This window comes from Microbacterium sp. PAMC22086 (assembly GCF_019443525.1).
Lineage (GTDB): Bacteria > Actinomycetota > Actinomycetes > Actinomycetales > Microbacteriaceae > Microbacterium > Microbacterium maritypicum.
Map to the genome: position 1 here is coordinate 115343 of NZ_CP080380.1, position 111654 is coordinate 226996.

The following is a 111654-nucleotide window of genomic DNA, read 5'->3' on the forward strand; positions in this document are numbered from 1 at the left end:
GCCACGACAGACGCGGGAGGCGTCGGGATCTCGTGCGTGCCGGTGTTGTCCTCGATCGTGACGGATGCTGCCGCGGGTTCGGTCTTCTCCGGTTCCGCCGAGCCGCCGGAAGCGCACCCGGCGAGGGCGAGGAGGCCGACGAGAGCGACGCTCGTGGCGGTGAGGGTTCTGGGCACGGACATGGAGAGACTCCTGTTCTGCGGGATCGGTGCGCACACGATGGGCGCCGGGGTGACGAGCAGGGATCACCGTCGCCCGTCACTTTAGGTTAGCCTTACTTTATGAGCGATACGAAATCCGGTTTCTCGATCGAGCGTCGCGGCCTGGAGCTGCGCTTCCGCAACGTCACGCTGAGTGCCCGCGAATGGCTGGCACCGGACTTCGTGCGCGTGCGGCTGACCGGTTCAGACCTCGCGGGCTTCGACTCCCCCGGCTCCGACGACCACATGCGCCTGTTCTTCCCCGCAGGCCCGACCGGGTCCGTCGAAGAGCTGCGAGCATCCCCGAGCCGCGAGTACACCCCGCTCGCGTGGGGCGAAGACTGGCTCGACGTCGAGTTCGCCGTGCACGGCGACCAGGGCGTCGCGGCCCCCTGGGCTGCGACGGCACCGATCGGATCCACGATCGGCGTCGGCGGTCCGCGCGGATCGGCCGTCCTGGCCGGCGACCCCGGCTCCTGGCTGCTGGTCGGCGACGAGACCGCCATCCCCGCCATCCGCCGCTTCGCCGCGCTCATTCCGTCAGGCACCCCGGCACGCATCGTGGTGGAGACCGTGAACCAGGGGCGCGAGATCGACATCGAGGCACCGGTCGACGTCGAGTGGCTGCACCGCGGGGAAGCTCCCTCCGGTTCCGCACTCATCGCCCTCATCGAGACGCTGACCGCCGAAGACGTGGTCGGACCCGACCCCTTCGTCTTCATCGCCGCCGAGCAGTCGATCGTCAAACCCGGCAGGGCGCTCCTCGAGCGCTGGGGTGTCGACACCGCGAACGCCGTCGTGAAGGGCTACTGGAAGCGCGACGAAGCCGAGTACCACGCGCCGCACTAGTGCGACGTCGGCGGCACCTGGAAGACTCGGCGCATGGCTCTTCTGGATCACCTGGGCATCACCGTCGGCGACCTCGAGCGTGGCCGGGCGCAGTTCCACCCCGTCCTCGCCGCTCTCGGATATCAGAGCGGGGGTGCGGACGACCACTCCATCTCGTGGCACAACGGCGACGAGACCGAGATCATCCTCTACACCTGGGATGACGACTCCACCCCGCACCGTCATGGTCGTATCGGCTGGCAGCACATCGCCTTCGCGGTGCCGACGCGCGAGCAGGTCGAGCACCTTCATGCCGTCGCGCTCGAGGCCGGGTGGACAGCGATCCGCGAGCCCAAGGAGTACCCGCGCTATTCGGAGCGCTACTACGCCTCGTTCGTCGAGGACGCCGACGGCATCCGGGTCGAGTTCATGTACAACCCTCCTCGCGAGAAGGCTTGACGCCGGGGCGACCTATCCTCCACAAGCGCGCAGAGAAGCACGCTGTGCGCGTCTTTCGGGAGACCTATATCTTCGCCTCCCGCGCTCTGGCAGGCTTGCCGGATCGATGCGACGATGAGGGAGTGGGATTCATGAATGACGCGCAGATCTGGACCATGATCGGGTCGTTCACCGTGCTGATGTTCAGCACGCTCACCGTGGTGTCGACCTTGTTCGTCCGGATCCTCCGCAGCGAGATCGGCGGCCTGCGCACCGAGATGAACGGCCAGATCGACGGGCTGCGCACCGAGATGAACGCCCGCTTCGATTCCGTGAACACCCGCTTCGATTCCGTGAACACCCGCATCGACGGTCTCGACCGCGACGTGCAGGCCATCGTGAAGCGCACCCTCGGCCTCGACCGCGAGTGATGACGACGCCTCGCCGTCACGCCTCGGTACCGCATGCCGACCGGCACGATGCCTTTCCGGAAGTTCCCTGCGGCACAGCCGTGCTGCTCCTCGCCGGGTCCAGCGGTCGGGTCGAGTCCCAGCGGGCCGACCTGCTCGCACGGCACGGTGCACGGGTGCGCGCCATCCGCTGGTTCGGCGGCATGGGCCAGCGCCCCGCACCGCACGAGGTGCCGATCGAGCTGTTCATCGATCAGCTCGATCTCCTGCGCCGCGACGCCGATCGCGTCGCGATCTTCGGTACGTCGTTCGGAGCGGAGGCGGCCCTGGTGACCGCCTCCCTTCACCCGGTCGACGCGACGGTGGCCGTCGCTCCGTCATCCGTCGTCTGGGCCGGGCTCACCGATGGAGACTGGTCGTCGCACTGGACCAGCCGGGGCACGCCGCTGCCCGCCGTGTCGTTCGATCCGTCCTGGGTGTCGTCGACCGTGCCGCCCGAGTACCGATCCCTGTACGAGGCGAGCATCGATCGCGCTCCTGACGCGGCCGCGGCCGCAGCGATCCGCACGGAGTACATCACCGGTGTCGTCGTGCTGATCGCGGGAGGGGACGACCGCGTCTGGCCGAGTGGCCGATTCGCCGCCGAGATCTCCGCGCGCCGGAGTGCGCACGGACGGGAGACGACGGTGGTCACTCACCCTGCTGCGGGGCACAGGATGGTCTTACCCGGTGAGACGGTCGCGGCCGGCGGAGTGACGATGGCGCGCGGCGGGTCTCCTTCCGCTGACGCGGAACTCGGCGCGCTCGCGTGGCCACAGATCGTGCACGCCCTCGACCTGCGGGTCTGAGGATCAGAGCGCCGGAGCGACCTCTGCCTCCGCCGTCCGATCGGTGAACGCGGTCTTCGGGACGAAGACGAGGATCACGGCGGCGACGAGCGCAGTCACTCCGCAGACGATCCACACCGTGAAGTAGCCGGCCAGAGAACCGGCGGTCCCCTCGGTCGCCCCCGCGGTGCTCGCGACTCCGTGCAACAGCGCGATGCCGAACACACACGAAGCGATCGCACCACCCACGGTCTTGACCGAGTTGGTCAGCCCCGTCGCCACCCCCGTCTGCGTGGCCGGAGCCGCGGATGCCGCAGCGGCAGGGAGCGCCGCGACCAGCGCGCCGGAGCCCAGTCCCACGACGACCATGTTCGTGATCACCTGTGCGTAGGTGTCGTGGAACGGCAGGAACAACAGGAACCCGATGCCCACCAGCACCGAGGCCCCCATCAGGGTCAGACGAGGCGTCGCCCACCGCGCGACCGTCGAGAACAGGAGAGCACCCGTGATCATGGCGATCAGGTAGACGCCGATGATCAGCGAGGTCGCGAACCCGCTCGTACCCAGACCGTATCCGTAGACCGTCGGATCGGTGCGGGCGAACGTCGACAGCGGAGCCTGCGCGCCCAGCACGCTGACCCCGAAGAGGCCTGCTGTGAGGAAGACCGGGCCGAGCGCGGGCGAGCGGAACATGCGCACGTCGATGAGCGGGTCGGCGCAGCGCAGCTCCCACAGCACAAATGGGATCACGAGCAGGACACCGAGGATCACGACTGCCCAGGACCAGGGATTGGTCAGGCCACCCTCGAGGCGGAGCAGGCTGAGACCGCCGGTGAAGCACAGGAGGGCGAGCGAGATGAGCACGAGACCGATCGTGTCGAAGATGCCGCCCGTGGGATCGGGAGACTCCTTGGCCCCGAACAGGATCACGAAGAAGCACACCACGATCAGCACGGCCGGGATCAACAGCACGATGGTGAGGGGCAGCACGTCGATGAGCGCGCCACCGACGAGCGCACCGATGATCGCACCGCCTTCGAGCGCGGCGACGAGAAGGCCCGCCGCCTTGGCAGTGATCGAGGAGCGCCCCTCCATCCGGCGCGACCTCGACCAGATCAGGGCGATCTCGAGAGGGAGCCAGACGACGTAGAAGCCCATCAACGCCCACGCCGCGAGGAAGACCGGGAACGAATCGGTGAAGGGCAGGACCAGGGCCGCCGCCGCGGTGACCGCGGTCGAGATCAGCAGCATCCGTTTGTGCCCGACCATGTCGCCGAGCTTCGCGAAAGCCGGCACGACGAGCGCCGACAGCATGAGCTGCGCACCCTCGAGCCAGTTCGTCCCGAGGAGGCACGAACCCGTCGGCGAGCAGATTCTCGACCGCCTCGAGCACCACGATCAGCGGGCCCTTGTCGTCGAGGGCACCTCGTCCGTAGACCGAGCCGTCGGCGATCACCCCCGCGAAGGGCGGGTGCGTCCACGCGTCGCTCTCATCCACCGGGACGACGTCGTAGTGCGCCATCAGCACGACCGGTCGATCCGGGGCCGCACCGGCCCCCTGCCAGTGGAACAGCAGCCCGAAGTCGGTGTGCCGTTCGAGCGCCAGCTTCTCGTGCGTCAGCGGGTAGAGCTCCGCGATGAGCGCGACGAACTCCTCGAACGGAGCCGAGCCGCGCTCGTCGAGCTCGGCCGAGACCGTCGGGATCCGGATCATCTGCGAAAGCCGCTCGGCGATGCCCGGGCGCACGGTCGGTGTGGTCACACCCGCCATCGTACTCAGCGGTTCTCAGGACCACTGCGTGAGCTTGTCGGGGTTGCGCACGGCGAGCACCTCGGTGATCCGCTCGCCCTCGACGACGAAGGAGAACACCGCATCGGGGCAGCCGTCGAGCGTGGCAAGCGCGGTCAGCCCGTCCGCGGTGGGGACGAGGACGACCTCCGCGCCGGGGTGGAGCCGAGCGATGCCCTGCAGGAAACGTGCCACTCGATCGGCCCCGACGACCGGTCGCAGCGCCGCCGACTTCCTCCCGCCCGCGTCGGAGATGAGCACGACGTCGGGATCGAGCACAGTGATGAGGCGATCGAGCCGTCCGGTCGCTGTGGCTTCGAGGAATGCGCGTGCGACGGCATCGTGCTGCTCCCGTGTCGCCAGGCGCGCACGCCGCTCTCGCACCCGTCGACGTCCCTGCGACGCGAGCTGTCTCACGGCGTCCGTGCTCCTTCCGACTGTCTCGGCGATCTCCGCGAACGGGACGCCGAACACGTCGTGCAGCACGAAGGCCACACGCTCGGGGGGAGTGAGCGATTCCAGGAGCACGAGCAGCGCCATCCCGACCGACTCGTCGAGGGACACTCTGTCGAGCGGGTCCGGAGATGGGGTGACGAACAGCGAGTCCTGCGGCACGGGCTCCGGAAGCCACTGACCGACATAGCTCTCCCTCCGCGCTCGCGCCGAGCCAAGGGCATCCAGGCAGATGCGTCCGGCGACGCGCGTCAGCCACGCACCCGGATTGACGATCCCTGCGCGCTCCGCGTCGGTCAGCCGCACCCAGCGCACGTAGGTCTCCTGCACCGCGTCCTCGGCATCCGCGACCGTGCCGAGCAGACGATACGCGAGAGCGAGCAGGGTACGGCGTTCGGCTTCGACCACAACGAGATCATCCATCGCCTCCATCTTGGTCCGTGTCGGCCTCCTGCCGACGCCATGTCGATGCCGCTCTCGACAGGCGCCTCACGTTTCGTTCGCCTGCGTCGTCGAACAAGGAGAAGGATGTACCGAGACGAAGGAGAACACATATGAGGATCGTCGTCGCAGGAGGAACCGGAACCGTCGGGCGGCACACCGTCGAGGCGGTGCGGGCCGCGGGGCACGACACCGTCGTCCTGAGCCGGTCACGCGGAGTCGACCTGGTGACCGGAGACGGCCTGGGCCACGCCCTGGCCGGCGCGGACGCGGTGATCGACGTCACGAGCATCGAGACGCGAAATGCCAGCGAAGCGATCGAGTTCTTCACCGCGGCGACAGGGAACCTGGCCGCGGCGGCCGCCGACGCGGGGGCCGGGCACCTCGTCCTGCTGTCGATCGTGGGGATCGACCGCATCCCCTACGACTACTACGCCGGCAAGATCGCTCAGGAGAAGGTCGTCGAGGCGTCGCGCGTTCCGTGGACGATCCTGCGAGCGACGCAGTTCCACGAGTTCGCGGCGCAGATGTTCACGCGGGCGAAGATGGGCCCGCTCCACCTCGCCCCGAGAGCGAGGACGCAGCCCGTGGCCGCCCGCGAAGTGGGTGCACGCCTCGCGGCCCTCGCTGCAGCGCAACCGCAGGGCCGTGTGCGGGACCTCGCCGGACCTCGCGAGGAGGAGCTGGCGGACATGGTCCGCGCGTACGCCCGGCGCGAGGGATACCGTGGCTGGGTGCCGACGCTGAACGTGCCGGGGCCGCAGATGGCCGGCATGAGGGCAGGGCTCGGTCTCCCCGGCCCCGACGCCGAGCTCGGAAGTCAGAGCTTCGCGGAGTGGCTCGCTGCAGACTAGCGATCCCCGCTCGGCTCTGTCCCTGGGGAACAGGGCGAGCAGGATGATGGTTGCATCTCTGCGTGGTGCGAGCCGCGTCCGAGGAGGTGTGCATGGAACTGACCCTGGTGTCGTCGTCGTTCTGCGGCGCCTGCGCACGCACGCGGACCGTGCTCGCCGAGGCCGCGCGGTTCCTCCCCGAAGCGACCGTCATCGAGATCGACGTGGCACAGAGCCCGGATGCGGCAGAGGAGCTCGACATCGCGTTCACGCCCACCGTGATCATCCGCGATGATGCCGGTGCGGAGGTGTTCCGCGCCACCGGTGTGCCGACGGTCCCGCAGGTGCTCACCGCCGCAGTGAAGGCCCTCCCGGCCTGACGTCCCGCCACCTCGAGCGAGGTCCGCCCGGCTCAGCGAGGCTGCACCGCGCGACACGCAAGATGCAAGGCGAGGCGCGCCTCCGGATCGGTCATGTCGATCCCGAGAAGCTCCTGAACGCGCCGGATCCGCACCATCACGGTGTTGCGGTGCAGGCCCAACGCGGTCGCGGTCGCGGCGATGCCCGACTCATGGTCGAGATACGCGGAGAGCGTGGTGAGCAGCTCGCCCCCTCCTTCCCGCAGCGGCGCGAGCAAGGACTCCGCAGCGGGGACGAACGTGTCGTTCCCCGTCCACGCAAGCAGGAGCTGTTCCAGCCCGAGGCTGTCGACGCGCACGAACCATCCTGTCGCGGAGCGTGAGGCTGCGATGCGCGCGGCATCCCCCGCTTCGTCCAAGGTCGTGGCGAGGCCTTCCGATCCGCCGTGGAGGGAACCGACGCCGGTCGCGACCGCGAAGTCGCGCAGCGCCCCCAGGTGGAGTTCGCGCAGAGCAGCGACAGCCCTCTCCACACGGTCCGGGTCCGGTGACTCGGGAAAGGTCAGCCACCCGCTCAGTCCTCGACCGGCCGTCGTCGCGTGCGCCTCACCGTCGATGGCGCTGAGTCCCGCGCTGACCGTGCGCAGCAGCGAGAAGGAATCGAGCCGTCCCCTCGCGACCATCCGGAAGCCGAGGTGATGACCCGCGGTGCGCCAGCCGCGCTCGATCATGCGCCGTTCGACATCGGCGTCGGCCGTGCCATGCAGATCGACGAAGTCGCGCAGGAGTCCGGAAGACACCGCGACGTCGTTCACCGCCGCCACCTCGTCGATCAGGATGCGCGCCGCGACTGCAGGCATCGCGACTTCGGCGGCGACCGAGAGCGACTGCACCTGCGCCTCGCTGAGGCCCCGGCCGAAGAGCACGAGCCGCAGACCGCTGCGACCCGGGCTGTCCACACGCACCGATGCGGCCGCGGCGTTGCCGATGCTCGTCCGGTCGAGCCACGAGTCGAACCCGATCGCGGCATGAAGCCGTTCATCGAGAGGGGCGCCCGCTTCCTGCAGCACCCCCGACGAGTCGATCAGTGCGGCGCCGACGCCGAGGTTCGCCGCGATGTGGCCGAGCAGGTCGGCCAGGTCATCGGCGGCGTACTCGAACGACTGAGCGACCTTGCGTACCTGGCTCAGCGTGAGCGCGTCACGAGCCTCGATCAGCATCCAGCAGGCCTTCGCGAGTTGAATCGGCCGCTCGACGTCGAGCAGGCAGAGGCCGATCCGGTCCGCCAGGCGGAACGCCCCCGCATCGAAGGAGCCGGCACCGGCGAGGGCCAGTCCGGTGTATCCACGGTCACGCAACCGGCGCAGCAACGCGTCCTGCTGCCAGGTCGAGGTCGGACGCCCCGCCGTGAGGATCGCGAGCCGGTCGGCGCCGCTCTCGGTGAGCTCGGCCTCACCCGATCCCACCGCCACCGCTTCCCACGCCGCATCCGCCGGCCCGGCCACCCGTCGAAGCCCGCCGTTCTCGGCGTGGGCGAGCAGCGCCCCCAGCTGCAGCCACTCGTTCACGCGGCGTCCAGATCGTCGAGCCCGTAGGCGGACGGCAGGACTTTCGCACGCCGCTCAGGCTGGTCGTTCCACCATTGCGGCGCGGGGACGGCGAGGACCGCGACGTTACGAGCGAGGCGGAGTTCGGTGACCTCGAGGATCTCCCGTGAGACCGCATCGATGACGACGATGATCGTCGGGGCGGACGCCACCAGCTGCCCGTCGGTGAGCACGGCGAGCGTCTCCGAGCGTGTCACGATCCGGTGCACGGCACCCGCGAGCCCGCTGATCTCGACCGCGTTCACATGCGGGTCCTGCGTCGACGACGAGATCGAGACGATGCGCCCCTCGGCGAGCAGCTGCGCCCCCAGCGCATCGGCGAGCAGGGGAAGCGGGGCGATCATGGCGCCGAGATACGCCCTGCCGAGCTCGAGGGCATGGGCGAGATGGCCGCCGATCGCGTGCTCCCTCAGATCGCCGACCGTGAACCCGCCGAGCACGGCGCAGCCGACCCCACCTGCCTGGATGATCGCCGAGCGCACGACGCGCTCGGCGTCGATGGCACGATGCGCCTCGACGAGCGCGACACCATCGGCACCCGTGTCGCACGCGAACACGAGCCCGGGCACCCGGTCGACGAAGAGCGACATCTGGTCGAGTCCAGGCACCGCTCGTCCGGTGCAGTCCGCGTCGACGACCACGTGCGATCCAGCCAGGGTCAGCGGTGCGAGGCCGTTCATCCCTCCGCCCTCGAGCGAGCACACGGCGGAGACCGGATGTCCGATCCATCGTTGCACCGCGCTGAGGAGCCTGGCGAAGGGGTCCACCCCCGGAAGCCGCTCGCCCAGCAGCATCGTGGAACCGACGAACGCGACACCGAGACAGGGTGTGGCCGGATCCAGGGCCGAGATCGGCGAGACCTCGATCGGCCATTCCCCGTCCCCGGCGAGCATCAGCTCGAGCATGGTGGTCGAGCCGCCGCCACCGGACCCGAGCAGCGCGTAGCCGCGGGCGAGCGCGGTGAGGTCGTCGCGCTGCAGCTTCATGCGTCCAGCCTAGGGAGATTCGTCCTCGCCCACGGTCAGCGTCTCGATCGGGACGAACTCCGCCGCGAGACCGAAGGCAGAGGGGCCGAACGCGGCGAGCGCGGCCGGCGTGCGCATCATCTCGGGGGTGGAGATGCCGAGCACCCGCACGCGCTGTCCGTAGCGGAGCCCCTCTGTCGTGATCGGCTCGGCCGTCTCGTGGTCGACGACGCAGATCAGGTCCGGAACGATCGCCACGAGGGTGTCTCCCCGGCGAGCAGTGAGGTTCTCGTTCTGGAAGGAGATCTCGAACGTATCTCCGTCGTCGGCCCCGAGCGGCGCGATCACAGCGCGCCCCTTCGCGAACCCCTCGGTCGTACGCCGCTCGACATCGATGACCTTGCCGACGCAGAGCTCGCGCAGGTGCGGGTAGAGGGTGATGGACAGCGTCGAGGCGATCGCCTCGAACGGTGAGCGGTGCTCCTCGCGGGCGACACGGATGGCGCGGCCGAGCGCGAGTGCCATCGAGATCGTGCGGGGCACGGCCGTGCGCCGCACGTCTGCTCCGGTCATCGCGTACTCGGCGATGTGTCCGACGCCGCCGAGGCGGATGGTGACAGCCCGGGCGAGCCACTCCATCTGGCGGTCGTCGTCGCCGGTGTCGATGACGACCTTCTCGCCCCGTTCTCCGGCGAGCGCGAGAGGCGAGCCATGCACGCCGTAGACGGCGAAGGTCTCCATCGACAGTTCGGGGAAGGCGCGCCCCATGCCGTCGGCATCCACCACCGGCAGCCCGGTCTCGGCCGCGACGATGAGCGGGATCATCGAGTTGATCCCGCCGCACTCGATCGGCATCGTCGCATCCGCCGTCCGCCCGAGGTGCTCCTCGAGTGTGCGCAGAGCCAGGGTGGGCTCCGTGCCGGCGGGGATCTTCTCGACCATCACGGTGGGGGCGCCCATCTGAGCCGTCGGGATCACGAACAGGTCGTCGGGGAGCTCGTCCGGGTCGAGGATCGTGATGCTCCCCTCCCCCAGCACACGCTCGACCAGCATCTTGCCGATATAGGGATCGCCTCCGCCGCCCGTGCCGAGCAGCGTCGCACCGCGAGCGAGGTCGGGGAGGTCAGCGGCCGTGAGCTGCCAGCTCATACCGCGACTCCCGTCCGGACGGTCCCCGCGGAGACGCTGCCGTCGAAGCGATGCGCCGCCATGTCGTATCCGAAGTAGCCGGGGCCGACCATCGCCAGCGCCGCGTCCGAGTGCCAGCGCTCGTCGGCGGGGGCTGCGATCACCCGCACCCGCTGCCCGTAGCGCAGGGCCTCGGTCGTGATCGGCTCGCCGGATTCGCCGTCGAGCACCATGATCAGGTCGGGAGTGGTCGCGAGGACCTCCCCGTCGGCTTCCGCCACCAGATGCTCGTTTTGGAACTGCAGAGTCAGCCTCGCACCGTCGTCGCCGTCGATACGCGCACGTCCGCGAGCGAAGCCGGTCGTGGTGGCACGGTGCACGTCGACGACCTTTCCGTCGAACAGCTCGCGCCCGCCGAGGAGGTCGACCACCCCCGCGACCGGGTCCGTCTTCGCATCCCGGGCCGCAGCGATGCGCTGACCGATCTCGATACAGCGCGAGAGCGACCCCGAGACCATCGACTCGCGCGCCGCGGCGCCCGACATCGAGAATCCGGAGATCATGACCGAACAGCCCATCTCGACGCAGGCGACACGGGCGATGCGCTCGGTCCATGAGTTGTCGACCGTCTGTAGCACTCCGGTGTTCCCCTTCTCGTCGCTGAACGCGAGTGGCGATGCGGTCACGCCGTACAGGGTCGGGAGCACCATCTGCAGCTCGGGGAACGCGCGCCCCATGCCGTCGGCATCGATCAGGGGCAGCCCCAGCGCTGCGGCGGCGGCGATCGGTATGGTCGAATTCACACCGCCCACCTCTGCGCACGCGATGTGGGTGACGGGGCGCCCGAGGTGGATGCCGAGGGCCTTGACCGGTTCGACCACCTCCGCGAGGCTCGGCAGCTTCTCGACCATGACGGTCGGTGCGCCCATCATCGCGACGAACAGCACGAGTGCGTCATCGGGCACCTCATCGAGGCCGACGACCGTGACGTCGCCGGAGACGAGTGCCTGACGGGCCAGGAGCGCACCGATGTACGGGTCTCCTCCCCCACCGGTGCCGAGGACGGCCGCGCCGCGCGCGAGCCCGTCGATGTGGGCGGGAGTGATGGTCCAGCTCATGTCACGCTCCCATGTCGAGGTCGCCGACGGCCTTCACGCGGATGCGCGTCGCGTTGCCGGGAAGGTAGGGGATCGGCACCTCGTCGAAGTCGATGATCGACACGGTCGAGGGCTCGGCGCCGGCCGCGATCGCCTTGTCGACGGCTTCTGCCCGCACCTCGGCGATCGTCTCCTCGCGACGGCCGGGTTCGATCGCGTAGACCTTGTCGATCTCTCCGCCGACCTGCGCGATCGATGCGCCGATGGCATTCGCGACCGCATAGTTCTCAGGGCGGTGTACGGTCCCGAACAACGGCAGCTCATCCGGGAGCAGGATGGAGCCGCCGCCGACCGCGACCACCGCGATGGGCTCGGGCGAGGTCCGCATGCGGTCGACGGCTTCGGACACGCGCTCAGCGATGCGGGCGAGCACGCGCTCGACGAACACCGGGTCGAGGTGTGCGACCCTGCTCGCATCTCCCACCTGTGCGCGTCCGGCCGCGACCGCGATGTCGGTGGCGGTCAGGGTCGATCCGCCGAAGACCAGAGCCTCCGTGTTCAGCTTGTAGCCGACGGATGCCGGCCCGACCTCGGCCGTCTCCTCATCGACGATGCTGCCGCCGCCGATGCCGAGCGAGAGCACATCAGGCATCCGGAAGTTCGTGCGGATGCCCGCGACCTTCACCTCGTTCGCCGTCTCACGCGGGAAGCCGTTGATCAGCAGGCCGATGTCGGCCGTGGTGCCACCCACGTCGATCACGGCGCAATCGTCGAGGCCGCTCGTGGCGGCGGCACCGCGCATCGAGTTCGTCGGCCCCGAGGCGAAGGTCGCAACCGGGTAACGGCGTACGTACTCCTCGTCCATGAGCGTGCCGTCGTTCTGGCTGAGGAAGATCGGCGCCTCGATGCCCTGGGCGCGCACGGCCGAGGTGAGCCCGTCGACGATCTCGGACGCGAGTTCACGCAGCGCGGCGTTGATGATCGTCGCGTTCTCGCGCTCGAGGAGCCCGATGCGTCCGATCTCGTGGGACAGCGAGATGGCGGCATCCGCCCCCAGCACCTCGGCGACGATCTCCGCCGCCCGCACCTCGAGGTCGTGGTTGACCGGGCTGAAGACCGAGGAGATGGCGACCGAGCGGATGCCATGCACCTTCATGTCCTCGGCGTGCGCCCGGATCTCCTCGGGGTCGAGGGGCGAGATCGGCCGGCCGTCGAACTCATAGCCGCCGTGCGCGAGGTAGCTGCGAGCCTGTGTGGCCTCGACGAGCACCTCGGGCCAGTCGATCAGAGGAGGCAGAGCCCGCGTTGCGGGCAAGCCGAGCCGCAGAGCGGCGACGGGTGCGAGCCGGCGCGCCTGCACGAGCGCGTTGATGAAGTGCGTCGTGCCGATCATGACGGCATCGATGTCTGCGCCCTCGAAGGAGTGTCCGGTGCGCAGATCCTCGATCGCCTGGATGATGCCGCTGGTGACGTCGGGGGTGGTCGAGTGCTTCACCCCCGCCAGAGTGCGGGTGCCGTCCATGAGGACTGCGTCGGTGTTGGTGCCGCCGACGTCGATACCGATGTGCATGATTCTCGCTTTCCTGGGAGGGATGTCTGTCTCGGGCGGCTCAGGCCGTCGCTGCTTGTTCGACCGGGGTCGCCTGCCGCGTCGTCGCCACTCCGACGCCGCGGACCCAGCCGAGCTTTCCTGCCACGATGTACAGCACCATCGACAGGAAGAGGCTGAGCAGCGATGGGATGCCCCAGGTGACGAAGTAGCCGACCAGCGCGGAGACCAGCCAGACGACGATCGTCGCGGGGACGATGCGCGGCGCGGTCGCCGGGAGAGTGCCGGCCTCGCGGGTGGCGTCCAGATCAGGACGCCAGCGGCGTACCACGTAGTACTCGGCGACCATGATGCCGGCGATCGGCGGGAACGCGACACTCAGCACGATCAGGAACTCGGTGAACTGTCCGAGGATGCCGACCGCGGCGAGGATGGATCCGACGACGCCCAGCACGATCGTCGTGGTGACGCGGTGCAGGTTCTTGCCGAATGCGGTGGAGATGAAGTTCACCAGGCCCAAGGTCGAGGAGTACAGGTTCCAGTCGTTGATCTTCAGCGTGCCGGTGAGCACGATGAACAAGCCGATGAAGCCGACCGACGACGTGACGATCGCGACGATGTCTCCGGTGGCGGCAGCGTGGGCCAACAGTACGCCGGCGAGTCCGATCACGAATTCGCCGAGCGAGACACCGAGCACGGTCTGCTTGACGACGTCGGCGCGTGAGCGGTTGAAGCGGGTCATGTCACCCGTGATGATCGCACCGACGATGAGGCCGCCGGCGACGATGCCGGTTCCAGCCCACACGCTCATGGTCGGACCGGGCGCGGGCCCCGTGAGCAGCTCACCGATGTCGTGCCGGCTCAGCTCGGTGATGACCGACCAACCGACCAGGATCAGGAACAGCGGCACGGTGATGTTCGCGAGCCACTGCATCCCGACGAATCCGAAGGCCACGATCGCGGTGACCGCGAGGCCGAAGATGAGGCTCCAGGCCCACACGGGCAGCGCACCGGGCATGAGGGCGTCCAGCGACTGCGCGGAGATCGCCGACTGGATTCCGAACCAGCCGATCAGGCTGATGCCGATCGCGAGCCCGACCAGCGAGGCTCCGATCTCACCGAAGCCGGTCCAGCGCGCCAAGAGCGCGGTGTTGAGCCCCTCCCGCTGCCCGATGAACCCGACCACGCACATGATCACCTCGAGGATGAGCGAACCGAAGAGGAAGGCGAGGACGGCCTCGCCGAAAGTCATGCTGTAGCCGAGGGTCGCGCCGAGGAGGAACTGCGAGAGGGCCGAGACCTGTCCGAATCGCTGCACGGCGATTCCGAACCAGGGCTTTCGGGCCTCGGGAGTCACTCGGGAGAGCGCGAAGTCGTCTGCGTGCGCCGTGCGTGCCATGAGGATCCTTCGGGAGGAGGGAACGGGTTGTGCGCCACAGTAGCGACGCTTCCCACACAGCCGACATGTGCATATCGCACGAGGATCGCCATCGGATGTGCTGATCGCACATCCGCACCGCTTCCGCGACCGGGCGAGACCTCGCGTCAACGACGAGACCCACTCCCGCCGACGCCGGCGGGAGTGGGTCTCGATTCGAAGCGTGGGTCTGGCGACCGCGGAATCAGTGCAGCGCGTTCGCCTGGATGAAGGCGCGGAGCGCGTGCTCGTCGTCGGCCATCTCGGTCATATGCTGCGGGGCATCGAGCATCTCCTGCAGCTCCGGCGCATAGCCGAGCTCGACGCCGATGGCCTCGTGGATGGTCTCGGCGAACTTCTCCGGCTTGGCGGTCTCGAGCACCAGCATCGGCACGCCGGGCTCGACATACTCGCGCGCGACCTTGACGCCGTCGGCCGTGTGCGGGTCGATGACCTCACCGGTCGTCTCGTACACCGAGCGGATGGTCGCCAGTCGGTCCTCGTGGGTCGACGTGCCGCTGACGATGCCGAACTCCTCGAGGAAGCGCTCCTGCTCGGAGGAGAAGTCGAAGTGGCCCTGTGCCTCGAGGTCGTCCCAGGCGCCGACGACGCGGGCAGGATCACGGTCGACCAACTCGAAGATGAAGCGCTCGAGGTTCGATGCCTTGGAGATGTCCATCGAGGGGCTGGAGGTCGCGAGCGTCTGGGCGGCGCTGCGCGGGCGGTAGACGCCGGTGCGGAAGAACTCGTCCAGCACGTTGTTCTCGTTCGCGGCGAGCACGAGGCGACGGATCGGCAGCCCCATCTGCTTGGCGAAGAACCCGGAGAGGATGTTGCCGAAGTTCCCGGAGGGCACGGTGAACGACAGTTCGGTCCAGCCGCCGGCATCTGTGGCGCGCAGCCAGGCCCAGAAGTAGTAGACGGTCTGCGCCGTGATGCGCGCCAGGTTGATCGAGTTCACCGCGCCGAGGTGCTGCGCACGCTTGAAGTCGAGGTCTCCCGCGAGCTTCTTGACCAGGTTCTGGCAGTCATCGAAGACCCCCTCGACCGCGATGTTGTGCACGTTCGCGTCATCGAGCGAGAACATCTGCGCCCGCTGGAATGCGCTCATGCGCCCCTGCGGCGACAGCATGAACACGGCGACCCGCTCCTTGCCGCGCAGGGCGTGCTCGGCCGCCGAGCCGGTGTCTCCCGAGGTGGCACCGAGGATGTTGAGCACGGAGTCGTTGCGCTCCAGCGTGTATTCGAGCACCTGGCCGAGGAACTGCATGGCCACGTCCTTGAACGCCAGGGTGGGGCCTTCGGAGAGCCCGACCAGAGTCAGATCATCATCGATCGCCCGCAGCGGCACCACACCGTCGGGGAAATCGGCGTAGGCCGCATCCGTCATCCGCGCCAGGTCCGCGCGCGGGATGTCGGTCGCGAACAGGCCGAGCACCTCGGTCGCGAGCTGCGGGTAGGTCAGCGCACGCCAGCGCTCGAGCGTCTCGCCGTCGACGGTCGGCATGACCTCGGGCACAGCCAGGCCGCCGTCGGGCGCGAGGCCCTCCAGCAGCGTCTCGCTGAACGACTGCGGCTGCATGCCGCCGCGGGTGGAGATGAACTGCACGTTGGCTCCTCGGCTCGGGACTCGGCCCGTCCATTCTCGCAGGGTGTTCGCACCAGAAATGACGCGATGACGGAAGCCCGGCGTCGGCTCAGAACAGAGACGCCGGCAGAGCCCCCTCATGCTCGAGCAGCCAGCGCTTGGTCTCGAGTCCACGCCCCTCGTCACCGCCGGAGTATCCGCCGAGCCCGTCGCCCGCGACGACCCGATGGCAGGGGACGATCAGCGGAACGGGATTAGCGCCCATGATCGATCCGATGCCCCTGGCCGGCACCTCCGTGCCGCTGCGCGCCGCGAGCCCGCCGTAGGTGATCGTCTCCCCCTGCCCGACCGTCTCGTGGAGGGCCGTGAGCACCGCCCTCGTCGCCGCGGTCTGCTCGCCGAGATCGATGGGAACGTCGAAGCGACGTAGTGTGCCGTCGAAGTAGGCGGTGAGCTGCCCCAGCGCTTCGGCGAGCAGGGGATCGACGGCGGGGTCCTGCGGGACGACTACGCCCTCGGGCGGAGTCGACCGCCACATGACGCGGGTGATCGCCGCACCGTCGCTGACCACGCCGATGACACCGACGGGAGTCGAGAGCGTTCCGAAGGCCGACATGCGTCGAGGCTACCTCCGACTCCCGACCCCCGACAGCTGTGTCACCCTCGAGCGACCTGATGCCAGAGCGCTGCCCAGTCCTGCGGACGGAGATCGCGCGGAAGGCGACGCTCCCCCGCGCCGGAGTCCGCCACCGCACGTCGCGCCCGCGGCATCGGGAGGCGAGCGGCTGTCGCCACGATCGCGGGGAGACCGCCTCCGCGCCCCGTGAACATGGCCCGGACGAACGCGTCGTACGCCCGTCGGTCGGCGTCCGGCACGAGGGGTGAACCACGACGGGTGATCGCGAGCAGACCGCCGTCCACGCTCGGCTGCGGCGAGAACCCCCACGCCGGCACCCGGCCCTCGAGGGAGAACTCGAACCACGGCGCCGACTGCGCCGTCATCATCGTGCCGCCGCCGACGCCTGCCCGCTTGCGCGCCACCTCCCACTGCGTCAGGAGTACCGCGTCATTCCAATACCCGCTCGACAGCAGCCGCCGCAGGATCGGCGTCGTCAGATGGAAGGGGATGTTGCCGACGACGACCTCGGCATCGAACGGGTGCCGCGTGGCATCGGCGACCTCGACGCGCACTCCGGGCAGCGCCCTGCGCAGTCGGTGCACGCGGTGCTCGTCGACGTCGATCGCGGTGAGCGGCCTGCCCAGTTGCGCGAGTGCGCGGGTCAGCGCGCCGTCACCGCAGCCCAGTTCCAGGATCGAGCCGGAGGTGCAACCGACGAGGGTGGAGAGGCGGGCGAGGGTCGGACGGTGGGTGAGGAAGTTCTGGCCGAGTTCGTGACGGCCGCCATGGATTGAACGAGGCATGAGTGCGCTCCAGAAGAAGAATAGGAGCACCCCGAAGGAGGGAGGACGCGGAGAGCGTCAGTGAGGACTGCCCGTCCCGAGGTGCGATGACATCTCGGTGGACGGCGCGCAGATGCGTGCGAAGAGCGAGCGCGCCGTCAGGCGCGGCGGTCGCGTACGACGAAGGTGCGCCCCATCATGGGCGCAGCGCATATTGTTCCCATGTCCGTCAGCCTATCGGCCGTCAGATCCAGCCGCGTTCCTCGGCGATGAGCACGGCCTGCTGACGCGTGCCGACCGAGAGCTTCCCGAGGATGACGGAGATGTGGTTGCGGACGGTCCCGGGAGCGAGCGAGAGTGCCCGCGCGATCTGCCCGGTCGTCTCTCCGCGACGGCCCGCCCGCAGCACGTCGAGCTCGCGATCCGTCAAAGGCGAGCGCTCATCGCTCAGAGCGTCCGCAGCGATCTCCGGATCGACGTAGCGGGCTCCTGCCGCGACGCGGCGGATGACCGCTGCGACCTCGTCCGCTCCGCGAGACTTCGGCAGGAAGCCTGCCACCCCGGAGGCCAAGGCACGGCGCAGCACCCCCGGACGCGCATGGCGGGTGACGACCACGCAACGCGTCGCGATCGCCCTGTTCACCTTCTCGGCCACCTGCACGCCGTCGAGGGCCGGCATCTCCAGGTCGAGCAGACACACGTCGGGCTGCAGCCGGAGCGCCTCGGCGACCGCCTGCTCACCGTCGGCGCACTCTGCGACGACGTCGATGTCGGGCTCCAGCCGCAGCAGGGCCGCGAGGGCCGAGCGGATCATCCCTTCGTCATCGGCGAGTAGCACCCGGATCATCGCGCCTCCTCCGAGGTCGAGGGCACGGTCACTGCCACGACGAACTCATCGGCATCGCGCCGCACGTCGAGGGAGCCGTGCGCCTCCTCGATCCGCCGCCGCACGCCCTCGAGACCCGAGCCGTCATGTTCGATCTCGGCGCCGACCGCCACGTCGTTCGCGATCTCGTAGCGCCACGCATCGGCCGTCCGGGTCAGCACGAGGCGCGCATGCACCCCGCCGCCGTGCCGCAGGACGTTCGTGGTCGTCTCCCGGATGACGGGTCCGAGAGCGGACGCCGGCGCCGCATCGGCATCCGCATCGATCGCGGCATCCACCTGCAGTCCGGCCGCGGTCAGCAGATCACGGGCGTTAGCCAGCTCGTCTCCGAGCGGGACAGAGCGGAACCGCATCGCGAGGTCTCTGGTGCCCTGGCGTGCCTCGTCGACGCTGATCCGCGCCGCGTGAAGCTGCTGCATCCCCGCCTCCGGGTCGTCCGGCAGCAGACGCTCGGCGAGTTCCAGCTGCAACGCGACGACCTGGAGATGGTGCCCTTGCAGGTCGTGCACATCGGTCGCCACGCGCAGGCGCTCCTGGGTCGCGGCGAGCCGGGCCTCGGACGCCCTTGCGCGGTCGAGGGTCACCAGCACATCCCACCACCACAGCGAGCTCACGCTCATTCCGGGCAGCATCGCCCCGTAGATGACCGGCATCCACCAGGGAAGCCCGATGCCCACCCCGCTCGTCGCCGAATCGACCAGGGCGAGCGCGATCAGGAGGAAGGTCGCCGCGGCGACGACCCGCACCCGCACGCCGCGAGGCCAGCTCAGCAGGACGAAGAACTGCACCACCGGCATGGCGGCGAGTTGCCAGCTGCCGACGAGGAGACCAGCCGTCACTCCGTAGCCCAACGCGACGACGAACGGCACAGCCAGCCGACCCCAGGCGACCCCGGGTTCCGCATCGAGGCGGTGGCGATAGTCCAGGAGCAGCATCAGCGTCGACGCGCACCAGAGCAGACCACCGAGACCGATGAACAGCAGGATGCCTCCGCTCAGATCGACCGCGGCGGCGATGCCCGTCCACGCTCCGACGAGCATCAGCTCGATGAACAGCACGGCCGACACCGTGTACCACCAGGTCGCGGTGATGCCACGCGCGAGCTGACGGGAGCCTGGCGCGGGTGCGGCGGCGAGGGTAGAGGGAACGCGGGTCACGCTCCCACGATAGAGCCGTGACAGTTGTCACGGTCTCGTCGTGCGATCCGCCCGGGAAGCGGTGACGGGCCGACACTGCCGCGGAAGGGCGTGCTCGGCTGGACTGGAGTCATCGCGGCGGAGACTCCGTTCGCACCGACAACCGGGAGCATCCCATGAACCTCATCGAGAACTTCCAGAACCTGGTGGCTCAGGTCCCCGAGCTCGTGCAGCCGCTCATCGTCGCCCTCGCCGGCGCGGTCCCCTTCATCGAGGGCGAGGGCGCGGTGAGCATCGGCATTCTCGGCGGCATCTCCCCGGTGATCGCCGCGATCGCCGCGATCGTGGGCAACTTCCTCTGCGTCCTGGTGGTGGTGCTGGTGAGCTCGGGAGCGCGCCAGGCCGTCGTGAACCGTTCGCGCGCCAAGACCGCAGCGCTCGCCGGTGCCGGCGGGGGCACGGTCGAGGAGCCGGTCGCGGAGGTCTCGGACACGGGCCGTGGAAGCGCCCGACGCGAGAAGTTCCAGCGGGCTTTCGAACGCTACGGCGTGCCGGGGGTCAGCCTGCTCGGACCGCTCCTGCTGCCGACGCAGTTCACCGCGACGATGCTCGCCGCGTCCGGCATCGGCAGGGCGCGCATCCTGTTCTGGCAGGCGGTGGCGATCATCGGATGGACCACCGTCGTCGCCGTCATCGTCGGAAGCGCGGTGTACGCCATCCGCTGATCTGTCACGGAAGAGCTGAATTCAAGGCTTCTTGAATTCAGCTCTTTCTGTACAGTGGGGTGCGTGACCACCGCTCTCGCCTCGCTCACCCACACGGCCGCCGTCGCCCGACTCGGGCACGCGCTCTCGGATCCCACCCGCGCCGGAGTTCTGCTCGCACTGCGCGAAGCGCCCCGCTATCCCGCCGACCTCGCCGACGCCCTCGGCGTCTCACGCCAGGCGATGTCGAACCACCTCGCGTGCCTGCGCGGATGCGGACTCGTCGAGAGCGTCCCCGACGGCCGACGCAGCAGCTATCGGCTCGCGGACCGCCACCTCGCGCCGGCCCTCGACATGCTCATACGCGTCATGCTCATCGTCGAGCCGGACTGCTGCGCGGGCGACGGCTGCACCTGCTGATGACCACGTCCACCGCATCGCGACGCGACATCCTGCACCGCCGCATCCGTCTGATCGTCGGCGTCACCATCGGCTACAACCTGATCGAGGCGGTCATCGCGATCGGTGCGGGATCCGTCGCGTCGTCGGCAGCGCTCATCGGTTTCGGCCTCGACTCGACGATCGAGGTCCTCTCCGCGGCCGCCGTCGCCTGGCAGTTCACCCGCCGCGATCCCGCGCGCTGGGAGAAGCCGACGCTGCGCGTGATCGCCGTGGCATTCTTCGCCCTCGCGATCTACGTGACGACGACGTCCGTGACGGCTCTCGTCACCGCAGAACGCCCGGAGCACAGCACGATCGGCATCCTCCTGACCGCCGCGAGCGTCGTCGTCATGCCCTTCCTGTCGTTCGCCGAGCGCCGCGCGGGTCGCGAGCTCGGCTCGGCCACGGCGGTCGCCGACTCGAAGCAGACGCTCCTCTGCGCGTATCTCTCCGCCGCGGTGCTGGTCGGCCTGGTCGCCAACTCCCTGCTCGGATGGTGGTGGGCCGATGCGGTCGCCGGGCTCGTGATCGCCGCGTTCGCGGTACGCGAGGGCATCGAGGCGTGGAAGGGCGACGCCTGCGCGACCTCGGTCGGCATGCTCCTCGAAGACGACGACCAGCACGAGAGCGACCGCTGAGGCGAGCAGCGCGACCTGCACCTAGGTTGGGGAGATGGATGCCGCTCCCCCACCACCCGGAGACCTGCTCGGACGCACGGTGCTGGTCACCGGCGCGAACGCGGGCATCGGCTACTGGTGCGCGGAGCAGCTCTCCACCCGAGGGGCGCGCGTGCTGCTGGGGTGCCGCTCCCCCGAGCGCGCCAGGACCGCGGTCACCGCGATCCGGAGCCAGGTGCCCGGCGCCGACCTGCGCGTGCTGACGCTCGACCTCGGCTCCCTCGACAGCGTGGCCAGGGCGGCCGCAGAGGTGGACGAGAAGCTCGACGCGGTCATCGGCAACGCCGGGGTCAAGGCTGCCGATCGGTCGGCGCGCACGAGCGACGGATTCGACCTCATGGTGGGCACCAACTTCCTCGGCCACTTCGCCCTCGTCGCACAGCTCGAGCCGCTCCTCTCACCGGATGCGCGTGTGGTCGCCGTCGGCTCGATCGCCCATCGCTTCGCGCACCTCGATCCCGACACCCTCGACGACCCGTGGAGCGGCCCCTCACTCCGCCAGTACGGACGATCGAAGGCGTCCTTGATGGCCTTCGCGTTCGAGCTGGCGCGACGCTGGTCCGGTTCCTCGCGCTCTGCGGTGTGCGCGCACCCCGGCTACGCGGTCGATCCGCTCACCCCGCCGCGTGCGGGTCTCACCCCGGTGTCCGGCGTCATCCGCGCCCTGGCCGCACCGACGCGCGTGCTCGTGCACAGGGCAAGGACGGCGGCGCGCTGCCGATCGTGCACGCGGCCACGTCGGCCGATGTGGCCGGCGGGGACTACTGGGGTCCTGGCGGACTGCTCGAGTTCCGCGGGGCGCCGGCACGGGTGACAGCCTCCGACGAGGTGCGCTCCGCGGACATCGGGTCGGCTCTGTGGTCGGCGGCGGAGAGCATCACCGGGGTGCGCTTCCCGACCTGATCCCGGTCGGGACCGAGAGCGTCGCCGCCGCCGACTTTCGAGCTCAGGCCTCCGGTTCGGCGACCTGTTCGGTCACGACTCGCACCCGGGCGATGCGTCGTCGATCGAGCTCCGCGACCTGGATCGTGGCGCCTGGCACCTCCACGACGTCGCCGACGACGGCGAGACGCCCCAGCTGCTCCGTCACGAATCCGGCGATCGTGTCGGACGAACCGCGCGGCATCGACAATCCGGTGAGCTCCTCGAAGTCCTGCAGGTTGAGTCGTCCGTCGATGCCGTCGTCAGCCGAGATGAACACCTCGGCGTCGTACTCGTCGAAGATCTCGCCGACGACCTCCTCCACGAGGTCTTCCAGAGTGACCAGGCCGTCGGTCCCGCCGTACTCGTCGACGACCACCGCGATGTGGTGCCCCTCTGCGCGCATGCGGGTCAGAGTCGGCAGCACACGTGCGGTCGAGGGGATATAGGGGATGTCGCGCATGAGCGCGCTCAGTGGACGCGTCGGATCGTCGGATGCGGCCTCGAAGAGATCGCGCACGTGCACGAACCCGGTGATGTCGTCGATCGAGGTCTCCGAGACGGGGTAGCGCGAGAACGGAAGGTCGCGCACCTGCGCCATCACCTCGCCGACGCTCGCGGCCTCGTCGAGGGCGACGACCTCGGGCCGCGGTCGCATGACCTCGCTGACCTGGCGACCGCGGAGGGACAGCACGTCGTCGAGGATGCGCCGTTCGTCATCGGGCAGCCCCTGATGGCTGGCCACGATGTCGCGCACCTCCTCATCCGTCATCTCGTCGCTGGTCTTGTGCGGATCGCCGCCGAGCAGCCGGACGAGGGCGTTCGTGGACACCGACAGCAACCAGATCACCGGGCGCATGACCGTCGCGAACCCGTTGAGTGCGGGAGCGACCGCGTAGGCGAACTGCGCATTGCGCTGGATCGCGAGGCGCTTCGGCACGAGCTCGCCGAGCACCAGCGACAGATAGGCGATCACGAGGGTGAGCACGAGCGTGGCGACCGTGAGCGCGAGAGCAGGGGCGAGGCCCCACGACTCCAGCACCGGTGCCAGCGACGGCGCGATCGATGTCGCACCGTACGCCGCCGAGGCGAACCCGGCGACGGTCACACCGATCTGCACCGCCGACAAGAAGGTGTTGGGATTGCGGGCGAGGGCGGCGACCTTCGCCCCGCGGCGCCCGCGCTGACCGATGGCGTTGATCTGACTCTCGCGCAGCGTGACCAGCGCCATCTCCGTCGCAGCGAAGACACCGCCGATCAGCACGAACGCGAAGACGAGGGCGATGTTCCAGAGCAGGTCGCCCATCAGAGGGCCGCCTCGTCTGTGGTGGGGTGAGCGCCCGGGATGAACCGGGCGCTCGTACTGTCAGAGTCCGAAGAATCAGAACAGCGCTGCGCGCTCAAGAGTGCTCCTTGTCGTTGCGGGTGGTGGTGTCGGCGCCGGCCGGAACGGAATCCGGTGCCCGACGCGTCTTGAGAAGGCTGGCCACGGTCGCGATCGTGATGGTGGCGGCAATGAACAGCAGCGAGAACCAGATCGGGATCTCGGGAGCCCACAGCATCGGCTCGCCGCCGTTGATGAACGGAAGCTCGTTGACGTGCATCGCGTGCAGCACGAGCTTGACGCCGATGAAGGCGAGGATGACCGCGAGCCCCTGAGCCAGGTAGACGAGGCGCTCGAGCAGTCCGCCGATGAGGAAGTACAGCTGGCGCAGACCCATCAGCGCGAAGGCGTTCGCCGTGAAGACGATGTAGGCCTGGTCGGTGAGACCGTAGATCGCAGGGATCGAGTCGACGGCGAACACCAGGTCGATGAACCCGATCGCGATGATCGTGAGGAGCATCGGCGTGACGAAGCGCTTGCCGTTCTTCACCACGGTGAGGCGGTCGCCGTTGTACTCGTCGCTGACGGGGAGGTGACGGCGCACGAACGTCATGAAACGTCCGTTGGCCGGGTTGCTCTCGTGGTTGCTGAATGCCTGACGGTAGGCGAGCACGAGCAGCAGTGCACCGAACAGGTAGAAGATCCACGAGAAGTTCTCGATGAGCGTCGCGCCGACGGCGATGAAGATTCCGCGGAGGATCAGCGCGATGACGATGCCGATCATCAGCACCTTTTGCTGGTACTTCTTCGGCACGGCGAAGCCGGTCATGACGATGAGGAACACGAAGAGGTTGTCGATCGACAGCGCCTTCTCGGTCAGATACCCGGCGAAGTACTCCCCACCGAACGTCCATCCGGAGAAGACGCCGATGCCGACGCCGAACAACAGCGCGAGGCTGATGTAGAAGATCGACCAGCGCGCCGACTCCGCGATCGTCGGCTCGTGCGGGGTGCGCACGTGGGCGAAGAACTCGTAGACGAAGAAGGCGATCGTGATCGCGATCGTGATGACCCAGATCAGCGGCGTGATATCCAAATGAGGGCTCCAGACTCGAGGTACGACAGTACCGCCAAAGTCTTCTCCATTCCATGAGACATGGAACCGGTGGCCCGGGATGCGACATGCATCCGTAATGACGACCCCACCGTGTCGGAGTACTCCCCTTGGGATTTCCCAGATTAGAAGAAGACCCTCTGCGATTCCTGTGGATCTGCCGAAAGTGACATGCAGGCGGTCCGCTACTCCGGGGCGTCGGAGGGGGTGAGGTCCTGCTCCTCGGCGCGATCGATGATGGCGGGGAGCGCGTCGTCGAAGAAGGCGACCAGGACGGCGCGGGTCTTGCTCGCATCGCGCTAGAGGATCGCCTCTCGGAGGGAAACGACGAAGGCGCCGACGACATCCCAGTCGAACGCGTCCTTCGCATGCTGACTGAACCGACGGATCTGCGGCCCGAGGCGGTCGATGACGACGGCGCGCGAGGCGTTGCCCTCGATGCGCGCGAAACTCGTCGCGGTCGCACGAAGTGCGATCCCGAAGCCGACGACGTCGCGGTCCTTCACCGCTGTCGACATCTCCCCGGCGAGCTCGGCGAGGTACGCGGTGTCGTCGTCCTGGATCCGAGGCATCACATGACGCACCGCGCCGATCCAGATGTCGCCGAAGAGGTCGACGGCATTGCGGACCTGATCCAGATCGATCGGCGCGACCCGGGTGTAGCGGTTGCGCTGCATCTCGACGAGGCCGTGGTCGGCCAGGCGGTCGCGTCGCCAAAGGCTGAAGCATCGGCAGGCAGGGCACTTACGCTCTGTAGGCCGGGATGTGATCCGGGAAGTCCGTCTCTCCGATGCCGCCGGGTCCGTAGAACGCGGCGACGAACTGGCTCGCCTGTGCGACAAGTTCCGTCGCTGCGATCTGACCAGACGACGGAGCCAAGGTGAACCCGTAGGTGCCGCCCGCCGGGCCGTTGAGCCACGCAAAGTCGTAACTCATACCGCCGTCTGGTTGGGTTCGCTCGCTGACCCGAAACAGCTCGCCCTGGACAACAGGGTCTGATGCAGGAACAGGTGACATCTAGCGTGGCTAGCCGAGATGGCTGGCCTGGAAGGATGTCATCATGCCCAAGCCGTTTCCCAAGGAGTTCCGCGACGATGTGATCCGCGTTGCGGAGAGTCGTGATCCGGAGGTCACTCTCGCGCAGATCGCGAAGGACTTCGGTGTCCATGTGGGCACTCTCGACAAGTGGATGCGTCAGGCGCGGATCGAGGCCGGCGAGCAGCCTGGCCAGACGTCGTCGGAATCCGCCGAGGTGCGTGAACTCCGCAAACGCAACCGCCTCCTCGAGCAGGAGGTCGAGGTCCTGCGCCGCGCGACCGCGTATCTGTCTCAGGCTCATCTGCCGGGAAAAGGCTCTACCCGCTCGTAAGCGAGCTCGCCGCGGACGGGATTCCCGTCGTGGTGTCGTGCCGGGTTCTGAAGCTTGCTCGCCAGCCGTATTACCGCTGGCGGCGTCACCCCGTGAGTCAGCGGAACCTGGATGAGGCGTATCGGGCGAACGCCCTGTTCGACGCCCACCGCGACGACCCGGAGTTCGGGTATCGGCTCCTTGCCGACGAAGCCCGCGACGAGGGCCAGGCGATGTCGGACCGGACAGCATGGCGGATCACGTCTGCGAACGGCTGGTGGTCCGTGTTCGGGAAGAAGCGCGGCAAGAATGGAAAGAAGCCCGGCCCCGCCGTTCACGACGACCTCTGCGTCATCATCGACGAGCACGGCCGCGAACGACACCAGTTCACAGCTTCCGGACCGAACCAGCTCTGGCTGACCGATATCACCGAGCACAAGACTGCTTGGATTCCAGCAGTCGTCGCAACGGTGTGAACTATCCCGGGCTCAGTAAAGCATTCATCCGCTCCGTCGGAGTGTCCCAGCCCAGCGCCTTGCGCGGTCGGTCGTTCAGTTCGTCGGCGATGGCGGCCAGGGCCCCGGCATCGTGGGCGCGGAGGTTTGTGCCTTTGGGGAGATACTGCCGGAGCAGCCCGTTGGTGTTCTCGTTCGTGCCGCGCTGCCAGGGTGATGCCCGCTCGCAGAAGTAGACCGCCATGTCCGTGGCGAGGGAGAAGGCCCGGTGCTCGCTCATCTCCGCGCCCTGATCCCAGGTGAGGGTCTTCTTCAGAGCGGCCGGCATCCCCTGCAGCGCGGTAACGAGGCTGTCGCGAACAGCATCGGCAGTGCGCTCAATCGGAAGATGGCCGAGGACCACGTAGCGTGTGGTCCTTTCAACGAGTGTCGCGACGGCTGAACCGCTGCCGGCGCCGACGATCAGGTCGCCTTCCCAGTGCCCTGGGATCGTGCGGCCTTCGACGTCGGCGGGGCGCTTTGAGATCGGTGTCATCTCGTCGATGAACCTGCTCGTGCGCGTCTGCGGGTCACGGTGCGGTTTGCGGCGCGAACGACCGCGACGCAGCGAGCCTGCCAACTCGCGTCTCAGCTCTCCATGCGCGTGGACGTAGATCGCCTGGTAGATCGTCTCGCAGCTCACGCGCATCCCCGGGTCATGGGGAAAGTCTCGCTGAAGGCGATGACGGATCTGCTCCGGCGACCATCGTTTCTTGAGCTTGGTGGCGACATAGTCCCGCAGAGGGCCGTCGAGCGCGAGCTTCGCTGCCCGCGGGCGCTCACGCCGCTTCACGGAGACGCGGTGCGCCGTGTGAGGCAGATAGCCGCTCCTGCTGACGGTGTTGCGTCTGACTTCGCGGCTGATCGTCGAAGGCGCCCGGCCCATCATCGCTGCGATCTTCCGGATCGACAGACCCGTCATCATCAGGTCCTTCAGCCGTTCTCGCTCGAGGAGGCTGAGGTAGCGAGCATCGATGATCTGCTCGACACGGGCGAGGGGGACGCGTTCGCCTTGCACCCATGCGGTTCTCGGGTTCTTCACGTTCGCCAGGACCTCCTCAGGCCGGTAGAGCACCACTCTGCCGTCGGGGTAGATCCGGCCCTTCGAGAACACGCGGATGCCCTTGTCCCAGTCCAGTGCCTGGTGAGATTCGACGCCCAACCGTTGGGCGGCCTCACGGCGCGAAACGCCCTCACGTCGAAGCTTGAGGAACTCCTGCCGCTTCGCGTCCGCATAAGCGCCCGTGAAGATCCCCGCCTTATGCGCCCAGGCGTAGCAGGTGACCCGGTTGAAGCCGAGTTCGCGTGCGACCGCCGAGACGTTGCCGCTCACAGCGAGCCGTCTGAAGAACTCCGCCTTGTCCTCCGGGGTGTGCTTGCGCTGCGTGCTCCGCGGCGTCGACAACCCTGCCTGCTTCATCCACCGGTAGCCGCGATCCGGACTCACGCCGACGGCCAGCGCAGCTGCCCGCACCGATCCGCCCCGATCGATCAACGCCAGAAACGCCAACCTCTGCTGCTCGGTGTACTTCCTCGCCGGCATCTCCGCTCCTCGCCGCTGGTGTTGCGACGACTGCTGGAATCCAAGCCGCCGAGGGCAAGCTCTACCTCTGCGCTGTCAAAGACGCGTTCAGCGGCCGGATCGTGGGCTACTCGATCGACTCGAGGATGAAAGCGTCTCTCGCGGTCCGCGCTGTCCGCAACGCCGCCCGGATGCGCGGAAACGTGAACGGCTGCATCGTCCATTCGGACAGAGGATCGCAATTTCGGAGCAGGAAGCTGCGTCGAGAACTCACCGCGCATAACCTCGTCGGATCGATGGGCAGGGTAGCTTCTTGCGGCGACAACGCGGCAATGGAATCGTTCTTCAGCCTGCTGCAGAAGAACGTCCTGAACCGGCGCTCCTGGGCCACTCGCGAGGAACTACGCATCGCGATCGTGACTTGGATTGAGCGGACCTACCACCGGCGACGTCGACAGGTCCGCCTGGGTCGATTGACGCCGGTCGAGTTCGAGACCATCATGAACGAAGAACTGGCCCTCGCGGCCTGACCAGAACAGTCACCTGTTCCTGCATCAGACCCAATCGACGCCACCCAAGCTGACACATTGCAGGGTGGTGGGGGCCGGGGGCTCCAACCCGCAGGTGAGGAGCACGCTGCTGGGGGTACCCCATGCTGCGGTGGCCTGAGCGTCCGTCCAGACGCGAGCCTGGTCGCCAATTGAGTCCGGTAGTCGTACGGTGACCTCTGCGCACAGCGGGTCGTTCGCGTTTGCTGCGGGCTCGAGGTGGATGGTGGGTGCGCAGCTGGTGAGCACAAGCAGTGCGCACAGCGCCGCGACAGAGGTCAGAATCTTGAGCTTCACAACGTCATCCATCCGTCTTCCTGGGAGTCAGCACGAGTCCGTCGCGGTCGGATCGACATGACGAGCAGCGCTAGTACCGTTCCGATACTGAGCATCCAGTCGAGCCACGGCATCAGCACGACAGCGAGAGTCGTGCCGGTGCGGAGGGGGACCTCGGTGATCTTCGCCGCGGTCGTGTCCACCGCAACCTGCGCCAGCACCTTTCCATCGCGGCCGATGACTTGACTGGTCCCGGTGGTGGAGACGTTCACCGCAGTTCTCCCTGTTTCGAGCGCGCGCATGCGGGCGATGGCCAGCTGTTGGAGGTTCTCGTCGGTGCCTCTGAAGTCCGCGTTGTTGGTTTGAAACACGAACATTTGCGCGCCAGAGGCAGCGCTTTGGTGGATGACGTCGTCGTAGATGACGTCGAAACAGATCGCCAGACCGATGGGCACATCGTCAACGTTCATGAGGGGTGTGTTGGAGCCGGGCGTGTACTCGCGTTGTATCAATCCGATGAGGTCGGGGGCGATGGCTTCGTAGAACCAACGGTCCGGGACGTATTCGCCGAAAGGGACGGGGTTGACCTTGTCGTGGAGCTGCTGCGGCCCGGCGCTGGTCCACAGCATGGAGGTGTTGAACGTGTCGGCTCCGCGGGTGGTTGCCGCATTCACCAGTGCCGGAGTGCCGGCACTCTGCACGAGTCGATCAAGGCGGTCTGCGACGGCGGCATCGCGCAGGGGATCGGCGTCGACGGCCCCTTCTGGCCAGACGAGAAGGTCCATTTCACGCCCCAGGAGAGGAGATGTCGCTTCTTCCTGTGCGCGCAGGATGTCGCCTGGTGTCCTGGTGTCGAAGTAGCCGCTGGGTCCGTTGCCCTGTACCCATCCGACGCGCATCATTCCCGCTTGCTCGGTGGGGAACAGAGGGATGGCTATCGCGGCAACGACGATGACCACGGCCGTTGCTGCTGGCTCCCATCGGCGGAGGATGAGGGCTTCCACGACGCTCGCGCAGACGAGAACGGTCAGGAAGGACAGCCCCGTGGTTCCCACCCATGAAGCGGCTTCCGCGAGCGGGCTCTCGGCGAGGCTGAAACCGACGCGCGCCCATGGGAACCCGGTGTACGGCGTACTCCCCATCAGTGTTTCTCGCAGCATCCATACCCCGGCGACGAGCATGGGAGTGATCGCACGATACGCGTATCCCGCGCGGGTGGTGGTGACCCGATAGGCGAGTGCGATCAGCGCACCGCCGGCACCGAACAGCAGGGATTCCAAGCCAGCCAGCGCGACCCATGGGATGGGTCCCAGAAACCGGGTCACCCATACCAGGTGGGTGAAGTAGAAGGTCGCGCCGTAGACGAGGGAGATCAGGAACGCCCCGGGTAGAGAGCGTCCGCGGAGCGTCCACAGCCCGATGGTTACGCTCACGAACGTTGCGGGCCACCACCCGTTTGCGGGGTAGGCGAGATCCAGCATGCCTCCTGCGATGGCGGACGCGACGATCGCTACGGGAAACGGCACCCCAGCTGGTAGGCGCGCATCGTGCGCTCGGGGGTTCCCGCGCCGTGGTCGAACGGAGAGGGCGTGTCTCACCAATGGGTCAGCGGTCACGGTCATGAGAGCTCAGTTTTTTGAGGTAGGCGTTGTACATGTCGAGGTCGGTGTTCCCGTGCACGTCGGCGTACCGGTCGGCCGCGGCAGCCCGGGCGGTGTCGCTGCGGAACCAGCGATGCATCACGTAGATCAACATCAGCACGGTCGGGGCTTCACCGTAGGACCATGCCAGAGCGCCGGCTAGCTGCTGATCGGCGAGGGGATCGATGCCCAGTGCTTTGGTGGGGGCGACGAATGAGCCGACCAGGATCGTGCTGGCCATCATGAGGAACACCCCGAAGAACGCGTGGAGCGCGGCTTCAGCAAACACGTCCAGTGCACGGGCACCATGACCCAACCTGACCGGCAGCGGATCGGAGGACAGGATGGGGATGGTGAAGAGCATGCCGGCGAGGAGGAATCCGACCTCGAGTGCGACGTGGCCCCCGGGGAGAGCGAGGATGGCATCGGCAGCACCCGCAAGGTAGATGCCGTAGAACGCGAACAGGTACAGCGGGACAGTGGCCCACGGGCTGAGTATCCATTTCGCGGCCGGGCTTCGAAGAGCACTGTGGGCCGCTGTGAGGACTACCCGTCCCGCCCCATGGTGCGGTGTTGATCGCAGAAGAAGGGTTCCGGGTGAGCCGAGGACCAGTAGCGGCGGCACCATCATCATCAGAGTGAGCTGCTGGAACATGAAAACGGACACCAGCGCCTGGCCGTAGGTTTCAACACCCAGACCGGTGACCGCCGCGAGGAGAACGCACCCGAGCAGGAAGCTGACCGTGCGCCACACGGGCCAACGACGCCCGTGCGTCCACAACCGGATCGCGCCGACGAGATACAGCGCAGCGAGGATCCCCGCAACGATCGGTAGCACTGGAAGCGGAATGTCGGCCGGTGCGAGGAACGCCTGCAGAGATGGGGGGCTGTCGGGGATCTCGCCGCTCATACGCATGGTCGTGACAAGAAGATCGCGCAGTTCACTTCCGGATCACCTTGATCGTCGCCCCCGCTGCCAGGAACACCACGGCCGCGATGGGTTGTGCTGTGGTCCACACGACACCGGAGAAGGGGAAGGGCATCACCGGATTCCAGAGCACGGCAATGGCGAGGAAGACCGGGATCCACCACCAGTGGCGTGCCTGGAGCGCAAACCACGCGACGATCAGCCCGAAAATTGAGGCAATGAAGAGGACGAGCGGCGCCCAATTCGCCTGGAAGAGCGCCGGGGCCAGAAACAGGATCGCGGCGGCGACGAGGCTGGGGGCCAGGGCGTTCCGCTGGTAAGTGGAGGGGACGCGTTCTTTGGGACTCATGGGTGAACCGTTTCTTCGGCGGGTACAGGGTCGTCGGGGCGGGACGTGGGGTCTGGCCGGCGACGGCTCGTGCGCAGACCCGCGACGATGAGGAACACGGCACCGATGCCGAGAGCGATATCGGCGAGGTTGCCGATGAACAGGTTCCCGTAGGCGAGGAAATCGGTGACGTGCCCGATCCCGAACGCGGGCGGCGAGAATAAGCGATCGATGAGGTTCCCGATCGCACCGCCCACGATGAAACCGAAACCAACCGCCGACCACACGTTCCGGGCTCGGGTGGCGGCAACGATGAGGACCGCGGTGACAGCGACCCCGATGACGGTGATGACCCATGTGGAGCCTTCCCCGAGCGAGAAGATCGCCCCGGGGTTGAAGGCCAGTTGAAGACCGAGCCAGTCACCGATCAGCGGTATACGCGCATCCTGCCGCAACGTGTTCAGAGCAAGAGTCTTGGTGCCTTGATCGATCAGGATGACGATGGCGGCGACGATGAGCATCACGGCCGACCGGCGGACTCGATCACGCATCGGCGTCTTTCTCCTTAGCTGCAGCATCCTTGGCGGCCTGTGCGCGGTCGCGCTGGTGACGCTGGCGCCCGGCCATAACCACTCCCACAACGCCGATCCCCAGAATCAGTGCCAGACCCGAGAGGAAGAACAGGGGGAGCAGTTCGAAAGCACCGCCGCCGGATGCCGTGCCACCGTATGTTTGCGCGGGTCGGGCCGGTTCCGGCTCCTCCGTTGGGGAGGTTTCAGGGGTGGGGCTTGTGGTCGGAGTGCTGGGTTCCGTGTCCGTCGCGGGCGTGACGGTGTACACATACTCCCCGTTGATCGGGTGTCCGTCGGCGGAGACGGTCTTCCAGCGGACGGTGAAGATGCCGGTTGCGGCGTCGGGGGAGAGGTGTTGAGTGATCGAGTCACCGCTCACCGTTGGCGGGTCGACGGCGACGTTTGCTCCGCTTTCATCGATAACCTCGACGACCGTTGCATCGTCACCACCGGTGAGGGCCCCGGTGAACATCAAAGAGATCTCGTCGGGGGAGCCGTTGATGGTCGAGTCGGCGGTGGGGTACGACGAAACGAAGTCGTCGTGAGCGGCCGCCGGAGATGCAGTCCCAAGGACGACGGATGCCGACAACAACAGGGTGGTGAGGACGGCAGCGGTGCGTGCCGAGAGGCGTTTATGCATGGGTGTCGTGCTCTCCGGGGTGGGATTCGGGTTCGATCTGAAAGGTGGAGTGTTCGATGCTCACGGCGAAATGTTCGCTGACGCATTGCTGAAGTGATGTCAGCAGTGCGGCGGAAGCTTCCATCGTGACGGTGTCATCGACCACGACATGGGCGGTGAGCGTGGGGAGGTCGGTCGAGACCTGGGTCGCGTGGAGGTCGTGCACAGCGACCACGTGCGGCAGGGCAAGGATGTGGCGGCGGACATCCTCGAGATCGAGGCCGGCAGGTGTGGACTCCATCAATACCCGGCCGGATGCTCGCAACAGGATGAGGGTGCGGGGGATGATGAGGAGCGCGATCAAGACGCCCGCGACGGCGTCCGCCTGATACCAACCGAAAACGGCGATGAGGATGGCGCTGGCGATGACGCCGACGGAACCGAGGGCATCGTTGACGACCTCGAGGAACGCGGCGCGCATGTTGAGGTTGCGTCCGCGGCCGCTGAACAATACGAGCATGGAGGCGATGTTGGCGACGAGACCGACGATGCCGAAGAACAGCAGACTTCCCGATGCGATCTCAGGGGGCTCGAACAGCCGCCGTACGCCTTCCACGAGCGCGAAGATACCCACCCCGAGCAGCAGAGCTGCTTGAGCGAGCGCACCGAGCACCTCCGTGCGTTGAAGACCGAAGGTGTACCTGGGAGTCGGGGGACGATTCATCAGATGCGCGGCGGTGACGGCCATCGCCAACCCGACGACATCGGTGAGCATGTGCGCCGCATCAACGAGCAGTGCGAGGCTGCCTGTGATAATCGCCCCGATCACTTCGACGATGAAGACCGAAGAGGTGATCGCGAACGCGATGACCAGGCGATTGCGAGGAGTGGCGTCACCAATACCGTGACTGTGCCCTGCTTCTGTCATGGTGCTCCTTACGGCCGTCCAACGATGAGTCGGGCGACGGTCGCCGCATCACGACCCGCCCCAACGAGGGTGTCCGCATCCGCCCGGGAGTAACGGGGCATGCCAACAGTGAACAGTCCCGGGATGCGTGCACTGACGTGCAAAGGCTGACCGGGCGGCTCCGAATCGGGCAGCCATGCGTCTGCCGGCCTGTACCCGGTCGCAAGGATCACGGAATGCGGCTTCACGGACGCCCCATCGGCGAACATCACGGTGTCTCCGTGAACCTCCGTCACGGCGACGGCATGAGTGACGTCTGTCGAAGCTACGCGGGGGCGTGCCTCGGAGAGCGCACCCTTACGTCGCAGCCTCGACCAGATAGGCCGCTCCGACACCCCTGAGGGTTCCGCTCGAGTGGAGAGGGTGACGTCGTGGGAGGACGCGAGCTCCTCAGCAATCTCCACTCCGCTGAATCCGCCGCCAACGATCAACACGTGGCCGGGAAGTATCTGGGCGGGGTAGAGGTACTGGCTGGAATGCAGCACAACACCGGGTACGGCCAATCCCGGGCGCCAGCCCGGTATGCGCGGCACCGCGGCAGCTCCCGTTGCACAGACCACATTTCGGGTTTGCACTTCCCCGGCGGAGGTCGACAGATGCAGCGTGGATCCGTCGCCCAACCGGTTGATTCCAAGAGCACGAGTGCCCCACACGGTCTTCACACCGAGGGCTTTCTCCACCGAAGACAGGTAATCGGACATCTCATCCACACTCGGATGACGGTCTCCATCGCCCGGGAAAGGGAACCCGCGGACGACACTGTGGCGTGCCGCGCTGCGCAGTTTCATCGACTGCCACCGTGTGGCCCAGCTTCGTCGACCGGGGGGTGCAGAATCGATGATCACGAAGTCTTTCTGTGGCTCAAGCCCAGAGGACCTGAGCGCGGCGGCTGTCGCCAATCCGGAGTGCCCGGCACCGACGATGATGACTCGACGGTGCGATAGCGAACGCGCCATCATTCAGCACCGTTCACGGCGGCTTCAATGCTGTCCTCCAGATCGGTCCACGTTTCCAGCACGACAGGCTCCCCATCGATGAAGAACGAGGGGGTACTGCTGACACCGAGCTGCTCACCCTCGTCGAGATCGAATTGAACCCGTTCCGCTGTCGCCGGATCAGCGACCGCATCATCGAACGCGGCCATGTCCAATCCGAGTTCCTCCGCAAACCCCCGGAACAGGTCCGCACGAGACTCTTGAGCCTCACCCCATTGAGACTGCGTCTCGAACAGGCGGTGATACATGTCTTCGAGCCGTCCCTGCTGCGCTGCGGCTTCGGCAGCGATTGCGGCGTTCTTTGAGTTGAGGTGACCAGGCAGCGGGAAGTAGCGGATCACGTAGGTGATCTCGCCATCGAACTTGCCGCGGAGATCCTCGACGAGGGGATAGAAAGCACCGCAGGCCTCGCACTCGAAATCGAGGAACTCGACCACCGTCACCGCCCCTTCTCCTCCGTCATCGAGGACGTGCGAGTTCTCACGGACGACTTGTGGACCGTCAGCGGTCCCCGTCTCGGGTGCGGCAGCTTGATTCTGATTAATCAGGACGAAGACCAGTGCGACGACCAGCAACACCACGGCGAGAGACACGGTGACAAGTACCGCTTTCACGGAAGATTTCATAACACTCCAGACACACACAACGAACGGGGACGACCAGTGGAGCGCCATCGAAGAGATGGCGCCGCCGGAGTCAGGTCCGCGACAGAGAAAGCTGTGTGAGAGAAGGAGGCAATGCGAACAGGCGCCCCGTCATAGCTGCCAGTGATGGTGCGCGCGGCAAACGTTCGCGAATGTGAGAAGAGGGGACGTGACGGCGGAAGTTCCGCGTGACGATGAGCACCAAGAAGCAGCAGATGATACCCAAGAGGCACCCGGCAACGCCGATCACGATGCCGTTCGCGCTATCCCCGGCCAGGAATTGTTCCGCGGTCGCGCCGACAACGCTTTCACCCGAACCCGCCGAAAAATGACCAGCAGAAGGCGTCCCTAGTGACGACGAGGATGTGGTGCTCAGATACGGAGTCGCATCTGTCGCATCACGATGGCCGCCCGGCCACGCTCCAACAACGAGAAGAAGCGCCAGTCCGAGGACTGTAATGATCTTCGTTATCAGGAAATCGTCGGCGCGGCTGGCGCAGTTGCGAGTGCGACCGTGGACGACCATGACCCCAGGATGGTACCAGCCCGACCAATCAAGTCTTCTTGCGAGCCCCAGAGCCACGCACCCGCTCTACCGGCGAAGCGAGGAAGACTTGGGACGTCCGCTGAGCCAGCCCATCACCCATTCAACTGGGCCAGTTCCAACGAACCGCCACCACAACCAACCCACCACGATCATGCCCGGAACGATCACCAGCCAGCCCAAGTAGAAGTTCTCGGCAGGGCGGCCATACGCGTTACTCCAAAATGCGATGAGACTGCCGTGCAGCAAGTACAGAGACAACGCCACCTGACCGCAGGCGCACAAGGGAACAAAGACAGCACCCCAAAAACGTTCTGCGTGCTCCCGCCGCACCGTAGCCCCGAGTACAACGCAGACGTAGACGGCGAACACCAAGCCAATATCTCTCAGAGAGTCCAGGTAATCCCCGGACACCACCGTGCCGAAGCGCTGCCCGAAACCCCAGGCGAGATACGCCAACGGTGCCACGGCCGCCATAATCCACAACAAGCGATCGCGTTTCAAGCCGTGACGGATCAACAGGGCGCCGATGAGGAACATCGGCAACAGGTTGAGCACCCGGTACTGAGGGCCGAGGAACATCCAGGTCATGACCTCACGTACGGGCGGTGGCGCGGTGTAAACCCGAATCCAGGTGCGTGCGACGCTCAGCAATGGCTGACTGGCCAGGAAGAGGACCGCTGTCGCGGCAATCACGGCCGAGCTGCGCAGGAGTAGAAGGGGCGCGCCGATGATGATCAGCAGTCCGAGGTAGCTAAGGATGACCGCCAGCCAGGAGCCCCACGTGGCCATCCAAACACCCAGGACGATGAGGAACAGGCCACGCAGAGTCTGTTGCAGCAACGTCACCCCCACAGCGCCGCCGCGTCTCCACACAAGCTCCGCCGACATGCCCATGACAAGAGCGAAGAGCGGCGACGCGACACTGCTGAAGTTCGCCGTAATGAATTGCACCGCCCACGGTGCGTTCGGCACGAAAGGAGCCGCGTGCGCGATGAGCATCGCGACAATCGCGAACCCGCGGAGTGCATCCGGAACAAGGAGACGACCCGTGTCAGAGACGCGTCGAGCTCGACCGTGCAGTTTGGGCGGCAGCGTGCTCGCGTGCTCGAAGACCATGCCCCGAGGATATTAGGTGGACCGCATAGGCAATAGGTCAGCGGAGACTGTATAGTTCAGCTTATGCTGACCATTGCTTCTCGTCTCGACGTCATGAACCGGCTCGGCCGCGCCATGGCTGATCCTACGCGTTCTCGGATTCTCATGACTCTGCTCGGTGGCCCGAGCTACCCCGCAGTCCTGTCCCGTGAGCTAGAGCTGACGCGCTCCAACGTGTCGAACCATCTCACCTGCCTGCGTGACTGCGGGATCGTTGTCGCCGAGCCTGAGGGCCGCCAAACCCGCTACGAGATCGCCGACCCGCATCTTGCGGCTGCGCTCGTCGCGCTCGTGGACGTGACACTGGCGGTCGATGAGCACGCGCCCTGCGTGGACTCAGCGTGCATGGTGGCTGGCTGCTGTGGGACGGGGGCTGACGCGTGAGCGAGGCGTGTGGCTGCGAGCACGAGCCTGCCGCGACGGCAGGCGAAGAGATCGAAGAGGCCGAGCGGCCCTGGTGGAGAGACCGCGGGGTCATGGTGCCGGTGTTCTCCGGCGTTGCGTTCCTCGTCGGTCTGATCTTCGAGTGGTCCGGGCTCGAGATCCCGGCACTGGTGCTGTTCTGGGTCGGACTGCTGCTGGGCGCATCGACGTTCACGCCCGGCGCGATCCGGAAACTGTTCAAGGGCAAGCTCGGCATCGGGCTGCTGATGACGATCAGCGCGATCGGTGCCGTCATCCTCGGGTACGTGGAGGAGGCTGCAGCTCTGGCGTTCTTGTACTCGATCGCGGAGGCGCTTGAGGACAAGGCGATGGACCGCGCCCGCGGCGGACTGAGGGCACTACTGAAGCTCGTGCCGGAAACAGCGACCGTGCTTCAGGGCGGCACCACCGTGCAGGTGCAGGCAAGAGAGCTGACGGTCGGCCAGGTCATGGTGGTCCGCCCGGGTGAGCGGATCGCGACTGATGGGGTCGTGCGTTCTGGTCGCTCCAGCCTGGATACCTCGGCGATCACCGGGGAATCGATCCCGGTCGAGGTGGAGCCCGGCGATGCAGTGTCGGCCGGTGCGATCAACAGCGCCGGCGCGCTAGAGGTCGAGACGACGGCTGCGGGCACCGACAACTCGCTCACGACGATCGTGGAGCTGGTAGAGAAAGCACAGACTGAGAAGGGCGAGCGTGCTCGTCTCGCGGACAGGATCGCCCGCCCGCTCGTTCCCGGTGTTCTGATCCTCGCGGCACTCGTCGCGATCATCGGGTCGCTGCTGGGCGATCCGGAGGTATGGATCACTCGCGCGCTCGTCGTGCTAGTCGCAGCTTCTCCGTGTGCACTCGCGATCTCGGTACCACTCACGGTCGTCGCGGCGATCGGCGCCGCGAGCAAGTTCGGCGTGATCATCAAGTCCGGTGCCGTCTTCGAGCGCTTTGGCACCGTCCGGCACGTTGCCCTCGACAAGACCGGCACCCTCACCCGCAACGAGCCCATGGTTACCGCTGTCCTCACCGCAGATGGCGTGTCGGAGGCTCAGGCTCTGGCGTGGGCGGCCGCACTGGAGCAGCACAGCACGCATCCTCTCGCGGCCGCGATCACGGCGGCCGCTCCGGGTGTCACAGCCGCTGCGGACGTAACCGAGCGGGCGGGTCACGGCATTGACGGCACGGTCGACGACTCGAGAATCACTGTGGGAAGCCCCCGCTGGCTGGACGCCGGCGCGCTCGGGGATCGGGTCGCGGGGCTAGAGGAGCAGGGCATGACCGTCGTGATCGTGCATCGTGACGGGACGCCGATCGCCGCGATCGGTGTCCGTGACGAACTGCGCCCAGAAGTCCCCGAGGTGGTCGGAACTCTCACAGGTCAGGGCATCGGCGTGACGATGCTCACCGGCGACAACGCCCGGACTGCCCGTGCGCTCGCTGCGCAGGCCGGGATCAGTGACGTGCGCGCGGAGTTGCGCCCGGAGGACAAGGCGGCCGCGATCGCGGAGCTATCGAAGGTAGGGCCGGTCGCGATGATCGGTGACGGCATCAACGATGCCCCGGCCCTCGCCGGCGCAGACATCGGCATCGCGATGGGAGCGACCGGCTCCGACGCAGCGATCGAATCCGCCGACGTGGCCTTCACCGGCCATGATCTGCGTCTCATCCCGCGCGCGTTCGACCACGCCCGGCGCGGTCGACGGATCATCAACCAGAACATCATCCTGTCGCTGCTGATCATCACCGCACTGCTCCCGCTCGCGCTCTTCGGCGTGCTGGGGCTCGCGGCGGTCGTCCTGGTCCACGAGGTCGCCGAGGTCATCGTTATTCTCAACGGCCTGCGCGCCGCCCGCACTCCGCGAGTGAAGAGCTGATGCTCGCGACCATCGGATCAGCGATCGGCCTGTTCGCTGCGACCAACATCGACGACATTGTCGTGCTCACCGTGCTGTTCCTCGCCTCCAGCCGAGGAAAGCCGCGACCGTGGCAGATCGTCGCTGGCCAGTACCTCGGGTTCATCACCCTCGTCGTGATCAGCGTGATCGCCGCGCTCGGCCTCACGATCGTCCCGGACGAATGGGTGGGCTTCCTCGGGCTGATCCCGCTCGGCATCGGCATCTGGACGCTCGTGCGCGGCTTGCGTCGAAACGGTGATGACGACGATGATGACGCCAAGATCACCGCGGTCGGACTCTGGGGCGTCGCCGGGATCACGATCGCCAACGGGGCCGACAACATCTCCCTCTACACGCCGATCTTCCGCACCAGCGCCCCCGGCGACGTCGCGATCATGATCGTCGTGTTCCTCATCCTCGTCGCCGTCTGGTGCGCTGCCGGACGACTGATCGGCACCAACAAGGCCGTCACCGAGGGGCTGGAACGCATCGAGCACTGGCTCGTACCGGCCGTGTTCATCGGTCTGGGCTTGTTCATTCTGATCGAATCTGGGGTCATTGTCCGTCTGATCGAGGTGCTCGCATGACCTCCTCCCAGAATGAGGCTCACCCGCCCGCTGCGCGCAAGCTGTCGTCGACGCGGCGGTGGCAGCTCACTGGTGGAGCGCTCCTGATCGCCGTGGTTGTCGTCCTGATTGATCAGGGAACGAAAGTGTGGGCCGAAGCGACCCTCACCGAGCGTGAGCGCATCCCGCTGATCGGTGACCTGCTGGGTTTGCAGCTCGCCTATAACCCGGGAGCGGCATTCTCGTTCGGCGAAGACTTCACCTGGGTGTTCGCGCTGCTCGCTGTCGCCGCTACCGTCACAGCGATCGTGTTCGCGTTCCGAGTTCAACGCCGGGGGTGGGCCATCGTCGTCGGTGCGCTCGGTGGAGCCGCAGCATCACACGCAGGCGACCGTCTCTTCCGAGATCCTGGATTCGCCCGCGGACATGTCGTGGACTTCCTCGCCTACGGAAACTGGTTCATCGGGAACATCGCCGACATCGTGATCTTCACCGCTGCTATCGCCGGAGCCCTCCTGGCGATCCGCAACGACACCGAACGAAAGAACGAAACGTAGATCTCATCCAGGAGCAATCTACAACTCCGATGAGAATCTACAACTCCAGTGAGACGTTCTACAGGTACGTGAGATTTCTACAGATCCGGTGAGACTTGTCCGATCTCACGAAAGTTGTCGGCTGGTGAGACGGAGCAGCCCCGGAAAGACGGGTGACTGATGCGGCACCGAAAGCGCCCGTTGTCTCACGAAACTTGTCGGTAATCGCGTTTCATCCCGTCCTGCCTAAAACGTCGAGCGGACGGTTTCGGCGCGGCAGGTTCCGGCAGGGGGTTTCGGTCAGCGCACGGCCGGCGTGTCGTGTGGTTGTGACTTGCGACGATAAATGTCATTGTTTCCGCGTCGCTTATCGTCCGATCAGAAGTGCTTCCTGGGCTGCGTCGACGGCCTCCGGGGTGAGGCGCGTGTGCTTGTTGATGACGAGGATGCGGTTGACCTGGGTGACGAGCCGGTCGGCGAGGCGAAAGTTTCCGTTAGTTGCGCGGACGATCGCGGCGAGAGCTGCCGTGTGGGCAAGACCTGCATCATCCGGGTCGGGGTCGGGGAGGCGCTGCGCAACGACGGCGGTGAGCTCGTCGCTGCGGAGGGTTCGGTATTCGTGCGCGAAGCCGATGCGGCTGTAGAGCTGAGGGTAGCGGGCGAGGCGTTTCTCGATGCCGGGCATGCCGATGAGGATGACGCCCATTCGGTGGCGGTCGTAGAAGTCGCGGACTTGTTCGAGTCCGGCGGTTTTGAGTCGGTCGGCTTCGTCGATGATGAGGAGTTCGGTGTTCCCGCTGTGTTGGGATTCGGCGTGAACGTATGGGTCGACGTGGCCGTGCTGGGCGTAGTCGATTGCCCAGGAGATGTGTTGGCAGGCGCGGGGTAGGCCTTGGTCGATCTGCTTGATGGTCGCGGCGACGGTTGGGGTGAAGAACGCGGTTCGGCTCTGTTGGACTGCTTCGGGCACGGGCGGCAGGGCGCCTGCGCTGCGTGAGAGTGGGTGCCATTGTTCCCATTCGTCGGTACCGGCGTAGTGGCGGGCGGAGAGTGTCTTGCCGATCCCGGGTGGTCCGTAGCAGAGGCCGATGTAGCGGTGGGAGCGGACGGTGTCTGCGAACTCCGTGAACCGGCGGTGCTCTCGCGTGGTCACGAACGCTGGCCGCGTGTCTGCGTGGGGTGGTGGTGCTTCTTTGAATTCGTCGAAGTGGCCGCTGAGGAACCGGCGCCCGTCGTCGCCTGGTTCGAAGAGGACGGAGATGGGTTTGCTGTCGTCTGGCTCAGTCGTTGGCATAGGTTCTCAGTCCGTGTCGGGTTGGGGGTGGCGTTGCGCGGTCGGGGGCGCTCTCTGTGACCGGCGCGGCTTCGGGGCGGTGGCGGGTGTCTTCAGGTAGTGAGCCCGCGTGAGTGGTGAGCTCGCGGAGCTGCTGTTTCAGGGCGCGGCGTTGCTGGTTCCTCGCCGCTTGCAGATCGGTGAAGGACACGGTCTCGGAGGAGCGTTCGGGCGCGATCGCGCGACACAAGAACGTGTTGTCGTGGAACACTCGCACGTCGCCGAGGTCGCGGGGGTCGTATCGCACCGTGACGTCTTCGCCGACGTAGGCGACGAGGACCGGTGAGATGTATCGGGTCGATGCGAAGCGGATCCCGTCGCGTTGCACGCGTCGTGTTGCCGCCGCAGTGAGCAGGAGCGAATCGAGGTCTTCCGGGTGGGCGGGCATTCGAGGGATGAAGCTGTCGCTCCGCCATCGTGCGTGTGGGGCCTCGCCAGTCGCTGAGTGTGGCCGTTCGTTGTACTCGTTGACGATGAATCGCTCGAGCACGTCATCGAGTTGGTGCAAGGTCAGGGTGGGTTGGCTGACGGGTGCCCCGCCGGTGCCGTGCGGGATGAAGCCGGGCAGGTGCGGCAGCAGCTCGGTCGTGATCGTTCGGTAGAACCGTTCGATCTTGCCGCGCCCCTGCGGAACGCCGACCCGCGAGTGAATCAGGCGCACGTGGAGGTCGAGGCAGACGTGTTCGATCCTGGTCGAGGTGAAGTCGGACCCGTGATCGCTGTAGAGGACGTCGGGGAGCCCCGACACGACCCATTTCGGGTTTCGTTTCCGAGCGACGGCCTGATGGAACGCCAGTGCGGAATGCTCGGCCGTGGGTGCCGAGACGCCCACCGTGTAGCCGGCGATAGCTCGCGAGTAGTCGTCTAGCACGATCGTGAGCCAGGGACGGATGGGTTGCTGCCGGTCGTCGAGGATCATCACATCGAGCAGGGTGTGGTCCATCTGCCACTGCTCATTCGGCGCGGAGGTCGTGCGGCGGTAGACCAGCTCGAACCTGTCCCGGTACGCCGCGTCCCCGCCATCAGCGAGAGCCGTTAGGCCCGGGTCGAGCGCGAGCACAATCTCGCGGACCGTGGTGTACCCCGGCGTCGGCAATCCGCGATCCCGAGCAATGTCACCGATGCGACGGTGGATATACGCGATCGTCGGCGCGGGCCGGCGCACTGCAAGCGCCTCGATTGCGGTTACCAGTTCGGCGGCCGTGCGAGTCGATCCCTTATCGCGGCGAGGTGCTCTCGCGAGCTGACCCGTCTCCATCCGAGTTGCCCAGCGTTGCAGGGACCTCACTGCAACGCCGGAGTGCTCCGCAAGCCGCGTCCACGGCACCCCGTCCTGGTGCTGGCGCACAAGCTCGGCCTTCTGCCGGTCGCTGAGGTGCGCCATGATCCCTCGTTAGGTCCGCTCGACGTGCTCGGCCAAGTGCCGATAGATCGTGGGCCGGGACACCCCGAACGTGTCGGCAATCTCCTGCACGGTGTGGCCGCCCTCGTCATACATCGCCCGGGCCTGCCGGATTTTCGTCGGCGTCATCTTGAACTTCGGGCCACCCTTCCGCCCGCGTGCGCGGGCGGCCGCGAGACCATCATGAGTGCGCTCCACGATGAGGTCGTGCTCGAACTCCGCGATGGCAGCGAGCATGTGGAAAAACAAACGCCCACCCGGAGTGGTGGTGTCGATGCCCTGCGACAGCGCCTTCAACCCGACCCCACGCTGCTGAAGCTCGTCCGCGACTTGCTTGAGGTTCCGTACAGACCGGCCGAGCCGGTCAAGCTTCGTCACGACGAGCGAGTCCCCCACTCGCAGATACCCGAGGGCTTCCGTCAGCGCCGGCCTTTTCGCCAGGGTGCCGGATGCATGCTCCACGAAGATCTTGTCGCAACCTGCAGCTTCGAGCGCATCCGTCTGGCCGTCCGGATTCTGGTCTCGGGTCGAGACGCGCGCGTAACCGATCGTGGCCATGCCTCAGCGTATCGCGAACGCCGCCTGCTTTACATAGATCACCGACACGAGTCATGAGACACGACTCGCCGAACTGAGCGAGGAGAATGTCGACTGACTCATGAACGGTCGTATGTGAGACTCGGCCGTTACGATGTTGGAGTGGGTGTGCGTCCCGGATTCACCGCGTCGCGGAACTGGTGGGTCCGCTTCGATGATCGGCGCGCGTGGCAGGTGACTCGGCAGAGTCCGTTTGTTGTGCTGTTGGTGAGCTGCCTGCTGTTCTGTGGTTTGTGGCTGACCGTGCTACCTGCGGAAACGGTGCTGCGGTGGGTGCAGCTTGGCCTTGGCATTGTCGTCATCGCCGGAGCCGTTCTCGTCTCGCGGTTCCCGTTGGTCGCGGTCTCGGTGACGGTCGGCGCTACAGGCGCTGGGTGGGCGCTGGGGTTGACGGCTGACCCTTTCGTCGTCGCGGGTTTTGTTGTGTTCACATACGCGGAGCAGCGAGGTATGCGGCGGATCCCGTGGTGGATCCCAGTTGGGGCGCTGTTGGTGCTGTTGGTGTCTCTTGGTCTCAGCGCGGAAGGTGTGGAAGATCGTTTCCGGGGGGTACTGCTGGGCGGGATCGTTCTGAGTACTTCATGGTTCTTGGGGGTGCGGACTCGCCAGGTGGCTGAGGCTTCCGCGGAGCGATCGCGGACAGAGGAACGTTTACGACTCTCCCGTGATGTACATGATGTGCTCTCGCATTCGCTGGGATCGATTGGTGTTCGCGCGGGCGTGGCCGCGCATGTGGTGACGCTCAGTGAGGGCGATCTGCGTGGGGTGCTTCGCGAAATGGAACGGGATGCGCGTACCTCGCTTACTGAGTTAAAGGGGTTGTTGCAGAGAGAGCGCAGCACGAGTCCCGGTGCGGGGAATGCCGGGCCAGCGCTGTCGCTGGCGGGTGGTCTGACTGATCTTGCGCGTTCCGCAGAGCGTGCCGGGTTGCAGATTCGTGTCGACGCTCCTGTCGCCCTCGATGATCTTCCCGTCGCTGTCCGTACGACGCTGTACCGAGTGGCGCAGGAAGCTGTGACAAACACGATTCGGCACGCTGCCGCTTCTTCGTTGACAATCGCGGTCAGCGTCCTGGACGGTGCTTGCCGGGTCGAGGTACGTGACGACGGTGCCGCCGCGGCGTTCGGATTTCGCGAGGGCCACGGTTTGATGGGGATGCGGGAACGAGTCGAGTCACTCGGCGGCACTCTGGTTCTGACGGCGGCGCCTACCGGCTTCGTGGTTGCTGCATCTCTTCCGCTTCCCGCGCCGGAATCGAGGATCACGTCGTGAGCGCGACCCGGGTGCTGATCGCCGACGACGACACCGTGATCCGCGCTTCGCTGCGGCTACTGGTCGAGAGCGAGCCGGATATGAGCGTCGTGGCCGAGGCTCGCGATGGTGAGGAGGCCGTGCGGCTGGCGGTGGAGTATCGGCCCGACGTAGTGCTGATGGACGTGCAGATGCCGTACATGACCGGGCTTGCCGCGACACGTCGCCTGAGTGCTGAGTCTGATGGTCCGCGAGTAATCGTGCTGACGATGTTCGATCTCGACGAGTACGTGTACGAGGCGCTGCGCATGGGCGCGTCGGGATTTCTATTGAAGAACAGTCCACCGCCCGAGATTCTGCGCGCGATCCGGGTCGTGGACGAGGGAAATGCTTTGCTGGCCCCGGAGGTTACGAAGCGTCTGATCAGCCGCTTCGCCCCTGCACGAGCGGATACTGCGGTGGAGGTGCTGACGGATCGTGAACGCGAGACGCTCGTGTTGATCGGGCGGGGCCTGTCGAACGCTGAGGTCGCGGCCGCCCTCTTCGTGACGGTGACGACGGTGCGTACCTACGTCAGCCGCATTCTCGGCAAGCTCAGTGTCCGCGACCGGGCAGGGCTGGTCGTCGTCGCCTACGAGAGCGGACTCGTCGGCAGGGATGCGCGCTGATCGGGCTGCGTTCGCAGGATTGTCAACGCTTGCAGACTGACAGGTGCAGCGTGAAGCGCTGTGCTGGAAAGCATGATCGAAGTCAGTCATCTGGTCAAACGTCACGGCTCCCGCGCAGTCGTTGACGATGTCAGCTTCACGGCAGCGGCCGGGCGGGTGACGGGATTTCTCGGGCCGAACGGGGCCGGGAAATCGTCGACGCTGCGTATCCTCCTGGGCCTTGACCGGCCAAGCTCCGGCGTCGCGCTCATCGACGGAACTCCGTACCGCTCGCTGGATCGTCCACTGTGGAAAGTTGGCGCGATGCTGGACGGGCCAGGTGCAAACAAGGGCCGCACCGCGCGGGCACATCTGAGCTGGGTGGCGCAGTCCAACGCGATCCCGAAGCGGCGAGTCGACGACGTGCTGGAACTAACCGGGCTTCGAGATGCGGCGGGGACGCGGATTGGCCGGTTCTCACTTGGCATGGGTCAGCGACTCGGGATCGCCGCCGCGCTGCTGGGCGACCCACGCGTGCTCGTGCTGGACGAACCGACGAACGGTCTTGACCCTGACGGCATCCGCTGGACCCGCCACCTGTTGCGCTCACTCGCCGCCGACGGAAAAGCAGTCCTGGTCTCCAGCCACCTGATGAACGAGATGGAGGAGACTGCGGACGACTTCGTCGTCATCGCCCGCGGCCGCGTCGTCGCGCAGGGAGACGCGGCGAAGGTGAAGGGCACCCACCGGACCCTGGAAGAAGCGTTCTTCGCGCTCACCGACGCGCACGTCGACTACCGCGCCACCCGCCCGGACGGAGAGAGCCGGTGAGCGTCGTCGCACCGAAGCTTCTGACCGGGGTGGTCCGGTCGGAGGCAACAAAGCTGGTCACCGCGCGGCCCCTCTGGATTCTCGCTCTCGTGACCGTCGTCGGCACCTGGCCGATGGCATGGAGCAACGCTGCCTCCGGGGTTGGTCTCGCCTCCGATGATCCCCGGTTGTACTCTTCCGTCCCGGTGCCTATCGAGTACCAGGGGTTCGAGATGGCGGGCTTCGGGTACGTCCTCGTGGTTGCCATAGCCGCGCTGTGGGCCGGCAGCGAGTACGGCGCCGGCGGGCAGATCCGCACCACCCTGCTCGCTACCCCGAAGCGGCTCCGGGTCTACCTCACCAAGATCGCGCTGCTCGCCGTCGCGGTAGCGGCCATCGCATTCCTGACAATGTGGGGAACCCTGGTCATCACGCACGTAGCAGGCGAAACCGGCATCAACCCTTGGGCGCTGAATCCCGCGATCTGGACTCACCTCGGCGGGGTCACCCTCGCTTGGACCCTCACCGCACTCATCGCGTTCGCCATCGGGGTCCTTGCACGCACCGCGATCCTGCCTCTCGTCCTCATCACCCCTCTCGTTATCGGCATCGGAGACTTCCTCGCCGGCATCTGGGAGGAAGCGAGATACCTCCCCACCGCCGCCGGTGCCGCCCTCTACAGCGACCCCGCCACCGGATCTTTCCTCCCACCCGCCATCGGCGGACTCGTGCAAGCAAGCTGGGCCGTGCTCTTACTGGTCCTCGCCGGCATCGCCTTCACCCGCCGAGACTTGTGAGCGCGCCGATCATGATCCACACGCTCCGCGCCGAGCTGACCAAAGCGCTCACGCTCCGCAGCATCCAGGCCACTCTCGCCGCCGCCACACTCGCACCGCCCATCCTCGCGCTTGCCGCTGGCCTGGCCTTCGACCCCAGCTCGGCTGCCGGCGCATCATTCCCTGCCGAGTCGCACGGCTTCGAGACCGCGGGGTTCGGGCAGCCCCTCGTGATCCTGCTTGCCGCGCTCATCACCGGAACCGAGTACCTCGACGGCCAACTCCGCAGCACCCTGGCCGCCGACCCGAACCGCGGACGCGTACTCACCGCCAAACTCATCGTCATCGCCGGCGCGGCCACACTGATCGGACTCATCGCCACCACGGCAGCCGTCATCCTCAAACACGTCGCCATCAGCGCACACGGTCTGCCTGTCATAGAGTTCACCGCCGGAATGGTGTGGAACCTGCTCGGTGTCGCAGTGAACTATGCGCTCATCAGCGTCATCGCCGCCGCAATCACGATCCTCGCCCGCACCCTCATCGTCACCCTTATCATCCTGGTGCCGCTCGTACTCGGACTGACCATCTCACTCGTGGGCATCATCCCGATCCTGAAATACCTCCCCGACCTCGCCGGGCTCCAACTCCTCACCACCTACCCCGGCATCGAACTACTCCAACCAGTCCCAGGAGGACTCGTGATGGCCGGATGGGCAACAGGCCTCCTCGCTGTAGCCGCATTCGCGTTTCGCCACCGCGACGCCTGAACAGTCGGCAAACTCTGCGAGAAACACGACATTTACCGTCGCAAGTCACACGTGTGGTCGGCCGGCGGCCTGGGAGTGGCTGCCGGAAACGATCGTTTCCGGCGCTGTCACTCCTCGGGCCAGGGAATCACTGCCGCTAACGTTTGCCACAACCCCGGTTCGGCAAGGGTTTTCGGCAAGACTGGCAACATGAAACCCACGCTCCGCATCGAAGGTCTCGCCAATGTGCGAGACCTCGGCGGTCTAGAGCGCACAGATGGAACCGTGACACCCTCGGGCGTGTTTATTCGCTCGGAGAGGCTGGAACGAGTCGACTCGGAGGGGTGGCAAGCAATTCACGCCCACGGAGTACGCACCGTGATCGACCTTCGTCGACCAGACGAGTCGACGGGACAAGTCCCCCCGGCGATCAAGCACATCCACGTAGATCTTGACGGCAGCGATGAGACGGACTTCTGGAAGCAATATGAAGAGGATGGCCGGTGGGGCACGCCCCTCTACTATCTCGCGCACCTCCAGGCGCTTCCAGACAAACTCGCGCTTGTCCTGAACGCGATCGCTGACGCCGATGATGGAGCGATCCTCTTCCACTGCTCGGCAGGGTGGGATCGAACCGGCCTCGTCGCCGCCGTACTCCTGAGGGCGGTCGATGTCACCGACGATGCCGCCGTCGCCGACTACCTCAAGTCATTCACGAACGCGGACGCGATGGCTGCGCTGCACGAACGATCTTTTGAGGTCGAAGAACGACAGCAAATCCTTGGCCGATTCGGCCACACCGCAGAATCCGCGTTCCGCGACATGTACGGGAACCTGGATCTCGAAGCCTGGTTTAGCGAATCGTGCATCGCGCCTGAAACACGAGTTGCCATCGAGACGTGGCGGGGAGCGGCTGCCTCACTACGCCCGGTTTGACCTTCGCGTCTGCCGTAAATGATCGTCGCCAGAGCGGGCGGGGCTATCGTCGGAGTGATGATCAGAGTTGTTTTGATGTGCGGGCCGGCGGGATCCGGAAAGTCGACCGTTGCGAGGCGACTGGAAGCGGAAGGCATGGTTCGTCTTTCATTCGACCAGGAAGCCTGGCGCAGGGGCATCCGGACGATGCCCCTGCCGAGCGATGTGCATGAAGAGATCGAGCAGGAGCTCCGCGCCCGCCTCATCGCGCTCGTCGCGGCTGACCAAGACGTGGTACTCGACTTCTCGTTCTGGTCCAAGCGTGCCCGTCTCATCTATCGGAACTTGCTGCGCCCGCTTGGAGTAGTGCCTGAGACGATCTATCTCGCCACGCCAAGGGCAGTCGCACTGGGACGACTCGCGGCACGGAGCCACGAGCACGCCGACGACTATGCGCTTTCCAACGACGTCGCGGCAGACTACTTCGACCACTTCGAACCCCCGACCGCCGACGAAGGTCCCCTGACGGTGCTCGGCGCGGAACCGTCGCACTGAGCGATCGATCGATGAGACGCAGACCTGAAGATCGATCACTGTCCGGCCACGATCGGCGTTGAGGCTCACGAGGGGTGTTCACGTCCAGTCTCACCAGGGTCAGCGTTGATGAGAAGCTCGCGGTCGGAGGCCCACCGAAAACGATCGTTTACGGCGCGGTTCTCACGTGAGGCCAGGAGCGGTTGCCGTAAACGCTCGCCACAATCGTCAAGTGGCAAGGGTTTCCGGCGGACGCAGAGTTTGTGGAGATTCACCCGCGGGTTAGCTAGGCCGCGTGGGACAATCTTGCGTGCTTTCCGTTACTCACGAACCGGACGCTTACCCATGCCCCTTCTGTGGACTTCAGCAGGGCATCTTCAATGAGCGCAACCTACCTTCCGATGTCGTTGCCGTGACAGAGCGTGCGTTCGCGCGCATCGCGCCGAAGTGGTGGCCAGGGAACGCGGGTGCCGTTCTCGTGATTCCGCGCACACACGTTGAGAACATCTATGGGCTCACGCCGGAGGACGGCCACGCAGTGTGGGAACTAACGCAACGCGTTGCGGTGGGCGTTCGCTCGGCATATGGGTGCGAGGGTACATCGATCCGACAACACAACGAGCCCGCAGGAGATCAAGACGTCTGGCATCTTCACGTGCACGTGTTTCCACGTCACGAGGCCGACGACCTTTATGGGCGCCACGATCAGTCCAGGTGGGTTGCACCGGATGAGCGAGAACCGTACGCGGTTAGGCTGCGCAAGGCCCTGGGCCTGCCGTTTTCCTTCGAAGATTCAACCGCGTTTCTCGACGGCCGCGGTGAGCACGCAGATTGAATTCGAGGATTGACCGAAGCCCCCGCCGAAAACGATCGTTTGCGGCGTTGCCGCACCGCGTTGGCGGAACGGGATGCCGCAAAGGTTCTCCAGAACCCGCTTTCGGCAACGGGTTTCGGTGCGCCCGAGCTACCGCTGCTGGCTGTCAGAGCAGCTTTCGTTCGAAGATCACGTTGAGTGGCGTGAGTCCCTCCGCCTCGAAGAACGCGTGAGCGCTCGTATTGAAAGACCACGAGTCGAGTCTCATGGCATCAACGTTCTCTGCTCGCCCGATAGCCACAGCAGCGTCCATCAGTTCCTGACCGATGCGCCGACGCTGCATGGCAGGGTCAACCGCGATGTGGTGCACGTACAGGCTCTTGGACGCATGCCGGAATGGATTCGCGGGTCGCGCGCTGATCTCTGCGAGCAGGTAGCCGGCGGCCGCACCGTCAAGCTCTGCGATGAGGAGGATCGCCCCGTTGGCCAGTTGCTCAGCAAGGAATGCACGCAGCATCTCGTGATCAGGCGCTCGGAATAGGTCGGGCCTTCCTTCCGCGTGCAGCCGTTGGATCCCTTCGCTGAGGGAACCCAACCGATCAATGTCTGCCTCTAATGCTCTGCGTACCGACATGACCGAAGCCTATTCACTGCGGCCACCTTCGGTCGGTCACGCACCGATCAGCACCGCCTAGAACGATCGTTTGCGTCTTGAAACCGTGCTGCGGCCCGCTTGGTCGTCGCAAACGTCGGCCTCAGGCATTGGCGAAGGCGGTCGTGACCGCACCTTAGATCGCGTGTCGCGTCAACCATGAGTACATGTACATATCGCGCGGCTGGCCACCCACCCGTTTCCAATCGCGGAGTAGGCCCTCGCGCTCGTAGCCTGCTTGTTCAGCTACCCGCCAGGAGCCTTCGTTCCAAGGCTCCACGTACAGCTCGACGCGATCGAGCTCCTCGAGGGTGACGGCCCACGAGGTTAGGGCGGTCAAGGCATCCTTCGCGAATCCGCGGCGTCGACGGGAGCTGGCGATCCAGTAGCCGGCGCTGGCTCGGCCGTATGCGCCAGGGATGAAGTAGAGCCCGATGTGCCCGACCGCGTTGTCGTCGTGATCAGCGATGGCGAACGCGTATCCGGCTCGGTCTCGCAGGCGTGCATGCTGTCGGTCGATGAAGGCCAACGCTTCCTTCTCATCCGAAGTCGTCGGCACGCTGGTCAGTTGAGGAATCAGGGGGTCCTGAGAGGCCTCCGCGATGACCGCAGTGTCCGCGCGGCGCCATGCCCGAAGTGTGACCTTCTCGCCTGAGAGCGTCGGTAGGGACAGTGGGTTGGAAGTCATCCCTCATGGTGACATGCGAGTGCGCACAGCAGGACGGCCACTCCGGCAGCCGTCTGCCGAAAACGATCGTTTACGGCGGGACTACTCAGTAGTCCGCAGTCACAATGCGGCGTGCTCCGTCGAGCGCAATCGTGCCGCCATGTGGGACGATCCACTGCGGACGGGTGTGCCCGAACGGCACCCCGACGCAGACCACCGCGTCGGGGTTGTATCTGACGATCTGCTCGATGATGGTGTCCCGTTGCGCCTCGCGCAGGCGGGTTCGCTCCCGCTCCGAGGGGACGGGTGAATGCAGCTTGCTAACCGGCGGTCTGGCAACAAGCACACCGGCAACGACGCCGAGGACTCCACGCTCGCCCAGGGCGCGTACCCAACGCTTGACCTCGGTCGCTGACGGCCCCTCTCCGCCGGTCTCCAGCAGAAGAATCGCCCCGTTGAAGTCAGAGACATCGGGCATTCGTCCGGCAAGAGCAATCTGGTCGATGACCTCGATGCAACCGCCCCAGCTGCGACCAGATACGGCCTTCTCTGGTCCGGCCCACGTCCAGGGCTCGGTGGCCTCACGTGCACCGAAGTGCAACAGAGACCGGGGGTCTTCCCACGGCCACCCGAAGTCCTCGGACTCTCCTGGCTCGGTGAGCTCGAGAGTCCCGCCGTCGAGCAGGGCCGCCCGCAGCGACCGCACGTGGATGTCATCGAGATGAGGGCCAGGCCCCAGGTGCACCTGGGTAGACCCGCCGTAGAAGCTCGGCACGCCGAGGTTCCAGAGCAGATTGTGCAGGTTCGTGTTGTCGCTGTAGCCCAGGAACGGCTTCGGATTCGCCGCGAGCACCCGGGCTTCGATATGCGGAATGACGGTCACCTGATCGTCGCCGCCGATCGTGGCCAGCACGGCGCGGATGCTGGGGTCTGCGAAAGCTTCGGTGACGTCGGCGGCACGGGCCTCCGCACTTGCGCCAAGTTGCCGAGTAGTTGGGTATTCGACCGGGATCAGTCCTGTCGCCTCGGTCAGCCGGCGCATCGCCTGATCGTGCAGGGTGGGCGAGACCGCTGGAGCGGCGGTTGCCGGCGAAATCACCGCGACCCGATCACCTGGATGAGCCTTCGGACCAGCTCTGAACGACTTTGCTACCACCCCCTGATTACACCAGAAGCCCGAGCCGATAGTGGGTCCCGGACTGTCCGAAAATCCCTGCCGAAAGCCCGTTCCGGCGAACCTTTGTGACGTCCTGTTCTGCGCTGCGGCATTGCCGGGCCGCAAACGATCGTTTTCGGCAGACCCTGACAGGGCACTGCGAGAAGAACCAACGCGGCGATATAGACACCCAGGTATCTGCCGCACCCGCCCGGCAACGTGCCGGCGTTAGGTGCTGGCGTAGGTTTCGCGGAGGAATTGGGTCAGCGCTGCGCGGCTGGTGGTGAGGCAGGCGATCTTGGTGTCGAGGTCGTCGATCTGCTCGGTGACCATGCGGGCGAGGATGTCGTCACAGGTGCTCGACCACTCCGATTGGCCGCTTTGACGGTCGAGGACAATCTTGATGAATCGCGTCGGGACACCGGAGCGAGAAAGATCGCGAATCGAGACGACCTGGTTCAGGTCGGATTCGGTGTAGTCGCGGTATCCGTTGGGGTGTCGTCCAGGTTGCAGGAGCCCCTGGGCTTCGTAGTAGCGCAGCACCCTGGGCGCCACCGCACTGCGCCGAGATATCTCACCGATCCGCATCCGCATACTCCTCGTACCCGGGTCCTGTGGTGTTGGACTTGACCTTGACAGTGATGTCAATCTTTACCGTAGTCCTATGAGCACTCGATCGACGCCGCCACCCCTGCCCGTCAGCGCCCGTCCGCAGCGGGCCTGGCCGATTCTGGCGGTGTTGACCGCGGCGACGCTGCTGACGGTGACGGTAGAGATGTTGCCATCCGGGCTCTTGCCGGTGATGAGCGCCGATCTGGGCGTCTCGGAATCAGCGATTGGGTTGCTGGTGAGCGCCTGGGCGCTCACCATCGCGGTCGTGGGGATTCCACTCGTGCGACTCACGATCCGGTTACCCCGCACGCCACTGCTGGCAGCGTGTCTGATCGTGATCGCGGCAGCGAACCTGCTCACCGCGACTGCCTCTGGCCTCTCGCTCGCACTTACCGGCCGTATCCTCGCCGCGACGGCGCACGGCCTCTTCTGGGCACTCGTCGTTTCCTACGTCGCCTCCGTCATCCCTGCCGAGCGGCTCGGACGGGCACTGGCGATCGTCCTGGCTGGGCCCACGCTCGCCGGCCTTGCCGGCCTACCGGTGGCGGCGGCTCTGGCCGATGTGGTGGGGTGGCGGGCCATCTTCACCGGCCTATCTGTGGTTCTTGTCCTGATCGCCGGGGTGCTCTGGCTCATCCTGCCACAGGTGCCGTCAACGTTGCCTGCGGGTGGCGGCGCGTGGGATCGCAGCGCTTCCCGAGTGATTGCGGTAGCGATCGCGGGCGGGCTGGTGTTGGTCGGGCACTTCGCTGTATTCACCTACCTCACAGCCCTAGTCACCCAGTTGGGCGGGCTACCCGGGGCCGCGATCCCCTTGATGCTGCTGGTGTTCGGCGTGAGCGGGGCAGTAGGTATCGCCGGATCCGGTTTCGCGTCCGACCGATACCCGCGCAGTGCGATCGTCGCCGCGGCAACTCTGGTGACGGTTGGTCTCGCCGTGCTCGCTCTGAGCTCAGGGCAACCGGTCGTGTTCATCACCGGAGTTGCGATCTGGGGAATCGCGGTCGGCGCGTTTCCCCCGATCCTGCAAACCCGGGTGATGCGCGTATCCACGACTGCTTTCCGGCCTCTCGCCGGAAGCATCGTCGTCACCGTCCTCAACCTCGGCGTCGCAGCCGGAGCCACCCTCGGCGGCCTTCTGCTGATGCGCCCCCTAAACACCCCGCATGAAGGTGCCCGCTAGGTTGCCGATTCCTCCCGGAGACGGAGCCGCACCACCCGGGGTACACCCGCTCGAGAAGTGGGGTGCGCTGTCGCCTGCGGCAGCGAATGGGAGACTTGTCGGAGTTCGGCATCGAGGGGGATGCTCACCGCAACCCACCCCACGAAAGAAGCGTGCATGATCTCGCTATCCGCCGCCCTCGGTATCGCGCTCATCGAGCTTGGGCTCGCCCTCACCCCCGGCCCGAACATGATGTACCTCGTCTCGCGCAGCATCAGCCAGGGATGGCGCGCCGGGATGATGTCGCTGTCCGGCACGGCGGTGGGCTTCGTCGTGTACATGGTGATGGCCAACCTCGGGTTGGCGGCAGTGTTCCTCGTCGTTCCGTGGTTATTCATCGCCCTGAAGGTCGCAGGCGCCGTCTACCTGCTCTGGCTCGCCTACAAGACGCTCCGCCCGGGCGGGAAGTCGCTGTTCGAGACCAACGATCTTCCGCGTGACTCGTTCGGCAAGCTCTTCCGCATGGGACTCCTGACGAACCTCCTCAACCCGAAGGTCGCGATCCTCTACCTCGCGCTCATCCCGCAGTTCATCGACCCCGCCGCCGGCAGCATCGTCGCACAGGGATTCCAGCTCGGCGCGATCCAGATCCTCGTCGGCGTCGCCGTCAACGGCGCGATCATCATCGCGGCCGGATCAGTCGCCACCTTCCTACAACGCAAGCCGGCCTGGATGCGATGGCAGAAGTGGGTCACCGGCACACTTCTCGGCGCAATCGGCGTGAAGCTCGCGATCGATGCGCCCGCTCCCGCGGTCGCGCCGTAGCCGACCGGAGAACTTCGTGTCACGTTGCCCACAAAGACGCTCAAGGATCTAACGGCCGCGATCAGCAGCGATCCTCGCCGCGCGCGCGTACGACTTCCTCCCGATCCACGACACCGTTGTGAGACGCCGCGACAACACTCGTGAGAATCCGACAACATTCGTGAGAAACGACAAGACTGGACAACAACACCCACCCGAACTTTCCGTGACCAAACCGTTGCATTCGTTATCTCGCCGTTATACAGTGATCACACGGTGAATGTTTGCTGTGGCACTCACCGCATGTGATTGCAGGACACTCTTGGTGCAAGGGACAAGGGCCGGTCGGGAGCCTCTCCGACCGGCCCTTTACTGTTCGCACTATCCTGTGATGATGACCGATCGCAAGCTCGCCCTGGAGGCCTGGGAGAGCCTGTTCCGCGCGCAGCACCAGTTGTTCACCGAGATGTTGAGCGACTTCGAGCACAGCGATATCACACAGGCCGAATACGATGTGCTGCTCACGGTGACCCGCTCCCCCGACATGACCGCGCGGCTGCGCGACATCACCTCGAACATGCTGATCAGTCAGCCCAGCGTCTCGCGTCTGGTCGACCGCATGGTCACGCGAGGACTCGTGGCGAAGTGCGCGGACCCCGACGACGGTCGCGGTGCCCTGATCCGCGCGACCGATGAGGGCGCGAAGGCGTTCCGCGCGCTCGCCACCGTGCACGGACGCTCAATCGCCGACCGCATGTCGCGCCTGGACGACGACGAGCTGCGCGCCCTGCGCGACCTCGCGGAGAAGCTCCGCGCCCGCTGACCTCCCCTGCACAGCGCAGAGCGCCGTGCGAGGTACTCCTGTTCCGCTCACAACCGTCGTCTCCTCAACGCGGGCGGGCACTATCTGGCAGGGTGGGGGACGAAGGCGCGCACCACGGCGCGCTCGAGACCGCCCCCTCGGGGGGAACCAGGGAGGTCATCCATGGAGATCGCCGGAATCGTCGGCATCCTCGTCATCGTCGGAATCGCCGTCGTCGTCGTCGTCGTCCTACTGCTCATCCTGCTGCTGTTCGCACGCAGCTGGATCAAGGTCGCTCGCGCCGACGAGGCACTCGTGATCTCCGGTCGCAAGCAGAAGGTGCAGACCGCAGTCCTCTCGGCAGACGGCTCGAGCAGGTCCGAGATGTCGGAGTCACCGGTCACGGTCATCGTGAACGGCAAGTCGCTCGTCAACCCGATCACGCAGCGCCACGAGATCATCTCGCTGCGCTCACGCCAGGTCTCCCTCAACGCCGAGGCCCAGTCGCTCGACAGCGTGACCCTGAACGTCGACGGCGTCGCGATCGTGAAGATCGGCTCCGACCCGATCCTGGTGCGCCGTGCCGCCGAGCGCTTCGCCTCGCAGGACAAGGCGATCGAGCAGTTCACCACCGAGCAGCTCGAAGGTGCCCTCCGCGGCATCGTGGCCACCCTCTCGGTCGTCGAGCTGATGCGCGAGCGCAAGAAGTTCTCCGACCAGATCGCCGCCGATGTCTCTCAGGAGCTCGCCGAGCAGGGCCTGATCCTCGACTCGTTCCAGATCAAGGGCATCACCGACAAGGTCGGCTACATCCAGTCGCTCGGTGCTCCTGAGATCCAGGCGAAGCGCCAGTCCGCGGAGATCTCGCAGACCAACGCCGACCGCGCGATCAACCAGAAGAACATCGCGAACCAGGAAGCCAACCTGATCGAGCAGACCGCGCTCGACACCAACACTGCGAACTCCAACGCCGGCATCGGTCGGGCTCGCGCCGAGGCCGAGCAGGCTGAGAACCTCGCCCGCGAGCAGGCGCAGCAGGCCGTTCTGCAGCAGCAGGCCGAGAACAAGCAGGCTCAGCTCGACGCCGACGTCAAGCGCGTCGCCGACGCGCAGCGGTATGAGGCGGAGACCCGCGCACAGGCCGAGCTGTACACCCGCGAGCGCGCGGCCGAGGCTGCCGCGATCGAGCAGGTCAAGCAGGCCGAGGCCCGTACTCGCATCGCCGAGCAGCAGGCCCAGGCCGACAGGGCACGCGCCGACGGTGAAGCAGCTGCGGCTGTCGCGAAGGCGCAGGGTGAGGCAGACGCGCTGCGGTCCCAGGCAGAGGCCGAGTCCGAAGCCCGCCGCCTGCGCGCCAGCGCCGAGGCCGACGCGATCCGTGCCGAGGGTGACGCGCGAGCGGCCGCCCTCGAGGCGGAGGCGAAGGCCATCGCGTCGAACCAGGACGCGTTCCTCTCGCAGCGGGTGCTCGAAGTGCTGCCGTCGATCATGGCGGAGTTCTCGAAGGGCTACGCCGCGATCGGCAACGTGTCGATCATCGGAGGCTCGGGCGAAGACGGCGCCTCGAACGTCGTCGGAGCCGACAGCGCAATCGCGATGCGGTCGGTGTTCGACAGCGTCCACTCGGCCACGGGGCTCGACCTCGCCGGCATCATCCAGGGTCAGGCCGTCGGTCGCGGCATCGGCGAGGGTGTGGCTGCGGCCGCCGCTCCTGCGCCTGCGCAGACGCGGGTTCCGAACCCGACCACCCCGCCGCCGCCCGCAGCGCCGGCTGCTGACGTGGAGTAGCCCCCGTCACCACAGAGACAGCGGATGCCGCGGCCGATTCCGGTCGCGGCATCCGCTGTCTTCGTGCGGGCTCCCCTTTCCCATCGCTGACTCAGGAGATTCGTCGCCGGCGGCCGGCCAGAATGCCGGATCTGACCGCATCGGACGCAACCGTCCTGAGTTGTGGACGACGCCGGACGACGCCGACCGGGCAGACTGGGACGATGACGTCAGCTGCCTTCGACCTCGCCACCATCGGCGCAGGACTCTCGTTCGCGGCTGCCCTCGACGAGCTCGCCCAGACGCTCGACACGAGCACGTCAGCGGTGGTGAGCGCGCCGCCAGGCACCGGCAAGACGACGCTCGTGCCACCGCTGCTCGCCTCTCGTTCGACCGGCCGCGTCATCGTCACCCAGCCGCGTCGCGTCGCCGCCAGGGCCGCCGCGCGCCGGCTCGCACAGCTCGACGGTTCCCCGCTCGGCACTCGTGTGGGGTTCACGGTCCGAGGCGAGCGCGCGGTCGCAAAGGAGACGCGGGTCGAATTCGTCACGGCCGGCGTCCTGCTGCGGCGGCTGCTGAACGACCCCGGCCTCCAGGGCGTCGATGCGGTGATCATCGACGAGGTGCACGAGCGCGCGCTCGAGACTGACCTCCTGATCGGCCTGCTCTCGGAGGTACGCGAGCTGCGAGACGACCTCGTCCTCATCGCCATGTCGGCCACCCTCGACGCCGCGCGCATCGCGTCCGTCCTCGGCGTCGACGAGCAACCAGCCCCGATCGTCGACCACGATGTTCCCGCCTTCCCCCTCACCGAGCGCTGGGCTCCGAGCCCTGCACCGCGCCTCGACGAGCGCGGTGTCACCTGGGCGTTCCTGGATCACGTCTCGCGGACCACCGCATCCGCCGCTCGGGAGCTGCGCCACGACGACCCCGCGGCCGATGTGCTGGTCTTCGCGCCGGGCGCCCGCGAGGTGTCGGAGATCGCCCGCCGCGTCCGCGACACGACCGATGCCTTCGACGTGCGGGAGCTGCATGGTCGCATGCCCGCGTCCGAACAGGATGCCGTGATCCGCGGGCGCCGCCAGGACGAGCAGACCCGCATCATCGTCACGACCTCGCTCGCAGAGTCCTCGCTCACCGTGCCCGGTGTGCGGCTGGTGGTCGACACCTGCCTGGCGCGCACCCCTCAGCGCGACGCGGCGCGTGGGATGACGGGGCTCGTGACCGCCGCGGCTTCCCGTTCGTCGAGCGTGCAGCGCGCCGGCCGCGGCACTCGCCAGGGACCGGGGACCGTCGTCCGCTGCATTGACGAACGCACCTACGCCGCCGCCCCCGCCCGCCCGACACCGGGGATCGCGTCGAGCGACCTGGCTGATGCGGCCCTGCTACTCGCGTGCTGGGGTGCGCCGGGCGGTGCCGGTCTGCGGCTGATCGACCCCCTGCCCGCTGACAGCCTGGCCGACGCCATCACGGTGCTGCACGGACTCGGCGCGATCGACGATGAGGGCCGCGCCACCGACGAGGGCCGCGCCCTGGCCCGCATCCCCACCGATCCGCGGCTCGCACGCGCGCTGCGTGATGGCGGTCCAGCGGTGGGCGCTCGACTCGCCGCCGAGGTCGTCGCGCTGGTGGGCGGCGACCTGCGCTCCGCGGACTCCGATGTCGCGCAGGCACTCATCGCCCTGCGAGGCGGACGCACGGCGGATGCCCGCCGCTGGCGCACCGACGCGGATCGTCTCGAGCGTCTGAGCACGGCGACACCGGGGTTGCGCTCCGACCTCGACGGCGTCGGCCTCGTGATCGCGCTGGCTTTCCCCGAGCGCGTCGCGCGTCGCGTGGACCGCTCGGCCGACGGGGCGACTTTCCTGCTGGCATCCGGCACCCGCGCGGGAGTGACCGGCCCGCTCGCGGCGGTCGAGTGGCTGGCCATCGCCGACGTCGCGCGCGCGTCCGGGCGCGGGTCCGCCGGATCCGGGGCGATCGTCCGGTCGGCGGCGATGCTCACCGAGGAGCAGATGGAGCACGCGGCGAGCCACCTGCTCACCGACCGCGTCGAGGCAGAGTTCGTTGCAGGTCGCCTGCAGGCACGACGCGAGCGGCGCGTGGGAGCAATCCTGCGTTCCTCGGCACCGGTGCGCGCATCGGCCGAAGAGGGCCGCGACGCCGTCCGCCGCACGCTGCAGCGCGAGGGGCTGGGCATGTTCACGTGGTCCACCCCGGCCGCCGAGCTGCGGCGTCGTCTGGCGCTGCTGCATCGTGAACTGGGGTCGCCGTGGCCGGATGTCTCGGACGCCGGGCTGCTCGCCGCCCTCGACGCCTGGCTCGCGCCGGAGCTCGACGCACTGGCATCCGGCACTCCTGCCGCGCGGCTGGAGCTGACGTCGGCGCTGCGCCGACTGCTGCCGTGGCCCGAGGCCGCGCGTTTCGACGAGCTCGTGCCCGAGCGTCTGGAAGTTCCCACCGGCTCCCGCATCCGCATCGCCTACCCGGCGCCCGACGACCCCGACGCCCGGCCCGTGGTCGCGGTGAAGCTGCAGGAGTGCTTCGGGTGGGCCGAGACTCCCCGGCTGGTCGACGGGCGTGTGCCGGTGCTCTTCCATCTGCTCTCCCCCGCCGGACACCCGCTCGCGGTCACCGATGACCTGAACTCGTTCTGGTCGGGCCCGTATGCCCAGGTGCGCGCCGAGATGCGCGGCCGGTATCCGAAGCACCCGTGGCCCGAGGATCCCTGGGCCACCGCACCGACCAGGCACACCAAGAACCGCTCCGCCCGCTGACGCTCCACTCACTGAGAGGGGCCTCGGCCGGCGTCTCAGCGCGTGGCGCAGCCGCAGCCTGAGTGCTGCCGCGCGGTGCCGCAGCTGCGTGAACCGACTCGCCAGCCTGCGACGTGCGCCGCGGATCGAGACGAGGTCAGTCGAGCAGATGACGCAGGTAGCGCGGAGGCGAGTCGAGGAACGACCGCCAGTGATTCACGAGTTCGAGGTCGTTCCACTCGGCGGAGCGGATGCCCCAGTCACCGACCTCGAGGATGCGCGCCCCGGGCAACGCGGCGAGCACGGGAGAGTGCGTGGCACATAGCACCTGGCCGCCCTCGTCGACGATGCGCTGCAGTACGGCGATGAGCGCGAGCGTCGAGGAGAACGACAGTGCGGCCTCGGGCTCATCGAGGCAGTAGAACCCCGGCTCATCGAACCGGCTCTCCAGCAGCGCGAGGAACGACTCGCCATGGCTCATCTCGTGAAAGGCGATGTCACCGCGGGGCGAGGGATTCTCTTCCAGGTACGTGTAGAACGAGTGCATCGTCTCGGCGCGCAGGAAGAAACCCCACCGGTTCGCACCCACGCCACGCTGGAGCCGCAACCACTCCGACAACGGCGACTCCGTCGGGCGCGTGCTGTGCTTCGCCTGGCGCGACCCGCCCTCGGGCGACAATCCGTAGGCGATCGCGACCCCTTCGACGATGGTCGACTTGCCGCTGCCGTTCTCGCCGACGAGGAATGTCACTCCGGGGTCGAGATCGATACCCTCCCGCAGCACCTGGGCGACGGCCGGGATGCTCGTGGGCCACTGCGCGCCGGGCGTGGGCGCGTCATCGGTCGGATGCACGGCGACGACCGGCTGCTGGCGCCGGCGCTTGCTGCGCGGGTCCCAGAACGGATCCATCACACTCTCCTCGGTCGGTCTCCGAGGAGGCTATCCGCGACTACCGACACGGCGCGCCAGTGGCGCTCAGCACTCGATGACGTTGACCGCGAGTCCGCCCTCGCTGGTCTCCTTGTACTTGGTCGACATGTCGGCGCCGGTCTGGCGCATCGTCTCGACCACGGCATCCAGCGACACGTAGTGGCTGCCGTCTCCGCGCAGCGCGAGACGCGCGGCGGTCACGGCGGTCGAGGCGGCGATCGCGTTGCGCTCGATGCACGGGATCTGCACGAGCCCGCCGATCGGGTCGCAGGTGAGACCGAGGTGGTGCTCCATCGCGATCTCGGCCGCGTTCTCGATCTGACGGTTCGTGCCGCCCATCACCGCGGTGAGGCCGCCCGCGGCCATCGCGCAGGCGGATCCCACTTCGGCCTGACACCCGCCCTCCGCCCCCGAGATCGAGGCGTTCGCTTTGAACAGCGAGCCGAGAGCGGTCGCCGTCAGCAGGAAACGACGGATGCCACGGCGGCGGTTCGCCTCGGCCGTCTGCTCCGGGTCGAGGTCGGCATCCACCTGTGCGGCGAGGCTGCGACCGTCAGGGCCGAAGCCCAGCAGCGCACTTCCGACCAGCTCGCCGTAGGGCGTCACGGCATTGCCGGCACCGAGCCCGGAGTCGGCAAGGAACCGCCACCAGTACATCGCTACTGCGGGCAGAATGCCGGCCGCACCGTTCGTGGGTGCAGTGACGACGCGCCCGCCCGCCGCGTTCTCCTCGTTGACCGCGAGCGCGAAAGCCCCGAGCCATTCGCCGGGGAGTTCACGGTGCCCGTCGGCCTCGACCTCATCGAGCTGCGCACGGATCGTGCTCGCCCGCCGCTTCACCTTGAGCATGCCGGGCAGCACACCGTCGGAGTGCAGGCCGGCATCGACGCACGCCGACATGGCATTCCAGATCGCGTCCAGCCCGGCAGCGACCTCTTCCTCGCTGCGCACCGCAGTCTCGTTCAGTCGCGCGACCTCGGCGATCGACAGTCCGTTCTCGTCACAGAGGGCGAGCAGCGACGCGGCATCCGCGTAGGAATAGGGGAAGCCGGCAGAGGTGATCGACGTTTCTTCCCCCTCACGCCGGATGAAGCCTCCGCCGATCGAGTAGTAGGTCTCCTCGGCGATCGTCGCGCCGGCGGCGTCCCACGCGGTGATCGTCATGGCGTTCGGATGACCGGTCAGCCTGGTGCGTGGCGCGAAGACGATGTCGGTCTTCGCGAACGGGATCTGCTGCTGGCCATCGAGAGTGAGCGGCTCACCCGCCGGGTACTCGGTCCAGGCCGAACGCACCTCCGCAGGGTCGCAGCTCTCCGGCGACAATCCCCGCAGCCCCGCCACGACGGCATCCGGCGTTCCGTGTCCGATACCGGTCGCTCCCAGCGAACCGAACAGCGTGCACTCGATCCGCGACACCGCGCTGAGCGTCTGGCTCGCGCCGAGCCGGTGGACGAAGTCCAGGGCCGCGCGCATCGGGCCCACCGTATGGGAGCTCGAGGGCCCCACTCCGATGGAGAACAGGTCGAAGGCCGAGACGTACGCAGTCACTCGTCCAGGGTACGCCGCCTTCCCCTCTTCAGTTCACCCCCATTAACCTGATCGCATGAGTGATGACACCGGGATCCTGCTGTTCCTCGCGGCGGGCGCGCTCGTGCTCGTGCTGATCGTCGTGTTCGGCGTTCTCAGCTCGCGCAAGAAGAGCAAGGCGACGACCCGCACCTGGAGCGTGCGCACCGGGTGGATCGGCGAGCAGCCGTTCCTGGAGAGCAGCGACCTGGCACCGGATGACAAGCACCAGGAGGAGCTGTTCCGGCAGACCTACCCGATCGGCGGGACCGTCACGGTCGCGATCACCGATGATCAGGGAGAACGCGCCGAGCATGAGGTGCACGTCTCGCGGATCGGACGCAGTCTGCGTGCACGTTTCCCGCAGGCGAAGATCGGCCTGAGCGCCTACTTCCGCGAATGGGAGGGAAGCGAGTTCCCCGCCGTCTTCCCGGTGAAGGGGTCCGACAAGATCGTCGAGATCGCGCTGGATGCCGACGGCGTCACGGCCAGGGATGCCGCAGGGACGACCGTGTTCACCTCGCCCTGGTCGACGCTGCTGTTCTCGAACGGACCCGACATCGTGCTCGCGGGCGGCACCGGCAAGACCGTGCGCGTGGAGTACAAAGACGGCGACGCTCTCGAGGAACTGCTGATCAAGTACGGCACGCTGAAGCAGATGCACTTCTGAGGCCGCGTCAAGCCCCTTCATCCGGTGCGGTTGCGACGGCATCCTGATGGCGACGACATCGCGAAAGGGACGATCATGACGAACAGCACACCCGAGCAGGAACCGTCTCCCGAGACGCAGGCTCCCACACCCACACCCTCATCGGGCGCCGATGCGGGAGAAGTGACGGCGGAGTCGCCCGCGCCGGATGCCTCCCCCGCACAGGCCGAGTCCGCTGAGCAGGCAGACCCCGATGAGGTGCCGAGCACCGAGCAGTTGCAGGAGCCGAGCACCGAGAAGGCTCCGGGCGAGGAACCCAAAGCACCCCAGCGCGACGAGGCCGAGCCCGATCATGAGGCCGTCGGCATCGGCGTGATCGACACCGAGGAGCCGCAGGCCGACTGAGCGTCGCCCCGGCGAGTGAGCGTCGCCCCGGCGAGCCGGTTCCGAGTCGGGTCCGCGACTACTCGACGAGCTTGCCCGTGGTGTCGACCTCGCGCATGAGCTCGGCGATCTCGGGCGAGATCTCAGGGATCGCCTCCCGGGTCACGCCGTCCTTCGGCGACCACACCAGGTTCACCTGCAGCGTGGGATCACTGTCGGGGAAGTCGCTGCGGTTGTGGCATCCGCGCGTCTCGCGACGCTCCAGTGCGGCCTCGAGCGTGGCGCGGGCGGCGAGCGCTGAGGCCTTGAGGTCGAACGCGTGCGCGAGGTCCTGGAAGCCCGCGATGTCGGGGTGGATGCCGATGTCCTCCATGCGTCCCTCGATCATGTCGAGGTCGGCGAGGCCTGCCAGCAGCCCCTCCTCCGAGCGCACCACACCGGCGTACCGGGTCATGAGGTTGCGGATCGCACGCTGCAGGGCGCGCACGTTCTCGCGTCCTTCCGCGGCGAGCAGGTCATCGATCTCGGCGCGGGCCTCGGCGACCGCCGACGCCGAGCGACGCTGGGCGTCGAGACCGGCCGCATGCTCCATGGCCGCCTGTCCGACGATGCGCCCGTAGACGAGAAGCTCGATGAGCGAGTTCCCGCCCAGGCGGTTCGCGCCGTGCAATCCGCTGGAGGCCTCACCGATCGCGTAGAGCCCGTCGACGTCGGTCTGGTGGTCCTCCGATCGCACCCAGACGCCGCCCATCGAATAGTGCGCGGTCGGGGCGATCTCGATCGGATCTGTCGTGATGTCGAGCATCTGCAGCTCCATCATCGTCTGGTAGACGCGGGGCAGACGGGTCATGATCGTCTCTCGGGGCAGGTGCGACACGTCGAGCCAGACGCCGCCGTTCTCGGTGCCGCGTCCTTCCTGGATCTCGGTGTACGCGGCGAGCGCGACGCGGTCCCTGGTCGACAGCTCCATCCGCTCGGGGTCGTACTTCGCCATGAACCGCTCGCCGAGAGCGTTGCGCAAGATGCCGCCTTCCCCGCGAGCCGCTTCGGAGATCAGGGTGCCCGCTGCACTCTCCGGCTCGATGATGCCGGACGGGTGGAACTGCACGAGCTCGGGGTCGCGGAGCCTGGCGCCCGCATCGACGGCGAGACGGAAGGAGTCGCCCGTGTTCTCGTCGCGGCGGGAGGAGGTGCGCCGCCAGATGCGATTGTGTCCGCCGGCGGCGAGGATGACGGCGTCGGCGTGGATGAGGTAGCGGGTGCCGTCGGCCTGGTCGAAGCCGTAGGCCCCGAACACCACGTTGTCGCGCACGAGCAGGCGCGTGATGTAGACGTGGTCGAGGATCGGGACCTCGAGCTGCTCGGCCTTGCGCACCAGAGTGCGCTGGATCTCCAGGCCCGTGTAATCGCCGGCGAAGGCCGTGCGGCGGAAGGTGTGGGCACCGAAAAAGCGCTGGGAGATGCGACCGTCGTCTTCGCGGGCGAAGTCCATGCCCCAGCGCTCGAGGTCGCGGATGCCGCGTTCGGCGCCCTGAGTGACGATCTCGACCGTGTGCGGGTTGGCGAGCAGGTAGCTCTCCTTGATGGTGTCGGCAGCGTGCTGCTGCCAGCTGTCATCCGCGTCCATGGTGCCGAGCGCCGCGTTGATGCCGCCGGCGGCGAGCGAGGTGTGCGCATCCTGCCTCGGGCGTTTGCCGACGGCGAGCACGTCGACACCGTGTTCGGCGATCTCGATCGCCGCCCGCAGCCCGGAGCCGCCGGTGCCGATGACGAGGACCGTGGTGGATATCTGTCGTTCGCGCGTAGCCATGCGATCCACGCTAGTTAGGCGATCCTAATAACTCCAATGCATAGTTCGACTGGAAACGATGCGGGTAGGCTATGGCCATGAACCTCGAGCAGCTCCGCGGGTTCGTCGAGGTCGCGCGTCTCGGACACTTCACCCGCGCCTCCGAGCACCTGCACCTGGCACAGCCGTCGCTGAGCCGGCAGATCTCGACGCTCGAACGCGAGCTCGGCGCCGAGCTGTTCCACCGCGCACGCGGCCACATCGCCCTCACGGCTGCGGGCGAGACGCTGCTCCCCCGCGCACAGCGCATGCTCGCCGAGGCCGATGCCATCCGCGACGAGATGGGCGAGTTGGCAGGACTCCGCCGCGGACGCGTACGCCTGGGTGCGCCGCCCACGCTCTGTATCAGCCTGGTCGCCGAGGCGATCCGCTCCTTCCACGCGAGTCATCCGGGCGTCGATCTGCATCTGACCGAGAGCGGTTCCCGCCGGCTCGTCGAACAGCTCGCCGTCGGCGCCGTCGACATCGCCCTCATCACCGAATCCGACGGCCCACCGCCCTCGGGCTTCAGCCTCACGCGCACCCCGCTGCTCGCCGAAGAGCTCGTCGTGATCTCCGCCGCCGCCGAGCCGCCGGTCTCGACCATGCCCGCGATGAGCCTCGCCCACCTCGCCACGCTCCCGCTGATCGCTCTCGACGAGACCTACGAGCTCCGTGCGACGACCGATGCCGCTTTCCGCTCGGAGGGGCTCCGGCCCACCCACGTGCTCGAGGGCGCCGAGATGGATGCGGTGCTGCGCTTCGTCGAGCGCGGTGTCGGTGTCGCGGTGGTCCCGGCGATGGTGCTGCTCGATCGGCCCGCCCTGCGGTCGGTTCGACTGACGCATCCGATGATGACCCGCACCGTGAGCCTCGCCCACCGTGCGGATGTGACCCCTGCCGTCGCCGTCGCCGCGATCCGCGAGGTCATCGTCGCCACGGCCGCTGAGGTCGCGCACCGCGACCCGGCCATCACGAGCCTGCTCTGAACGCAGAAACGGCCCCCACCGAAGTGGAAGCCGTTCCTTTACTGTCTCAACACAGTGTGCGCCCGAAGGGACTCGAACCCCTAACCTTCTGATCCGTAGTCAGATGCTCTATCCATTGAGCTACGGGCGCCCAGCCCGCTCAGCGGGCCGTAGAACAGCCTACAACAGTCGCGACGGGAAAGCGAAACGAGGCCTCACTCGTCGGCCGAGGCCGCCTTCTGCTGCTTCTTCCGCCGCTTGGCCTTGGCTCTCTGCTCCGACGAGAGCGCCTGCAGATCGACGAGCCGAAGCGCCTGCATACGCGCTTCGCGCATGCGGTTGTAGTCGGGATCCTGATCGGGACGCATGCCTTCGACGCGCAGGCGACGGTCGAGGTTGTGGCGCACGTCGGCCCAGGCGGCGTCTCTCGCCTCCTCGACGATCTCGGCGAGCCGCTCGCGGTCCTGCATGATCTCGCGCAGACGCACGGCCACACCGGTGGACTGCTTGGCCCGACGGCGGAGGTTGCGCACATCGCGGTCGCGATAGTCGTGCGTTCCCACCGGATCGGAGTGCCGACCTCTCGCGCGTTTGCGGAGGGCGGTGACGGTGGCCGCAGCCTCTTCCGATTCCTCGGCCATGGCGCGAAGCGCCTCACGCGCATCGTCGATGTACTTGTCCATGTCGAAGACGCCGTCTTCGGCGATGGTGCCGATGAGGATGTGGTTCTTCACCGCGAGGCGCGCAGCAGCGGTCGCGATCGCAACGCCTTCGGCGATGGCATCCGCTGTCCGTCCCACCGGTACCTCCTCTCCTTGAGCGTACCGGTATCACTGCGGCCCGGTGTCGGCCAGAATGGTTCGGAATCAGCTTGCCCCACCCATCCGACATCCGCGGGTTCGCACCCGGATCGCGCGCCGCAGGAGCCACATGAAGCACCTCGACCTCACCGGCAGCACCACCGTGATCACCGGAGCCGCCAACGGGATGGGCGCCGACATCGCGCGTCTGCTCGCCGGTCGAGGAACGCACCTCGCGCTCATCGATCACGACGCTGCGGCGCTCGCGACCATCGCCGCGGAACTCACCGACGCCCACGTGACGACGCACGTCGTCGACCTGCGCGATGACGACGCCGTGTTCGCCGCCGCCGCAAGCATCGCCGAGGGGCACCCGCGCATCAATGCCCTGATCACGTGCGCCGGATCATCGATGCTCGGCGACATCGACCAGCTCACGATGGAGGAGATGCGCTGGCTCACCGATGTGAACCTGTGGGGCACGGTCTCGATCACCAAGGCGCTCCTCCCCGCGCTCCGCGCAGCTCCGGCCGCGCACATCACGCACCTGGCCAGCGTCTACGCACTCGCCGCCCCCGCCGGACGCATCCCCTACGCCGTGAGCAAGTTCGCCGTGCGCGCCTTCTCCGAGGCACTGCGGCATGAGCTGGAGGGCACCTCGGTCAGCGTCGGCGCCGTCTACCCCGCGGGCGTGCGCACCGGCATCATCCTGCACGGTCGGTACGCCGCCGCGATCGATCCGGCCGTGGCCGCCCGCGCCGCCGCCGCGCAGGCCCGGATGTACCACACCGAGCCCACGGACGCGGCGGCGCGCATCGTCCGGGCGACCGAACGACGCTCCGCGCGCACCATGGTCGGACGCGAGGCCCGCCTGATCGATGTGCTCACCCGCGTCGCGCCGTCGTCGTACTGGCGGGTGATGCGGCGGCCGCTGCGTGCCGCCATCGACACGACGACACCGGCGGACTGATCCGGGCCTGAGCGACTCCGCTCAGCGGACGGCGCCCACCCAGATGCCCGAGGACCAGGCCTGCTGCTCGCCGTCGCAGCTGACCGATCCGGGGTACCCCCGCACCACGGCCATGCAGTTGGCGAGGAACTCGGGGTCGCTGCCGAACAGCACCCCGTAGGCTCCGGACGACGTGAGCGAGCCCCACACGCGGAACTGATAGATGTGCGCGAGCTCGTGCGCCATGGCCCAGTTCAGCCGACCGTCGCTCCAGTTCACGATATCGGCGCGGTACTTGATGTATCCGTTGCTGTTGGCGCACGCCGGGGCGTTGCCGCCCGCACACGACGAGGACTCGTAGAGTCCGACGCCCCCGCCCCCGACGAGGTCGAGGGCTGCCCGCACCCGCGCATACCCGTCCGGGCCGCTCGACGACCATGCCGGCCCACCGGGGCCCGAGCTCTGAGCCGCTTGCCACGAGGCGACCTCGGTGCCCACCTTCTCGGCGAGCGCGTGGACGGTGGCCGTGGCCGCGGCGACCGTGTCGGGGTTCTCCTTCTCTGCGACGACAGTCTGCTGCGCCGAGAGTGCGGCGGGGCGATGCGTGGCCGTGTCCACCCGCCCCTCCGCCCCCTGGAGCGCGGTGGTCAGCGCCTGCAGTTCGGCGAGGAAGGCCGGGCGCAGGGCGAGGACCGCGGCACGTTCTGCGGTGTCCTGCTCCGCGCGGCCGACGGCGGCGTCGAGGTAGTCAGTGCGCTGACTGGCGTCGTGTTATCGGTCGTTCAGGGCCTCGAGCTGCGCGATGGCTGCCGATCTCTCGTTCTCGAGAGCGTCGGCTCTGCCGACCATCCCCCCGACGAGCAGCACGGAGGCCGCGACCGTGACAGCCAGCACGCGCCGGATCACGGCAGGAATCCCGTCGTGTCGGCGATGTCCGCGTCCTGATCGGCGAGCTGCGAGCGAAGGGCTGTGAGCTTCTCTGCGAGCTCCAGGTTCTCGCCGCGAGATTCATCCAGCGCGCGCTCGATCCTCACGATCTCCGCCTTGACCGCGGCGATCGACTCCAGACGCTCCTGGTCGGCGATCACGACGAGCGAGATCCCACCGACCAGCAGGAGGCATCCGACAGCGACAGCAAGATTCCGCATCTCGCTCCCCAGGACAGCGCAACAGTTCCGGACCGACTCCGATCGCCCCAATATACAACCGGAGCCGTCTCTGCAGTCCCCCGACCGCGAGAGACGGTGGGCCCGACGGGTCAGGCGCTCAGATCGCCGCGCTCAGCGAGACGTCGCTCGGCTGCGGACTGTCCGCTGGCCAAGTGCGCCGGCACGATCCGACGCAGCGCTTCGGTGTCGCGCGCCGTCATCGCCTCGAGGATGATGCGGTGCTCGTCCGCCATCGCGAGCAGGTCGTCGTGCTGCCCGAACAACCAGCGCAGACGCGTGAGGAAGACGGCGATGAGCTCGCCGAGCATCTCGTTCGCCGCGAGCTCGACCGCGATCTCGTGGAACTCCGCCGCGGCGACCCTGGCCGCCTCGGAGTCCTCGGCGCGAACGGCCTCGAGTTCGCGTTCGTAGGCTCCACGGATGCGGGCGATCCCGGCCTCATCGTGCCGCTCGGCTGCGAAGACGAAGATCAGCGTCTCGATGGCCTCGCGCACCTCGGCGAAGTCCTGGATATCGCGGCGGGTGAACTCCCGCACGACCGCCCAGGTACGGGGGCGTGCGACGACGATCCCCTCGGCCACGAGCGTGCGGATGGCTTCGCGAACCGGGAGCCGGGAGACGTTCAGTTCCGCCGCGATGTCGCGCTCGACGAGCCGTGCTCCCGGTCTGCGCCGCCCGAGGATGATGTCGTCGCGAAGGACGCGCGTGACTCTCACCGACTCGAGTTCGCCGCCTGCTGCCATAGCCCCCGCCATCTGGGCATTCTCGCACTCCGGGCGGTGTTCCTCCAACTTTTGGTATCCCAAGGGTCGCGTGGGTGCGGGCCCTGCGGCGAGCGAGCTCTCCGCCTCCCCCGCCGCACCGGTGCTCAGGGCAGGCGGTTCGCGATCGCGAGGTTCGCGGTGAGCTCCTCGGCGTTCTGCCGGACCACGTAGGCGGGACGGTCTCGCTCGACTCGCCATGACTCGCTCAGCGGCCCCACATTGACCGTGTCGAATCCGGCCTCGTCGTAGAAGCGGGTCACGAAGGCGACGGCCTCCGCGTCATCACCGGCCGTGGCCAGTGCGCGACGATCGGGGGTGCCGGCAGGTGTGCCGTCGGACGTGATCTCCGAAGCGAAGATGTGGTTGAACGCCTTCGCGATCTTCGAGTCAGGGAGGGCGCGCTGCACCAGCTCCGACGTCGTCGTCTCGCCCTTGTCGAGGGCCTCGATGCGGCCGTCCCGCTCGAAGTAGTAATTGTTCGTGTCGAGGACGATCTTGCCGGCGAGCTGCTCGGCGGGGAGGTCGTCGATGGCGCGGAGCGGCACCGTGACGACCGCGACGTCGGCAGCGGCAGCGGCCTCCTGCGCGGTGGCCGCCCGAGCCTTGGGGCCGAGTTCGGCGACCAGATCGGCGAGCGTCTCCGGCCCGCGAGAGTTGGCGATCACCACGTCGTAGCCGTTCGCGATCGCCACGCGCGCGACCTGGCTGCCGATGTGTCCTGCACCGATGATTCCGAGAGTTGTCATGTGGGGACCAACGTCAGGCGCGCGCGGCTATTCCCGTCGAGTCGTCTCGTGACCGCGGATCAGAGGTCGCGCAGCAGGCTCTCCTCGGTGCGCCGGTAGCCGAGCTGTTCGTAAAGCTCGACCGCTCCCTCGTTGAAGCCGAAGACGTGCAGCCCGATCGACTCCGCGCCGAGCCGGCGGGCCTCGCGCTCGGCGGCGTGCATCAGCTCGCGCCCGTACCCCTTGCGGCGCTGCTCCGCAGCCACCTCGATGTCGAGGATGAACGCCTGCTGTCGGCCGTCGCGCCGACGCACGCCGAACCAGAGGATGCCGACCTCGGTGCCGGCGACGGTGGCGGTGAAGAGCTCCTGCCCCTCGGTGTCGAGTCCGTCCGGAAGCTCCGCCCGCATCTGACGATGCGACTCGGCGGCGGCCTCCTCCGGCGTGTACCGGCCGGACTCGACGAGGTCGTGCGCGAACCCCTCCTCCGACGCCGCGACGAAACGGGGGAAACGCTCCGCGGTCATCGGCCGCACATCGACGTGTCCGGCGACCTCGCGCACCGGAAGCGGCTCCAGCACCATCTGGATCGAGGCGACCTCGAACCCGCGTCCCTCGACGAATGCCCGTGCGGCCGCGTCCTGCGGGAAGAGCGGCATGGCGATCTGCGTCGCGCCCCTGTCACGGGCGATCTGCAGGATGCCGTGGAGAAGATCGTCGCGCCGGGCATCCGTCGACGTCGTCTCGAAGACGACGTCGAGGAGGAACAGCTTCTGACCGTTCAGGGCCAGCAGGAGCGTTCCGAGCTCGCCATCCGCGTCATCCACGATGCTCGCGACCCACGCCGTCGATGTCGCGACGCCTTCGGGGAACAGCTCGTCGAAGGTGTGCTCGACGTGGCTGACCGCGTCTGCGCCGAGGCGTCGTCCCGAGCGCCTGTTGCCGTCGATGAGGCGCTGCCGCGACGCCGCCCTCCACTCGTCGAAGCGCGCGGCGGGCAGAGGCGTCAGGTGCAGGGGCATGCCTCCATCCTGCACCTCAGCTGCGGGTCAGCGCGTCCTCTGCGGCGACCCAGGCGAGCATGGCGCACTTGACCCTGGCGACGTACTTCGACACTCCGCCGAGGGCCGCGGCGTCGCCGAGCAGCTCCTCGTCGGGTTCGATCTTGCCGCGGGATCGCATGGCCTCACGGAATGCGGCGATGCGCACCTCGAGGTCTTCGACGCTGAGTCCTTCGGCGAGCTCCGCCAGCAGGGAGGCCGAGGCCTGGGAGATCGCGCACCCGTGGCCCTCCCAGGCGATCGCCTCGACGCTGCCGTCGGCGTCGCGATGCACCTGGAGGGTGATCTCGTCACCGCAGGTCGGGTTCAGCTGGTGGGACTGCGCCGGGATCTCCTCGCGGAGTCCGTAGCCGTGCGGCGTGCGCGAGTGGTCCAGGATCAGCTCCTGGTACAGGTTCTGCAGGTCGCTCATGCGCCCCTCCGGAAGAAGTCGATCGCTCCGGCGACGCCCTCGATCACGGCGTCCACCTCGGCATCGGTCGTGTACAGGTAGGTGCTCGCCCTGGTGGACGAGGTGACGCCCAGGCGTCGGTGCAACGGCTGCGCGCAGTGGTGGCCGACGCGCACGGCGATGCCGAGGTCGTCGAGGAACTGCCCCACATCGTGCGAGTGGATGCCCTCGACGTCGAAGCTCGCCAGGCCCACACGGGGAAGATCGATTCCGGCGCCGAGCACGCGCACCCCGTCGATCGCGCTCAGCCCGTCGACGAGTCGGCGCCCGAAGGCCGCCTCGTGCGCGGCGATGCGCGGCATCCCCACCTCGGTCAGGTAGCCGACAGCCGCGGCGAGCGCGATCGCCTGCGAGACGCGCTGTGTGCCGGCTTCGAAGCGCTGCGGCGGTGGAAGGTACTCGGCCTCGGTCGTGGTGACCGTCGTGATCATCGACCCGCCCGTCAGGAACGGCGGCAGGGCTGCCAGCACCTCGCGGCGACCGTAGAGGGCGCCGATGCCGGTGGGGCCGAGCATCTTGTGGCCCGACAGCACGGCGAAGTCGACATCGAGGGCGCGGACGTCGAGGGGCAGATGCGGCGCGGACTGGCACGCGTCGAGCAGGGTCAGGGCACCGACCTCCCGCGCGAGGGCCATCAGCTGATCGGTGGGGTTGATCACTCCGAGCACGTTCGAGACATGCGTGAATGCGACGAGCTTCGTGCGCGTGGTGATCAGCTCGGCCGCGGCGTCGAGCCGCAGAGCGCCGTCGTCGTCGAGGGGGATGACCTTGAGCGTCGCACCGGTGCGTGCAGCGAGCTCCTGCCACGGGATGAGATTCGCGTGGTGCTCCATCTCGGTGGTCACGATCTCATCGCCCTCGCGGAGCCGGAATCGCTCGGCGGCGGCTCCCCCGCGCCCGAGCGACGCGTTCGACATCGAGTACGCGACGAGGTTGATCGCCTCGGTCGCATTCGAGGTCCAGACGATCTCGTCGTCGGCGGCTCCCACGAACCGGGCGACGGCGGCGCGCGCGTCTTCGAACAGCTCTGTGGCCTCGGCCGCCAGCGTGTGCGCACCGCGGTGCACCGCGGAGTTCAAGGAGGTGGCGAAGTCACGCTCGGCGTCGAGGACCGCGGTCGGTCGCTGCGACGTCGCTCCCGAATCCAGGTACACGAGCGGATGCCCATGCACCCGCGCACCCAGGATGGGGAAGTCCCCGCGGATGCGCCGCACCTCGGCCTCGTTCAAGGGGGCGATCACGTCGACACCGGGAGAAACGCTCATCGTTCCAGTTTCCCACCTGTGGGCGACGGGTGGGCGCAGGCGGTCAGTGCCCGTCGAGCATCTTCGCGTCGGCGACCTCGTCGTAGCGGTCCTGCGCTTCGCGCACATCCTCCACATGCGACTCGGCCCAGACCTGCAGAGCCTGGAGCGGCTCGTACAGGGTGCGTCCGAGCGGGGTGAGCAGGTAGCGCGAATGGCCGTCTTCGCCGACCGCGCGGTCCAGCATCCCGTCGCGTTCGAGAGCACGGAGCGTGTCGACGAGCACCTTCTTCGCGATCCCGTCCATCCGGGTGTGCAGTTCGCCGAAGCGCAGCGGCTGCTCGTGCAGGAGCACGACGATCATCGCCGTCCATTTGTTCGCGATGCGCGCGAGCGAGGCGCGCGAGGGGCAGCTGGCGGAGAACACCGTCCACGTGCTCGACATTCGCCGCTCCTTCCGGGTGACGTTGAAGTAACCGCGCCGCTGTCGAGACGCTGGATGCTCCACAGTACCGACCCATCGAGAAGGAGCATCATGTCGGCTATCGACGTCGTAGGACAGTACGGTGCGGCCATGGCCGCCGGAGACATGGAAGCGCTGGCCGCGACCTTCCATCCGGATGCCGTCTGGCACCAGCCGGGGGCGAACCAGGTGTCCGGGGACCATGTCGGACCGGACGCGATCCTCGCGCACCTGGGTCGCTTCATGCAGCTGAGCGGCGGCACGTTCGCACTCGAAACCGAATCGGCGACCGAGAGCGGCAGCCTCGTCTCGGCCACTGTGCGCTTCCGCGCCCAGCGCGAGGGGCACGAGGATCTCGACCAGCACGGGGTCGACGTCTTCCGGGTCGCCGACGGCCGGATCGCCGAGGTCTGGCTGATGAGCGAGGACCAGGAGGCCGAGGACCGCTTCTGGGGAACGGCCTGATCGAGCGGCCGCTGGTCGCGGGCACCGGACGATCGGGAGCTCGACCGTCCGGTGCCTCCGCGTCTAGGCTCATCCCATGATCGCCCAGGACACGCTGCTCGCCTTCGTCGTCGCAGCCTTCGTCATGGTCGTGATCCCCGGGCCCACCGTGCTGTTCACCATCGGGCGGGCGATGGCGCTCGGGCGGATGGGCGGCTTCCTCAGCATCCTGGGCACGGCGGTCGGGTCCATCCTCCTCGTCGTGGCCGTGGCGCTCGGCGTCGGGACGGTGATCGCGCAGTCGGTCGTGCTGTTCACGATCGTCAAGGTGCTCGGCGCCGGGTACCTGATTTTCCTCGGCATCCAGGCCATCCGTCACCGCAAGGACGCGGCGAGAGCGATGGCATCGGCACCCACGCGACGCTCGGGGTGGCGGCTGTTCGCCGAAGGCTTCGTCGTCGGGGTGACCAACCCGAAGTCCATCGCGTTCTTCCTCGCGATCCTGCCGCAGTTCGTCGACCTGGATGCCGGGTCCGTTCCCGCGCAGCTCTTCCTGCTCGGAGCGATCGTCGTGACGATCGGTGTGACCTGCGATGCGGTGTGGGTGCTCCTCGCGAGCGCCGCCCGCGACTGGTTCGGCCGCTCGCCTGGACGCATCGAGGCGATGGGCGCGTCGGGCGGAGGACTGATGATCGCGCTCGGAGCCTTCCTGCTGGTGTGGAGCGAGAAGCCCGCGACCGCCTGAGGGCTCTCGGAGGTCGCGGTCACATGCGCGCGAAGCGGGCCCGAGCGATGCAGAAGACGCCGTACACCGCGAAACCCGCTCCCACCGCTCCCAGGACGAGTCCACCGAGGGGCAGCTCGAGCAGGCTGTGCAGGGCGGCATCGAGCCCTGCGCCCTTCTCCGGGTCCTGGGTGACGGCAGCCACGACGAAGAGCACCCCGGTCACGGCCACCGCGACGCCCTTGCCGAAGTAGCCGATCACGCCCAGCGTCACGATGCCGCCGCGCGCGGCCCCCGACGGCAGATCGAGCAGCTTCTCGAAGCCGCGGGTGAATCCGCCCACGACGAATCCGACCCCGACTCCGACCACGGAGAGACCGACCACGACGAGCAGCGCGACCCCTCCCGGTGCCGAGAGGAGGATCGCGCTCAGGGTTTTCGAGGCGGTCTCCGAATCAGCGTTGCCGCCCACGGCGTAGATGAGCGCCATGCCGGCGACCACGAGGTAGGCGAGGGCGATGCCGAAGAGCTTGACGCGCTGACCCCACTTCTTGGTCTCTGCCGGGTCGGCGGCGAGGAACGCGCTCGCGATCTGCCATACGGCCAGCGCGATCAGACCGGCCGCGACGAAGACGAGCAGCAGTCCTCCGGGTTCTGGCGGATCTGCTCCATCGCACCGTCCTGGTCGGCGTCGCCCGAGGCGCCGGCGGCGATGGAGATCGCGATCGACCCGATGATGACGTGGATCAGGCCGAGGACGACGAATCCGGCACGGGCGATCCGCCGGAATGCGGAGGACCCTTTGGCGACGCGCGCCACGTGTTTGACCGTGCTCATCGTTGAAGCGTATCCGTCGTGCGGGAGGCCGCGGAGGGGCTTGCGTTCCCGGCTCCCACCGCTCAGACGCCCCGCGTCACCGGCTGCCGGAGGATCGTGCGCAGCTTCGCAGGGTCGGTGCGACGCAGATCGCTCAGGTAGATCTCGTGGTGGCGTCCGCGCATCTGCAGACCGTTCTCGGGAATGAACCGGTGGTGGAGGTCGTCGAGCACCGGACCCTCGTCGTCGAACGGACCCACATGCAGCGTCTGCACACAGGTCCCCTCCTCGAGCGTCTCGAGCCGCACAGCATCCAGCGCCGGGATCGGCTCCTTCTTCTTCGCCGCCTTCTGCGCCACGGATTCCACAGCGTGCGCGAACATCGACGCGGTGATGTGGTCGCCGACCATGGTCATCGACGTCCACATCCATGCCGACTTGTCGCGCCGGGAGGTGAACGACTCCATGTCGGGTGCATGCCAGAGCCCTTCGAGGGGCATCACCACGGTGTCGACGCCGAGCTCGCTCCGACTCGCGAACTTCAACGCGTACGCCACGGGGAACAGGGCAGAGACGGCGTCCCGGTAGGCGGGCGAGGTGTTCGGATCCCCCGCGCCGTCGATCATCAGGTACTGCAGGGGCGGCACCTCGACGATGCGGAACTCCCCCCGCTTCGCCCGATACGCGTCGAGTGTCTTCTTGGGGTCGATGGCCACCATGATGTGCCTCCCTGGTCCGTGGGCCCAGTGTCGCACGGGGGCGGACGCCGGTCCCTCGAACGGCGCCGTCAGTGCACCCTCAGCGCACCGTCAGAGTTCGACGGGCGGCGCGGGCTCGGTCTCCGACTCCTCGGGATGGCGCGCGAGGTTCACGATCCCGGCGACGAGGCCGCCCCAGACCGTGACCATCGCGATGATCATCATGACGATCGCTGTCGTGGTCATGCGCCGGCTCCCTTCGTGGTCGTGTCGATCAGCGGGATCGCCGAGGTCTCCGCATCCGGTTCGTATTCTTCCTTCGAGAGGAACTCGTCGTACTCGGGATCGTCCTTCGCGTGCGAGCGCCCGCTCCACGGCAGTGCCGACAGGATCAGAGCCAGCACGACCAGCGCGATGACCATCCCCCAGCCGAAGATCGCGAGGAACCAGCCGGGGTAGCCGCTGTACGGCTCGGAGGTCTTGGCGATCAGTTCGCTGATGAAGAGGTATCCGAGCACCACCGGCGCGAGAACGCCGACGAGCACCTTCCAGATCGTCCCCACACGGAAGCTGGAGCGCCGGTTCAGGTGCTCCACCAGCACCGGCAGCTTGTGCAGCAGCCAGGCCACGATGATCACGGCCACCAGCGCGACCGCCATGATGCCGAAGGAGTTGACGAAGGCGTCCGCCGTGTCGAGCACCGACAAGGCCGTGGTCGTGGAGAAGAGCGCCATCGAGATGATCGCCAGCGGGATCGCGACCGTGAGCGTGGTGCGCACCCGAGCCCAGCCGAGCTTGTCCTGCAGCGCGGCCACGATCACCTCGAGGATCGAGATCAGAGAGGTGACACCGGCGAACACCAGTGCCCCGAAGAACAGCACCCCGATGATCGACCCACCCGTCGCCTGCGACACGATCGTCGGGAAGGCGATGAAGGCGAGTCCGATGCCGGAGGATGCGACGCCGGCGACCTCCGTGCCCTGCGCCTGCGCCATGAAGCCGAGAGCCGCGAAGACACCGATCCCGGCGAGGATCTCGAAGCCCGAGTTCGCGAACGCGACGACGAGTCCGGAGCCGGTGAGATCAGTCTTGCGCTTCAGGTAGGAGGAATAGGTCACCATGATGCCGAAGGCGACGGACAGCGAGAAGAAGATGTGGCCGTAGGCGGATGCCCAGACCCCGGGATCGGCCAGAGCCTCCCAGTTCGGGGTGAAGAACGCGTTCAGGCCGTCCATCGCACCCGGGAGGAACAGTGACTGCACCACGAGGATCGCGAACATGATGGTGAGCAACGGCATCAGGATCATGTTCGCCCGGCCGATACCGCGCTTCACGCCCAGCGCCATGATGACGATCACGATCAGCCAGACCACGACGAGCGGGATGCCGACCTGCGGCACGAACTCGGTGGACACGCCTACCTCGGCGACGTCGGCCGAGCGCAGGAAGTCGATGAAGAAGAAGTCGTTCTCGTTGCCCGCACCCCAGGTGAGTTGGGCCGAGAACCAGGTGTACATGGCCGCCCAGGCGATGATCACCGCGTAGTAGACGGCGATGACGACGCAGATGAGCACCTGCCACCAGCCGAGGGGCTCGGCAGCGCGGTGCATGCGGCGGAACGCCAGCGGTGCCGATCCGCGGAAACGGTGGCCGATCGCGTAGTCGAAGAACAGCAGCGGGATGCCGGCCGTGAGCAGGGCGCACAGGTACGGGATCAGGAACGCACCGCCGCCGCCCTCGTAGGCGACGTAGGGGAACCGCCAGATGTTGCCGAGGCCGACCGCGGAGCCGATCGCCGAGAGGATGAACACGTTCCGCGAGCTGAACGCCTCGCGTTTGTGGGTCTGCGTCGTTGCGGTTGCCATGCGGGCGAGACTACCCGAGGGCAGGCCCGATTCGCACTCGACACCGGATTCCCCCGCGCAGGAACCAACGAGAAAACCCCCGCCTGAGCGGGGGTTCTTGTGAATCGGCCTGACTTTCGTTCCGTTCTTCAAGCAAGGATGGAACACGATGAACAGGAAGTATTCGCCGGAGATGCGTGAGCGGGCGTTGCGGATGCTCGCGGAGACGCGACCGTCGCACCCGAACATGATGAGCGCGGTCCGTCACGTCGCCGGGCTGCTCGGGATGAGCCCGGAGACACTGCGCCTCTGGCAGCGCCGCTTCGAGGTCGACGCGGGCGTGAAGCCCGGGTTGACGACGGATGCGGCGGCGGAGATCAAGCGGCTGCAGAAGGAGGTCTCGGAGTTGCGGAAGGCGAACGAGATCCTCAGGGCTGCGAGCATCTTTTTCGCGAAGGAGCTCGACCACCCCTCGACGAGATGATCCGGTTCGTCAACGAACACCGGGATCGTTTCGGGGTCGAGCTCATCTGGCAGGTCCTGCGACCGGCGGTGAGAGGATTCTTCACCTCACGTGGCTATCGCGCCGCGGTGGGCCGCGCGCCGTCCGCGCGGCAGCTGCAGGATGATCTGCTCGTGCCCGAGATCGCCCGGCTGCATGCGGAGAACTACGGCGTCTACGGGCGCCGGAAGATGCACGCCCTCATGCGACGGCAAGGCTGGGACATCGGTCGCGACCAGACCGAACGCCTCATGCGCCTCGCCGGGGTTCGCGGTGTCCGCAAGTCGAAGCGCGTGTTCACGACCCGCTCCGACACGACCACAGTGCTGCCGAGTGATCTCGTGAACCGTCGCTTCACCGCGCCGGCGCCGCGACGGCTCTGGGTCTGCGACGTCACCTACGTCGCCACCTGGTCCGGGTTCGCCTACGTCGCATTCGTCACCGATGTCTACTCCCGCCGCATCGTCGGCTGGAACGTTGCGGCGACGCTGCGCTCCGAGATCCTGCCGATGCAGGCCCTGGACATGGCCGCCTGGAATGCCGGTGGGCGCCTCGACGGACTCATCCATCACGCGGACCACGGGTCGAACTACACCGCGATGGTCTACACCGAGAGGATCGTCGAACTCGGCGCTGTCCCCTCAACCGGGACCGTCGGCGACAGCTTTGATAACGCGATGGCCGAGGCCGTGAACAACCTCTACAAGACCGAACTGATCCGCCAGCGCGGGCCCTGGCGCACCGTCGAGCAGGTCGAGCTCGCGACCCTCGAATGGGTGTGGTGGTGGAACAACTCCCGCCTCCACGGTCAGCTCGACATGCGAACACCCGCCGAGGTCGAACAGGCGTATTACGCTGACCAGGAATCAGCCAATCCGGCACCTGTCGGACAAGGCTCCCGATAGGAACGAAAATCAGGCCGATTCACACACCACTGCTTCGACCGTCGAGACAGACTCCTTGATCGAGTTCGGGCAGTCAGGGTTCTTCCCGTCGGCCAGCAGCTCTGATGCTCGCTGAAGGTGCCCGCGTGCTCCACTGAAGTCGCGTGCAGCTTCGATGGCTGCGCTTACGGCCTCCGCATCAACATCGTTATCCACGAGCACAATCTTCTTCTCGATGAATCAGTATCCGACCAGTACGACTCGAACACACGGTTGAACGGTTGAATGCTTCGACAGTTAGGGTCACCAGATTCTCGGCTCGCCACGTGCTGAATCACTCCAGGTACCTCCTAGGCCCTGCCCGCGTCAGAAAAGATCTCCGAGAAGATTGACCGCAGCTCAGCCTCGACTACGTCGGCTCGGCTCCCGAGAGAAGCTCGAAATTCTTCGAGCGTGACGCAAGTCGCACGGAACTCCACAGCCTGCCGGACCTTGTCGCGATACTTCGACGAACTGTCGTAGTAGTCCTCGACCGCTCCCTGGGACAAGACATGGACGCCGTTCTCGCGGAGACTCTCAATTACCGCGGCCTTCGCTGTTGACACTGCCTTCTCATCTTTCATCAAGACATCATGCCGATCCCCACTCCGCTGATAGGAGAAAAACTCCTCGACTGCGTTAACGATCTTCACCTGCGCGCCCTCTGTGCCATCGAACTCCCTTATTGCCTCGTGGGCGACCTTCCAGCGTGATCGAAGATCACCGCTCTTGTGCAACTCAGCCACCTCGCTTGCCGACTTCTCTTGCGTGCTCTTCAATTGAGAGTCAACCTCTCGGAGCAACTCGGAGCGGAGTTCGTTCTGGTGCGTCGAGGGTTCGAGCTTGTCGAAGCCTCCCAGAAGCGTGTCGAGGTCACACACGACGGAGATCGGGACATCGAACTTCGAGAAGAAGGTGCGGTAGTGGCCGATGTTCCCCTTTCCGTTAATGCGAGCGAACGCGATGTTCGCCTCTACGTCGCTCCACTCCGGGTTCAGCAGCCGCGCGAGGTGCGGGAACAGGATCGCATCGCTATCCCCCTCAACCAATACAACCTTCCTCGCGAAGAATCCGATGCTGTTGTTCTCGTGACAAATGATCTGGAAAGCAGTCTTCGCGCCCAGGTCGTCGCCGATCCTGACTGGTTTTACTTCGGTTGTTGGCGGAGAACCGTCCCGACCCGGAACCTTGCGGAGCTTGGTGAACGTTTGAGTTGATTCCGCGTCGAAGAAAAGCGGTGAGTGCGTAGTGACCAAGACCGGGAAATCCGCAGATACGGCTTGCAGTGCCGAGTACAACTGGCGCTGAGCACGTGGGTACAGATAGAGCTCCGGTTCCTCGAACAGGAGCCAATGTTGGTGCGGATTAGGCGCCTCGCGCGTGCCGGAGGCACGGAGCCTCGTGTAGGCGCGCAAGATGGCGAAGGCCACAGCACGCTTGAGCCCATCACCTTTCGAGATCACTGGTCCATCGTGTCCATCGTCGGCATAGATCTCAGCAGAAGCGAGGATCGTTTTCATCCGCGGCACGGGAACGTTAATCGTCAAGCCAACCTCAGGGAAGCTCTCTCGGACGAAGTCATTGATCAGACTCTCGACTATCCGGACCTGGTCTAGACGCTCGTCTGTGATGGTTCCGTCAGTTCCAACAACACGGCTTATCTGCTTGTGGATTTCGCGGAAGCGTTCTTCGATGTCAGTAAAATGCTCTTGAACCTCCTCCAGTAGAAGAGTCAGAAGCTTGCCGAAGGTAGCACTGTCCGAGGTTTTGACTTCATCGGATACATCTTTGACCGCCTCGATATAGATCGGCTCGGGCAGAAAATTCTTGATGCCGGCGTCCAACCCCGTCCCCAGCGGCTCATCTCGGAACACCTTCAGGTCATCAGCCATCTCGACCACCAGCTCGTCGCGCATAGCACGGACCGTCGTCTGAGTGGGCTTAGCGTCCAGGCGAGCATCGAGTTCAGGTATGAGAACCACGGCTGCCTCTCGCAGGGCGCTTCCCGACTTTCCCTTCATGATGGGCGTTAGGGCATCATCACCCCACCGATCCTCAGCCGGACGAAGACGAGACACGAGCAACTGAGAACGGGCGGACGCCAGTTCCACCTTCCTGACGAGTCGCACCTGGCCATCGACCACATCGGCCTTGAAACTCGCCCGATGCTGCTCGTTCTCGATGCGCTGCAGATCAGCATCCGTGACGTCATCGATGACGAGTTCTACACGGAGCGGCTCCGTGGGATCGTAGAAGTCAGTCGCGACAGCCCGTCGACTTGAACCAGGCAAGAGAAGAAGGATTGCTTGGAGCACCGATGACTTGCCGGCGTTGTTCTCTCCGATCAGGCAGCCGAACGATGAAAGAGGAACAGTCACGTCCTTCAGTCCACGAAAGTTCTGAATCTTGACTTCGGTCATCTTCATGATTTACCCACACTGAATCTCAAGGCTGGAAGGTCTCGGACTTGAACCTAGCGGTTACCTCTGACTGAGCGACTATCGACATGGTCGGCCCTACCGGCGCCCGCCGTGCTTGTGCTCATTGATCCAGCTCAGGGGTGGCACGTTCATCGCAGTTACGAGGGGTGCACTGGCGGAAGCGTGCTTACATCTCATGTGGGCATCCGTCCTCACACGCGCGTCTATCGAGTCAGGTGAGGCACCGCGGGTGCCCCAGAGGCCCAGGAGACGCGGCTGGGCCTTTTGCCTACCTATCCGGCGCTAACCAGTTCGCCCGCTCACTTGACTACGTGAGCCGTGATCCCGATCGATAGGCCAATCGCCGCTCCGGCTTCGATCACGCCGACCGCCGCCGCCAGGTCATCGCGGCCCTCGAATGCTCCGCGTTCGCGCTCGATCATGGCATCGACATCGGTGTCGTTGGTCTCCGGGAGGAGCGCCTCCGCCAGAACCCGCACCGGGGCCGGGACCTCGTGCCGCGTCGAGTCCTCGCGCTGCGTGAGCCGCCGCGCACGCAGCGCGAGGACATCCAACGTGAGCGCGAGCGGCTCGGGGTCTACCTCGACTCGTTCGGACAGGATGAAGGTGGTCGCGGGCGCTACGCGCACGAGATGGTGGGCCAACCCGTCCGCGGGGACGCTGGAGGGACGGCATCCATACGAATCATCGAGGATGGTCCGCGCCAGGTACTTTTGCGTGAAGTCGGCGTCCGCATGGAAGGCCGGGGCGAGATACTGCACGATGGCGGGATTGCCCTTGCGCGCGAGCCGACGTTCGAGCCGCTGCAGGATCGGAAGTTGGTGATGCCCTGCGGGGAAAGTCGTCCGGTAGTGCGGCGCTCCCGCATGCGGCCAGGTCGCACTCCCCGTCCGTGACCGGGAGACGTACTCCCCCAGCTTGAACTGGAGGATCACTGCCATCGCTGTCGAGTCGAGCCGGACGTCGTAGCCGAGCGTGCGTTCCTCTCGCAGGCTCGGGATCCGTGGCGGCGCGATTAGAGTCTGCCCATGCCGCCTCAGCACCTCTTCAACCTCGCGGGTCACGGCGTTCGCGTACGAAGACTCCGAGAAATCAGGTAGCACGGCATCAGACTATCCAGCGAAAGCGCCGTCGTCGGGACCGGCTGCACGGCCGAGCCGCGTGTCCGAAAAGCTAGAGTGCCCCGAACAACGCTCCGGCTTTTCGAGCGTTCGCGCTGTCACGTACGTCTGGCTGCCACGAAGAAGCCGACGATCATCCCTGCAACGAAGGCGACAATACCCACGACTCGCTCGGTGCTGGTGGCCGCGTCGGGCGATGACCTCGGGGACGAGCTGCTCTGCGGGTGGCCTGCTCTGCCGTGGGATCTCGACAGTGGCTCGCACCCGCACATCGCTGTCGGCGCTCTTCACTTGGGCAGCTCTCAAGGGCTATGTTGCGACTGCCGACTCCGTCCGAAATGTGCGCATGCCCTCGGGATCGGTTCAGACGCCGGATGAAGACTGGCTCACGCAAGACACGATTGCAGCCCTGCTCGCAAGACAACAGGAACAGTCCGGCCACTATGCACTCATCACTGAGTTTCTCAGCATCTCTGGGGTTCGGTGGGGTGACCTTAGGGCCGTCCGTGTATCTGATCTGCAAACCCTGCCACATCCAGCCGTACGCATCACGAAGAGCCACAGCGACGGCTACGCCGAGAAGCAGCCGAAGACCAAGCGGGGACGGCGAACTCTTCCGCTCACGGATCGTGCGCATGAGATCGCTACTGGGTTCGCCTCCGGGAAGGCAGCACACGATCACCTGTTCACGACAGTGACCGGTCTCCAGCTCCGCATGAATATGTTCCGTCGCTACACCTCCTGGGCCTCAACGGCGGGCGGACGTCGGGTCCATGTGCTTCGCCACTACGCCGCGTCACAGCGGATCCGAGCAGGTATCCCCGTGAACCAGGTCGCCCAGTGGCTTGGCGACGATCCTCGCACCGTGCTGCACGTATATGCACATGTGATGGGCGAGCAGCAGGACCGTGAGTCCCTCGCTCCGCTCAACAGCCACGAGAAGTCGGAACCCTCTCAGGATCCTCGGAGAACTGAAAGGCACCTGCTCCCCTCCCGAATGAGGGTGCAGGTGCCTGATTTCTGCGGAGACGAGGGGATTTGAACCCCTGGTCCCCGTGAGGGGACTCCACCTTAGCAGGGTGGTGCACTCGGCCGGACTATGCGACGTCTCCAGGCATCCGACCCGAAAGCACGGATGCACCTAGCCATCATAACGGGTCAGACGAGCGGTGACGAACCAGCCCGCGGGACTCTCCTTCTGGCCGACGCGCAACCGGCCTGAGCGGGGAGGCGCACCCGCGCTGGGATACTGGCCGCACATCGTGGGCGCCCCGCGTCCACCTCGCGGAAGAGGACCGATCATGCCCCGGACAGACACCGTGAAGCCGGAGCACTCCGACACGCCCCCGCGTCGCCGGCGAGACGGCCAGGCCCGCGGATACGCCATCATCCTCGTCCTGCTCGTCGTCTCCTACGGCCTGTGCGCCGCGCAGCCGAGCACGGATCCGAGCCCCTGGGCCTTCCTCGCGATGCTGGCGACGATCGCGATGGTGTTCTACGTGACCAGGGCCCGGAACCTCGTCCAGCGCGTGTCGTGGGTGGTGCTCTCGGTTGCAGGTGCCTCCGCCGTCGCCGCTGCCCTCTTCGGTGTCGAGGGTCCTCTGCTCGCGATCCCGCTGTCGACGGCGTCGATGATCGCGCTGCTGGTCGCCCCCTGGGCGATCATCGCGCACCAGGTCAACCGACGCGGCCTCGACCTGGAGGCCCTCCTGGCGGCGATCACCGCGTACATCCTGGTCGGGATGTTCTTCGCGTTCGTCTACAACCTGATCTCTCAGTTCTCACCCACCCCATGTTCGGCGACGAGAATCTCGACTCGCTCGGCAACCAGCTGTTCTTCTCCTTCACGACGCTGACCACGACCGGATACGGCAACCTGGTGCCGGTCGGCGCCACCGGACAGGGGATCGCCATCGCCGATGCCATCACCGGGCAGCTGTTCCTGATCACCGCGGTCGCGCGGATCGTGCGGGGTGCCAGCGCGAAGCGCGCCGCGTCATCCGACGCCTGACCCTGCGGCCGCGGTCGAGGAGCGGCGCCGACATCTCCCCGGCCTCGCCCGAAAGGGGTGATGCCCCTCCCGTGACCCCCCTGCGGACTGCGACGATGAGCACTGCGACGCCGCCCGCATCCGGCCCGGGATCCTCCTCCGGCCCTCCGGCTCCCGCGCCGTCGACAGACGGGTGGGAGGTACGGCATGGGGGACATCGGAAGCGCCGAGGAGCGCGACGAGTTCGCGCCACCGGATGCGGTCGCGCCGGAGTTCGTCGCCAGGTGGAGCCGCGGTCGCGACGCCCGACTTCTACGTGCGCCAGCTGCACGACTGGAAAGGCGGGATCGATCCGGAGACGATGACTCCGCGCGGGGCGACGCTGTATGCGCGCATCTGCGGCGAGACCCTCGCCCGAGGGCACGCCAGGAGCGGGGACCGCGTCGAGGTCGCCGGGTATCTCGGTCGCGGGCGGGCATTCGAGGAGGCCGTCTGCGTCTTCGCCGACACCTACGCCGATCAGAACGAACGCGACTTCACGAGCTTCCGCGCCGCGCTCACGGCGGGGAGGCTCCCCACGAGGGGATCCGCTCCCTCGAAGGAGTCGCCATGAAGCGCTGGGGTGTCATCGCCGTCCTCGGATCCGCGCAGTTCGTGATGGTGCTCGACGGCACCGTGATGAACGTGTCGATCTCGACGGTGGTGTCCGACCTCGACACCACCGTCGACCGCGATGCAGGGCGCCATCACCTTCTACACCCTCACGATGGCCGCGTTCATGCTGTTGGGCGCGAGGCTGGGCGACGTGTGGGGTCGTCGCAGGGCGTTCGTGATCGGGTCGTGCGTGTACGCGGCGGGCTCGCTGATCACTGCGTTGAGCCCGAACGTGCAGTTCCTCTTCCTCGGCTGGTCGATCGTCGAGGGGCTGGGTGCTGTGCTCGTCATCCCGGCCATCGCGGCGCTCGTCACCGACAACTACCGGGGAAGCGAGCGCATCACGGCCTTCGCGATCATCGGCGCCGTGTCCGGAGCGGCCGTCGCAGCGGGACCCCTGATCGGAGGATTCGTCACGACGTACTTCGACTGGCGCTACGTGTTCGCCGCCGAGGTGCTCATCATGATCGGTGTGGTGCTGTGCGCCCGGATCGTCACGGATCCGACGCCACGGCAGAGCGTGCGCATCGATCTCCTCAGCGTCGCCCTGTCCTCGATCGGACTGGTCGCGGTGGTGTTCGGGATGCTGCAGAGCAAGACCTGGGGATGGGTGCTTCCGCTGAATCCGCCCACCATCGGCGACGTCGCCATCGCACCGCTCGGCATCTCCCCCGCCGCCTGGTTCATCGTGCTCGGCATCGTGCTCCTCGCACTCTTCTTCTCCCGCCAGCGTCTTCTCGAGAACCTGGGCCGCTCTCCGCTCATCCACGTGGGCATGTTCTCGATCACGTCGCTGCGCAGCGGGCTCTTCGTGCTCGGAGCGCAGTACACGGTGACGGCGGGGCTGTTCTTCATGGTGCCGGTCTATCTGCAGATGACCCTCGGCCTCGATGCACTGGAGACCGGCGTCCGGATCTTCCCGCTCTCGATCGCCCTCGTGCTGTTCTCCATCGTCGGCACCCGGCTCTCGCGCGTGCTCTCGCCACGCATGATCGTGCGCATCGGGCAGGTGTCCCTCGTCGTGAGCGCCGTCATCCTGCTCGGCTCCGCGACGATCGACCTGCGCAGCGTGTTCTTCGCGACCGGGATGTTCCTCGCCGGAGCAGCCCTCGGACTGCTCGCCTCGCAGCTGGGGAATGTCAACATGTCGAGCGTGACGGAGAAGGAGACGAGTGAGGTGGGCGGGCTCCAGGGCGTGTTCCAGAACCGCGACTCGTCGCTGGGGACGGCGCTGATCGGCTCGATCCTCATCGGCGCCTCCTGTCGCTGTTCTTCTCGAAGGGGATACCCCGGCACGAACGACGCCCACCTGCGACGCACCCCGACGACCGGGTGACCCCGGGGCGGCGCGGGAGTCGTGGGGCACGAGATCGTCCGACTCCATCGCCGTTGTCCTCGGGATCGGCGAGGATGAGGAGCATGACGATCGTCTCCGCGCCGCGCATCGAGCACCACCGGGATCCGCTCGGCATCGGCGAGAGCCGCCCCCGTCTGAGCTGGAGGCTCTCCGGCGCACCCGACGGCTGGCGCCAGGAGCGGTATGCGGTCACCGTCGTGCGCGAGGACGGCGAGGAGCGCGTCGAGGTGACGTCCGCCACCCAGGTCCTGGTCCCCTGGCCGGGCCGGGCGCTCGGTTCGCGAGAGCGCGTCCGTGTGCACGTCGCGGTGCAGGGCGTCGACGGCAGCTGGTCAGACCAGAGCCCCGAGACCTGGCTGGAGACGGGGCTGCTGCATGCCGAAGACTGGTCGGCGCAGCCGGTCGGACTCGATCTCGACGAGGACCCGGAGAGCGACGCCCGCCGCGCCACCCTGGTCCGGCGGAGCTTCCGCATCGACGGCACGATCGCCCGCGCCCGGCTCTACGCCACCGCGCACGGCCTGTACGAGGCCGAGATCAACGGCATCCGCGTCGGCTCCGACACGCTCTCACCGGGCTGGACGGTCTACCGCGAGCGTCTGCGGTACTACACCTACGACGTGACCGACCTGCTCGTCGACGGCGAGAACGCGCTCGGCGCCTGGCTCGGAGACGGCTGGTATCGCGGACGTCTCGGCTGGCGCGGCGGCCACCGCAACGTGTTCGGCGGCGATCTCTCCTTCCTCGGGCAGTTGGAGATCGTCTACGCCGACGGCCGACGCGAGACGGTCGTGACCGACGGTTCGTGGAAGGCGGCACTCTCCCCCATCCTGCGATCCGGGATCTACGACGGTGAGGACTACGACGCGCGCCAGGAGATCCCCGCGTGGACGACGGCGTCGTTCGACGACGGCGGGTGGCTGCCGGTCGCGGTGCGCACGCGCGACCCGCGCACCCTCGTCGCCCCGACCGCCCCGCCCGTCCGGGTGACGCAGGAGGTCGCACCGATCGCCGTGCTCACCTCGCCCGGTGGTGCGCGCATCCTCGACTTCGGGCAGAACCTCGTCGGGCGGGTGCGCATCCGCGTCGCCGGGCCCCGTGGCGCGACCGTCACACTGCGCACCGCGGAGGTGCTGCAGGAGGGCGAGATCTACACGCGCCCTCTGCGCAGCGCGCGCTCCAGCGACTCCTACACACTCGACGGACGTCCCGCGGGCGAGGAGTGGGAACCGCGCTTCACGTACCACGGCTTCCGGTACGTCGAGGTCTCGGGGTGGCCGGGAGACCTCGATGCGGATGCCGCGGCCGGCGCCCTCATCGCGCGCGTGCTGCACACCGACCTGGAGCGCACCGGATGGTTCTCGTGCTCCGACCCTCTGGTCGAGCAGCTGCACCGCAACGTCGTCTGGGGCATGCGCGGGAACTTCGTCGACATCCCCACCGACTGTCCGCAGCGCGATGAGCGCGTGGGCTGGACCGGCGACGTACAGGTGTTCGGGCCCACCGCCTCGACACTGTTCGACGTCTCCGGGATGCTGTCGGGATGGCTCCGCGACGTCGAGGCCGACCAGCTGCCCGACGGCACGGTGCCCTGGTTCGTGCCGGTGATCCCCTCGCACAAGGTGTGGTCCCCGATCAGGGCGGGAGCCGCCTGGGGTGATGTCGCCACGCTGCTGCCCTGGACCCTCTACCAGCGCTTCGGTGATGACGGCGTGCTGGCGACGCAGTTCGAGAGCGCACGCCGCTGGGTCGACAAGGTCGACTCCCTGGCCGGGCCCGACCGCCTGTGGAACGAGGGCTTCCAGCTCGGCGACTGGCTCGACCCCGCCGCTCCCCCACAGGATCCCGCCGATGCGCGCACCGATCGATATCTCGTGGCGACGGCCTACTTCGCGCGGTCGGCGCGAGCCGTCGCGGACATGGCTCGCGTGCTCGGGCGCACGGCCGATGCGACACACTACGAGAGCCTCGCCGCCGACGTCGCCGCAGCGTTCCGGGATGCGTATGTGCGCGCCGACGGCACGATGACCTCCGACGCACAGACCGCTTACGCCCTGGCCATCGTGTTCGACCTGCTCGCCGACGACAGGCGGCGTGCTGTGGCAGGCGCCCGCCTCGCCGATCTCGTGCGAGCCGCCGGCAACCGCATCGCGACCGGATTCGTGGGCACGCCGCTCGTCTGCGACGCGCTCACCATGACCGGCCACACCGATGCCGCCTACGATCTGCTTCTCGAGCAGGAGTGCCCGTCGTGGCTCTATCAGGTCGTGCAGGGCGCGACCACGGTCTGGGAGCGATGGGACGCGATGCTGCCGGATGGGACCGTGAACCCTGGAACCATGACGTCGTTCAACCACTACGCGCTGGGAGCGGTCGCCGACTGGCTACACCGCAGCGTGGCCGGACTCGCCCCGGCGGAGCCCGGCTATCGTCGCATCCGCTTCGCCCCGCGGCCGGGCGGTGGTCTGACGCACGCGTCGGCGACCCAGCGCACACCCTACGGAGAGACCTCGATCTCCTGGCATGTCGAGCAGGATGAGCTGCGGGTCGAGGTCGTGGTGCCGGTCGGTGCCACCGCCGAGCTCGATCTGCCAGGCGCGGCCCGTGAGGAGCTCGGGCACGGCGCGCACACGCGCGCCGTGCCCCTGAGTGCGTGACGGCGGTCGCCGCTCAACCGGTCGTGGGACCGCCGGCGTTCGCCGCCGCGATCAGCTGCTCGATCTGCGCGAAGTCGACGGGAAGCCCGGGGAATCCGGCGAGACGTCCGATCGGGAAGGACGCCATCATCTTCTGCATCGCCTCGTCGTTCGGCATCATCGATGCCGCGGCCGCGTCTCCGCCGAGCCCGCCCATCAGGCCGCCGAGCGCCTGCTGCACGATGGGTCCGGCGATCGGGTGTGTCATCAGGTCCCCGACGGAGGAGTTCATGGTCAGCTCCTGGTGCACCGCGTCACCCGAGATCTCGACCGAGACACGGGAGCGGATGTCACGGCTGGAGACGGCCACCTCGACGGTGTACTCGCCGCCCTCGACGACCCAGCGGTCGACGCGGATGTCCCAGTAGGCGAGGTCCTCACGCCGCACGACGAGCTCGACGGAGCGGGTCTCCCCCGCGGCCAGGGCGACCGAGGAGAATGCCTTGAGCTCGCGGGGCGCGCGCTGCACGATCGAGGTCGTCGGTGCGACGTAGACCTGCACGACTTCGCGGCCATCGCGGTCGCCGGAGTTGGTGACGTCGAGGCGCACGACGATACCGCCGTCCGCTCCGACCTCGGCCGTCGCACCGGTGTACTCGAACGTCGTGTACGAGAGTCCATGGCCGAACGGGAAGGTCACGTCGAGACCCTTCGCGTCGTACCAGCGGTAGCCGACCAGCAGGCCCCGCCGTAGCGCACGTGTCCGAACTCGCCGGGGAAGTTGCCGAAGGACGGGTTGTCCTCGAGCCGCACGGGCACCGTCTCGGTGAGCTTGCCCGAGGGGTTCACCGCACCGTAGAGCACATCGGCGACGGCGCCGCCACCGGCCTGGCCCAGCAGCCAGCTCTCGATGATCGCGGGCACGCGGTCGGCGAAGGGCAGTGCCACGACCCCGCCATTGGACAGGACGACCACGACGCGGGGGTTGACCTCGAGCACGGCATCGAGCACGGCCAGCTGCTCGGTAGGCAGGTCGATATGGTCGCGGTCGAAGCCCTCCGACTCCTGCGCAGCCGGCAGACCGAGGAACAGCACCGCCACGTCCGCCGTCCGGGCGACGCCGACGGCCTCGGCCCGCAGCTCCTCCGCGGTGCGACCGGCTGCTGCAACGGCTCCGCCTTCGACCGCGAAGCCCGCGGCGTAGCTGACGTTCTCGCCGCCGACGACACGCAGCTCGTCGAGTGCGTTGTCCACGCGGGTGGGGTTGATCAGCGACGAGCCGGCGCCCTGGAAACGCGGCTCGGTCGCGAAGGCACCGATCACGGCGACCTTCTGGTCTGCGGCGAGCGGCAGCAGCGCGCCGTCGTTCTTCAGCAGCACGATCGAGCGACCAGCGGCTTCCCGCGCGAGCGCGTGGTGCGCGTCGACGTCGAGCGGACCTGCGACGGCCGGACGCTCCCCCGCTTTGCGCACGAGGTCGATGCCACGGGCGGCAGCGGTGTCGAGCACGCTTTCGGGAAGGGTTCCCGCGCGCACGGCCGCGACGAGCTGCGCGTCGGTCCGTCCACCCGAGGCCGGCATCTCCAGGTCGAGCCCTGCCGCGACGCCGACGACGCGATCGTTCACGGCTCCCCAGTCCGAGACCACGAGGCCGTCGAAGCCCCAGTCGTCGCGCAGCACGCTGGTGAGCAGCCACGGGTCCTCCGAGGTCCAGACCCCGTTGAGCTTGTTGTACGAGCACATGACGGTCCAGGGTGCCGCGTCCTTCACGACCCGCTCGAATCCGCGCAGGTAGATCTCGCGCAGCGGGCGCGGGTCCACATCCGAGCTCGCGCGCATGCGGTCGAACTCCTGGTTGTTGGCCGCGAAGTGCTTGAGCGAGGTGCCGACGCCCTTCGACTGGATGCCACGGACCGATGCGGCGCCGAGGATGCCGGACAGGATCGGGTCCTCCGAGAAGTACTCGAAGTTGCGTCCGCACAGCGGTGAGCGCTTGATGTTGATGCCGGGGCCGAGCACGACAGCCACGTTCTCGATCGCGGCCTCCACCCCGATCGCGGCACCCACCCGTTCGATGATCTCCGGATCGAAGGACGAGCCGATGCCGACGGCGGGCGGGAAGCAGGTGGCGGGGACGCTGCTGGCGAGACCGAGGTGGTCGGTGCTGCCGGACTGCTTGCGCAGGCCGTGCGGACCGTCGGTCATCATCACCGACGGGATGCCCAGGCGGTCGATGGCCTTCGTGGTCCAGAAGTCCGCACCGCTGGTGAGCGAAGCCTTCTCCTCGAGGGTGAGGTCGGAAGCCGAGTTCTCGGTCATTGTGTCCCTTTCGCGCACGACGTCGATGTCCTGCGAAAACCATATGCCCTTCAGTATTAGATATCAAACGACATTCAGGATTAGGGTCGAGGCATGGCACGACGAGGTTCGTACGCGAAGGGCGTGGCGCGACGCGAGGAGATCCTCGAGAGCGCCCTCGACGTGATCGGGCGCAAGGGGTATCAGAACGCCTCGCTCAAGGAGATCGCCGAAGTCGTCGGAGTCACCCCCGCCGCTCTGCTGCACTACTTCGGTTCGAAGGAAGAGCTCTTCACCGAAGTCCTTCGAAAGCGCGATGAGCACGACGGCCTCGATCCCTCGGGCCTCAGTGACGCCGAGGCTCGGACCGGGTTCATCGAGGTGATCCGCCACAACACCGAGGTCCCGGGGCTGGTCGCCCTGTTCTCACGCCTCTCTGTCGACGCCGCCGACCCCGAGCATCCGGCCCACGAGTACTTCCTCGACCGCAGCGCCCGCCTGCGTGAGTCGATCGCCGACAGCTTCGGCGCCGAAGAGCAGTGCTCCGCCCTCGATCCCGACACACTCGCTCGCGTGATCCAGGCAGCATCCGACGGTCTTCAGCTGCAGTGGATGATCGACCCGAGCGTCGACATGCCCGGCATCATGAGCGCTCTCATCGACGCACTCCATCCGCCCGTGCCACCCACCGACGACTAGACCGTCACCGCATGTCGCGCCCGGTGGGGTCAGCGCACGTTGCCGTTGGAGCAGGTCTGCTGCGCGGCGGAGTTGCCCTTGATCGAATCGGGCAGAGCCACGACATTGTCGGGGGTTGCTGCCGGATCCGGAGTCGCCGCGGGGTCGGTCGCCGGCTCCTCGACGGGTGCCGTCGGTTCCTGCACGACCACGCCGTCGTTGGTGTTGTTCTCGTGCGTGATCTGCAGCTGCGCGTTCGCCGCGAGCGCCTCCCAGAGCGCCGAGGCGGCGGTGTAGTTGGGGACGACCTTGTTCGGGTTGGCCGAGTCCGTGCCGTTCGGGTATTGCACGAAGACGATGTCCTCGAACGGGACCGACTTGACCGCGAGAGCGATCTGGACCAGCGTCATCGGGTTCGTGAGGGACTCGCTCGGCTCCAGGTTCTGGATCGCGGTGTTCGCGAGCTTCAGCATGATCGGGACGTTGCCGAGCACGTCGCCGCTGATCATCTTGCGGGCGAGGCTCGACATGTACTGCTGCTGGTTCCCGATGCGGCCGAGGTCACTGCCGTCGCCTACTCCGTGACGTGTGCGCAGGAACTGCAGGGCCTGCAGCCCCTCGATCGTGTGCGTTCCTGCGGCCATGTCGAGGCCCGTGTAGCGGTCCTTGATCGGGTTGGCGAGGCAGACGTCGACGCCGCCGATCGCGTTGGTGATCTCAATCACACCACCGAAGGTGACGCCGGCCGCGAACTGGATCTCCTGGTCGGTGAGTTCGGAGATCGTCTTCACGACGCAGTTCAGGCCGCCGTCGGTGTACGCGGTGTTGAGCGGCTGCTTGCTCATCGCGGAAGTGGCGTTGCCGTTCTTGTCGGTGCAGGCCGGGATCGGGACCATCAGGTCGCGCGGGAAGCTGACGACCGTGATCCGGCGCGGCTCCTGGGAGACGTGGACCAGCAGGTTCACGTCGTTGAGCGAGCCCTCGGCATCCGCTCCGGAGCATCGCTCGCCGAAGAGGTCCTTGTACTTCTCTTCACAGGTGTCGACCCCGGTGAGCACCATGTTGAAGCCGCCCTCGTACTCGCCGATGTCCGGCGGGATCGGGTCCTGGCCCTCGATCTCGACCGCGTTCGCCGAGACGGTGCTCGAGAGGTCGTAGAAGACGTAGGCGCCGACGCCGAGCCCGCTCACCAGAACCACGGCGAGGCCGATCGCGATGAACTTCAAGAGCTGGCCGACGGTGCCAGGAGTGCCCAGCTGACCGTGGCGCGCGATCGTGTGACGGCGTCGGGTGTTCTGGCTCACTCGGGTCCTTTCGGATTAAGCGCCGGTGCGGGGGCACCGTGCTCAAATGCGGAGGGTGTGGGATTCGAACCCACGAGACATCTCTGCCCACTGGTTTTCAAGACCAGCTCCATCGGCCGCTCGGACAACCCTCCCGACAGACGCTTCTGTCGACCAGGCGTGAGTCTAGCCGAGAACTATTCTCCTGCGCTGACCTGGGCGGGGGCTGGAAGCGTGTCGAGCGCTCGCGCCAGGCCGCCGTCGGCCACGTCTGCGGTGACCTCGCCGGCGGCTTCCTTCACCACGTCGGGCGCCTGCCCCATCGCGACGGCGCGGCCACCGAGCGAGCGAGCCCAGCCGAACATCCCGATGTCGTTGCGTCCGTCGCCGGCGACGAGGATGCGTCCCTCGTCGAGGCCCAGCTCGGTGCGCACCTGCTCCAGAGCGGTTCCCTTGTCCACGCCCTGCGGCGCGATGTCCAGCCACGCCGTCCAGCCGATCGCGTACGACACCTCGTTGAGACCGGCGTCCGCCACCAGGCGGTGGAAGTCATCTTCGTCATGGCCGGGAGAGACGACGACGATGCGCGAGACGGGGAGTTCCCCGAGCTCGTCGAAGTCGACCTGGCGCCCGCCGTCGAGTGTCCAGTCATCGAGCTGCTCGGTGAACAACCGCTGCCCGGAGGCGAGTTCGACCATGTACCTGGCCTCGGGGAGACGCTCTCGCAGCAGGCCGAGGACCGGAGTGGGATCGAACGTCTCCACGTTCCAGCGCTCCCAGTCGTCACCCGAGCGGCGCATCGTCACCGCGCCGTTGGAGCACACCACGTAGTCCGCGGTCAATCCGAGTTCCTCGACGTATCTTCGGGTCGCCATCCAGCTGCGACCGGTCGCGATGGTGACCACGTGCCCGCCGTCGCGAAGCCGGGCGATCGCTTCCGGAACACCGGGGCTCATCGTCTCGTCCTGCAGCAGGATGGTCCCGTCGACGTCGAGGCCGACCAGCCAGGGGCCCGTCATCGAGCGGCCCGCCCGTCGACGAGGGGCTGGATCACGTCGAGGCCGCCGAGGTAGGGGCGCAGGACCTCGGGCACGCGCACGGATCCATCGGCCTGCTGGTGCGTCTCGAGCAGGGCGACGATCCAGCGTGTCGTGGCGAGCGTGCCGTTCAGCGTGGCGACGTGCTGCGTCTTCGCTGCTCCCTGCGTCGCTCCATCCGCCGCATCGACGAGAGGGCGATGACGCACGTCCAGGCGGCGCGCCTGGAAGGTCGTGCAGTTCGACGTCGAGGTGAGCTCGCGGAAGGCGCCCTGCGTCGGCACCCACGCCTCGATGTCGTACTTGCGAGCGGCGCTGGAGCCGAGGTCTCCCGCTGCCACATCGATCACGCGGTAGGCGAGACCGAGCGAGGTCAGCATCTCCTCCTGCAGGGCCACGAGGCGCAGGTGCTCGGCTTCGGCCTCCTCCGCAGTCGTGTAGACGAACATCTCCAGCTTGTTGAACTGGTGCACCCGGATGATGCCGCGGGTGTCCTTGCCGTGCGAGCCGGCCTCGCGGCGGTAGCAGGTCGACCAGCCGGCGTAGCGGAGGGCACCGTCTGCCAGGTCGACGATCTCGTCCTTGTGATACCCGGCGAGCGCGACCTCGCTGGTGCCGACCAGGTACAGATCGTCGTCCTTGTCGAGGTGGTAGACCTCATCGGCGTGCTCGCCGAGGAAGCCGGTGCCCTGCATGATCTCCGGGCGCACGAGCGTCGGGGTGATCAGGGGCACGAATCCGTTCTGGAGCGCCTTGTCGAGCGCGAGGTTCATCAGCGCGATCTCGAGACGTGCGCCGATGCCGCGCAGGAAGTAGAAGCGCGCGCCGGAGACCTTGGCACCGCGTTCCATGTCGATCGCTCCGAGGAGCTCGCCGAGCTCGAGGTGGTCCTTCGGCTCGAAGTCGAACGCCGGGACGTCACCGACGCGGCGCAGTTCGACGAAATCGGCTTCGCCGCCGGCCGGCACGCCGTCGATCACCACGTTCTCGATCCGAGCCAGAGCGGCAGCCGCGGCTTCGGCGGCCTCGTTCGCCGCGTGCTGGGCCTGCTTGACGCGCTCGGCGAGGTCTTTCGCCTGCGCGACCAGCGCAGCCTTCTCCTCTTTCGGAGCCTTCGCGACGAGCTTGCCGAAGGCGTTCTGCTCGGCACGCAGCTCCTCGAACGCGGAGAGCGCGGCCCTGCGCGATCGGTCGGCCTCGAGAGCGACGTCGACGGTGCTCTGGTCGTTTCCACGAGCAGCCTGCGAGCGGCGGACGATCTCCGGATTGTCGCGGAGGAGTGCGAGGTCGATCATCCACCAAGTCTACGGTGAACGCTCCGAGGTGCCGGATGTCACACTCTCGGGCCGGTGTCGTCTTCCTCTGCAGTGGTCGGCACCGCGTCGACCTGTGGAAAGGAATCCCATGAGCATCCGCGTCACCTCCCTCGACCAGCTGAACCTCGCCTTCGCCGATCGCTTCAACGCCCGCGACCTCGACGGGCTGATGGCGCTGAACACCCCGGACGTCGTCTTCGTGCCCGCACCGGGAGCGGCCGTGACGGGCACGGACGCGGTCAGAGGGGCTCTCGAGCAGTTCCTCGGTCTGAACCTGCCGATCTCGATGACGGTCCGTCACATCTTCGAGAGCGAGGGCACCGGACTCGCGGTCGCCGACTGGACGATCACCGGCACGGGTCCCGACGGATCCGCGATCGACCTCGCCGGCACGACGGCCGATGTCGCGGTGCACGACGACGAGCACGGCTGGCGCTACGTGATCGACAACCCCTTCGGCACAGCCTGAGGCAGCTCGGAGGCCCGGCCCTGTGCCCGGCCTCCGTCAGCCCTCGTCCATCCCGGCACGTCGGCACACCCGCAACGCTCTCCGTGCACGCGAGATGCGCTGCCGCGCGGCCGCGGGTTCGATTCCGAGCCGGATCGCCACCTCCTCCGTGGAGAGGCCGTCGACCACGGTGAGCGGCAAGGGCTCCCGGAGCGTCTCCGGGAGCGAGTGGAGGGCGGCGAGCGCGCCGTCGAGGAACACCCGGACCTCCACGGCGGACTCCACGCTCGCCCCCTCGCCCGCCACGTCTTCCTCCAGGACGGCCTCCGGCCGCCGCGCACGCTGCCGCGCGAGATCGATGGCGACGTTCCTGGCGATGACATCGAGCCAGGCGCACCTGCGCCCGGGTTGCGGGGTCTCCAAGTGCGAGACCGAGCGCCACGCCCGCAGGAGCGCGGTCTGGGCCGCGTCCTCCGCGTCGGAGACAGGGACCCCCAGCGAGATGCTGCGCCGCCGAAGCCGATCGGGCTCGGTCTCGATCAGCGCGGAGAGCACGGCCTGCGAATCGCCATGGGAGACATCGCGCATTCGTTCGCTCCCCTCGTCGCGGTCGAGCAGGGTCGCCCTCGCGGATGAGGAGACCTGAGCAGTTCCCGGTTTAGAGTAGCGCCATGACCACCAGCGCCCCCGTCCCGCGACAGGCGGCGCTTGTCTACAACCCGATCAAAGTCGACGGCAAGCATCTTCGAGCCCGTGTCCGCGACCTCTCGCGCGAGGCGGGATGGGAGCACCCGGCCTTCTACCCGACGACCGTCGAGGATGCGGGCCAGCATGCCACGGCGCAGGCTCTCGAGCGCGGCGTGGATGTCGTGCTCGTCGCGGGTGGCGACGGCACGGTGCGCGCCGTGTCGGAAGCGATCGCGAACAGCGGTGTGCCGCTGGCGATCCTGCCCAGCGGCACCGGCAACCTGCTCGCCCGCAACCTCGGACTCCCCCTGGGCGACCCGACGGAGATGATCCGCGCAGCGCTCGGTGACTTCCGGCATCCGATCGACATCGGCTGGGCCCGCCTCACGCGACAGGACGGCGAGGAAGCCCGGCATGCCTTCGTGGTGCTGGCCGGCATGGGGCTCGATGCCGAGATGATCGCGAATACCCGCTCCGATCTGAAGAGATCGGTGGGGTGGATCGCGTACGTCGATGGCGCCGCCCGTTCCCTGCCGCGCGCGAAGCCCTTCCGCGCCGTCTACCAGGTCGATGAGGGGCGCCTGCACTCGCACCGTGCTTACAGCCTGCTCTTCGCGAACTGCGGCACCCTTCCGGCCGGTATCTCCCTGATCCCCGACGCGTCGATCACGGATGCCGCCCTCGACGTCGCCGTCATCCAGCCGACCGGCATCTTCGGCTGGTTCGGGGTGTGGCGGAAGATCTGGTGGGACAACTCCGTGCTGCATCGCTTCCGCGCGGGACGCCGCGTGCTCGAGCATCGCGGCAAGAACGCCTCGGTGCACTACTTCCACGGATCAGCAGCAGAAGCCGCGTCAACCGACCCCGTCCCTATCGAGCTCGACGGCGACGAGTTCGGCGAGGCCGTGCGCATCACCTGCTGGGCAGATCCCGGAGCTCTGCTGCTGGCACTGCCCTCCGGTCACCCGGTACACACCCTCTGAGAGCCGAAGGGCGCCTCGGGATCAGCGGACCTCGACCGTGCCGTCGAGAGCTCCGCCGACGAGGGTCAGGGTGAAGGGAGCATCGTCGTCGACCGTGTCCTCACCGAAGGAGAGGATGGTCGCACGCGGCGCCATGTCCATCGTGCAGGACTGGTCGGCGTCGGTCGCGAACGTCGCCGTCCCCGCGTTCCCCGATCCCTCGAGCGAATCGACGACCGGCGGGCAGGACGAAGAGCCCCAGGTGAGCAGGACGAGACCGCCGTCGTCGAACCAGCCGGCAGAGGGCAGGTACTCGGTCGAGGTGCCCGGCGTCCCCGTCGCGGCCGGGTCGGCGTCGAGGTCCACATCGTCGGTGATGTCTCCGTAGGAGACGTTGAGGGTGATGTCGGCGGTCGGATCCACTCCCTCGGGAAGCGCACCGATGCTCGCGCGCGGCGCGAGGTCGGCCGTGCAGGCCTTCTCGGCGCCATCGCCGTCCGGATCCACGAGCGTGACCGTGACGGTCTGACCCTGGGCCTCGACCGTGTCGACCTGCGGCACACACGTCGACGAGCCCCAGGTGACGACGGCGAACATGCGTCCGTCATCGAGCAGTGTGCCCTCGACATCGTTCTGGTCGTCGACGCCGCCTGCGCTGGGGGCAGGCGAGCTTGTCGGCGTCTGCGCACCCGGCCCAGCGGTGCACCCCGCGACGAGGAGCGCAGCGGCGACGAGACCGATGACGGAGGCGAGAGGACGAAGCGCGAGGGTCATGCTCGCAGGGTAGTCCCGGAGAAGTTCGCGCGGATAGCCCGCATCGCCTACTGAAGAGCGGAGGTGAGCCGGGCCAGGTTGTCGAGCACGGTCGAGCGCAGCGGCTGTTGCATCCACTCCTCCAGGGTCAGCTCGCGGCTGAGGGAGCGGTACTCGTCTTCGACCTCGCGCACCTCGGCGACGAACTCCTCGCCGCGCACCAGCATCGAGACCTCGAGGTTCAAGCCGAACGAGCGCATGTCCATGTTGCTGGAGCCGATGACCGCGACCTCGTCGTCGATCGTCAGCGTCTTGGTGTGCAGGATGTAGGGCTTGCGGTACATCCAGATGCGAACGCCCGCCTTGAGCAGCACCTCGTAGTAGCTGCGCTGAGCGTGATAGACCATCGCCTGGTCGCCCTCTTCCGAGACGAACAGCTCGACGTGCACACCGCGGTCGACGGCTGCCGTAACCGCGAGCAGCAGCGCCTCGTCGGGGACGAAGTAGGGGCTGACGATCATGATCTTCTTCTTCGCCGCATAGAGCAGCGCGAGGAAGAGACGGAGGTTGTTCTCGACTTCGAACCCCGGCCCTGACGGCACCACCTGGCAGTCGAGGTCGCCGGAGCCGATGTTCGCGTGGGCGATGTCGATGCCCTCGAGCACCGTGTCGGTCTCGCTGTACCAGTCGGCGACGAAGATCGCGTTCACGCTCAGCACCACCGGGCCGTCGAGACGCACCATCAGGTCGACCCAGTGCAGGCCGCGCCTGATGTTCTTCTTCAAGTTGTAGGTCGAGTCGGTGACGTTCTGCGATCCGAGGAAGGCGATGTTGCCGTCGACGACGAGGAGCTTGCGGTGATTGCGCAGATCGGGACGCTGCATCTTGCCCTTGAGCGGCTGCACCGGGAGCATCAGGTGCCAGTCCGCGCCCATCGCATTGAGCCGCGCGATGGTCTGCTTGTAGCGGGGCTTGCCGCGGTTGGCCCAGTGGTCGAGCAGCACGCGCACCTCGACGCCGCGCGCGCGGACCTCTTCGAGAGCACGGAAGAAGTTGTCGGTCGCGGCATCCGACTGCAGGATGTAGAACTCGACGTGCACATACTCCTGCGCCGTGCGGATCGCCTCGGCCATCTCGTCGAGCGACTCCTGGTAGTCGGAGATGAGATGAGCGCCGTTGTCGCCCGAGAGCGGGAGGGCGCCGAGCTTCTGGTTCATCTGCACGATCGGCCCGAACCACGAAGGGGCGTTCGGTCGGAGCGTGCCGAAATGCAGGTGCTCACTGGTCTCGGCGATGTACTCGTTGATCTGGTCCTGCTTGCGCCGGCGTGCCCGCGGGAGACGCGGATTGCCGATCACGAGGAACAGGAAGACACCGACGAACGGGATGAAGAAGACCGCCAGCAGCCACGCCATCGCCGCCGTCGGGCGGCGGTTGCGAGGGATGACGATGATCGCCGTGACACGGATGATGACATCGAGCACCAGCAGGAAGGCGGCGATCCACCATCCCCAGGTCTCCGCAGTCATCGCGCCCCCTTGCCACCGCAGTGACCATCACAGCAGTTGCGCACCAGAGTGGGTGCGCTGGCTTCACAGTAGCCGATGGGTCGGACTCAGGCGCGCGGCGGAAGACCCCGCGCGGCGCGCTCCTCGGCCTCGATCTGCGCGTGCACCTTGCGCTCGGTGCGGTCGAAGCGGAGGATGCCGCGGACCACGAAGAAGAACACGATGCTCACCCCGACGGTCGGCAGAAGCGACCATGCCGCGGCGAGCCAGAAGTTGTCCATCACTCCATGGTACGCGAGCCACTGTTCGTGCACAGTTCCGGGCTCACAGGATCTGTGTCCACAGGCCCCCGTTCGGCGCCCACCGGTGCGCGCGCTCGACCACACTCTGGGGATGACCACAGTTCTCCGCGCCGCAGATTCCGCCGCCTTCCTCGGCATCGTCCCCACTCTCGCGGGCTTCACGCCTCGTCGGAGCACCGTGCTCCTCCCCTTCCGGGGCACCCGCACCGACGGGGCCATGCGTCTCGACCTCCCCCGCGACGGCACCGACCTCGAGGCCTACGCCGACGCCGCGGTCGGCCTCGTGGCTCGCGTATCCGGGACGGATGCGGTCGCCGTCGTCGTCTACACCGACGAGGAGGCGCACCCCACACGAGACGGCCTCGTCCTCCCGCATGCGGTGATGCTCGACGAGCTCTTGGGATGCGCCGAGGATGCAGGGCTCCGCGTGGTCGACGCCCTCTGTGTGACCCCTTCCGGGTGGTCGAGCTACATCGACGACGAGCCGGAGCTCGGATCGCTGACGCAGATCAGTCGTCCGTCCGATCTGCTGCCGACGGGCGATGTCTCCGGAGACCAGAGCGTCGGCGCGGAACTCCCCACGATCGATCTCGCGGAGAAGGAGCGTGTGGGAAGAGCCTCGGTCGAGCTCGCCGCGCTCCTCGACGGGAAAGGACGAGGTCGGCTGACGGCGCGGGAGAATCCGCAGCTCGTCGCCGCGCTCGTCCTGCTCGAAGACGTTCCGGCCTTCTTCGAGTCCGTGCTGGCGGCGCCCGACGGTCTCCCGCCTCTCGCCACGGCCACGCTGCTGTGGTGCTTGGAACGACCTCTGCTGCGCGACGTCGCGATCGCTCAATGGGCGACCGACCTCGCGGGCGGCATCCGCACGCTCGATGCACAGACTGCTTTCGCCGCGTCCGGGGTGATGGTCCCCGACGAGGTGGGCCAGGTGTTCCTCGGACGCGGTCCCACCCCTGACACCGACCGCCTGCGATGCGCGCTGTCCGCGATGCGCGAAGCGGCCGCGAGGGCACCGCGACCCGCGCGACCTGCCCCGCTCACCGTCGCCGCGTGGCTGTCCTGGGCCCTGGGGCGCGCGAGCCACGCGGGCCGATACCTCGATATGGTGCGCGAGATCGACCCCCGCTACCCCCTCGCCGCCCTCCTCGAGACGATGATCGGCGGTGCGATGCTCCCGGAGTGGGCGTTCCGGTCTCGCTCGGCGGAGTGAAGGCGGGGCGGGTGAAGGCGGAACGGATCGGGCTACTTGACCAGGGGGAAGAGGATGGTCTCGCGAATGCCCAGGCCGGTGATGGCCATCAGCAGGCGATCGATTCCCATGCCCATTCCTCCGGACGGCGGCATACCGTGCTCGAGAGCCCGCAGGAACTCCTCGTCGACCGGCATCGCCTCGACATCACCGCGGGCTGCGAGCTTGGCCTGCTCGACGAAGCGCTCGCGCTGGATCACAGGGTCCACGAGCTCGGAGTACCCGGTCGCCAGTTCGAAACCGCGGATGTACAGGTCCCACTTCTCCACGACGCCCGCGATCGAGCGGTGTTCACGGACCAGGGGCGACGTGTCGACGGGGAAGTCCATCACGAACGTCGGGCGAACGAGATCGCCCTTCACGAAGTGCTCCCACAGCTCCTCGACGAGCTTGCCGTGAGTGGCTTGCGGCGGCAGATCGACGTCGTTCTCCTGAGCGAACGCGATCAGGTCTTCGACCGAGTCCTGAGGGGTGACGGTGCGACCCGAGGCGGCGGAGAGCGACTCGTACATCGAGATGCGGTCCCACTCGCCACCCAGCTCGTACTCGGTGCCGTCGGCCCAGGTCACGGTCGTGGACCCGGCGACCGCGATCGCCGCGTTCTGCACGAGCTCCTGCGTGAGCGCGGCCATCTGGTTGTAGTCGCCGTATGCCTGGTAGGCCTCCAGCATCGCGAACTCGGGGCTGTGCGTGGAGTCGGCGCCCTCGTTGCGGAAGTTGCGGTTGATCTCGTAGACGCGCTCGATGCCGCCGACCACCGCGCGCTTCAGGTAGAGCTCCGGTGCGATGCGCAGGTAGAGCTCGGTGTCGAACGCGTTCGAGTGAGTGATGAACGGGCGAGCGGAGGCCCCGCCGTGCTGCACCTGCAGCATGGGAGTCTCCACCTCGAGGTAGTCGTGGCTCGTGAAGGTCGAACGCAGGCTCGCGTTGACGGCGGCCCGGGCGCGCACCGTGTTGCGCGCCTGCTCCCGCACGATCAGGTCGAGGTAGCGGCTGCGCACGCGTCCTTCCTCGCTGAGCTCGGAGTAGGCGTTGGGCAGCGGCAGGATCGCCTTGGCCGCGATCGTCCAGTCGTCGGCCATGATCGACAGCTCGCCGCGGCGGCTGGAGATGACCTCGCCGTGCACGAACACGTGGTCGCCCAGGTCGACGTACTCCTTCCAGTTCGCCAGCGATTCCTCGCCGACGTTCGCAAGGGAGATCATCGCCTGGATGCGCGATCCGTCACCCGCCTGCAGTGTGGCGAAGCAGAGCTTGCCGGTGTTGCGGCTGAACACCACCCGACCCGCGACCCCGACGATGACGCCGGTCTCGGCGCCCGCCTCGAGCTCGCCGTACTCGGCGCGCAGCGCGGGAATCGTGTGCGTCACGGGCACGCCGACCGGGAACGCCCCGCCGCCCGCGTCCGCCCGCTTCTCGATCAGGCGCTCGCGCTTGGCGAGACGCACGGCCTTCTGTTCGTGGACGTCCTCTTCGAGGGAAGAGTCGGTCGAGGCCGATTCGGGCGCGGCGGACGCGTCAGTCATGTGCGGGGCTCCTTGGAAGTCCCTCCCAGTTTACCGAGGCGGCGTGCCGCTCCTCGGCACGCGCTGGGTAGCCTCGAAGAATGGCCCACACCCGCATCCTCCGCGCGTTCGCCGCCCTCTCGCTCTCGATGGCGGCGGTCCTCGCCCCGGCAGCAGCTCTGGCAGCGCCCGGCGGGTCCGCATCGTCGGTCGCCGCCGCGCCGCATCCGGCCGCTGCGGCAGATGTCGACGACTTCTCCTACAGCTCGTGGGATGCCGTCTACGAGATCGGTCTCGACGACGAGGGCCGTGCTCGCATGCGGGTGACCGAGACCCTGGTCGCCGACTTCCCGGACTTCGACCAGAACCACGGCATCGTCCGCGGACTCGTGACGTCGTACGAGGGGGCGAGCACCGAGACCTCGGTCCTGTCGGTGACCGATGAGAACGGCGCAGACGTGCCGTACGAGACCGACGAGGAAGACGGCCTCCTCTACGTGCTCACGGGCAACGACGATGACTTCGTGCGAGGGCTCACGACCTATGTGATCGAGTACGAGATGCGCGATGTGATCCTCGCGACCGCTCCATCGGCGGGATCATCCGCTCCCCCGGCCGACGAGTTCTACTGGGATCTGCTCCCCCTCGACAGCACGCAGCCCATCGACCGCTTCCGCGCCGAAGTCGTGTTCGACCCCGCATTGAGCGCGGAGCTCAACGGAGCCACGCGGTGCTACACCGGGCCTTCCGGCTCGACGGACGAGTGCGAGTTGGAAGGCCCGACCACCGACGGCGGTGTCGCGACATTCCGCGTCGAGTCGGGCGCGCGCCCGGCCGGCGACGGCGTGACCGTCGCCATCGGCCTCGACCCCGATGCCGTCGCCCAACCCCTCGCCCGCACTCCGGACCCGGTCGCCGACATCACTCCGATAGTGGCGGCGGTGGGCGCTCTCGGGCTCTCCGTCGGCAGCTGGGCGGCCGTGTCGGCGTTCACGCGCAGACGGCGCGTCGCCACGGGGATCGTGGTCGCCCAGTACGACGTGCCGGATGCGCTGCCGCCGCTGCTCGCCGCCGCCGTGGTTCCCGGCGCCAAGGACGTGATCCCGGCCGAGATCGTGCACCTCGCCGTGCGCGGCGTGCTGCGCATCGAGGAGGGAGGCGAAGACGAAGACCCGCGGCTGCGCCGTCTGCCCGGAGCGCGCATCCCCGACCAGTTGGACGTCGACGCCCTCGAAGCGCTGTTCGCCGATGCGGGCACCGACGATGTGGTCGATCTCCCCGCCGCCGACGAAGCCTTCGCCGCTCGCATGACCGCGCTCCAGCACAGCGGAACGACCGCGGCCCGGAACCGCGGACTCACCGAGAAGGTGCGCAGCCGAGGTGCGATGATCCTGCAGTGGTGCGCGATCGGAATCGCGGTCTTCGGCTTGGGGTTCGGGATCTGGAGCGCGGCCAGCGGACGACGGTCGGCGATTCCCGCCCTCGTCGTGATCGCGTTCGGCACGTTCCTCGTGCTCCTCTCCAGCCTCTACGCCTTCTCGAAGCACACCGTGCTCACCGCCGAGGGCGCCCGCACGTACGAATATCTGCAGGGGGTGAAGGAGTTCATCCGCGTCGCGGACGCCGACCGCCTGCGCATGCTGCAGTCGTACAGCGGGGCTGAGCGAAGAGCCGACGGCACCGCCGACGTCATCCACGTCTACGAGAGGCTCCTCCCCTACGCCATCCTGTTCGGCATGGAGGACGAATGGGGCGATGTGCTCGAGAAGGCCTATACGACGGCCCAGCGCGGAGCATCCTGGATCGGCGATCCCGCATCGTTCGCGCTTCGGGCGCAGCTCGCCACGTTCGTGGCCTCGTCCCACTCGGCCGCGACGTATTCGGCCGCCTCTTCGGGCACGTCGTCGAGCGCCGGCGGATCGTTCGGCGGCGGCTTCTCCGGAGGGGGCGGCGGCGGAGGGTTCTCCGGCGGACGCTGAGCCCATCTTCCGCGACCGGGCGTGCGACGCGGGTCGAGAGGAGGAGCTCTCAGATCAGCGGCGGCGCGTCGGAGGCTTCGCGCAGCGCCCGCTCGACGGTCGACTGCACCAGTGCCGAGAGATAGCCACCAGGGTTCTCGACGCCGATCTCCCGCAGCCGTGCGGTCGACTGTCCGATGATCGAGCGTGAGAACTCGGTCGCAGTCGCGATGGCATCCGCGTATGCCGCGCGATCGGTCTCGGCGATCACGACGGGCTCGCACCCCATCTCCACCGCGAGTGCCTGAGCGATCGGCAGCACGGCGGCTGGAGCCGTCACCGCGGCGAACCCGGCCTGGAGCTGTCGAAGGTCGATCGAGGTCCCGGTGAAGGTGATCGCAGGATGCACGGCGAGGGGGATCGCTCCGCGCTCGGCCGCTGGGCGGAGCACCTCGATGCCGTACGCAGGATCGGTGTGGAGCACGAGCTGACCGACCTGCCAGCCTCCCACCTCGGCGATGCCCGCCACCAACGAGGGCAGCTGCTCGGAGGGGACGGCGATGACCACGAGTTCTGCTCGACGGACCACCTCCAGGGCCTCGAGCACCGGCACATCAGGAAGCACGGCGGAGGCGCGTTCGTCGTCGGATCCACTGGTGATCCCGATCACGGCATGCCCCGCGCCTCCGAGCGCCGCACCGACGACCGGCCCGACGCGCCCTGCGCCGATGATGCCGACGCCGAGGCGACCGTCACGCGTCATCGTCGCTCCTCCTCCGCCGCCGCAGCGGGGGTGCGGGAGGGGTGTCCGCCGCAGCCGGGGGTGCGACCGGAGGTGCCGGTGGAGGCGTCACCTGTGGCGCGGCCGGGGGCGCCACAGGAGCACTCGCGGGAGCAGCCTGCGGCGGAGTCGCCGGAGGCATGACCGGGGGCGCAGGAGGAGCTACCGGGGGCGCAGGAGGCGTCATGGGAGCACCCGCGGTCGGCCCGACCGGCGGTGCAGCCGGAAGAACCGGAGGAGCAGACGGGAGAACCGGCGGTGCAGGCGGAGCCGTCTGCACGGGGACGGGGAAGACCGGCGGCGGGCCGGTGTAGGCGGGCGGGGCCGTAGGAGCGGCCACCGTTGCCGCATCGGTGTGCGCGCTCCACCGGTGAGTGGTGTCGCGCGAGGCCGCCTCGGCGGCAGCGAGGCTGACCTCGTCGATCAGCGCCAGCGCGTCCGCCCGCTCGAACCCCGAGAGGTATCCGGTGATGGGACCGGGCACGGTGTGCACCTGCGCGCGGGAGACCCGCTGTGCCCGATCGATCGGTCCCTGGCTGAGGGAGACGCCCTGCAGGCGTGCCAGCGGGAACACCGCGAGCTTGCGCCACACGTTCCCGCGGCGCAGCAGCAGACCGAAGTCGGCGACCAGGTAGCCATGACGCTTCCAGGAGAACGGACGCCGCCACCGCGCGCGCCGCGCCATCGTGCGATAGGTGTCGCCGTCTGCGGGGCCGACGATGCCCTGTTCCCAGAGGAACGGGATGCTCTCCGCCGGCACGTCGGGCAGCACCAGAGCGAGCACTCGCTCGACGTCGGCGCGCTTGCCGACCGGCAGCACCACGTTGAACTGCTGCCCGCTCCCGGACGACTGCTGAGCGGCGCTCTTGCCGCTCATCCGGTTGATCTTGATCGTCCACCAGCCGAACGGGCGCCACAGCAGCGACTGCGAGACCTCCACCGCGAAGATGCGTCCGGGCGGAAGGGTCTCGGTCACGGTCGTGAGAAGACCGTAGGTGATCCGCACACCGTCCGGGGTCGGCGCGATCGAGTAGCGGAGGGACTTCGAGATCTGCGCCCAGGTGATACCGACCACGGCGATGACCATGGGCACACCCATGCCGAGGCCCATCCCGAGGATAACGATGCCGCCGTCGGTGAAGCCGTCGGCCAGCATGCCGATCAGCGCACTGCCCATCGCGACCGCGAAGATCGCTCCGAAGAACACGAACCAGAGCAGGCCCGAGATCAGTTGCGATCCCACGAGCCGGCCGGTCGGGATCTTGACGACGCTCTCCGGGACCACGTCGGCGAGATCGACACCGGAGATGAGATCGTTCACCCCCGCGTTCATCGATCCGACCAGCTGCGCCCGAGCGGACGCCGATGCGGCCGCTGACGCGCCCGGGTTCCGTGCGGCATCGCGCGCCGCGCGTGCCCCGGAAGCCAGGCGCAGGATGTCGGCGCGCACGGCCTCGGCCCGCGGCGTCGCAAGGTACTCGAGCTCGACGTTCGCGTCGTTGCCGGCGCCGACGACCTCGAGCTTGGCGAGTCCGATGATGCGAGCGGGGAACGGACGGGTCAGGTTGACGCCCTGCACGCGGTCGAGAGGCGCGCGGCGGTGCGAACGGAAGATGATGCCCTTGCGGACCTCGACATGATCTCCGGTGATCCGGAACTGCTGGAAGCGCCAGACGAACCAGAAGATCAGCACCAGCACGACCACGAGCCCCAGCACGCCGAGCAGCGCGACGAGGATCAGGTTGTTCGAGAGCACCCAGTCGACGGGGTCGGCGCCGCCGTAGTCGCCGTAGTGCGCCTCTTCGGGCGTGAACAGCGCCACGGCCCAGGCGATGAGCCGGTCCCGCATGTTCGCGATGACGATACCCGCGATGATGATCAGCGCCAGCCCGCCCTTGAAGAGCGGGGTGAGCGGGTGCATCCGGTGCCACTCGCCGTTCGCGAGCGTCTCGGAGGCCTCCCCGCCGACGGGTGCCTGAGCGCTCGGCGCGAGAGGGGGCTGCTGCTCGCTCACAGGCCTGTCCGGCGAGTCTCGGCGACGTGGATGAGCGTGTCGCGCAGCGCCTCGGCCGCCTCTTGGGTGAGGCCCGGGATCTGCACACCGGTCGTCGCGGCGGCCGTGACCATCTTGAGCTGGGCGATGCCGAACGCGCGATCGAGCGGCCCCTGAGTGATGTCGACCAACTGCATGCGGCCGTAAGGCACGGCGATCATGCGCTGCCAGAGGATCCCCTTGCGGAAGACGATGTCGTCGGCGCGGAGCATGTAGCCGATCGCCTTCGCCTGCCGCGGGAGGATGATGAGCGCGAACACGGTGATGAGCAGCATGATCCCGGCGGGGATCCACACCCACTGCTGGTGAAGCACGATGTTCAGCACGACGGCGGCGACGACGACGAGCACGATGAAGATCACGTTCTGCAGGATCTGCGAGACGACGTAGCGCGGCGAGATCTGGTGCCACGTGCCGTCGAGCTCGAGGCGGGCCTCGTTGCGTGCCGTGCGCAGCTGCGTGTAGGTCCCCCGGTCGAGGGCGTCGAGGTCAGTGCCCTCCGCCGAGTTCAGGGGCGCGGTCTCTGGGTTCTGAGTCATCAGGATCCTTCGGCAGGGTGCAAAACTGTTCGGCGACGAGCGCGGCGATCACGAGGACGATCGCACTTCCGATCAGCGCCAGCATGGCCACAGTCGACCCTACCTGCGGAACCACGGGACGCGACACGAGGAACACGAGCAACCCGCCTCCGAAGCCCGCCATGATGGCGCCGAGCAGGCTCGACGCCCGGGCGAGCGTCGCCGCCCTGAGCGCACGGAACGGATCGATGCGGATACCCGATCGCACGCTCCGGCGCACCGGCCAGGCGACGCCGAGGGATGCCGCGGCGATCAACAGCAGGAGCACCGGGAGCAGCAGCGACGGAGTGAAGGTGATGCGGCCCGACGCGGTCAGCAGGTGATCGAGCAGGAAGCCGCCGGCACCGGAGAGCAGCGCGAGGACGACGAGCACGCCTGCAGAGGTGCGTCTCATCCCTCGCCCCGGGCGCGCAACTCGGCTGCGAGGTCGGCGACTCTGCCCCGACCGGGCAGCACCGCGTCCTGGTCGAGGTCCAACCAGGGATCGAGCACGAAGAGCCGCTCAGCGGCCCGAGGGTGCGGCAGCTGCAGACGCGGTTCGTCGGAGAGCACGCCGTCATACGCGATGAGGTCGAGATCGAGGGTGCGGTCGCCCCAGCGCTCACGGCGCTCCCGGCCGTTCTCGTCCTCGATGGCGTGCAGCATCCCGAGAAGGATCTCGGGTGCGAGGCGCGTGGTGACCAGCGCCACGGCGTTGACGTATCCGGGCGCTTCGGGGTCGGGGCCGTCGAGACGGAGGGCCACGGTCTCGAACAGCCGGGAGAGGCGCACCCCACTCACCAGCGGCAGCCGGGCGATCCTCTCGGCGGCCGCCCTGATCGTGCTGTGACGCTCCCCGAGGTTCGCGCCGAGCGCGACGACCGCGGTGGTCTCCGGGCGTCCGGGGCGAGGCCCCGGCATGTCGGGCGGGTTCGTGAGGTTGCGGCTCATGCGGTCGTGTCCTCCATCGCGTCGGTCGTGCGGCGGCGGGTGATGGTGACCGCCACATCGGCGAAGTTCAGCGGGATCGGCGCGTACGGCTTGTGCACGGTCACGACGACCTCCTGCACCCGCCGGTCCTCGAGACCCACGGCGGCGATGCGCTCGGCGAGCGTCTCGATCAGATTCACCGGTTCACCGGCCACCGCGGCGGCGACCTTCTCGGCCAGCTCTCCGTAGTGCACCGTGTCCGTCACCTCGTCCGAGTCTGCGGCCTTCGCGAGCGACAGCCGCAGACGCAGATCGATCGTGAAGTCCTGTCCGTCCCGGCGCTCGTGGTCGAAGACGCCGTGACGACCGAACACGGTCAGACCGGTGAGGACGATCTCGTCGAGGGACTGCATGCCTCTAGCGTACGGGGCCGCCCCGATACGCCTCAGCCTTCCCAGGCGTGTGCGATCGCGAGGGCATCACGCGTGGATGCCACGTCGTGCACGCGCAC

The 111654-nt window shown here is 67.3% G+C and carries 119 protein-coding genes, 3 tRNA genes and 3 pseudogenes (2 of these 125 only partly in view); 48 read left to right on the top strand and 77 right to left on the bottom strand.

Annotation, left to right across the window (positions count from 1 at the left end):
• On the bottom strand, nt 1-182 hold the 5' end (the start) of the coding sequence (locus KY497_RS00505) for a siderophore ABC transporter substrate-binding protein (RefSeq protein ID WP_055869962.1). Its footprint begins 814 nt before the window's first position; only the first 182 of its 996 coding nucleotides appear in the window; its start codon is at nt 180-182; its stop codon lies beyond the left edge, outside the window.
• A gap of 99 nt (nt 183-281) precedes the next feature.
• Between KY497_RS00505 and KY497_RS00510 the strand changes: the two genes are divergently transcribed.
• The 4 genes from KY497_RS00510 to KY497_RS00525 all read left to right on the top strand — a co-directional run bounded on the left by KY497_RS00510 (nt 282) and on the right by KY497_RS00525 (nt 2724).
• On the top strand, nt 282-1049 hold the full coding sequence (locus tag KY497_RS00510) for a siderophore-interacting protein (RefSeq protein WP_151486960.1): 768 nt from the start codon (nt 282-284) through the stop codon (nt 1047-1049).
• A gap of 33 nt (nt 1050-1082) precedes the next feature.
• On the top strand, nt 1083-1487 hold the full coding sequence (locus KY497_RS00515; protein WP_219869567.1) for a VOC family protein: 405 nt from the start codon (nt 1083-1085) through the stop codon (nt 1485-1487).
• Between the two features lie 131 nt (nt 1488-1618).
• Nucleotides 1619-1897: a hypothetical protein gene (locus tag KY497_RS00520; RefSeq protein ID WP_258185778.1), complete on the top strand. Its 279-nt coding sequence runs from the start codon at nt 1619-1621 to the stop codon at nt 1895-1897.
• Nucleotides 1897-2724 (top strand): acyl-CoA thioester hydrolase/BAAT C-terminal domain-containing protein, encoded by an 828-nt coding sequence (locus KY497_RS00525; RefSeq protein ID WP_082524379.1) that lies wholly within the window; start codon nt 1897-1899, stop codon nt 2722-2724. The genes KY497_RS00520 and KY497_RS00525 overlap by 1 nt, the downstream gene beginning before the upstream one ends.
• Nucleotides 2725-2727: 3 nt before the next feature.
• Here the strand turns inward: KY497_RS00525 and KY497_RS00530 are convergent, their stop codons facing one another.
• From KY497_RS00530 to sigJ, 3 genes and pseudogenes are all read right to left on the bottom strand, one after another.
• The gene (locus tag KY497_RS00530) at nt 2728-4017 is read right to left on the bottom strand and encodes an MFS transporter (protein WP_258185779.1); all 1290 of its coding nucleotides are present in this window, start codon (nt 4015-4017) and stop codon (nt 2728-2730) included.
• Nucleotides 4018-4105: 88 nt separating this feature from the next.
• Nucleotides 4106-4474 (bottom strand): annotated as a pseudogene (locus KY497_RS16850) (M20/M25/M40 family metallo-hydrolase); the annotation flags it as partial.
• A gap of 15 nt (nt 4475-4489) precedes the next feature.
• Nucleotides 4490-5368, bottom strand: a complete 879-nt coding sequence (gene sigJ / locus KY497_RS00540; protein ID WP_219869569.1) for an RNA polymerase sigma factor SigJ — start codon at nt 5366-5368, stop codon at nt 4490-4492.
• Between the two features lie 131 nt (nt 5369-5499).
• Here sigJ and KY497_RS00545 point away from each other — a divergent pair, with 131 nt between their 5' ends.
• Both KY497_RS00545 and KY497_RS00550 read left to right on the top strand, forming a co-directional pair.
• Nucleotides 5500-6240 carry an SDR family oxidoreductase gene (locus tag KY497_RS00545; RefSeq protein WP_219869570.1) on the top strand — a complete coding sequence of 247 codons (741 nt, stop codon included), beginning with the start codon at nt 5500-5502 and terminating at the stop codon, nt 6238-6240.
• 92 nt (nt 6241-6332) lie between these two features.
• A complete protein-coding gene (locus KY497_RS00550; protein ID WP_055869933.1) occupies nt 6333-6599 on the top strand; it encodes a thioredoxin family protein in 267 nt (88 codons plus the stop codon).
• Nucleotides 6600-6631: 32 nt separating this feature from the next.
• On the opposite strand, the gene KY497_RS00555 is transcribed toward KY497_RS00550, so the two are convergent.
• The 11 genes from KY497_RS00555 to KY497_RS00605 form a co-directional block, all read right to left on the bottom strand.
• A complete protein-coding gene (locus KY497_RS00555) occupies nt 6632-8146 on the bottom strand; it encodes a CdaR family transcriptional regulator (RefSeq protein ID WP_141386883.1) in 1515 nt (504 codons plus the stop codon).
• A complete protein-coding gene (locus KY497_RS00560; protein WP_141386884.1) occupies nt 8143-9171 on the bottom strand; it encodes a DUF917 family protein in 1029 nt (342 codons plus the stop codon). The genes KY497_RS00555 and KY497_RS00560 overlap by 4 nt, the downstream gene beginning before the upstream one ends.
• Before the next feature lie 9 nt (nt 9172-9180).
• Nucleotides 9181-10299: a DUF917 domain-containing protein gene (locus KY497_RS00565; RefSeq protein WP_127481872.1), complete on the bottom strand. Its 1119-nt coding sequence runs from the start codon at nt 10297-10299 to the stop codon at nt 9181-9183.
• On the bottom strand, nt 10296-11396 hold the full coding sequence (locus tag KY497_RS00570) for a DUF917 domain-containing protein (protein ID WP_141386886.1): 1101 nt from the start codon (nt 11394-11396) through the stop codon (nt 10296-10298). Before KY497_RS00570 ends, KY497_RS00565 begins: the two co-directional genes overlap by 4 nt.
• 1 nt (nt 11397) lies before the next feature.
• Nucleotides 11398-12945, bottom strand: coding sequence for a hydantoinase/oxoprolinase N-terminal domain-containing protein (locus KY497_RS00575; RefSeq protein WP_218682009.1), 1548 nt, complete (start codon nt 12943-12945; stop codon nt 11398-11400).
• A 40-nt stretch (nt 12946-12985) separates the two neighbouring features.
• Nucleotides 12986-14323: a cytosine permease gene (locus KY497_RS00580; protein WP_055877025.1), complete on the bottom strand. Its 1338-nt coding sequence runs from the start codon at nt 14321-14323 to the stop codon at nt 12986-12988.
• A gap of 223 nt (nt 14324-14546) precedes the next feature.
• Nucleotides 14547-15950, bottom strand: a complete 1404-nt coding sequence (gene thrC / locus KY497_RS00585; RefSeq protein WP_219869571.1) for a threonine synthase — start codon at nt 15948-15950, stop codon at nt 14547-14549.
• 88 nt (nt 15951-16038) lie between these two features.
• A complete protein-coding gene (locus tag KY497_RS00590) occupies nt 16039-16545 on the bottom strand; it encodes a methylated-DNA--[protein]-cysteine S-methyltransferase (protein ID WP_218682006.1) in 507 nt (168 codons plus the stop codon).
• A gap of 41 nt (nt 16546-16586) precedes the next feature.
• Nucleotides 16587-17351, bottom strand: coding sequence for an rRNA adenine dimethyltransferase family protein (locus KY497_RS00595; RefSeq protein WP_219869572.1), 765 nt, complete (start codon nt 17349-17351; stop codon nt 16587-16589).
• A gap of 223 nt (nt 17352-17574) precedes the next feature.
• The gene (locus KY497_RS00600; RefSeq protein ID WP_141386889.1) at nt 17575-18177 is read right to left on the bottom strand and encodes a response regulator transcription factor; all 603 of its coding nucleotides are present in this window, start codon (nt 18175-18177) and stop codon (nt 17575-17577) included.
• Nucleotides 18174-19373, bottom strand: a complete 1200-nt coding sequence (locus KY497_RS00605) for a sensor histidine kinase (protein WP_219869573.1) — start codon at nt 19371-19373, stop codon at nt 18174-18176. Before KY497_RS00605 ends, KY497_RS00600 begins: the two co-directional genes overlap by 4 nt.
• Nucleotides 19374-19528: 155 nt before the next feature.
• On the opposite strand from KY497_RS00605, the gene KY497_RS00610 reads away from it, so the two are divergent.
• The 4 genes from KY497_RS00610 (at nt 19529) to KY497_RS00625 (ending at nt 21988) form a co-directional block, all read left to right on the top strand.
• Nucleotides 19529-20077, top strand: coding sequence for a hypothetical protein (locus KY497_RS00610; protein WP_017828076.1), 549 nt, complete (start codon nt 19529-19531; stop codon nt 20075-20077).
• Nucleotides 20078-20140: 63 nt separating this feature from the next.
• Nucleotides 20141-20476: a helix-turn-helix transcriptional regulator gene (locus tag KY497_RS00615; RefSeq protein ID WP_141386892.1), complete on the top strand. Its 336-nt coding sequence runs from the start codon at nt 20141-20143 to the stop codon at nt 20474-20476.
• Nucleotides 20476-21135 (top strand): cation diffusion facilitator family transporter, encoded by a 660-nt coding sequence (locus KY497_RS00620; protein ID WP_141386893.1) that lies wholly within the window; start codon nt 20476-20478, stop codon nt 21133-21135. Before KY497_RS00615 ends, KY497_RS00620 begins: the two co-directional genes overlap by 1 nt.
• 34 nt (nt 21136-21169) lie before the next feature.
• On the top strand, nt 21170-21988 hold the full coding sequence (locus tag KY497_RS00625; protein ID WP_258185780.1) for an SDR family NAD(P)-dependent oxidoreductase: 819 nt from the start codon (nt 21170-21172) through the stop codon (nt 21986-21988).
• Nucleotides 21989-22120: 132 nt separating this feature from the next.
• Here the strand turns inward: KY497_RS00625 and KY497_RS00630 are convergent, their stop codons facing one another.
• From KY497_RS00630 to KY497_RS00645, 4 genes are all read right to left on the bottom strand, one after another.
• Entirely contained in the window at nt 22121-23401 is a 1281-nt protein-coding gene (locus KY497_RS00630) for a hemolysin family protein (RefSeq protein ID WP_219869574.1), read from the bottom strand.
• Between the two features lie 94 nt (nt 23402-23495).
• The gene (locus tag KY497_RS00635; protein WP_055877000.1) at nt 23496-24515 is read right to left on the bottom strand and encodes a TerC family protein; all 1020 of its coding nucleotides are present in this window, start codon (nt 24513-24515) and stop codon (nt 23496-23498) included.
• A 317-nt stretch (nt 24516-24832) separates the two neighbouring features.
• The gene (locus KY497_RS00640; RefSeq protein ID WP_256934669.1) at nt 24833-25210 is read right to left on the bottom strand and encodes a hypothetical protein; all 378 of its coding nucleotides are present in this window, start codon (nt 25208-25210) and stop codon (nt 24833-24835) included.
• Nucleotides 25211-25277: 67 nt separating this feature from the next.
• Nucleotides 25278-25469 (bottom strand): hypothetical protein, encoded by a 192-nt coding sequence (locus tag KY497_RS00645; RefSeq protein WP_229778946.1) that lies wholly within the window; start codon nt 25467-25469, stop codon nt 25278-25280.
• A gap of 124 nt (nt 25470-25593) precedes the next feature.
• Between KY497_RS00645 and KY497_RS00650 the strand changes: the two genes are divergently transcribed.
• Together KY497_RS00650 and KY497_RS00655 are read left to right on the top strand one after the other, a co-directional pair.
• Entirely contained in the window at nt 25594-25902 is a 309-nt protein-coding gene (locus tag KY497_RS00650; protein ID WP_218026646.1) for a transposase, read from the top strand.
• A 92-nt stretch (nt 25903-25994) separates the two neighbouring features.
• A complete protein-coding gene (locus tag KY497_RS00655) occupies nt 25995-26357 on the top strand; it encodes a hypothetical protein (RefSeq protein ID WP_219869575.1) in 363 nt (120 codons plus the stop codon).
• Between the two features lies 1 nt (nt 26358).
• Here KY497_RS00655 and KY497_RS00660 read toward each other — a convergent pair whose 3' ends face one another.
• Nucleotides 26359-27417, bottom strand: coding sequence for an IS30 family transposase (locus KY497_RS00660; protein WP_218026634.1), 1059 nt, complete (start codon nt 27415-27417; stop codon nt 26359-26361).
• 551 nt (nt 27418-27968) lie between these two features.
• Between KY497_RS00660 and KY497_RS00665 the strand changes: the two are divergent.
• Nucleotides 27969-28427: pseudogene (locus KY497_RS00665) on the top strand (transposase); the annotation flags it as partial.
• A gap of 24 nt (nt 28428-28451) precedes the next feature.
• Here KY497_RS00665 and KY497_RS00670 read toward each other — a convergent pair.
• From KY497_RS00670 to KY497_RS00720, 11 genes are all read right to left on the bottom strand, one after another.
• Nucleotides 28452-28754, bottom strand: a complete 303-nt coding sequence (locus KY497_RS00670; protein WP_256934238.1) for a DUF3515 family protein — start codon at nt 28752-28754, stop codon at nt 28452-28454.
• Nucleotides 28739-30202, bottom strand: coding sequence for an apolipoprotein N-acyltransferase (lnt, locus tag KY497_RS00675; protein WP_232762584.1), 1464 nt, complete (start codon nt 30200-30202; stop codon nt 28739-28741). Before lnt ends, KY497_RS00670 begins: the two co-directional genes overlap by 16 nt.
• Nucleotides 30203-30326: 124 nt before the next feature.
• Complete coding sequence (locus tag KY497_RS00680; RefSeq protein ID WP_058631457.1) at nt 30327-31277, bottom strand: cytochrome c oxidase assembly protein; 951 nt, start codon at nt 31275-31277, stop codon at nt 30327-30329.
• Between the two features lie 25 nt (nt 31278-31302).
• Nucleotides 31303-31638: a DUF6804 family protein gene (locus tag KY497_RS00685; RefSeq protein WP_045278974.1), complete on the bottom strand. Its 336-nt coding sequence runs from the start codon at nt 31636-31638 to the stop codon at nt 31303-31305.
• Nucleotides 31635-32168 (bottom strand): signal peptidase II, encoded by a 534-nt coding sequence (gene lspA / locus KY497_RS00690; RefSeq protein WP_058631456.1) that lies wholly within the window; start codon nt 32166-32168, stop codon nt 31635-31637. The genes KY497_RS00685 and lspA overlap by 4 nt, the downstream gene beginning before the upstream one ends.
• The gene (locus KY497_RS00695) at nt 32161-32778 is read right to left on the bottom strand and encodes a copper resistance CopC family protein (RefSeq protein ID WP_165875501.1); all 618 of its coding nucleotides are present in this window, start codon (nt 32776-32778) and stop codon (nt 32161-32163) included. Before KY497_RS00695 ends, lspA begins: the two co-directional genes overlap by 8 nt.
• Nucleotides 32779-32821: 43 nt before the next feature.
• On the bottom strand, nt 32822-33736 hold the full coding sequence (locus tag KY497_RS00700; protein ID WP_058631454.1) for a cation diffusion facilitator family transporter: 915 nt from the start codon (nt 33734-33736) through the stop codon (nt 32822-32824).
• Between the two features lie 8 nt (nt 33737-33744).
• The gene (locus tag KY497_RS00705; protein ID WP_308813125.1) at nt 33745-34734 is read right to left on the bottom strand and encodes an NAD(P)-binding domain-containing protein; all 990 of its coding nucleotides are present in this window, start codon (nt 34732-34734) and stop codon (nt 33745-33747) included.
• Nucleotides 34731-35396 carry a thioredoxin domain-containing protein gene (locus KY497_RS00710; protein WP_058631453.1) on the bottom strand — a complete coding sequence of 222 codons (666 nt, stop codon included), beginning with the start codon at nt 35394-35396 and terminating at the stop codon, nt 34731-34733. Before KY497_RS00710 ends, KY497_RS00705 begins: the two co-directional genes overlap by 4 nt.
• A 70-nt stretch (nt 35397-35466) precedes the next feature.
• Complete coding sequence (locus KY497_RS00715) at nt 35467-35940, bottom strand: hypothetical protein (RefSeq protein ID WP_219869576.1); 474 nt, start codon at nt 35938-35940, stop codon at nt 35467-35469.
• A 66-nt stretch (nt 35941-36006) separates the two neighbouring features.
• On the bottom strand, nt 36007-37077 hold the full coding sequence (locus KY497_RS00720) for an acyltransferase family protein (RefSeq protein ID WP_219869577.1): 1071 nt from the start codon (nt 37075-37077) through the stop codon (nt 36007-36009).
• 63 nt (nt 37078-37140) lie between these two features.
• On the opposite strand from KY497_RS00720, the gene KY497_RS00725 reads away from it, so the two are divergent.
• Genes KY497_RS00725 through KY497_RS00740 form a run of 4 tightly spaced genes read left to right on the top strand, consistent with a single transcriptional unit; the run spans nt 37141 to nt 40551 of the window.
• Complete coding sequence (locus KY497_RS00725; RefSeq protein ID WP_058631451.1) at nt 37141-37500, top strand: helix-turn-helix transcriptional regulator; 360 nt, start codon at nt 37141-37143, stop codon at nt 37498-37500.
• Complete coding sequence (locus KY497_RS00730; protein ID WP_218681953.1) at nt 37497-39407, top strand: cation-translocating P-type ATPase; 1911 nt, start codon at nt 37497-37499, stop codon at nt 39405-39407. Before KY497_RS00725 ends, KY497_RS00730 begins: the two co-directional genes overlap by 4 nt.
• The gene (locus KY497_RS00735) at nt 39407-40015 is read left to right on the top strand and encodes a cadmium resistance transporter (RefSeq protein ID WP_141386902.1); all 609 of its coding nucleotides are present in this window, start codon (nt 39407-39409) and stop codon (nt 40013-40015) included. The genes KY497_RS00730 and KY497_RS00735 overlap by 1 nt, the downstream gene beginning before the upstream one ends.
• Entirely contained in the window at nt 40012-40551 is a 540-nt protein-coding gene (locus tag KY497_RS00740; protein ID WP_229778948.1) for a signal peptidase II, read from the top strand. The genes KY497_RS00735 and KY497_RS00740 overlap by 4 nt, the downstream gene beginning before the upstream one ends.
• 346 nt (nt 40552-40897) lie before the next feature.
• Here KY497_RS00740 and KY497_RS00745 read toward each other — a convergent pair whose 3' ends face one another.
• Genes KY497_RS00745 through KY497_RS00755 form a run of 3 tightly spaced genes read right to left on the bottom strand, consistent with a single transcriptional unit; the run spans nt 40898 to nt 43823 of the window.
• Entirely contained in the window at nt 40898-41824 is a 927-nt protein-coding gene (locus KY497_RS00745; protein WP_219869578.1) for an AAA family ATPase, read from the bottom strand.
• The gene (locus KY497_RS00750) at nt 41811-43247 is read right to left on the bottom strand and encodes a Mu transposase C-terminal domain-containing protein (RefSeq protein WP_219869579.1); all 1437 of its coding nucleotides are present in this window, start codon (nt 43245-43247) and stop codon (nt 41811-41813) included. The genes KY497_RS00745 and KY497_RS00750 overlap by 14 nt, the downstream gene beginning before the upstream one ends.
• 9 nt (nt 43248-43256) lie before the next feature.
• Nucleotides 43257-43823 carry a recombinase family protein gene (locus tag KY497_RS00755; protein WP_219869580.1) on the bottom strand — a complete coding sequence of 189 codons (567 nt, stop codon included), beginning with the start codon at nt 43821-43823 and terminating at the stop codon, nt 43257-43259.
• Between the two features lie 141 nt (nt 43824-43964).
• On the opposite strand from KY497_RS00755, the gene KY497_RS00760 reads away from it, so the two are divergent.
• The 8 genes from KY497_RS00760 (at nt 43965) to KY497_RS00795 (ending at nt 50379) form a co-directional block, all read left to right on the top strand.
• Complete coding sequence (locus tag KY497_RS00760; RefSeq protein ID WP_219869581.1) at nt 43965-45134, top strand: sensor histidine kinase; 1170 nt, start codon at nt 43965-43967, stop codon at nt 45132-45134.
• Nucleotides 45131-45781 carry a response regulator transcription factor gene (locus KY497_RS00765; RefSeq protein WP_219869582.1) on the top strand — a complete coding sequence of 217 codons (651 nt, stop codon included), beginning with the start codon at nt 45131-45133 and terminating at the stop codon, nt 45779-45781. Before KY497_RS00760 ends, KY497_RS00765 begins: the two co-directional genes overlap by 4 nt.
• Nucleotides 45782-45853: 72 nt before the next feature.
• Nucleotides 45854-46591: an ABC transporter ATP-binding protein gene (locus KY497_RS00770; RefSeq protein ID WP_219869583.1), complete on the top strand. Its 738-nt coding sequence runs from the start codon at nt 45854-45856 to the stop codon at nt 46589-46591.
• Nucleotides 46588-47367, top strand: coding sequence for an ABC transporter permease (locus KY497_RS00775; RefSeq protein WP_219869584.1), 780 nt, complete (start codon nt 46588-46590; stop codon nt 47365-47367). The genes KY497_RS00770 and KY497_RS00775 overlap by 4 nt, the downstream gene beginning before the upstream one ends.
• An 11-nt stretch (nt 47368-47378) precedes the next feature.
• A complete protein-coding gene (locus KY497_RS00780; RefSeq protein WP_219869585.1) occupies nt 47379-48116 on the top strand; it encodes an ABC transporter permease in 738 nt (245 codons plus the stop codon).
• 189 nt (nt 48117-48305) lie between these two features.
• Nucleotides 48306-49031, top strand: a complete 726-nt coding sequence (locus KY497_RS00785; protein WP_219869586.1) for a tyrosine-protein phosphatase — start codon at nt 48306-48308, stop codon at nt 49029-49031.
• 18 nt (nt 49032-49049) lie between these two features.
• Nucleotides 49050-49565 (top strand): ATP-binding protein, encoded by a 516-nt coding sequence (locus KY497_RS00790; RefSeq protein WP_258185782.1) that lies wholly within the window; start codon nt 49050-49052, stop codon nt 49563-49565.
• Nucleotides 49566-49956: 391 nt separating this feature from the next.
• Nucleotides 49957-50379, top strand: a complete 423-nt coding sequence (locus tag KY497_RS00795) for an HIT family protein (protein WP_258185980.1) — start codon at nt 49957-49959, stop codon at nt 50377-50379.
• A 145-nt stretch (nt 50380-50524) separates the two neighbouring features.
• Here the strand turns inward: KY497_RS00795 and KY497_RS00800 are convergent, their stop codons facing one another.
• The 4 genes from KY497_RS00800 to KY497_RS00815 form a co-directional block, all read right to left on the bottom strand.
• Nucleotides 50525-50992 (bottom strand): GNAT family N-acetyltransferase, encoded by a 468-nt coding sequence (locus KY497_RS00800; protein WP_219869587.1) that lies wholly within the window; start codon nt 50990-50992, stop codon nt 50525-50527.
• 154 nt (nt 50993-51146) lie between these two features.
• Complete coding sequence (locus KY497_RS00805) at nt 51147-51698, bottom strand: GNAT family N-acetyltransferase (RefSeq protein ID WP_219869588.1); 552 nt, start codon at nt 51696-51698, stop codon at nt 51147-51149.
• 85 nt (nt 51699-51783) lie between these two features.
• Nucleotides 51784-52833 (bottom strand): S66 peptidase family protein, encoded by a 1050-nt coding sequence (locus KY497_RS00810; protein WP_219869589.1) that lies wholly within the window; start codon nt 52831-52833, stop codon nt 51784-51786.
• A 228-nt stretch (nt 52834-53061) separates the two neighbouring features.
• Nucleotides 53062-53421, bottom strand: coding sequence for a MerR family transcriptional regulator (locus KY497_RS00815; RefSeq protein WP_219869590.1), 360 nt, complete (start codon nt 53419-53421; stop codon nt 53062-53064).
• 76 nt (nt 53422-53497) lie between these two features.
• Here KY497_RS00815 and KY497_RS00820 point away from each other — a divergent pair, with 76 nt between their 5' ends.
• The 5 genes from KY497_RS00820 (at nt 53498) to hrpB (ending at nt 60757) form a co-directional block, all read left to right on the top strand.
• Nucleotides 53498-54628: an MFS transporter gene (locus KY497_RS00820; protein ID WP_219869591.1), complete on the top strand. Its 1131-nt coding sequence runs from the start codon at nt 53498-53500 to the stop codon at nt 54626-54628.
• A gap of 156 nt (nt 54629-54784) precedes the next feature.
• A complete protein-coding gene (locus tag KY497_RS00825) occupies nt 54785-55432 on the top strand; it encodes a LysE family translocator (protein ID WP_196383417.1) in 648 nt (215 codons plus the stop codon).
• A 373-nt stretch (nt 55433-55805) separates the two neighbouring features.
• A complete protein-coding gene (locus KY497_RS00830; protein ID WP_055877883.1) occupies nt 55806-56234 on the top strand; it encodes a MarR family winged helix-turn-helix transcriptional regulator in 429 nt (142 codons plus the stop codon).
• Nucleotides 56235-56396: 162 nt separating this feature from the next.
• On the top strand, nt 56397-58001 hold the full coding sequence (locus KY497_RS00835; RefSeq protein WP_219869592.1) for an SPFH domain-containing protein: 1605 nt from the start codon (nt 56397-56399) through the stop codon (nt 57999-58001).
• Between the two features lie 203 nt (nt 58002-58204).
• The gene (gene hrpB, locus KY497_RS00840) at nt 58205-60757 is read left to right on the top strand and encodes an ATP-dependent helicase HrpB (protein WP_219869593.1); all 2553 of its coding nucleotides are present in this window, start codon (nt 58205-58207) and stop codon (nt 60755-60757) included.
• A 136-nt stretch (nt 60758-60893) separates the two neighbouring features.
• Here the strand turns inward: hrpB and KY497_RS00845 are convergent, their stop codons facing one another.
• Together KY497_RS00845 and KY497_RS00850 are read right to left on the bottom strand one after the other, a co-directional pair.
• Nucleotides 60894-61646, bottom strand: coding sequence for an AAA family ATPase (locus tag KY497_RS00845; protein WP_127481796.1), 753 nt, complete (start codon nt 61644-61646; stop codon nt 60894-60896).
• A 66-nt stretch (nt 61647-61712) separates the two neighbouring features.
• Complete coding sequence (locus KY497_RS00850) at nt 61713-63215, bottom strand: L-serine ammonia-lyase, iron-sulfur-dependent, subunit alpha (RefSeq protein ID WP_219869594.1); 1503 nt, start codon at nt 63213-63215, stop codon at nt 61713-61715.
• 55 nt (nt 63216-63270) lie between these two features.
• Here KY497_RS00850 and KY497_RS00855 point away from each other — a divergent pair, with 55 nt between their 5' ends.
• Both KY497_RS00855 and KY497_RS00860 read left to right on the top strand, forming a co-directional pair.
• Nucleotides 63271-63903: a hypothetical protein gene (locus KY497_RS00855; RefSeq protein ID WP_219869595.1), complete on the top strand. Its 633-nt coding sequence runs from the start codon at nt 63271-63273 to the stop codon at nt 63901-63903.
• A 75-nt stretch (nt 63904-63978) separates the two neighbouring features.
• The gene (locus KY497_RS00860; protein WP_055876915.1) at nt 63979-64287 is read left to right on the top strand and encodes a hypothetical protein; all 309 of its coding nucleotides are present in this window, start codon (nt 63979-63981) and stop codon (nt 64285-64287) included.
• Nucleotides 64288-64345: 58 nt separating this feature from the next.
• Here KY497_RS00860 and KY497_RS00865 read toward each other — a convergent pair whose 3' ends face one another.
• Nucleotides 64346-66076 (bottom strand): L-aspartate oxidase, encoded by a 1731-nt coding sequence (locus KY497_RS00865; RefSeq protein WP_151486915.1) that lies wholly within the window; start codon nt 66074-66076, stop codon nt 64346-64348.
• A 71-nt stretch (nt 66077-66147) separates the two neighbouring features.
• Here KY497_RS00865 and KY497_RS00870 point away from each other — a divergent pair, with 71 nt between their 5' ends.
• Complete coding sequence (locus tag KY497_RS00870) at nt 66148-67083, top strand: LysR family transcriptional regulator (RefSeq protein ID WP_017828050.1); 936 nt, start codon at nt 66148-66150, stop codon at nt 67081-67083.
• Between the two features lie 57 nt (nt 67084-67140).
• Here KY497_RS00870 and KY497_RS00875 read toward each other — a convergent pair.
• Both KY497_RS00875 and KY497_RS00880 read right to left on the bottom strand, forming a co-directional pair.
• Nucleotides 67141-67213 (bottom strand) — tRNA-Arg (locus tag KY497_RS00875).
• Nucleotides 67214-67277: 64 nt separating this feature from the next.
• On the bottom strand, nt 67278-67862 hold the full coding sequence (locus tag KY497_RS00880; protein WP_017828049.1) for a hypothetical protein: 585 nt from the start codon (nt 67860-67862) through the stop codon (nt 67278-67280).
• Between the two features lie 130 nt (nt 67863-67992).
• Here KY497_RS00880 and KY497_RS00885 point away from each other — a divergent pair, with 130 nt between their 5' ends.
• Complete coding sequence (locus KY497_RS00885) at nt 67993-68832, top strand: SDR family oxidoreductase (protein ID WP_219869596.1); 840 nt, start codon at nt 67993-67995, stop codon at nt 68830-68832.
• A 21-nt stretch (nt 68833-68853) separates the two neighbouring features.
• Here the strand turns inward: KY497_RS00885 and KY497_RS00890 are convergent, their stop codons facing one another.
• The 9 genes from KY497_RS00890 to KY497_RS00925 form a co-directional block, all read right to left on the bottom strand.
• Complete coding sequence (locus KY497_RS00890; RefSeq protein ID WP_258185784.1) at nt 68854-69429, bottom strand: hypothetical protein; 576 nt, start codon at nt 69427-69429, stop codon at nt 68854-68856.
• A 153-nt stretch (nt 69430-69582) separates the two neighbouring features.
• The gene (locus KY497_RS16470) at nt 69583-69717 is read right to left on the bottom strand and encodes a hypothetical protein (RefSeq protein WP_258185785.1); all 135 of its coding nucleotides are present in this window, start codon (nt 69715-69717) and stop codon (nt 69583-69585) included.
• Nucleotides 69714-69959 (bottom strand): hypothetical protein, encoded by a 246-nt coding sequence (locus tag KY497_RS00895; RefSeq protein ID WP_055869848.1) that lies wholly within the window; start codon nt 69957-69959, stop codon nt 69714-69716. The genes KY497_RS16470 and KY497_RS00895 overlap by 4 nt, the downstream gene beginning before the upstream one ends.
• A 110-nt stretch (nt 69960-70069) precedes the next feature.
• Nucleotides 70070-70735, bottom strand: a complete 666-nt coding sequence (locus KY497_RS00900; protein ID WP_258185787.1) for a GntR family transcriptional regulator — start codon at nt 70733-70735, stop codon at nt 70070-70072.
• Nucleotides 70736-70848: 113 nt separating this feature from the next.
• A complete protein-coding gene (locus KY497_RS00905; protein WP_055869845.1) occupies nt 70849-71490 on the bottom strand; it encodes an NADPH-dependent F420 reductase in 642 nt (213 codons plus the stop codon).
• 59 nt (nt 71491-71549) lie between these two features.
• Complete coding sequence (locus tag KY497_RS00910; RefSeq protein ID WP_219869597.1) at nt 71550-72491, bottom strand: GNAT family N-acetyltransferase; 942 nt, start codon at nt 72489-72491, stop codon at nt 71550-71552.
• A 16-nt stretch (nt 72492-72507) separates the two neighbouring features.
• Nucleotides 72508-72942 (bottom strand): Fe-S cluster assembly sulfur transfer protein SufU, encoded by a 435-nt coding sequence (sufU, locus tag KY497_RS00915; protein WP_017828042.1) that lies wholly within the window; start codon nt 72940-72942, stop codon nt 72508-72510.
• On the bottom strand, nt 72939-74246 hold the full coding sequence (locus KY497_RS00920; RefSeq protein ID WP_219869598.1) for an aminotransferase class V-fold PLP-dependent enzyme: 1308 nt from the start codon (nt 74244-74246) through the stop codon (nt 72939-72941). The genes sufU and KY497_RS00920 overlap by 4 nt, the downstream gene beginning before the upstream one ends.
• A 43-nt stretch (nt 74247-74289) precedes the next feature.
• Complete coding sequence (locus KY497_RS00925) at nt 74290-74670, bottom strand: helix-turn-helix domain-containing protein (protein WP_055869835.1); 381 nt, start codon at nt 74668-74670, stop codon at nt 74290-74292.
• A gap of 90 nt (nt 74671-74760) precedes the next feature.
• Between KY497_RS00925 and KY497_RS00930 the strand changes: the two genes are divergently transcribed.
• Both KY497_RS00930 and KY497_RS00935 read left to right on the top strand, forming a co-directional pair.
• Nucleotides 74761-75153 carry a nuclear transport factor 2 family protein gene (locus KY497_RS00930; protein ID WP_055876889.1) on the top strand — a complete coding sequence of 131 codons (393 nt, stop codon included), beginning with the start codon at nt 74761-74763 and terminating at the stop codon, nt 75151-75153.
• A 76-nt stretch (nt 75154-75229) separates the two neighbouring features.
• The gene (locus KY497_RS00935; protein ID WP_017828038.1) at nt 75230-75877 is read left to right on the top strand and encodes a LysE family translocator; all 648 of its coding nucleotides are present in this window, start codon (nt 75230-75232) and stop codon (nt 75875-75877) included.
• A 19-nt stretch (nt 75878-75896) separates the two neighbouring features.
• Here the strand turns inward: KY497_RS00935 and KY497_RS16475 are convergent, their stop codons facing one another.
• The 5 genes from KY497_RS16475 to KY497_RS00955 form a co-directional block, all read right to left on the bottom strand.
• Nucleotides 75897-76358, bottom strand: coding sequence for a DUF1206 domain-containing protein (locus KY497_RS16475; RefSeq protein ID WP_258185789.1), 462 nt, complete (start codon nt 76356-76358; stop codon nt 75897-75899).
• Nucleotides 76359-76468: 110 nt separating this feature from the next.
• Nucleotides 76469-76693 carry a DUF1206 domain-containing protein gene (locus KY497_RS16480; RefSeq protein ID WP_258185790.1) on the bottom strand — a complete coding sequence of 75 codons (225 nt, stop codon included), beginning with the start codon at nt 76691-76693 and terminating at the stop codon, nt 76469-76471.
• Nucleotides 76694-76755: 62 nt separating this feature from the next.
• Entirely contained in the window at nt 76756-77391 is a 636-nt protein-coding gene (locus KY497_RS00945) for a GyrI-like domain-containing protein (RefSeq protein ID WP_219869599.1), read from the bottom strand.
• A 90-nt stretch (nt 77392-77481) separates the two neighbouring features.
• Nucleotides 77482-77616, bottom strand: a complete 135-nt coding sequence (locus KY497_RS00950) for a methionine/alanine import family NSS transporter small subunit (protein ID WP_082524373.1) — start codon at nt 77614-77616, stop codon at nt 77482-77484.
• The gene (locus KY497_RS00955; RefSeq protein ID WP_055869823.1) at nt 77613-79235 is read right to left on the bottom strand and encodes a sodium-dependent transporter; all 1623 of its coding nucleotides are present in this window, start codon (nt 79233-79235) and stop codon (nt 77613-77615) included. Before KY497_RS00955 ends, KY497_RS00950 begins: the two co-directional genes overlap by 4 nt.
• Nucleotides 79236-79383: 148 nt before the next feature.
• Here KY497_RS00955 and KY497_RS00960 point away from each other — a divergent pair.
• Nucleotides 79384-80621, top strand: a protein-coding gene (locus tag KY497_RS00960; protein ID WP_219869600.1) for an IS3 family transposase whose coding sequence is annotated in 2 segments (ribosomal slippage) — nt 79384-79669 and nt 79669-80621 — 1239 coding nt in all. Because the reading frame shifts where the segments join, the coding sequence is not laid out codon by codon here.
• A 329-nt stretch (nt 80622-80950) separates the two neighbouring features.
• Here the strand turns inward: KY497_RS00960 and KY497_RS00965 are convergent.
• The gene (locus KY497_RS00965; RefSeq protein ID WP_218682449.1) at nt 80951-83059 is read right to left on the bottom strand and encodes an ATP-dependent endonuclease; all 2109 of its coding nucleotides are present in this window, start codon (nt 83057-83059) and stop codon (nt 80951-80953) included.
• Nucleotides 83060-83379: 320 nt separating this feature from the next.
• Nucleotides 83380-84144, bottom strand: a complete 765-nt coding sequence (locus tag KY497_RS00970; protein WP_219869601.1) for a hypothetical protein — start codon at nt 84142-84144, stop codon at nt 83380-83382.
• Nucleotides 84145-84454: 310 nt separating this feature from the next.
• On the opposite strand from KY497_RS00970, the gene KY497_RS00975 reads away from it, so the two are divergent.
• A complete protein-coding gene (locus KY497_RS00975) occupies nt 84455-85243 on the top strand; it encodes a tyrosine-type recombinase/integrase (protein ID WP_219869602.1) in 789 nt (262 codons plus the stop codon).
• On the opposite strand, the gene KY497_RS00980 is transcribed toward KY497_RS00975, so the two are convergent.
• Nucleotides 85225-85313, bottom strand: a tRNA-Ser gene (locus tag KY497_RS00980). The genes KY497_RS00975 and KY497_RS00980 overlap by 19 nt on opposite strands.
• A 189-nt stretch (nt 85314-85502) precedes the next feature.
• On the opposite strand from KY497_RS00980, the gene KY497_RS00985 reads away from it, so the two are divergent.
• The 5 genes from KY497_RS00985 (at nt 85503) to KY497_RS01000 (ending at nt 90859) form a co-directional block, all read left to right on the top strand.
• The gene (locus tag KY497_RS00985; protein ID WP_258185791.1) at nt 85503-86057 is read left to right on the top strand and encodes a hypothetical protein; all 555 of its coding nucleotides are present in this window, start codon (nt 85503-85505) and stop codon (nt 86055-86057) included.
• Nucleotides 85994-86212, top strand: a complete 219-nt coding sequence (locus KY497_RS16485; RefSeq protein ID WP_258185792.1) for an ion channel — start codon at nt 85994-85996, stop codon at nt 86210-86212. The genes KY497_RS00985 and KY497_RS16485 overlap by 64 nt, the downstream gene beginning before the upstream one ends.
• A gap of 172 nt (nt 86213-86384) precedes the next feature.
• Nucleotides 86385-86804, top strand: a complete 420-nt coding sequence (locus tag KY497_RS00990) for a DUF2252 domain-containing protein (RefSeq protein WP_258185793.1) — start codon at nt 86385-86387, stop codon at nt 86802-86804.
• A 120-nt stretch (nt 86805-86924) separates the two neighbouring features.
• The gene (locus KY497_RS00995; protein ID WP_258185794.1) at nt 86925-88181 is read left to right on the top strand and encodes an MFS transporter; all 1257 of its coding nucleotides are present in this window, start codon (nt 86925-86927) and stop codon (nt 88179-88181) included.
• Nucleotides 88182-88264: 83 nt separating this feature from the next.
• Complete coding sequence (locus KY497_RS01000) at nt 88265-90859, top strand: glycoside hydrolase family 78 protein (protein ID WP_219869603.1); 2595 nt, start codon at nt 88265-88267, stop codon at nt 90857-90859.
• A gap of 13 nt (nt 90860-90872) precedes the next feature.
• Here the strand turns inward: KY497_RS01000 and KY497_RS01005 are convergent.
• Nucleotides 90873-93157 (bottom strand): annotated as a pseudogene (locus KY497_RS01005) (glycoside hydrolase family 3 C-terminal domain-containing protein).
• 93 nt (nt 93158-93250) lie between these two features.
• Between KY497_RS01005 and KY497_RS01010 the strand changes: the two are divergent.
• A complete protein-coding gene (locus KY497_RS01010) occupies nt 93251-93835 on the top strand; it encodes a TetR/AcrR family transcriptional regulator (protein ID WP_218683000.1) in 585 nt (194 codons plus the stop codon).
• A 29-nt stretch (nt 93836-93864) separates the two neighbouring features.
• On the opposite strand, the gene KY497_RS01015 is transcribed toward KY497_RS01010, so the two are convergent.
• The 4 genes from KY497_RS01015 to serS form a co-directional block, all read right to left on the bottom strand.
• Nucleotides 93865-95118 carry an LCP family protein gene (locus tag KY497_RS01015; RefSeq protein ID WP_141387594.1) on the bottom strand — a complete coding sequence of 418 codons (1254 nt, stop codon included), beginning with the start codon at nt 95116-95118 and terminating at the stop codon, nt 93865-93867.
• Nucleotides 95119-95167: 49 nt separating this feature from the next.
• Nucleotides 95168-95252: transfer RNA gene (locus tag KY497_RS01020), tRNA-Ser, on the bottom strand.
• Between the two features lie 42 nt (nt 95253-95294).
• A complete protein-coding gene (locus tag KY497_RS01025) occupies nt 95295-96116 on the bottom strand; it encodes an HAD family hydrolase (protein WP_141387592.1) in 822 nt (273 codons plus the stop codon).
• On the bottom strand, nt 96113-97429 hold the full coding sequence (gene serS / locus KY497_RS01030) for a serine--tRNA ligase (RefSeq protein ID WP_141387590.1): 1317 nt from the start codon (nt 97427-97429) through the stop codon (nt 96113-96115). Before serS ends, KY497_RS01025 begins: the two co-directional genes overlap by 4 nt.
• A 109-nt stretch (nt 97430-97538) precedes the next feature.
• Here serS and KY497_RS01035 point away from each other — a divergent pair, with 109 nt between their 5' ends.
• A complete protein-coding gene (locus KY497_RS01035; RefSeq protein ID WP_219869604.1) occupies nt 97539-97919 on the top strand; it encodes a nuclear transport factor 2 family protein in 381 nt (126 codons plus the stop codon).
• 36 nt (nt 97920-97955) lie between these two features.
• Here KY497_RS01035 and KY497_RS01040 read toward each other — a convergent pair whose 3' ends face one another.
• On the bottom strand, nt 97956-98486 hold the full coding sequence (locus KY497_RS01040) for an RNA polymerase sigma factor (protein ID WP_219869605.1): 531 nt from the start codon (nt 98484-98486) through the stop codon (nt 97956-97958).
• An 83-nt stretch (nt 98487-98569) separates the two neighbouring features.
• On the opposite strand from KY497_RS01040, the gene KY497_RS01045 reads away from it, so the two are divergent.
• A complete protein-coding gene (locus tag KY497_RS01045; RefSeq protein ID WP_219869606.1) occupies nt 98570-99568 on the top strand; it encodes a diacylglycerol kinase family protein in 999 nt (332 codons plus the stop codon).
• 21 nt (nt 99569-99589) lie between these two features.
• Here the strand turns inward: KY497_RS01045 and KY497_RS01050 are convergent, their stop codons facing one another.
• From KY497_RS01050 to KY497_RS01060, 3 genes are all read right to left on the bottom strand, one after another.
• Complete coding sequence (locus KY497_RS01050) at nt 99590-100321, bottom strand: hypothetical protein (RefSeq protein ID WP_219869607.1); 732 nt, start codon at nt 100319-100321, stop codon at nt 99590-99592.
• Between the two features lie 47 nt (nt 100322-100368).
• Nucleotides 100369-101829: a cardiolipin synthase gene (cls, locus tag KY497_RS01055; RefSeq protein WP_218682612.1), complete on the bottom strand. Its 1461-nt coding sequence runs from the start codon at nt 101827-101829 to the stop codon at nt 100369-100371.
• A gap of 86 nt (nt 101830-101915) precedes the next feature.
• The gene (locus KY497_RS01060; protein WP_017831493.1) at nt 101916-102089 is read right to left on the bottom strand and encodes a hypothetical protein; all 174 of its coding nucleotides are present in this window, start codon (nt 102087-102089) and stop codon (nt 101916-101918) included.
• A 112-nt stretch (nt 102090-102201) separates the two neighbouring features.
• Between KY497_RS01060 and KY497_RS01065 the strand changes: the two genes are divergently transcribed.
• Nucleotides 102202-103320, top strand: coding sequence for a DUF4192 family protein (locus KY497_RS01065; RefSeq protein ID WP_219869608.1), 1119 nt, complete (start codon nt 102202-102204; stop codon nt 103318-103320).
• 32 nt (nt 103321-103352) lie between these two features.
• On the opposite strand, the gene lysS is transcribed toward KY497_RS01065, so the two are convergent.
• On the bottom strand, nt 103353-104885 hold the full coding sequence (lysS, locus tag KY497_RS01070) for a lysine--tRNA ligase (protein WP_055876852.1): 1533 nt from the start codon (nt 104883-104885) through the stop codon (nt 103353-103355).
• Between the two features lie 80 nt (nt 104886-104965).
• On the opposite strand from lysS, the gene KY497_RS01075 reads away from it, so the two are divergent.
• A complete protein-coding gene (locus KY497_RS01075; RefSeq protein ID WP_219869609.1) occupies nt 104966-106843 on the top strand; it encodes a DUF2207 domain-containing protein in 1878 nt (625 codons plus the stop codon).
• Between the two features lie 49 nt (nt 106844-106892).
• Here the strand turns inward: KY497_RS01075 and KY497_RS01080 are convergent, their stop codons facing one another.
• The 7 genes in view from KY497_RS01080 to folP are tightly spaced (at most 32 nt apart) and all read right to left on the bottom strand, a layout consistent with a single transcriptional unit that may run on beyond the window.
• Nucleotides 106893-107585 carry a DUF2520 domain-containing protein gene (locus KY497_RS01080; protein ID WP_055876848.1) on the bottom strand — a complete coding sequence of 231 codons (693 nt, stop codon included), beginning with the start codon at nt 107583-107585 and terminating at the stop codon, nt 106893-106895.
• Complete coding sequence (locus tag KY497_RS16855) at nt 107575-109617, bottom strand: PH domain-containing protein (protein ID WP_219869610.1); 2043 nt, start codon at nt 109615-109617, stop codon at nt 107575-107577. Before KY497_RS16855 ends, KY497_RS01080 begins: the two co-directional genes overlap by 11 nt.
• Entirely contained in the window at nt 109614-110195 is a 582-nt protein-coding gene (locus tag KY497_RS01090; protein WP_055869760.1) for a PH domain-containing protein, read from the bottom strand. Before KY497_RS01090 ends, KY497_RS16855 begins: the two co-directional genes overlap by 4 nt.
• Nucleotides 110146-110628, bottom strand: a complete 483-nt coding sequence (locus KY497_RS01095; RefSeq protein WP_055869757.1) for a DUF3180 domain-containing protein — start codon at nt 110626-110628, stop codon at nt 110146-110148. Before KY497_RS01095 ends, KY497_RS01090 begins: the two co-directional genes overlap by 50 nt.
• Entirely contained in the window at nt 110625-111164 is a 540-nt protein-coding gene (gene folK, locus KY497_RS01100) for a 2-amino-4-hydroxy-6-hydroxymethyldihydropteridine diphosphokinase (protein ID WP_141387572.1), read from the bottom strand. The genes KY497_RS01095 and folK overlap by 4 nt, the downstream gene beginning before the upstream one ends.
• Nucleotides 111161-111556, bottom strand: a complete 396-nt coding sequence (gene folB / locus KY497_RS01105) for a dihydroneopterin aldolase (protein ID WP_141387570.1) — start codon at nt 111554-111556, stop codon at nt 111161-111163. The genes folK and folB overlap by 4 nt, the downstream gene beginning before the upstream one ends.
• 32 nt (nt 111557-111588) lie before the next feature.
• Nucleotides 111589-111654, bottom strand: partial view of a dihydropteroate synthase gene (gene folP, locus KY497_RS01110; RefSeq protein ID WP_055876839.1) — the final stretch only. Its footprint extends 744 nt past the window's final position; the window shows 66 of its 810 coding nt (coding positions 745-810); the start codon falls outside the window, past its right edge; its stop codon occupies nt 111589-111591.

Coding starts and splice junctions, on each gene's coding strand:
- KY497_RS00945 (WP_219869599.1), bottom strand. CDS start 77,391: ATGGTGGCCATCGACCCCAAGAAGACACTCGACGCGTATCGGGCGAAG.
- KY497_RS00620 (WP_141386893.1), top strand. CDS start 20,476: ATGACCACGTCCACCGCATCGCGACGCGACATCCTGCACCGCCGCATC.
- KY497_RS00830 (WP_055877883.1), top strand. CDS start 55,806: ATGACCGATCGCAAGCTCGCCCTGGAGGCCTGGGAGAGCCTGTTCCGC.
- KY497_RS00790 (WP_258185782.1), top strand. CDS start 49,050: ATGATCGTCGCCAGAGCGGGCGGGGCTATCGTCGGAGTGATGATCAGA.
- KY497_RS00965 (WP_218682449.1), bottom strand. CDS start 83,059: ATGACCGAAGTCAAGATTCAGAACTTTCGTGGACTGAAGGACGTGACT.
- KY497_RS00855 (WP_219869595.1), top strand. CDS start 63,271: ATGAGTGATGACACCGGGATCCTGCTGTTCCTCGCGGCGGGCGCGCTC.
- folB (WP_141387570.1), bottom strand. CDS start 111,556: ATGCAGTCCCTCGACGAGATCGTCCTCACCGGTCTGACCGTGTTCGGT.
- KY497_RS00755 (WP_219869580.1), bottom strand. CDS start 43,823: ATGGCCACGATCGGTTACGCGCGCGTCTCGACCCGAGACCAGAATCCG.
- KY497_RS00595 (WP_219869572.1), bottom strand. CDS start 17,351: ATGCCTCGTTCAATCCATGGCGGCCGTCACGAACTCGGCCAGAACTTC.
- KY497_RS00845 (WP_127481796.1), bottom strand. CDS start 61,646: ATGGATCCGTTCTGGGACCCGCGCAGCAAGCGCCGGCGCCAGCAGCCG.
- KY497_RS01040 (WP_219869605.1), bottom strand. CDS start 98,486: ATGCGCGATGTCTCCCATGGCGATTCGCAGGCCGTGCTCTCCGCGCTG.
- KY497_RS01075 (WP_219869609.1), top strand. CDS start 104,966: ATGGCCCACACCCGCATCCTCCGCGCGTTCGCCGCCCTCTCGCTCTCG.
- lspA (WP_058631456.1), bottom strand. CDS start 32,168: ATGCGTGATCGAGTCCGCCGGTCGGCCGTGATGCTCATCGTCGCCGCC.
- KY497_RS01050 (WP_219869607.1), bottom strand. CDS start 100,321: ATGACCCTCGCGCTTCGTCCTCTCGCCTCCGTCATCGGTCTCGTCGCC.
- KY497_RS00570 (WP_141386886.1), bottom strand. CDS start 11,396: ATGAGCTGGACCATCACTCCCGCCCACATCGACGGGCTCGCGCGCGGC.
- KY497_RS00545 (WP_219869570.1), top strand. CDS start 5,500: ATGAGGATCGTCGTCGCAGGAGGAACCGGAACCGTCGGGCGGCACACC.
- KY497_RS00580 (WP_055877025.1), bottom strand. CDS start 14,323: ATGGCACGCACGGCGCACGCAGACGACTTCGCGCTCTCCCGAGTGACT.
- KY497_RS00645 (WP_229778946.1), bottom strand. CDS start 25,469: ATGAGTTACGACTTTGCGTGGCTCAACGGCCCGGCGGGCGGCACCTAC.
- KY497_RS00785 (WP_219869586.1), top strand. CDS start 48,306: ATGAAACCCACGCTCCGCATCGAAGGTCTCGCCAATGTGCGAGACCTC.
- KY497_RS00575 (WP_218682009.1), bottom strand. CDS start 12,945: ATGCACATCGGTATCGACGTCGGCGGCACCAACACCGACGCAGTCCTC.
- KY497_RS00985 (WP_258185791.1), top strand. CDS start 85,503: ATGCCCCGGACAGACACCGTGAAGCCGGAGCACTCCGACACGCCCCCG.
- KY497_RS00610 (WP_017828076.1), top strand. CDS start 19,529: ATGAACCTCATCGAGAACTTCCAGAACCTGGTGGCTCAGGTCCCCGAG.
- KY497_RS00910 (WP_219869597.1), bottom strand. CDS start 72,491: ATGCCCCTGCACCTGACGCCTCTGCCCGCCGCGCGCTTCGACGAGTGG.
- KY497_RS00820 (WP_219869591.1), top strand. CDS start 53,498: ATGAGCACTCGATCGACGCCGCCACCCCTGCCCGTCAGCGCCCGTCCG.
- KY497_RS00895 (WP_055869848.1), bottom strand. CDS start 69,959: ATGCGGAATCTTGCTGTCGCTGTCGGATGCCTCCTGCTGGTCGGTGGG.
- hrpB (WP_219869593.1), top strand. CDS start 58,205: ATGACGTCAGCTGCCTTCGACCTCGCCACCATCGGCGCAGGACTCTCG.
- KY497_RS01000 (WP_219869603.1), top strand. CDS start 88,265: ATGACGATCGTCTCCGCGCCGCGCATCGAGCACCACCGGGATCCGCTC.
- KY497_RS00935 (WP_017828038.1), top strand. CDS start 75,230: ATGATCGCCCAGGACACGCTGCTCGCCTTCGTCGTCGCAGCCTTCGTC.
- KY497_RS00510 (WP_151486960.1), top strand. CDS start 282: ATGAGCGATACGAAATCCGGTTTCTCGATCGAGCGTCGCGGCCTGGAG.
- KY497_RS00710 (WP_058631453.1), bottom strand. CDS start 35,396: ATGAAATCTTCCGTGAAAGCGGTACTTGTCACCGTGTCTCTCGCCGTG.
- KY497_RS00715 (WP_219869576.1), bottom strand. CDS start 35,940: ATGGTCGTCCACGGTCGCACTCGCAACTGCGCCAGCCGCGCCGACGAT.
- KY497_RS00780 (WP_219869585.1), top strand. CDS start 47,379: ATGATCCACACGCTCCGCGCCGAGCTGACCAAAGCGCTCACGCTCCGC.
- KY497_RS01095 (WP_055869757.1), bottom strand. CDS start 110,628: ATGAGACGCACCTCTGCAGGCGTGCTCGTCGTCCTCGCGCTGCTCTCC.
- KY497_RS00905 (WP_055869845.1), bottom strand. CDS start 71,490: ATGACAACTCTCGGAATCATCGGTGCAGGACACATCGGCAGCCAGGTC.
- KY497_RS00750 (WP_219869579.1), bottom strand. CDS start 43,247: ATGGCGCACCTCAGCGACCGGCAGAAGGCCGAGCTTGTGCGCCAGCAC.
- KY497_RS00835 (WP_219869592.1), top strand. CDS start 56,397: ATGGAGATCGCCGGAATCGTCGGCATCCTCGTCATCGTCGGAATCGCC.
- KY497_RS00745 (WP_219869578.1), bottom strand. CDS start 41,824: ATGCCAACGACTGAGCCAGACGACAGCAAACCCATCTCCGTCCTCTTC.
- KY497_RS00625 (WP_258185780.1), top strand. CDS start 21,170: ATGGATGCCGCTCCCCCACCACCCGGAGACCTGCTCGGACGCACGGTG.
- KY497_RS00885 (WP_219869596.1), top strand. CDS start 67,993: ATGAAGCACCTCGACCTCACCGGCAGCACCACCGTGATCACCGGAGCC.
- KY497_RS00825 (WP_196383417.1), top strand. CDS start 54,785: ATGATCTCGCTATCCGCCGCCCTCGGTATCGCGCTCATCGAGCTTGGG.
- KY497_RS00925 (WP_055869835.1), bottom strand. CDS start 74,670: ATGTCGAGCACGTGGACGGTGTTCTCCGCCAGCTGCCCCTCGCGCGCC.
- KY497_RS00590 (WP_218682006.1), bottom strand. CDS start 16,545: ATGTCGGCCTTCGGAACGCTCTCGACTCCCGTCGGTGTCATCGGCGTG.
- KY497_RS00805 (WP_219869588.1), bottom strand. CDS start 51,698: ATGACTTCCAACCCACTGTCCCTACCGACGCTCTCAGGCGAGAAGGTC.
- KY497_RS01080 (WP_055876848.1), bottom strand. CDS start 107,585: ATGACGCGTGACGGTCGCCTCGGCGTCGGCATCATCGGCGCAGGGCGC.
- KY497_RS01090 (WP_055869760.1), bottom strand. CDS start 110,195: ATGACTCAGAACCCAGAGACCGCGCCCCTGAACTCGGCGGAGGGCACT.
- KY497_RS00565 (WP_127481872.1), bottom strand. CDS start 10,299: ATGAGCTGGCAGCTCACGGCCGCTGACCTCCCCGACCTCGCTCGCGGT.
- KY497_RS00920 (WP_219869598.1), bottom strand. CDS start 74,246: ATGAGCGTTTCTCCCGGTGTCGACGTGATCGCCCCCTTGAACGAGGCC.
- KY497_RS00600 (WP_141386889.1), bottom strand. CDS start 18,177: ATGATCCGGGTGCTACTCGCCGATGACGAAGGGATGATCCGCTCGGCC.
- KY497_RS00670 (WP_256934238.1), bottom strand. CDS start 28,754: ATGGATGACGTTGTGAAGCTCAAGATTCTGACCTCTGTCGCGGCGCTG.
- KY497_RS01065 (WP_219869608.1), top strand. CDS start 102,202: ATGACCACAGTTCTCCGCGCCGCAGATTCCGCCGCCTTCCTCGGCATC.
- KY497_RS00520 (WP_258185778.1), top strand. CDS start 1,619: ATGAATGACGCGCAGATCTGGACCATGATCGGGTCGTTCACCGTGCTG.
- sufU (WP_017828042.1), bottom strand. CDS start 72,942: ATGAGCGACCTGCAGAACCTGTACCAGGAGCTGATCCTGGACCACTCG.
- KY497_RS00685 (WP_045278974.1), bottom strand. CDS start 31,638: ATGAGTCCCAAAGAACGCGTCCCCTCCACTTACCAGCGGAACGCCCTG.
- KY497_RS00955 (WP_055869823.1), bottom strand. CDS start 79,235: ATGGCAACCGCAACGACGCAGACCCACAAACGCGAGGCGTTCAGCTCG.
- KY497_RS01025 (WP_141387592.1), bottom strand. CDS start 96,116: ATGACGGGCCCCTGGCTGGTCGGCCTCGACGTCGACGGGACCATCCTG.
- KY497_RS00870 (WP_017828050.1), top strand. CDS start 66,148: ATGGCCATGAACCTCGAGCAGCTCCGCGGGTTCGTCGAGGTCGCGCGT.
- KY497_RS01035 (WP_219869604.1), top strand. CDS start 97,539: ATGAGCATCCGCGTCACCTCCCTCGACCAGCTGAACCTCGCCTTCGCC.
- sigJ (WP_219869569.1), bottom strand. CDS start 5,368: ATGGATGATCTCGTTGTGGTCGAAGCCGAACGCCGTACCCTGCTCGCT.
- KY497_RS00525 (WP_082524379.1), top strand. CDS start 1,897: ATGACGACGCCTCGCCGTCACGCCTCGGTACCGCATGCCGACCGGCAC.
- KY497_RS00550 (WP_055869933.1), top strand. CDS start 6,333: ATGGAACTGACCCTGGTGTCGTCGTCGTTCTGCGGCGCCTGCGCACGC.
- KY497_RS00630 (WP_219869574.1), bottom strand. CDS start 23,401: ATGGGCGACCTGCTCTGGAACATCGCCCTCGTCTTCGCGTTCGTGCTG.
- KY497_RS00930 (WP_055876889.1), top strand. CDS start 74,761: ATGTCGGCTATCGACGTCGTAGGACAGTACGGTGCGGCCATGGCCGCC.
- KY497_RS00650 (WP_218026646.1), top strand. CDS start 25,594: ATGCCCAAGCCGTTTCCCAAGGAGTTCCGCGACGATGTGATCCGCGTT.
- KY497_RS01045 (WP_219869606.1), top strand. CDS start 98,570: ATGACCACCAGCGCCCCCGTCCCGCGACAGGCGGCGCTTGTCTACAAC.
- KY497_RS00705 (WP_308813125.1), bottom strand. CDS start 34,734: ATGATGGCGCGTTCGCTATCGCACCGTCGAGTCATCATCGTCGGTGCC.
- lnt (WP_232762584.1), bottom strand. CDS start 30,202: ATGCTGGATCTCGCCTACCCCGCAAACGGGTGGTGGCCCGCAACGTTC.
- KY497_RS00770 (WP_219869583.1), top strand. CDS start 45,854: ATGATCGAAGTCAGTCATCTGGTCAAACGTCACGGCTCCCGCGCAGTC.
- KY497_RS00515 (WP_219869567.1), top strand. CDS start 1,083: ATGGCTCTTCTGGATCACCTGGGCATCACCGTCGGCGACCTCGAGCGT.
- KY497_RS00740 (WP_229778948.1), top strand. CDS start 40,012: ATGACCTCCTCCCAGAATGAGGCTCACCCGCCCGCTGCGCGCAAGCTG.
- KY497_RS00815 (WP_219869590.1), bottom strand. CDS start 53,421: ATGCGGATCGGTGAGATATCTCGGCGCAGTGCGGTGGCGCCCAGGGTG.
- KY497_RS00530 (WP_258185779.1), bottom strand. CDS start 4,017: ATGCTGTCGGCGCTCGTCGTGCCGGCTTTCGCGAAGCTCGGCGACATG.
- KY497_RS00735 (WP_141386902.1), top strand. CDS start 39,407: ATGCTCGCGACCATCGGATCAGCGATCGGCCTGTTCGCTGCGACCAAC.
- KY497_RS00680 (WP_058631457.1), bottom strand. CDS start 31,277: ATGCGTATGAGCGGCGAGATCCCCGACAGCCCCCCATCTCTGCAGGCG.
- KY497_RS00720 (WP_219869577.1), bottom strand. CDS start 37,077: ATGGTCTTCGAGCACGCGAGCACGCTGCCGCCCAAACTGCACGGTCGA.
- lysS (WP_055876852.1), bottom strand. CDS start 104,885: ATGACTGACGCGTCCGCCGCGCCCGAATCGGCCTCGACCGACTCTTCC.
- KY497_RS16485 (WP_258185792.1), top strand. CDS start 85,994: ATGTTCGGCGACGAGAATCTCGACTCGCTCGGCAACCAGCTGTTCTTC.
- KY497_RS00640 (WP_256934669.1), bottom strand. CDS start 25,210: ATGCAGCGCAACCGCTACACCCGGGTCGCGCCGATCGATCTGGATCAG.
- serS (WP_141387590.1), bottom strand. CDS start 97,429: ATGATCGACCTCGCACTCCTCCGCGACAATCCGGAGATCGTCCGCCGC.
- KY497_RS01060 (WP_017831493.1), bottom strand. CDS start 102,089: ATGGACAACTTCTGGCTCGCCGCGGCATGGTCGCTTCTGCCGACCGTC.
- KY497_RS00995 (WP_258185794.1), top strand. CDS start 86,925: ATGCAGGGCGCCATCACCTTCTACACCCTCACGATGGCCGCGTTCATG.
- folK (WP_141387572.1), bottom strand. CDS start 111,164: ATGAGCCGCAACCTCACGAACCCGCCCGACATGCCGGGGCCTCGCCCC.
- KY497_RS00560 (WP_141386884.1), bottom strand. CDS start 9,171: ATGAAGCTGCAGCGCGACGACCTCACCGCGCTCGCCCGCGGCTACGCG.
- KY497_RS00725 (WP_058631451.1), top strand. CDS start 37,141: ATGCTGACCATTGCTTCTCGTCTCGACGTCATGAACCGGCTCGGCCGC.
- KY497_RS00900 (WP_258185787.1), bottom strand. CDS start 70,735: ATGGCGGGGGCTATGGCAGCAGGCGGCGAACTCGAGTCGGTGAGAGTC.
- cls (WP_218682612.1), bottom strand. CDS start 101,829: ATGACTGCGGAGACCTGGGGATGGTGGATCGCCGCCTTCCTGCTGGTG.
- KY497_RS00950 (WP_082524373.1), bottom strand. CDS start 77,616: ATGACCACGACAGCGATCGTCATGATGATCATCGCGATGGTCACGGTC.
- KY497_RS00700 (WP_058631454.1), bottom strand. CDS start 33,736: ATGACAGAAGCAGGGCACAGTCACGGTATTGGTGACGCCACTCCTCGC.
- KY497_RS00860 (WP_055876915.1), top strand. CDS start 63,979: ATGACGAACAGCACACCCGAGCAGGAACCGTCTCCCGAGACGCAGGCT.
- KY497_RS01010 (WP_218683000.1), top strand. CDS start 93,251: ATGGCACGACGAGGTTCGTACGCGAAGGGCGTGGCGCGACGCGAGGAG.
- KY497_RS00800 (WP_219869587.1), bottom strand. CDS start 50,992: ATGTCGGTACGCAGAGCATTAGAGGCAGACATTGATCGGTTGGGTTCC.
- KY497_RS00865 (WP_151486915.1), bottom strand. CDS start 66,076: ATGGCTACGCGCGAACGACAGATATCCACCACGGTCCTCGTCATCGGC.
- KY497_RS16480 (WP_258185790.1), bottom strand. CDS start 76,693: ATGAGCACGGTCAAACACGTGGCGCGCGTCGCCAAAGGGTCCTCCGCA.